At 69.0% G+C, this 82,556-nt stretch carries 73 protein-coding genes, 1 tRNA gene and 2 pseudogenes (1 of these 76 cut by a window edge); 32 read left to right on the top strand and 44 right to left on the bottom strand.

Features of this window, described 5'->3' with window-relative positions; translation table 11 throughout:
• Positions 1-56 precede the first annotated feature (56 nt).
• Positions 57-410: a hypothetical protein gene (locus AC5Y36_RS05990; RefSeq protein WP_500039947.1), complete on the bottom strand. Its 354-nt coding sequence runs from the start codon at positions 408-410 to the stop codon at positions 57-59.
• A gap of 110 nt (positions 411-520) precedes the next feature.
• On the opposite strand from AC5Y36_RS05990, the gene AC5Y36_RS05985 reads away from it, so the two are divergent.
• Positions 521-1,495, top strand: coding sequence for an NAD-dependent epimerase/dehydratase family protein (locus AC5Y36_RS05985; protein ID WP_500039946.1), 975 nt, complete (start codon positions 521-523; stop codon positions 1,493-1,495).
• Positions 1,496-1,502: 7 nt separating this feature from the next.
• On the opposite strand, the gene AC5Y36_RS05980 is transcribed toward AC5Y36_RS05985, so the two are convergent.
• The gene (locus tag AC5Y36_RS05980; protein ID WP_500039945.1) at positions 1,503-1,994 is read right to left on the bottom strand and encodes a methylated-DNA--[protein]-cysteine S-methyltransferase; all 492 of its coding nucleotides are present in this window, start codon (positions 1,992-1,994) and stop codon (positions 1,503-1,505) included.
• Entirely contained in the window at positions 1,991-3,484 is a 1,494-nt protein-coding gene (locus tag AC5Y36_RS05975; protein ID WP_500039944.1) for an AlkA N-terminal domain-containing protein, read from the bottom strand. The genes AC5Y36_RS05980 and AC5Y36_RS05975 overlap by 4 nt, the downstream gene beginning before the upstream one ends.
• Positions 3,485-3,563: 79 nt before the next feature.
• On the opposite strand from AC5Y36_RS05975, the gene glsA reads away from it, so the two are divergent.
• Complete coding sequence (glsA, locus tag AC5Y36_RS05970; RefSeq protein WP_500039943.1) at positions 3,564-4,838, top strand: glutaminase A; 1,275 nt, start codon at positions 3,564-3,566, stop codon at positions 4,836-4,838.
• Here the strand turns inward: glsA and AC5Y36_RS05965 are convergent.
• Both AC5Y36_RS05965 and AC5Y36_RS05960 read right to left on the bottom strand, forming a co-directional pair.
• The gene (locus AC5Y36_RS05965; RefSeq protein WP_500039942.1) at positions 4,835-6,439 is read right to left on the bottom strand and encodes an adenylate/guanylate cyclase domain-containing protein; all 1,605 of its coding nucleotides are present in this window, start codon (positions 6,437-6,439) and stop codon (positions 4,835-4,837) included. The genes glsA and AC5Y36_RS05965 overlap by 4 nt on opposite strands.
• A 37-nt stretch (positions 6,440-6,476) precedes the next feature.
• On the bottom strand, positions 6,477-8,081 hold the full coding sequence (locus AC5Y36_RS05960; protein ID WP_500039941.1) for an adenylate/guanylate cyclase domain-containing protein: 1,605 nt from the start codon (positions 8,079-8,081) through the stop codon (positions 6,477-6,479).
• Between the two features lie 49 nt (positions 8,082-8,130).
• Between AC5Y36_RS05960 and nucS the strand changes: the two genes are divergently transcribed.
• Genes nucS through AC5Y36_RS05945 form a run of 3 tightly spaced genes read left to right on the top strand, consistent with a single transcriptional unit; the run spans position 8,131 to position 10,262 of the window.
• Complete coding sequence (nucS, locus tag AC5Y36_RS05955; RefSeq protein WP_500039940.1) at positions 8,131-8,802, top strand: endonuclease NucS; 672 nt, start codon at positions 8,131-8,133, stop codon at positions 8,800-8,802.
• Between the two features lie 44 nt (positions 8,803-8,846).
• Complete coding sequence (locus tag AC5Y36_RS05950) at positions 8,847-9,941, top strand: NADH:flavin oxidoreductase (RefSeq protein WP_500039939.1); 1,095 nt, start codon at positions 8,847-8,849, stop codon at positions 9,939-9,941.
• A 24-nt stretch (positions 9,942-9,965) separates the two neighbouring features.
• Positions 9,966-10,262 carry an Rv1322 family protein gene (locus AC5Y36_RS05945; protein ID WP_500039938.1) on the top strand — a complete coding sequence of 99 codons (297 nt, stop codon included), beginning with the start codon at positions 9,966-9,968 and terminating at the stop codon, positions 10,260-10,262.
• Here the strand turns inward: AC5Y36_RS05945 and mce are convergent.
• Entirely contained in the window at positions 10,259-10,735 is a 477-nt protein-coding gene (gene mce / locus AC5Y36_RS05940; RefSeq protein WP_500039937.1) for a methylmalonyl-CoA epimerase, read from the bottom strand. The two genes, AC5Y36_RS05945 and mce, sit on opposite strands and share 4 nt — an antisense overlap.
• A gap of 71 nt (positions 10,736-10,806) precedes the next feature.
• Between mce and AC5Y36_RS05935 the strand changes: the two genes are divergently transcribed.
• From AC5Y36_RS05935 to AC5Y36_RS05925, 3 genes are all read left to right on the top strand, one after another.
• Complete coding sequence (locus AC5Y36_RS05935) at positions 10,807-11,985, top strand: acetyl-CoA C-acetyltransferase (protein ID WP_500039936.1); 1,179 nt, start codon at positions 10,807-10,809, stop codon at positions 11,983-11,985.
• Between the two features lie 137 nt (positions 11,986-12,122).
• Positions 12,123-13,022 (top strand): co-chaperone YbbN, encoded by a 900-nt coding sequence (locus AC5Y36_RS05930; protein WP_500039935.1) that lies wholly within the window; start codon positions 12,123-12,125, stop codon positions 13,020-13,022.
• Positions 13,023-13,131: 109 nt separating this feature from the next.
• On the top strand, positions 13,132-14,349 hold the full coding sequence (locus AC5Y36_RS05925) for an IS30 family transposase (protein WP_500039934.1): 1,218 nt from the start codon (positions 13,132-13,134) through the stop codon (positions 14,347-14,349).
• Between the two features lie 13 nt (positions 14,350-14,362).
• Here AC5Y36_RS05925 and AC5Y36_RS05920 read toward each other — a convergent pair whose 3' ends face one another.
• From AC5Y36_RS05920 to AC5Y36_RS05910, 3 genes are all read right to left on the bottom strand, one after another.
• The gene (locus tag AC5Y36_RS05920; protein ID WP_500039933.1) at positions 14,363-14,704 is read right to left on the bottom strand and encodes a DUF3024 domain-containing protein; all 342 of its coding nucleotides are present in this window, start codon (positions 14,702-14,704) and stop codon (positions 14,363-14,365) included.
• 81 nt (positions 14,705-14,785) lie between these two features.
• Positions 14,786-16,969, bottom strand: coding sequence for a 1,4-alpha-glucan branching protein GlgB (glgB, locus tag AC5Y36_RS05915; RefSeq protein ID WP_500039932.1), 2,184 nt, complete (start codon positions 16,967-16,969; stop codon positions 14,786-14,788).
• A gap of 4 nt (positions 16,970-16,973) precedes the next feature.
• Positions 16,974-19,013, bottom strand: coding sequence for an alpha-1,4-glucan--maltose-1-phosphate maltosyltransferase (locus AC5Y36_RS05910; protein WP_500039931.1), 2,040 nt, complete (start codon positions 19,011-19,013; stop codon positions 16,974-16,976).
• 137 nt (positions 19,014-19,150) lie between these two features.
• Here AC5Y36_RS05910 and AC5Y36_RS05905 point away from each other — a divergent pair, with 137 nt between their 5' ends.
• Positions 19,151-21,721 carry a glycosyltransferase family 1 protein gene (locus AC5Y36_RS05905; protein ID WP_500039930.1) on the top strand — a complete coding sequence of 857 codons (2,571 nt, stop codon included), beginning with the start codon at positions 19,151-19,153 and terminating at the stop codon, positions 21,719-21,721.
• A gap of 67 nt (positions 21,722-21,788) precedes the next feature.
• Positions 21,789-22,778, top strand: coding sequence for an adenylate/guanylate cyclase domain-containing protein (locus AC5Y36_RS05900; RefSeq protein ID WP_500039929.1), 990 nt, complete (start codon positions 21,789-21,791; stop codon positions 22,776-22,778).
• 6 nt (positions 22,779-22,784) lie between these two features.
• On the opposite strand, the gene AC5Y36_RS05895 is transcribed toward AC5Y36_RS05900, so the two are convergent.
• The 6 genes from AC5Y36_RS05895 to AC5Y36_RS05870 form a co-directional block, all read right to left on the bottom strand.
• On the bottom strand, positions 22,785-26,015 hold the full coding sequence (locus AC5Y36_RS05895) for an MFS transporter (protein ID WP_500039928.1): 3,231 nt from the start codon (positions 26,013-26,015) through the stop codon (positions 22,785-22,787).
• A 9-nt stretch (positions 26,016-26,024) separates the two neighbouring features.
• Entirely contained in the window at positions 26,025-26,186 is a 162-nt protein-coding gene (locus AC5Y36_RS05890; protein WP_500039927.1) for a hypothetical protein, read from the bottom strand.
• Between the two features lie 5 nt (positions 26,187-26,191).
• Positions 26,192-30,211, bottom strand: a complete 4,020-nt coding sequence (locus tag AC5Y36_RS05885) for a PGRS repeat-containing protein (RefSeq protein WP_500039926.1) — start codon at positions 30,209-30,211, stop codon at positions 26,192-26,194.
• 47 nt (positions 30,212-30,258) lie between these two features.
• Positions 30,259-34,188, bottom strand: a complete 3,930-nt coding sequence (locus tag AC5Y36_RS05880; protein ID WP_500039925.1) for a PE family protein — start codon at positions 34,186-34,188, stop codon at positions 30,259-30,261.
• Between the two features lie 388 nt (positions 34,189-34,576).
• Positions 34,577-36,013 (bottom strand): neutral zinc metallopeptidase, encoded by a 1,437-nt coding sequence (locus tag AC5Y36_RS05875; protein WP_500039924.1) that lies wholly within the window; start codon positions 36,011-36,013, stop codon positions 34,577-34,579.
• Positions 36,014-36,073: 60 nt separating this feature from the next.
• On the bottom strand, positions 36,074-37,039 hold the full coding sequence (locus AC5Y36_RS05870; RefSeq protein ID WP_500039923.1) for an FHA domain-containing protein: 966 nt from the start codon (positions 37,037-37,039) through the stop codon (positions 36,074-36,076).
• A gap of 500 nt (positions 37,040-37,539) precedes the next feature.
• Here AC5Y36_RS05870 and AC5Y36_RS05865 point away from each other — a divergent pair, with 500 nt between their 5' ends.
• From AC5Y36_RS05865 to AC5Y36_RS05855, 3 genes are read left to right on the top strand one after another with little or no spacing between them, the layout of a single operon-like run.
• Complete coding sequence (locus tag AC5Y36_RS05865; RefSeq protein WP_500039922.1) at positions 37,540-38,325, top strand: hypothetical protein; 786 nt, start codon at positions 37,540-37,542, stop codon at positions 38,323-38,325.
• A gap of 18 nt (positions 38,326-38,343) precedes the next feature.
• The gene (locus AC5Y36_RS05860; RefSeq protein ID WP_500039921.1) at positions 38,344-39,777 is read left to right on the top strand and encodes a serine/threonine-protein kinase; all 1,434 of its coding nucleotides are present in this window, start codon (positions 38,344-38,346) and stop codon (positions 39,775-39,777) included.
• 30 nt (positions 39,778-39,807) lie between these two features.
• Positions 39,808-40,431, top strand: coding sequence for a DUF2510 domain-containing protein (locus AC5Y36_RS05855; RefSeq protein ID WP_500039920.1), 624 nt, complete (start codon positions 39,808-39,810; stop codon positions 40,429-40,431).
• Positions 40,432-40,458: 27 nt separating this feature from the next.
• Here the strand turns inward: AC5Y36_RS05855 and AC5Y36_RS05850 are convergent, their stop codons facing one another.
• Both AC5Y36_RS05850 and AC5Y36_RS05845 read right to left on the bottom strand, forming a co-directional pair.
• Positions 40,459-40,842 carry a hypothetical protein gene (locus AC5Y36_RS05850; RefSeq protein WP_500039919.1) on the bottom strand — a complete coding sequence of 128 codons (384 nt, stop codon included), beginning with the start codon at positions 40,840-40,842 and terminating at the stop codon, positions 40,459-40,461.
• A gap of 102 nt (positions 40,843-40,944) precedes the next feature.
• A complete protein-coding gene (locus AC5Y36_RS05845; protein WP_500039918.1) occupies positions 40,945-41,229 on the bottom strand; it encodes a hypothetical protein in 285 nt (94 codons plus the stop codon).
• A 299-nt stretch (positions 41,230-41,528) separates the two neighbouring features.
• On the opposite strand from AC5Y36_RS05845, the gene AC5Y36_RS05840 reads away from it, so the two are divergent.
• Positions 41,529-42,653 carry a BTAD domain-containing putative transcriptional regulator gene (locus AC5Y36_RS05840; RefSeq protein WP_500039917.1) on the top strand — a complete coding sequence of 375 codons (1,125 nt, stop codon included), beginning with the start codon at positions 41,529-41,531 and terminating at the stop codon, positions 42,651-42,653.
• 1 nt (position 42,654) lies between these two features.
• Here the strand turns inward: AC5Y36_RS05840 and AC5Y36_RS05835 are convergent, their stop codons facing one another.
• Both AC5Y36_RS05835 and AC5Y36_RS05830 read right to left on the bottom strand, forming a co-directional pair.
• Positions 42,655-44,655 (bottom strand): ATP-dependent DNA helicase, encoded by a 2,001-nt coding sequence (locus tag AC5Y36_RS05835; RefSeq protein WP_500039916.1) that lies wholly within the window; start codon positions 44,653-44,655, stop codon positions 42,655-42,657.
• Positions 44,648-45,946 (bottom strand): nicotinate phosphoribosyltransferase, encoded by a 1,299-nt coding sequence (locus AC5Y36_RS05830; protein WP_500039915.1) that lies wholly within the window; start codon positions 45,944-45,946, stop codon positions 44,648-44,650. Before AC5Y36_RS05830 ends, AC5Y36_RS05835 begins: the two co-directional genes overlap by 8 nt.
• Before the next feature lie 55 nt (positions 45,947-46,001).
• Here AC5Y36_RS05830 and clpS point away from each other — a divergent pair, with 55 nt between their 5' ends.
• From clpS to AC5Y36_RS05790, 8 genes are all read left to right on the top strand, one after another.
• Positions 46,002-46,316, top strand: coding sequence for an ATP-dependent Clp protease adapter ClpS (clpS, locus tag AC5Y36_RS05825; RefSeq protein ID WP_500039914.1), 315 nt, complete (start codon positions 46,002-46,004; stop codon positions 46,314-46,316).
• Positions 46,317-46,327: 11 nt separating this feature from the next.
• Positions 46,328-46,900, top strand: a complete 573-nt coding sequence (gene aosR, locus AC5Y36_RS05820; RefSeq protein WP_500039913.1) for an oxidative stress transcriptional regulator AosR — start codon at positions 46,328-46,330, stop codon at positions 46,898-46,900.
• A complete protein-coding gene (locus AC5Y36_RS05815) occupies positions 46,897-47,916 on the top strand; it encodes a P1 family peptidase (RefSeq protein ID WP_500039912.1) in 1,020 nt (339 codons plus the stop codon). Before aosR ends, AC5Y36_RS05815 begins: the two co-directional genes overlap by 4 nt.
• Positions 47,913-48,572: a rhomboid family intramembrane serine protease gene (locus AC5Y36_RS05810; RefSeq protein ID WP_500039911.1), complete on the top strand. Its 660-nt coding sequence runs from the start codon at positions 47,913-47,915 to the stop codon at positions 48,570-48,572. The genes AC5Y36_RS05815 and AC5Y36_RS05810 overlap by 4 nt, the downstream gene beginning before the upstream one ends.
• Positions 48,569-49,384 (top strand): glutamate racemase, encoded by an 816-nt coding sequence (gene murI / locus AC5Y36_RS05805; protein ID WP_500039910.1) that lies wholly within the window; start codon positions 48,569-48,571, stop codon positions 49,382-49,384. The genes AC5Y36_RS05810 and murI overlap by 4 nt, the downstream gene beginning before the upstream one ends.
• Before the next feature lie 21 nt (positions 49,385-49,405).
• Positions 49,406-50,212, top strand: a complete 807-nt coding sequence (locus tag AC5Y36_RS05800) for a cyclic nucleotide-degrading phosphodiesterase (protein ID WP_500039909.1) — start codon at positions 49,406-49,408, stop codon at positions 50,210-50,212.
• A gap of 135 nt (positions 50,213-50,347) precedes the next feature.
• Complete coding sequence (gene rph, locus AC5Y36_RS05795) at positions 50,348-51,127, top strand: ribonuclease PH (protein WP_500039908.1); 780 nt, start codon at positions 50,348-50,350, stop codon at positions 51,125-51,127.
• A complete protein-coding gene (locus tag AC5Y36_RS05790; protein ID WP_500039954.1) occupies positions 51,124-51,723 on the top strand; it encodes a non-canonical purine NTP pyrophosphatase in 600 nt (199 codons plus the stop codon). Before rph ends, AC5Y36_RS05790 begins: the two co-directional genes overlap by 4 nt.
• Before the next feature lie 52 nt (positions 51,724-51,775).
• Here the strand turns inward: AC5Y36_RS05790 and AC5Y36_RS05785 are convergent, their stop codons facing one another.
• From AC5Y36_RS05785 to AC5Y36_RS05770, 4 genes and pseudogenes are all read right to left on the bottom strand, one after another.
• Positions 51,776-52,123 carry a DUF3817 domain-containing protein gene (locus AC5Y36_RS05785; protein ID WP_500039907.1) on the bottom strand — a complete coding sequence of 116 codons (348 nt, stop codon included), beginning with the start codon at positions 52,121-52,123 and terminating at the stop codon, positions 51,776-51,778.
• Positions 52,120-52,494, bottom strand: coding sequence for a hypothetical protein (locus AC5Y36_RS05780; protein WP_500039906.1), 375 nt, complete (start codon positions 52,492-52,494; stop codon positions 52,120-52,122). The genes AC5Y36_RS05785 and AC5Y36_RS05780 overlap by 4 nt, the downstream gene beginning before the upstream one ends.
• A 16-nt stretch (positions 52,495-52,510) precedes the next feature.
• Entirely contained in the window at positions 52,511-52,993 is a 483-nt protein-coding gene (locus tag AC5Y36_RS05775; RefSeq protein WP_500039953.1) for an LAGLIDADG family homing endonuclease, read from the bottom strand.
• Positions 52,994-53,140: 147 nt separating this feature from the next.
• Positions 53,141-53,248: pseudogene (locus tag AC5Y36_RS05770) on the bottom strand (hypothetical protein); the annotation flags it as partial.
• 67 nt (positions 53,249-53,315) lie between these two features.
• Between AC5Y36_RS05770 and AC5Y36_RS05765 the strand changes: the two are divergent.
• Positions 53,316-53,399, top strand: a tRNA-Leu gene (locus tag AC5Y36_RS05765).
• 6 nt (positions 53,400-53,405) lie between these two features.
• Here the strand turns inward: AC5Y36_RS05765 and AC5Y36_RS05760 are convergent.
• The 7 genes from AC5Y36_RS05760 to AC5Y36_RS05730 all read right to left on the bottom strand — a co-directional run bounded on the left by AC5Y36_RS05760 (position 53,406) and on the right by AC5Y36_RS05730 (position 59,210).
• Complete coding sequence (locus AC5Y36_RS05760; RefSeq protein WP_500039905.1) at positions 53,406-53,825, bottom strand: lipoprotein LpqH; 420 nt, start codon at positions 53,823-53,825, stop codon at positions 53,406-53,408.
• A gap of 13 nt (positions 53,826-53,838) precedes the next feature.
• Positions 53,839-54,723: a TIGR03619 family F420-dependent LLM class oxidoreductase gene (locus AC5Y36_RS05755; protein WP_500039904.1), complete on the bottom strand. Its 885-nt coding sequence runs from the start codon at positions 54,721-54,723 to the stop codon at positions 53,839-53,841.
• A complete protein-coding gene (locus AC5Y36_RS05750) occupies positions 54,720-55,148 on the bottom strand; it encodes a nuclear transport factor 2 family protein (protein WP_500039903.1) in 429 nt (142 codons plus the stop codon). The genes AC5Y36_RS05755 and AC5Y36_RS05750 overlap by 4 nt, the downstream gene beginning before the upstream one ends.
• Positions 55,145-56,629, bottom strand: a complete 1,485-nt coding sequence (locus AC5Y36_RS05745; protein ID WP_500039902.1) for an aldehyde dehydrogenase family protein — start codon at positions 56,627-56,629, stop codon at positions 55,145-55,147. Before AC5Y36_RS05745 ends, AC5Y36_RS05750 begins: the two co-directional genes overlap by 4 nt.
• Positions 56,630-56,662: 33 nt before the next feature.
• Entirely contained in the window at positions 56,663-57,823 is a 1,161-nt protein-coding gene (locus tag AC5Y36_RS05740) for a Zn-dependent alcohol dehydrogenase (protein WP_500039901.1), read from the bottom strand.
• A gap of 92 nt (positions 57,824-57,915) precedes the next feature.
• Positions 57,916-58,473 carry an Rv1363c family protein gene (locus AC5Y36_RS05735; RefSeq protein WP_500039900.1) on the bottom strand — a complete coding sequence of 186 codons (558 nt, stop codon included), beginning with the start codon at positions 58,471-58,473 and terminating at the stop codon, positions 57,916-57,918.
• The gene (locus tag AC5Y36_RS05730; RefSeq protein ID WP_500039899.1) at positions 58,470-59,210 is read right to left on the bottom strand and encodes an Rv1363c family protein; all 741 of its coding nucleotides are present in this window, start codon (positions 59,208-59,210) and stop codon (positions 58,470-58,472) included. The genes AC5Y36_RS05735 and AC5Y36_RS05730 overlap by 4 nt, the downstream gene beginning before the upstream one ends.
• A 111-nt stretch (positions 59,211-59,321) precedes the next feature.
• Between AC5Y36_RS05730 and AC5Y36_RS05725 the strand changes: the two genes are divergently transcribed.
• Positions 59,322-60,470, top strand: a complete 1,149-nt coding sequence (locus AC5Y36_RS05725) for an acyl-CoA dehydrogenase family protein (RefSeq protein WP_500039898.1) — start codon at positions 59,322-59,324, stop codon at positions 60,468-60,470.
• Positions 60,467-61,699: an acyl-CoA dehydrogenase family protein gene (locus AC5Y36_RS05720; protein WP_500039897.1), complete on the top strand. Its 1,233-nt coding sequence runs from the start codon at positions 60,467-60,469 to the stop codon at positions 61,697-61,699. Before AC5Y36_RS05725 ends, AC5Y36_RS05720 begins: the two co-directional genes overlap by 4 nt.
• A gap of 85 nt (positions 61,700-61,784) precedes the next feature.
• On the opposite strand, the gene AC5Y36_RS05715 is transcribed toward AC5Y36_RS05720, so the two are convergent.
• From AC5Y36_RS05715 to AC5Y36_RS05695, 5 genes are all read right to left on the bottom strand, one after another.
• Positions 61,785-62,978, bottom strand: coding sequence for an amidohydrolase family protein (locus AC5Y36_RS05715; RefSeq protein ID WP_500039896.1), 1,194 nt, complete (start codon positions 62,976-62,978; stop codon positions 61,785-61,787).
• 85 nt (positions 62,979-63,063) lie between these two features.
• On the bottom strand, positions 63,064-64,131 hold the full coding sequence (locus AC5Y36_RS05710) for a hotdog fold thioesterase (protein ID WP_500039952.1): 1,068 nt from the start codon (positions 64,129-64,131) through the stop codon (positions 63,064-63,066).
• A 38-nt stretch (positions 64,132-64,169) separates the two neighbouring features.
• Complete coding sequence (gene cysE / locus AC5Y36_RS05705) at positions 64,170-64,862, bottom strand: serine O-acetyltransferase (RefSeq protein ID WP_500039895.1); 693 nt, start codon at positions 64,860-64,862, stop codon at positions 64,170-64,172.
• 12 nt (positions 64,863-64,874) lie between these two features.
• Entirely contained in the window at positions 64,875-65,807 is a 933-nt protein-coding gene (gene cysK, locus AC5Y36_RS05700) for a cysteine synthase A (RefSeq protein ID WP_500039894.1), read from the bottom strand.
• Positions 65,808-65,941: 134 nt separating this feature from the next.
• Positions 65,942-66,109 carry a hypothetical protein gene (locus AC5Y36_RS05695; RefSeq protein ID WP_500039893.1) on the bottom strand — a complete coding sequence of 56 codons (168 nt, stop codon included), beginning with the start codon at positions 66,107-66,109 and terminating at the stop codon, positions 65,942-65,944.
• Between the two features lie 429 nt (positions 66,110-66,538).
• Here AC5Y36_RS05695 and AC5Y36_RS05690 point away from each other — a divergent pair.
• A pseudogene (locus AC5Y36_RS05690) lies at positions 66,539-66,715 on the top strand (aminotransferase class V-fold PLP-dependent enzyme); the annotation flags it as partial.
• A gap of 125 nt (positions 66,716-66,840) precedes the next feature.
• On the opposite strand, the gene AC5Y36_RS05685 reads toward AC5Y36_RS05690, so the two are convergent.
• The 6 genes from AC5Y36_RS05685 to AC5Y36_RS05660 form a co-directional block, all read right to left on the bottom strand.
• Positions 66,841-67,107 carry a helix-turn-helix domain-containing protein gene (locus tag AC5Y36_RS05685; protein WP_500039892.1) on the bottom strand — a complete coding sequence of 89 codons (267 nt, stop codon included), beginning with the start codon at positions 67,105-67,107 and terminating at the stop codon, positions 66,841-66,843.
• Between the two features lie 96 nt (positions 67,108-67,203).
• Positions 67,204-68,682 carry a class I adenylate-forming enzyme family protein gene (locus tag AC5Y36_RS05680; RefSeq protein WP_500039891.1) on the bottom strand — a complete coding sequence of 493 codons (1,479 nt, stop codon included), beginning with the start codon at positions 68,680-68,682 and terminating at the stop codon, positions 67,204-67,206.
• Positions 68,679-69,620, bottom strand: a complete 942-nt coding sequence (locus tag AC5Y36_RS05675; RefSeq protein WP_500039890.1) for an acyl-CoA dehydrogenase family protein — start codon at positions 69,618-69,620, stop codon at positions 68,679-68,681. Before AC5Y36_RS05675 ends, AC5Y36_RS05680 begins: the two co-directional genes overlap by 4 nt.
• Entirely contained in the window at positions 69,617-70,774 is a 1,158-nt protein-coding gene (locus AC5Y36_RS05670; protein WP_500039889.1) for an acyl-CoA dehydrogenase family protein, read from the bottom strand. Before AC5Y36_RS05670 ends, AC5Y36_RS05675 begins: the two co-directional genes overlap by 4 nt.
• Positions 70,771-71,868, bottom strand: a complete 1,098-nt coding sequence (locus tag AC5Y36_RS05665) for an acyl-CoA dehydrogenase family protein (RefSeq protein ID WP_500039888.1) — start codon at positions 71,866-71,868, stop codon at positions 70,771-70,773. The genes AC5Y36_RS05670 and AC5Y36_RS05665 overlap by 4 nt, the downstream gene beginning before the upstream one ends.
• Entirely contained in the window at positions 71,865-72,947 is a 1,083-nt protein-coding gene (locus AC5Y36_RS05660; RefSeq protein WP_500039887.1) for an acyl-CoA dehydrogenase family protein, read from the bottom strand. Before AC5Y36_RS05660 ends, AC5Y36_RS05665 begins: the two co-directional genes overlap by 4 nt.
• A 92-nt stretch (positions 72,948-73,039) precedes the next feature.
• Between AC5Y36_RS05660 and AC5Y36_RS05655 the strand changes: the two genes are divergently transcribed.
• A complete protein-coding gene (locus tag AC5Y36_RS05655; protein ID WP_500039886.1) occupies positions 73,040-73,900 on the top strand; it encodes an LLM class flavin-dependent oxidoreductase in 861 nt (286 codons plus the stop codon).
• Here AC5Y36_RS05655 and AC5Y36_RS05650 read toward each other — a convergent pair.
• Entirely contained in the window at positions 73,857-74,570 is a 714-nt protein-coding gene (locus AC5Y36_RS05650; protein WP_500039885.1) for an SDR family oxidoreductase, read from the bottom strand. The genes AC5Y36_RS05655 and AC5Y36_RS05650 overlap by 44 nt on opposite strands.
• The gene (locus AC5Y36_RS05645; RefSeq protein WP_500039884.1) at positions 74,567-75,388 is read right to left on the bottom strand and encodes a FadR/GntR family transcriptional regulator; all 822 of its coding nucleotides are present in this window, start codon (positions 75,386-75,388) and stop codon (positions 74,567-74,569) included. Before AC5Y36_RS05645 ends, AC5Y36_RS05650 begins: the two co-directional genes overlap by 4 nt.
• Before the next feature lie 34 nt (positions 75,389-75,422).
• Here AC5Y36_RS05645 and AC5Y36_RS05640 point away from each other — a divergent pair, with 34 nt between their 5' ends.
• Positions 75,423-77,741 (top strand): CaiB/BaiF CoA transferase family protein, encoded by a 2,319-nt coding sequence (locus tag AC5Y36_RS05640; protein ID WP_500039883.1) that lies wholly within the window; start codon positions 75,423-75,425, stop codon positions 77,739-77,741.
• 2 nt (positions 77,742-77,743) lie between these two features.
• Here AC5Y36_RS05640 and AC5Y36_RS05635 read toward each other — a convergent pair whose 3' ends face one another.
• Positions 77,744-78,982, bottom strand: coding sequence for a cytochrome P450 (locus AC5Y36_RS05635; RefSeq protein WP_500039882.1), 1,239 nt, complete (start codon positions 78,980-78,982; stop codon positions 77,744-77,746).
• 175 nt (positions 78,983-79,157) lie between these two features.
• Here AC5Y36_RS05635 and AC5Y36_RS05630 point away from each other — a divergent pair, with 175 nt between their 5' ends.
• The 4 genes in view from AC5Y36_RS05630 to AC5Y36_RS05615 are tightly spaced (at most 24 nt apart) and all read left to right on the top strand, a layout consistent with a single transcriptional unit that may run on beyond the window.
• Positions 79,158-80,390 carry a DUF1214 domain-containing protein gene (locus tag AC5Y36_RS05630; RefSeq protein ID WP_500039881.1) on the top strand — a complete coding sequence of 411 codons (1,233 nt, stop codon included), beginning with the start codon at positions 79,158-79,160 and terminating at the stop codon, positions 80,388-80,390.
• The gene (locus tag AC5Y36_RS05625) at positions 80,387-81,532 is read left to right on the top strand and encodes a sulfotransferase family protein (protein ID WP_500039880.1); all 1,146 of its coding nucleotides are present in this window, start codon (positions 80,387-80,389) and stop codon (positions 81,530-81,532) included. Before AC5Y36_RS05630 ends, AC5Y36_RS05625 begins: the two co-directional genes overlap by 4 nt.
• The gene (locus tag AC5Y36_RS05620; protein ID WP_500039879.1) at positions 81,519-82,178 is read left to right on the top strand and encodes a TetR/AcrR family transcriptional regulator; all 660 of its coding nucleotides are present in this window, start codon (positions 81,519-81,521) and stop codon (positions 82,176-82,178) included. The genes AC5Y36_RS05625 and AC5Y36_RS05620 overlap by 14 nt, the downstream gene beginning before the upstream one ends.
• A gap of 24 nt (positions 82,179-82,202) precedes the next feature.
• A protein-coding gene (locus AC5Y36_RS05615) for an SDR family NAD(P)-dependent oxidoreductase (RefSeq protein ID WP_500039878.1) crosses the window boundary here: on the top strand, positions 82,203-82,556 show its beginning. It continues 450 nt past the right edge of the window; 354 of the gene's 804 nt are visible here — the first part of the coding sequence; its start codon is at positions 82,203-82,205; its stop codon lies off the right edge, out of view.

Below are 82,556 nucleotides of genomic sequence, written 5' to 3'. Positions count from 1 at the left end.
AGGGGGGCATTTCTATTTGTCCAGTGCGGGAAATTCGCCTATCGAAATGGCAGGGATCAATGCCTGACCAATTGCCAGTCGATGGTTCCGCCCGGCTCAACGGAGTGGGCAACCAGGGTATTGGCATCGACGGTGTCGCTTACGCCCTCATGCGGAGAGCAGGTCCAGGTGGTGCCCTGCAGATGGAACACGCAATGAAGGTTCGGCTTTCCGGGAACGTCGCGTTCCGCGCAGCCCACACCGCACGGGTAGAACAACCAGGTCTTCTCCACGCCGACCGGCGCGATACTGCCGCCGATCACCGTCGCGCTGTAGGTCCCGCTCAGCGAATCGGCCGACGCCGGGCCGGCCAGCCCCACCGATGTGCCCGCCAGCAGCGCGGCTGACGCCGCGATCCGCATCGCCTTCATCGACCCTCCAGTCCTCACCGCCGGCCATCCGGCCAGACGGTGCCCTGAGGCTAACAGCGAATGGCCAACGTTCACGCGGGGGTCGGAGAACTTCAGTGCAGAATGGTCGCATGCGTGTTCTGGTGACCGGTGGTACGGGATTTGTTGGCGGGTGGACTGCGAAGGCTATTGCCGATGCGGGCCACTCGATTCGCTTCCTGGTGCGTAATCCGGCGAAGCTGCAGACCTCGGTCGCCAAGCTCGGGGTCGATGTCTCCGACTTCGCCGTCGCCGACATCGCCGACCGTCCCGCGGTACGGGAAGCACTGAAGGGCTGCGACGCCGTGGTGCACAGTGCGGCCCTGGTGGCGACCGACCCGCGCGAGACCGCCCGGATGCTCAGCACGAACATGGGCGGCGCCCAGAATGTGCTCGGGCAGGCCGTAGAACTGGGCATGGACCCGATCGTGCACGTATCCAGTTTCACCGCGCTGTTTCATCCCGGCCTGCAGGTGCTGACCGCGGATCTGCCGGTGGTGGGCGGTACCGACGGATACGGGCAATCCAAGGCGCAGGTCGAGATCTATGCGCGGGGACTACAGGATGCCGGCGCGCCGGTCAACATCACCTATCCCGGCATGGTGCTCGGTCCGCCGGTCGGGGATCAGTTCGGTGAGGCGGGCGAGGGCGTGCGGGCCGCCCTGCAGATGCGGGTGATTCCCGGTCGCGACGCGGCCTGGCTGATCATCGACGTCCGCGACCTGGCGGCGCTGCACGCCGCGCTGTTGGAACCCGGGCGCGGGCCGCGCCGCTACACCGCCGGTGGCACCCGGGTTCCGGTCGCCGAGCTGGCCGGTATGCTCGGCGACGCCGCCGGCATCTGGATGGGCGCGGTTCCGGTCCCGGACACCATGCTGCGGGTGGCGGGGGCGGTCCTGGACCGGGCCGAGCAGTTCCTGCCGTTCGAGACACCGTTCACCGCGGCCGGGATGCAGTACTACACCCAGATGCCGGACTCCGACGACACGCCCAGCGAGCGAGACCTCGGCATCCGTTACCGCGATCCGCAGACCACGGTCGGGGACACGGTCGCTGCCCTGAGATAGCGCGACCTCAGTCGAAGAGCGTCGCGCAGGCCCGGCTCTTCTCCAGGTCGAGCAGTGCGCGCTTGCGGTCCAGGCCGCCGCCGTAGCCGGTCAGGCTGCCGTTGCTGCCGATCACCCGGTGACAGGGCACGATGATCCCGATCGGGTTGTGCCCGTTGGCAAGTCCCACAGCGCGAAAGGCGGCCGGGCTGCCGATCTGCTTGGCGATCTCACCGTAGGACCGCGTCTCGCCGTAGGGAATGGTCTGCAGCGCGCCCCACACCCGGCGCTGGAACGCGGTGCCGACCAGATCGAGGTTCAGCTCGAACGTGGTGAGTTCTCCCGCGAAGTACGCCTCGAGTTGTTCGACGGCCTCGGAGAAGGCGTCGTCGGCGCGGATCCAATCGGTGCGGTCGGGCTCATAGGTCTGGTCGACCATGCGCAGGTGCTGAAGAGCGGAACCGTTGCCGGCCAGGGTGATTAGGCCTACCGGGCTGTCGACGGTGCGGTAGTGGGTCATGCGAGCTCCTTCGGGGGCCAATCGTTGACGGCGTGTTCGAGTGTGGTCCACAGATGCTGGGTGGCATACGACCGCCAGGGCCGCCATCGCCGGGCGCGTTCGGCCAATACCTGTGGTTGGTCGGGGAGCCCGGCATTTCTGGCGGCGACGCGCACACCGAGGTCGGTCACCGGGAACGCGTCGGGATCACCGAGACCCCGCATCGCGATCAATTCGGCTGTCCATGGGCCGATTCCGGGCAGCGCGAGCAGTTGGGCCCGTGCGCGGTCCCAGTCGCAGCCGGTGTCCAGGACGACGGAGCCGTCGGCGAGCCCGGCGATCAATGCGCGCAGTGTGCGTTGCCGGGCCGAGGGGAGCGCCAGATGGGCGGGGTCGATGTCGGCGAGGTCGGTGACCGCCGGGAAGGTGTGGGTCAGTGCCCCCGCGGTGTCGTGGACCGGCCGCCCGTATGCGGCCACCAACCGGCGCCCGTGGGTCCGGGCGGCCTTGGTCGACACCTGCTGTCCGAGCACCACCCGCACGGCGAGTTCGGCCTCGTCGACGGTGCGGGGAATGCGTTGTCCCGGAGCCTTGGTCACCAGGGCGCCCAGATCCGGATCGGCCGCCAGCACCTCCACCACGGCCTCGGGGTCGGCGTCGAGGTCGAGCAGCCGCCGGCACCGGGCGATCGCGGTGGACAGATCCCGGAAGTCGTCGAGCAGCAGGTGGCAGGCGACGTGATCAGGGGCGGGGGCGAGGCCGACGATCCCCGTTCCGTGCGGCAGCCGCAGGGTGCGCCGGTACCACCCGTCGCGTACTTCTTCGCACCCCGCAATGGCCGTGGCCGCCAGATGGCCGAATACCCCGTCGCAGGCAAACGGCATGCGCACCGGCAGCCGCAGTGACAGTGCGCCCGGGCTGGCCGGGATCAGCCGCCGGTGGGAACGCGCCGCGGCACGGTGCCGCAGTTCGCTGGGCGTGCTGCGACACACCTCCCGCACCGTGTCGTTGAACTGCCGGATACTGGAAAATCCGGCCGCGAATGCCACGTCGCCGAACGGCAGGTCGGTGGTTTCGATCAACACTCGTGCGGTCTGGGTGCGTTGCGCCCGGGCCAGCCCCAATGGGCCGGCGCCGACCTCGGCGTGCAGCAGTCGCTGTAATTGGCGGGCGGTGTAGCCCAGGCGGGCGGCCATCCCGCCGACCCCTTCGCGATCGACGGTTCCGTCGGCGATCAACCGCATGGCGCGGGCCACCACGTCGCTGCGCACGTTCCATTCCGGCGAGCCGGGCGACGCATCCGGCCGGCAGCGTTTGCAGGGCCGGAATCCCGCCCGCTGCGCGGCGGCCGCGGTCGGGTAGAACCGGACGTTGCGGGCCAGCGGTGGCCGCACCGGGCAACTGGGCCGGCAATACACTCCCGTGGTGACGACAGCCGTCACAAACCACCCGTCGAACCGGGGGTCCTTGGACTGCACGACGCGGTAGCACCGGTCGAAGTCGTCATACACACCAGCAAGACTTACACGTCGGCGGTGACATGACTAGCGGAAAACGGACATCAGTGTTCGGAGTCGATACCATGCGAGGGTGACCGACCTGGTGCAGAGCTACTTGGACCGGATTGTCGCCGACAACGCCTCCAACGCCGAGGGTGCGTTGGCCGACTACATACCCGAGCTCACCGGCGTCGACGCGTCGGGCTTCGGTTTGTCGCTGTCCTCCGGTGATGGTCATGTCTACGAATCCGGTGACGCGGGCGTCGAGTTCACCATCCAATCGATTTCGAAGCCGTTCACCTATGCGCTGGCACTGGATCAGATCGGTGAAGCAGCGGTGGACGGCCGGATCGGGGTGGAGCCCTCCGGTGAGGCCTTCAATGAGATCAGCGTCGACGACGTCACCAAGAATCCGAAGAACCCGATGATCAACGCGGGGGCGATCGCCGCGGTATCACTGATTCCGGGCGCCTCGCCCGACGCACGCTTCGCACTGATCCGGGAGTTCTATTCGGCCTGTGCGGGGCGGCAGTTGCAGATCGACGATGCGGTGTACCGCTCGGAGAAGGCCACCGGGAGCCGCAACCGGGCTATTGCCTACATGCTGGACAGTTTCGGCGCCATCGACGGCGACCCCGACGACATCCTCGACGTCTACTACCGGCAATGCTCGCTGAAGGTCACCTGCACCGATCTGGCCCGCATGGGCGCCACCCTGGCGCGCGCCGGGGTGAACCCGCTGACCGGCCGGCGGGTGACCGGCGCCGCGGTGGTCCGGCGCACCCTGGCGGTCATGCTGACCTGCGGGATGTATGACGCGGCCGGTGACTGGGTCAGCGCGGTGGGCATGCCGGCCAAAAGCGGGGTCGGCGGGGGCATCGTCGCGGTGCTGCCGGGGCAACTCGGAATCGGGGTGTACTCACCGCTTTTGGACGCCAAAGGAAACAGCGTCCGCGGAATTCGGCTGTGCCGCGAGTTGTCCGACCAGTTGGGTCTGCATTTCCTCAACGTGGGCCGGGAATCGCGTGCCACGCTGCGGGCGGTCTACGACATCCGTGACGGAGTGCGGGTGTATGAGGTGCACGGCGATCTGTTGTTCGCCGGGGCCGAGCAGGTGCTGCGGATGGCCCGCCGGCAATGCGATGAATTCGGCGTGGCGATCCTGGATGTATCCGGCGTCGACGACATCAACGATGCCGCGCGCCGCATGCTCGCCGGATTGAATGCATCGCTGCAGGCGGCGGGAAAACGCGGCCTGCTGGTGGACCCGGCCGGTGTCGTCGTGCCGCCCGACTCGGCGGCACGCGCCCTCACGTTTCACGGCCTCGATGATGCGGTGGCCAGCGCGGAACGTTGGCTGCGCTAGACCGGTATCGCGAGTCGGGTGGTCTGGCCGAGGCCGCGCAGCGTCACCGTGTCACCGTAGGTCCAGTGCGACTTCTCTTCGTCGCCGGCGGCCTCCACCGTCACCGCCGACGCCAGCACCCGGGCTGGCTCCGATTTCGCCAGATCACACAGCCGCGCGGCTGCGATGACCGGTTCGCCGATGACGGTGTACTCGAATCGTTCCTTGGCGCCGACGTTGCCGGCCACCGCCTGCCCGGCGGCCACGCCGATACCGGCCTCGCATTCGGGGACCTTCGTGCGCAGCCTGGTGGCGATCGCGCGGGCCGTCGCCAGCGCCGCGTCCTCGGGGTTTTCCATGTCGTTGGGCGCGCCGAACACAGCGAGCACCGCGTCACCCTCGAACTTGTTGACCAGGCCGTTGTGGCTGTCGACCTCGTCGATGATCACTGCGAAGAACCGGTTCAGCAGTGCGACGATTTCCGCCGGGGCCAGCATCGAGGCGAGCTTGGTGGATCCGATGATGTCGACGAAGACGACGGCGACGTGGCGTCCCTCGCCGCCGAGTTTGACGCGCTGTTGTTCTGCGGCGGCGGCCACCTCGCGCCCCACGTGCCGGCCGAACAGGTCGCGCACCCGCGCTCGATCGCGCAGTCCGGCGACCATGGCGTTGAAACCCCGCTGCAGTTCGCCGAGTTCGGTGCCGTCGAACACCACCAGGTCGCCGCGCAGATCGCCCAGTTCGACGCGTTTCAGCGCGGCGCGTACCACCCGGACCGGCGCGGCGATCATCCACGACGAAATCCAGGTCAGCAGAAACCCGGTGATAAGCCCCATCATCGCCAAAATCAGCACAGCGAAGGAGAATTGGGTCGAGGTCATGTTGCCCACCAAGGGGACAACCACCACGGTGACCACGATCCCGAGCACGGGGACCGCCGAACCCAACAGCCAGACCGCGATGGTCCTGCCCATGATGCCCGGTACCAGCCGCCGGGGCGGCGGGCCGGCTTCGAGCGCCTGCGCCGCCACCGGCCGCAACGCGAATTCGGTGAACAGGTAACACCATGTCGCCACCACGGCGCCGACCAAACTCAGCGAAAACAGGAAGCGTGGGATGAACAGCCGGTCGACCAATCCATACAGCGTCGCCAGCAACACCGCCCCGGTTCCCCACAACAGCAGGTGGCTCACTGCAACCCGCCAGGGCCCGCGGAAGGCGTTGTACTGATCGGTCTGGCTGGGCGGTCGGTCCTCGATGGACCACCGCAGCCGGTTCACGGCCCGCCGGGTGATCCACGACGTACCCAGGGCCAGGGCGAACACCACGTAACCGGGGCTGAACCCGAATGTGAGCCACCGCGGCGCATCGGTGAACACGCTGGGCACCGGGAAGGCGATCGCGACCAGTAGCACCGCCGCGCCGATACCGATCAAGTTTGCGACCAGCAGAAAGATGGTCAGGATGAGCTGGATGCGGACCCGGCGGCGGCGCGGGCCCTCGGAGACCCGTCCCAGCAGCCACGAGCCGTAGGCCGGGGTGGTCGTGAACCGATTGCTCTGCCCCGTCACCGACTCCAGGGCGCGACCGAGCCGGCTGCGGAGACTCGGTTTTGCGCTCATGGTGGTGCCAGCCTATTTGGCGAAGCCGGTCGCGTCGCTAAACCAGGAACGCCAGTTGGGTGGGCTGATCGAGCCCGCGCAGCGTGATCGTGTCGCCCAGCCGCCAGTGTGCGCCCTCGCCGGCGTTGGCACGCTGCAGGGTCGCTGCGGAGGCCAACAACCGGCCGGGTGCGGATTTCGCCAGTTCACACAGTCGAGCCGCTTCGTTGACCGGTTCGCCGATGACGGTGTACTCGAACCGCTCCTTGGCTCCGACATTGCCGGCGACCGCCTCACCGGCGGCCACCCCGATACCGGCCTGGCACTCGGGGACCTCGTCTCGCAGCCTGGCGGCAATGGCACGGGCAGCGCCGAGCGCTTCGTCCTCGGGATGCTCGAGCGTGTTGGGCGCGCCGAACACCGCCAGCACCGCATCCCCCTCGAACTTGTTGACCAGTCCGTGATGGCGGTCAACCTCGTCGACGATCACCGCGAAGAACCGGTTCAACAGCGTGACGACCTCCGCCGCGGGCCGGCCTGCAACCAACTGCGTGGAGCCGATGATATCGACGAAAATGACTGCGACATGGCGCTCTTCGCCACCGAGCTCAGGCCGTTCACGTTCCGCGGCGGCGGCCACCTCGCGGCCCACGTGGCGGCCGAACAGGTCGCGCACGCGTTCGCGTTCGCGCAGACCGCCGACCATGGAGTTGAATCCGCGTTGCAGTTCGCCGAGCTCGGTGCCGTCGAACACCACCAGGTTGTCGTCCAGGTCGCCCTGCTCGACGCGCTGTAATGCAGCGCGCACCCCACGGACCGGCGTCGCGGTCAGCCCGGACAGTATCCACATCAACAGGGAACCGAACACCAGCGCCATGGCGGCCAAAATAATGACCGCGAAAGCGAATTGGGTCTTGCTCATGTTGTGCAGCGTCAGCACGAACATCGCGGTCAGCGCGATACCCAGTACCGGGACGCCGGAACCCAGCAGCCACACCGTCATGGTGCGGCCGACGATGCGCTGCGCAAACCGCCCCGGTGGGGGGCCGGCTGCCAGCGCCTCCGCGGCTACCGGGCGCAGCGCGAACTCTGTCAGCAGGTAGCAGGCCGTGGACACCACGACCCCGCTGAACAGGATCGAGAACAGGAACTGCGGGATGAACAACGTATTCACCAACCCGTAGAGGGTCGTCAGCAACGCAGCGCCGAGCACCCACAGCAGCAGGGCGCTGCGGGCCACCCGCCACGGCGCCGCGAAGACATTGCGCTGGTCGGTGCGGTTGGGGATGCGTTCCTCAATGGCCCACCGCAGCCGGTCCACCGTGCGCCGGGTGATCCAGAAGGTCCCCAGGGCCAGCGCAAATCCGATGTACGCCGGCCCGACGGCAAAGGTGAGCCACAGCGGTGCATCGGTGAACACGCTGGGAACCGGGAATGCGATCGTGACTAGCAGCATCGCGACGACGATGCCGAGGATGTTGGCGGCCACGATGAAGACGGTCAGGATGACCTGGATGCGGATCCGACGTCGCCGCTGACTGTCCGACACCCGGCCCAGCAGCCACGATCCGTACTCCGGCGTGTTCGACAGTCGGCTGCGCTGGCGGGTCAGTGCTTCCAGCAGGCGGCCGGGTCGCGGGACGAGGCGGGTTTTTGCGGTCATGGTGGTGCCAGCGTATTTGGCTGAGGTGCCACGCCCTAGGGTATGGCGGGTGCGTCTCGTGATCGCCCAGTGCACCGTCGACTATGTGGGACGACTGACCGCGCATCTGCCGTCCGCGCGTCGGTTGCTGCTGATCAAGGCCGACGGGTCGGTCAGCGTGCACGCCGACGACCGCGCCTACAAGCCGTTGAACTGGATGAGTCCGCCGTGCTGGCTGACCGAGGATCTCGACGGTGAGCGGCCGTTGTGGGTGGTGGAGAACAAGGCCGGCGAGCAATTGCGGATCACCATCGAGGAGGTCGAGCACGACTCCAGCCACGAGTTGGGGGTCGACCCCGGCCTGGTCAAAGACGGTGTCGAGGCCCATCTGCAGAAGCTGCTCGCCGAACACGTGGAGCTGCTCGGCAAGGGATACACGCTGGTGCGTCGCGAGTACATGACCCCGATCGGCCCGGTCGACCTGTTGTGTCGCGACGAGCAGGGCCGCTCGGTGGCGGTGGAGATCAAGCGCCGCGGCGAGATCGACGGCGTTGAGCAGCTCACCCGCTATCTGGAGTTGCTCAACCGCGACACGGTGCTGGCGCCGGTCAGCGGGGTGTTCGCGGCCCAGCAGATCAAACCGCAAGCGCGAACCCTGGCCCATGATCGCGGAATCCGTTGCGTAACACTTGATTACGAGAACATGCGAGGTATGGACAGCGACGAGTTCCGGCTGTTCTGAGTGGGCACGGAATAGCCGGGTGCGACGGCGCGTTGCAGCCGTCCATGGCAATCGATGACCTGTTTCAGCCGCTGACCGTGCGTTCGCTGGCGGTGCCGAACCGATTCGCGATGGCACCGATGACCCGCCAGGCGTCACCGGGTGGCATCCCGGGTGGCGACGTCGCGGAGTATTACCGGCGGCGTGCCGCGGGAGGGGTCGGGCTGATCATCACCGAGGGAATCCGGCTGCCCACCCCGGCGGCGGGGTACCCGGCCAGCGTGCCGACAATCGCCGGTGACCAGGTTCTGGCCGGGTGGACCCGGGTCGTCGACGCCGTCCACGCCGAGGGAGCCACGATCGCCGCCCAGCTGTGGCACCAGGGGGTGCAACGCGACGACGCCGACGGTGTGGTGCCGGTCGGCCCGTCGGGTGTCGACGGGCTCGGCAAGCCCAGGGGCCGGGCGCTGCGGCCTGACGAACTCCACGAGATCTCCGGGGTGTACGCGGACAGCGCCGCCACCGCGAAAGACCTCGGCTTCGACGCCGTCGAGATTCACGGCGCCCACGGCTACCTGCTCGACCAATTCCTCTGGGAGCGCACTAACCGGCGTACCGACGACTACGGCGGATCGCTGGGTGCGCGGACGCGTTTCCCGGCCGAGGTGGTCGCCGCGATCCGGGCCGCCGTCGGTCCGGACTATCCGATCATCTTCCGCTTCTCGCAGTGGAAGGGCACCGACTACACGGCGTCCATCGCCGAGGATCCGACACAGCTGCAGGAACTGCTCACGCCGTTGGTCGCGGCCGGGGTCGACGTGCTGCACCCGTCGACACGCAGGCATTACGTGCCCGGATTCCCCGACCACGACCTGGACTTGAGCCTGGCCGGGTGGACCAAGAAGGTCACCGGGGTACCCGTCATCGCGGTTGGCTCGGTCGGGCTACAGACCCAGTTCCGCAGCGAGAAACGCGGCGAGGTGATCCGGCCCGCGTCCGTGGAGGGCCTGGTGGAGCAGTTCGCGGCCGGGGAATTCGACGTGGTGGCCATTGGACGCGCGCTGCTGGCCGACCCGACCTGGGTGAATCGGCTGCGCCGCGGCGAGCTGGACGGCTTCACCGGGTACGACGCGGCGGTTGCGCTGTCCGCCCTTGCCTGATGAACGCGCCGTAGGCTGATCGTCATGGCTCGTCGTCGCGGTTCAACGCGCCGCCAACAACCGTTGCGGCTGTTGCCGGTCGGGCAGCGTGTGGAGACCGGGCCCGACGGCTATGAGTACGCGGTTGTGCCGATCGCCGGCGCGCGGGCGGTCAAGATCTACCGGTGTCCGGGATGCGATCACGAAATTCGTTGCGGCGTTGCACATCTGGTGGTGTGGCGCGCCGATTCAGGAGAAGCTGCGGGAGAGGATCGGCGGCATTGGCACACACCGTGCTGGGCCAACCGCGCAACCCGCGGTCCGACCCGAAAGTGGTCTTAGTGCGCTGAGTCGGCGGCCGGCTCGACCAGCTCGATCAACACCCCACCAGCGTCCTTGGGGTGGATGAAGTTGATCCGCGAGTTTGCGGTGCCGCGCCGCGGCGCGTCGTAGATCAGCCGGACGCCCTCCGCGCGCAACCGCTCGGTCAGGGTGTCGAGGTCACTGACCCGGTATGCCAACTGCTGCAGGCCGGGCCCGCGCTTGTCCAGGAACTTGGCGATCGTCGAGGAGTCGTCGATCGGGGCCATCAGCTGGATCTGCGCACTGCCGACCGGGGCGCCGCGAACGGCGAGCATCGCTTCGACGATGCCCTGGTCATCGTTGACCTCTTCGTGCAGCACGATCATGCCGAGCCGGTCGTGGTACCACTTCTTCGCCGCCTCCAGATCGGGGACCGCGATACCGACGTGATCAATGCCGGTCACCAATGCGGTGGCTAGCACGGGACGGGCGTCGGCTTGGTCGGTGGTCATAACGTAACGGTAACCTGACGGGAAACAATGTGCTTCTGGATCAGTTGGATCCGGCCGCTTTGGAGGTAGTCATGACGACGTCGGTGATCGTTGCTGGAGCCCGCACCCCGATCGGGCGGTTGATGGGATCGCTGAAGGATTTCTCCGGCAGTGATCTGGGTGCCATCGCCATTGCGGGCGCCCTGGAGAAGGCCGGTGTACCGGCTTCAGCGGTGGATTACGTGATCATGGGGCAGGTCCTGAGCGCCGGGGCGGGGCAGATGCCGGCGCGCCAGGCCGCGGTCGCCGCCGGGATCGGCTGGGACGTGCCGGCGTTGACCATCAACAAGATGTGTCTGTCCGGTATCGACGCCATCGCCCTGGCTGACCAGCTGATTCGCGCCGGCGAGTTCGAGGTGGTGGTGGCCGGTGGGCAGGAGTCGATGAGCCGGGCGCCGCACCTGTTGATGGACAGCCGGGCAGGCTACAAATACGGCAACGTGACGGTGCTCGACCACCTGGCCTACGACGGCCTGCACGACGTGTTCACCGATCAGCCGATGGGTGCGTTGACCGAGCAGCGCAACGATGCCGACAAGTTCACCCGCGCTGAGCAGGACGAATTCGCCGCAAGCTCGCATCAGAAGGCGGCCGCGGCGTGGAAAGACGGTGTCTTCGCCGATGAGGTGGTCCCGGTGCGGATTCCGCAGCGCAAGGGGGACCCGCTGGAGTTCGCCGAAGACGAGGGCATCCGGGCCAACACCACCGGCGAGTCGCTGGGTGGCCTCAAGCCGGCGTTCCGCAAGGACGGCACCATCACGGCGGGCTCGTCGTCACAGATCTCCGACGGTGCGGCCGCGGTCGTGGTGATGAGCAAGGCCAAGGCGCAAGAACTCGGGCTGGACTGGTTGTGCGAGATCGGCGCGCACGGTGTGGTGGCCGGACCGGACTCCACGCTGCAGTCCCAGCCGGCCAACGCCATCAAGAAGGCCTTGGCCCGCGAAGGCATCTCGGTCGACCAACTCGATGTGGTGGAGATCAACGAGGCGTTCGCGGCGGTTTCGCTGGCCTCGACCCGGGAGCTTGGGGTCAACCCCGACGTCGTCAATGTGCACGGCGGGGCGATCGCCGTCGGGCACCCGATCGGGATGTCCGGGGCGCGTATCACGCTGCACGCGGCGCTGGAGCTCAAGCGGCGCGGTTCCGGCTACGCCGTCGCCGCACTGTGCGGCGCCGGTGGGCAGGGCGACGCGCTGATCCTGCGGGCGTGATCCGCTCGGGGTGTTTGCTGGAGAGTGTGCGGCATGACATGTTGTGATTTTGCTCATAAGGGCCTTGTCGGCGGTGAAATCGTCACCGCCGATCGGCGCCCGAGGACCCTGCTGCACGCTGTGTCAGACTTGATCACGTGACCCGACCGCGACCCCCGATCGGCCCCGCCTTGGCCGGGGCAGTAGACCTATCCGGCCTCAAACAGCGTGCCCAGCAGGGTCCGCAGGCCGAAGGAACGGCGGCGGCGCCGGGCGGCACCGAGATCACCGAAGCCAACTTCGAAGACGAGGTGCTGGTCCGGTCCAACCAGGTGCCGGTCGTGGTGTTGCTGTGGTCGCCGCGCAGTGAGGCGTGCGTGCAGCTGGCCGAGACACTGTCCGAGCTGGCGGCCGCCGATAACGGCAAATGGGCGCTGGCGACGGTCAACGTCGACACCGTTCCCCGGGTGGCGCAGATCTTCGGTATCGAAGCGGTGCCGACGGTCATCGCGCTGGGCGCCGGGCAGCCACTGGCCAGCTTCCAGGGGCGCCAGCCCGCCGAGCAGTTGCGCCGCTGGTTGGACTCGCTGCTGTCCGCCACGGCCGGCAAGTTGGGCGGCGCATCCGAGGGCGACGAGGCTGAGCCCGTCGACCCCGCTCTTGAGCAGGCGCGCCAACAGTTGGACGCCGGCGACTTCGCCGCCGCGCACCGTTCGTATCAGGCGATCCTGGACGCCGACCCCAACCACGTCGAAGCCAAGGCTGCGGTACGCCAACTCGTTTTCCTGCAGCGCGCCACCGCTCAGCGACCCGATGCGATAGCGGTCGCCGACGCAGCTCCGGGCGATCTGGAGGCCGCGTTTGCCGCCGCCGACGTCGAGATCGTCAACCAGCATGTCAAGGCGGCATTCGACCGGCTGATCGCATTGGTGCGCCGGACGGCGGGAGACGAGCGCACCGCGGTGCGAACCCGGCTGATCGAGCTGTTCGAGATCTTCGATCCCGCCGACCCCGACGTCGTCGACGCTCGTCGCAACCTCGCCAACGCGCTGTACTAAGTGGCGCGAGCGGTCCCCCGTAAGCGGGTGGTGCCCCCAGGCAAAAGTGCCCATTTCATGCGGCGGATTCCAGTGAACGTCGCAACACCGAGACTATTCGGAGGTTGCGATGGGAACAGAGCAGAAGACCCGGCGGCGTGGGCGGCCGAGTGGCGGAATGTTGGTGGAGGAGCACGAGTGGTTCGCTCGGTTGATCGCCCAGGGGGTAGGTAACTCCGAGGCCTGCCGGATTGTAGGGATCAACCGCAGGACAGGGACACGCTGGCTTTACGGGCGCACAATCCGCGATAGTGCTGGTGAACCGGTGCACTATCCACCGGTGAGTCTTACAGCACCCAAACCGCGGCATCCCCGGTATCTGTCACTGGCCGAGAGGACGACGATCGCTGACTTGCACCGCGCCGGTGTCGGTGTGTGCGCCATCGCCGAGGAACTGGGGAGGGCGGCCTCAACGGTCTCACGGGAGCTGCGCCGCAACGTTGACGATCGGGGCCGCTACTTGTCTGCCACGGCGGAGCGGCTTGCGGTCGAGCGGCAATCCCGGCCGTCGCGGACCCGCCGTATAGCGTGTGACGAGCAGCTGCGTGGTGTTGTCGCCGATCTGTTGGGCAGGCGGTGGAGTCCCGAACAGGTTGCTCATGAGCTGCCGGTGCACTTCCCTGACCAACCCGAGCGCCATCTGTGTACCGAGTCGATTTATCAGGCGATCTACGATCCCCGCACCGATGTAACCCGCCCGGCCAAACGGCGGCGCCGGCGGCGCCGACGTCGGGTTCAGGGCCTAGAACGCCGCGGTCGGCTTACCGCTATGACGATGATCGCTGATCGGCCCGCCGAAGTCGAGGACCGGATACAGATCGGGCACTGGGAGGGCGATTGCATCATGGGCTCCGGAAACCGTTCGGCGATCGGCACTTTGGTCGAACGGGTCACCCGCTTTGTGATCCTCATCCATGTGGCCACTGGGCGGCCGACCGCAGCGACCATGGCTGACAGCATCGTCGAGGCCCTGGGCGCCCTTGCCCCGCATCTGCGCCGGACCCTGACCTGGGATCAGGGCAAAGAACTTGCGTTGCACCACCAGATCACCGCCCGCGCCGGCACACGCGTGTTCTTCTGTGACGCGCACTCGCCGTGGCAACGCGGCTCCAACGAGAACACCAACGGTTTGCTGCGCGACTACTTCCCCAAAGGAATGGACCTGGCTGGAATCTCACCCGAACAACTGCAGCAAGTCGCCGACGAACTCAACGACCGGCCCCGTAAAACTCTTGGCTGGGCCCGGCCCGCCGACCTGATCACCGATGCGGCGCTAAGGACCGCGTAACGCCACGGCACGGTCAGCCCCAAAAGATCGCGGTGGGATCCCGATCCACTTCAGCAAGCAACTCCTCGATACTGGCCGTGGGCGACACCAGGTCGTAGACATGGAAACGCGAGTTACGGTCGCGCCAATACAACGACCACACACCGCGGGTCTTCGCATAACGCAGCCGGGCGATCGGGAACCGGGTCCACTCCGAGCCCATCTCAGCTCGCCACGGCGGCCGGCACTCGACAATCGTCAGATGACGTTCCGCGACGTCGAACTCGATCCGGACCTCGTTACGCACCTGCTCGGGCACCTTGTCATGGCACCATCGCCGCACGCGCACAATATCCGTCTCCGGCAGACCCGTCACTGCACTAGTGTGCAACTCGTCCCGTTGCGACGTTCACTGGAATCCGCCTGCTGAAATGAGGCACTTTTGCGTCTGCTCGTGCTAGCTCGGTTCGAGCCAGATCGCGGACAGCGGCGGCAAAACCAGCACCGCCGAGGCCGGGCGTCCGTGCCACGGCTGGGCGGTGGCGTCGACGCCGCCGAGGTTGCCGATGCCGCCGCCGTGGTAGATGGTCGCGTCGGTGTTGAGCACTTCCCGCCATCGGCCTCCGACCGGCAGGCCCAGCTGATAGTCGGCATGCTCTGAGCCGGCGAAGTTGAACACGCACGCCAGCATCGAGCCGTCGTCGCCGTAGCGCAGGAAGCTCAACACGTTGTTGGCCGAGTCGTTGGCGTCGATCCAGGAGTAACCGTCGGGATTGCTGTCTTGGCTCCACAGCGCCCGGCGGCTGCGGTAGATGGCGTTGATGTCGTCCACCAGGCGCAGGGCGCCGCTGGAGAAGCTGTTCTCGTCGAGTTGGAACCAGTCCACGCCGCGCACCTCGGACCATTCGGCGCGTTGGCCGAACTCCTGGCCCATGAACAACAGCTGCTTGCCCGGATGTGCCCACTGGTAGGCCAACAGGGTCCGCAGACCGGCGGCTTTCGCGTGATCGTCGCCCGGCAACCGTTGCCACAGCGTGCCTTTGCCGTGCACGACTTCGTCGTGGCTGATCGGTAGGACGTAGTTCTCGCTGAAGGCGTAGAGCATCGAGAACGTCACCTCGTGGTGGTGGTAACTGCGATGCACCGGGTCGTGACCGAGGTAGTCCAGGGTGTCGTGCATCCAGCCCATGTTCCATTTCATCGAGAACCCCAGACCGCCAAGGCTGGTCGGCCGGGTCACGCCGGGCCACGACGTTGACTCCTCGGCGATGGTGACGATGCCGGGTGCCGCCTTGTGGGCCGTGGCGTTCATCTCCTGCAGGAACTGCACGGCTTCCAGATTCTCCCGCCCGCCATGAATATTGGGGGTCCAGCCGCCGTGCGGGCGCGAGTAGTCCAGGTAGAGCATCGAGGCCACCGCGTCTACCCGCAGCCCGTCAACGTGGAACTCTTCGAGCCAGTACAGCGCGTTGGCGACCAGGAAATTGCGCACCTCGGGCCGGCCGAAGTCGAAAACGTAGGTGCCCCAGTCCAGTTGCTCACCCCGCTTGGGGTCGGAGTGCTCGTAGAGCGGCGTTCCGTCGAAACGGCCAAGCGCCCAGGCATCTTTGGGAAAGTGTGCCGGAACCCAGTCGACGATGACACCGATGCCGGCCTGGTGCAGTGCGTCGACCAGCGCCCGGAATTCATCCGGTGTCCCGAACCGGGCGCTCGGCGCGTAGTAGGACGTCACCTGATAACCCCACGACCCGCCGAATGGATGCTCGGCGACGGGCAGCATCTCCACGTGGGTGAAGCCGTGCGCCACCACGTAATCGACCAATTCTCGGGCCAGTTGGCGGTAGCTGAGCCCGGGGCGCCAGGAGCCGAGGTGGACTTCGTAGGTGCTCATCGGTGCGTTGACCGGGTTGTGCTCGGCGCGGCGGGTCATCCAGTCGGCGTCGCTCCAGCGATAGCGGCTCGCGGTGACCCGCGACGCGGTGTGTGGCGGCACCTCGGTGGCGAAGGCGAACGGGTCGGCCCGGTCGGTGACCACCCCGTCGGCGCCGTGCACCCGGAACTTGTACAGCCCGTCCGGGGCGAACCCCGGCCAGAACAGCTCCCACACCCCCGATGACCCCAGCGCCCGCATCGGGGCGTCGTTGCCGTTCCAGCCGTTGAAGTCGCCGATCAGGCCCACACCGCGCGCGTTGGGCGCCCACACCGCGAACGACACCCCGCTGACTACCCCGTCGGCGGTGGTGAATGAGCGGGGGTGCGCGCCGAGCACTTCCCAGAGCCGCTCGTGGCGGCCTTCGGCGAACAGATGCAGATCCATGTCGCCCAAGGTGGGCAGGAACCGGTAGCCGTCGGCGATGGTGCGCACGCCGGAATCGGGATAGCCGACCTCGAGGCGGTAGTCGACGAGGTCGGCGAACGGCAGCGCCACGGCGAACAGGCCGGAGTCCAGGTGGGTCAGCTCGAAGCGGTCGTCGCCCACCACCGCCGCCACGGTAATGGCCTGCGGGCGAAAGACCCGGATCACGGTGTGTTCGCCGTACTCGTGGGCACCCAGGATCGAGTGCGGGTCGTGGTGCGTTCCGTTGACCAGTCGGGCCAAGTCGGCGGCCGGCGGGGCCAACGGTGCGTGGGCTCGTGTCATCCCGTCACCTCCGCTGCAGCAGGGTCGTTCGGGCGTGCTCGGGGATCGTCGGCATGTGGATGACGTGGGCGACCGCACGGCCCGGATCCAGGCGCACGTAATTGGCCTGCCCCCAGTGGTAATCCTCGCCGCTGATCTCGTCACGCACCCAGAACTGCTCGTAGGGTTCGCGGCCCAGTGCACCCATGTCCAGCCACAGCGTGCCGTCCTCGGCGCCAAAGGCGTTGAGCGTCACCACCACCAGTACGCAATCACCGCTCGTCGGATCGAACTTGCTGTAGGCCAGCAGGGCGTCGTTGTCCACATGGTGAAACGCGATGTTGCGCAGTTCGTGCAGAGCGGGATGGGTTCGCCGAATTTCGTTGAGCCGGGCGATGAACGGCTGCAGGGAGCGACCCTGTGCCAGCGCGCCGTCGAAGTCGCGCGGCCGCAGTTCGTACTTCTCGGAGTCCAGATACTCCTCGCTGCCTTCGCGCACCGCGCGATCCTCGAACAGTTCGAAGCCGGAGTACACGCCCCAGCTCGGGCTCATCGTCGCCGCCAGCACCGCGCGGATGGCGAACATCCCCGGACCGCCGTGTTGCAGACTGGCGTGCAGGATGTCGGGGGTGTTTACGAATAGGTTCGGCCGTCGGAAATCAGCGAATTCCGGTATCTCCCGCCCGAATTCGGTGAGCTCACCCTTCCAGGTTCGCCAGGTGAAATAGGTGTAGGACTGGGTGAAGCCCAGCTTGGCCAGCCCGTACTGGCGAGCCGGCGGAGTGAAGGCCTCGGACAGGAACAACACGTCCGGGTCGGTGCTCTTGACCTGGCAGATCAGCCACGCCCAGAAATCCGGTGGCTTGGTGTGCGGATTGTCGACGCGGAAAATCTTCACGCCGTGTTCAATCCAGTGCCGCACTACGCGAAGGACTTCGCGGTACAGCCCGGCGGGGTCGGTGTCGAAGTTGAGCGGATAGATGTCCTGGTATTTCTTCGGCGGGTTCTCGGCGTAGGCGATGGTGCCGTCCGGCAACTCGGTGAACCACTGCCGGTGCCCGGTGCTCCAGGGATGATCGGGTGCGCACTGCAGCGCCAGGTCCAAGGCCACCTCCAGGCCCAGGGCCCGCGCGGAGGCGACAAAGGTGTCGAAGTCGTCGATGGTGCCCAGGTCGGGATGAACGGCGTCGTGGCCGCCTTCGGCGCTGCCGATCGCCCAGGGCGACCCGACGTCGTCGGGTTCGGCGGTCACCGCGTTGTTGCGGCCCTTGCGGTGCACCTTGCCGATCGGGTGGATCGGCGGCAGGTAGACGACGTCGAAACCCATGTCGGCGATGCGCGGCAGCGCCGCGGCGGCGGTGGCGAAGGTCCCGTGCACCGGGGTGCCGTTGGCGTCGCGGCCGCCGGTTGACCGGGGGAACAGCTCGTACCAGGCGCCGAACCGGGCCAGCGGCCGGTCCACCCAGACCGCGTGGCGCTGGCCGCGGGTGACCAGATCACGCAGTGGGTAGCGGTGCAGGATCGCGGCGACCTCGCCAGACAGTGCCGGCGCGGCCCGGGTCAGCGGGTCGCCGGGTGCCCGCAGTGCCGCGATGGCGGCCAGCAGCGGTTCGCGCTGGGCGCGCGGCACGCCCGCGGTGGCGCGTTCGAACAGCCGCGCCCCCATCAGCAGGTCGTTGGACAGCTCGGCCTCGCCCTGGCCGGCGTCGAGCTTGGCCGTCACGGCGTGGCGCCAGCTGTCGACCGGGTCACCCCACCCGTCGACGCGGAACAGCCACAGTCCGACGCGGTCGGGGGTGAACTGGCTGTGGAAGACGAACTCGTCGTATCCCGGCGTCATGGTCAGCTGCACCGACGCCGCCTCCTCACCGCACGGCAGCGGCTCGTCCGGGTCGGGGTAACGCGGCCCCAGATACTGCGCGACCAGGGTCGCCGCGACGGTCTCGTGGCCGTCGCCCCAGACGGTGGCGCGGACCGGGACCACCTCACCGACCACCGCCTTGGCCGGATACCCGCCGCAGGACACGACGGGGGAGACGTCATCGATCTCGAGGCGACCCGGCACCCATCAACTCCATCCCTGTGGTTGTCGAACATCCCTTCGCGTCTAATACCCACCGTACTGGCCGTGCCATACCTGGCATGACGAAGCAGTCGCATCACGCCCTGCAGGAGGCCGGATCGTCAGTAAGGTAGGGACGCGTGAAAGCCCTCCGCCGGTTCACCGTCCGCGCCCACCTGCCGGAGCGCCTGTCGGCGCTGGAACAACTGTCGACCAACTTGCGGTGGTCCTGGGAGAAACCCACCCAGGACCTGTTCGCCGAGATCGACCCGGAACTGTGGCAGCGATGCGGGCAGGACCCGGTGGCGCTGCTCGGCGCGGTGCGCCCGTCGAGGCTCGACGAGTTGGCGGGCGACGACGGGTTCACCGGACGCCTCGACGGTCTGGCCGCCGATCTCAACGATTATCTGACCCGCCCGCTGTGGTATCAGCAGCAGCAGTCGGCCGGGGTGGACATGCCGACCGGCGTCGCCTACTTCTCGATGGAGTTCGGCGTCGCCGAGGTGCTGCCGAACTACTCCGGCGGCCTCGGGATTCTGGCCGGCGACCACCTGAAGTCCGCATCGGACCTCGGGGTGCCGTTGATCGCGGTGGGCCTGTACTACCGCTCCGGCTATTTCCGCCAGTCGCTGACCGCCGACGGCTGGCAGCACGAAACCTACCCGTCGCTGGACCCGCAGGGACTGCCGTTGCGGCTGCTCACCGACGCCGCCGGGGATCCGGCGCTGGTCGAGCTCGCGCTGCCCGGTGCCGGTCGGCTGCGCGCCCGGATCTGGGTGGCTCAGGTGGGCCGGGTGCCGTTGCTGCTGCTGGACTCCGACATCCCGGAGAACGAACATGATCTGCGCGGCGTCACCGACCGGCTCTACGGCGGCGACCAGGAACACCGGATCCAGCAGGAGATCCTGGCCGGGGTCGGCGGGGTCCGGGCGATCCGGGCGTTCACGGCCATCACCGGGCTGCCGGCTCCGGAGATTTTCCACATGAATGAGGGTCACGCCGGATTCCTTGGCGCCGAACGTATTCGCGAACTGACCACCGAGTCCGGGCTCGATTTCGACACGGCGCTCACGGTGGTGCGTTCGTCGACGGTGTTCACCACCCACACCCCGGTACCCGCGGGCATCGACCGCTTCCCGATGACGTTGGTACGGCGCTACCTCGGCGACGGGGCGTCGGCGTTGCTGCCGGGTGTGGCGCCCGACGCCGTCGTCGCGCTGGGTGCCGAGAACGATCCGGACACCTTCAACATGGCGCACATGGGTCTGCGGCTGGCCCAGCGCGCCAACGGGGTGTCGTTGTTGCACGGTCGGGTGAGTCGGTCGATGTTCAACGGGCTGTGGCCCGGATTCGACCGCGCCGAGGTGCCGATCGGGTCGATCACCAACGGGGTGCACGCGCCGAGCTGGGCGGCACCGCAGTGGCTGCAGCTGGGCCGCGAGCTGGCCGGGTCGGATTCGTTGTCCGAGCCGACGGTGTGGCAGCGGCTGCAGCAGGTCGACGCGGGGCATTTGTGGTGGATCCGCTCGCAGCTGCGGGCGCTGCTGGTCGACGACGTCCGGGTGCGGTTGCGCCGGTCCTGGTTGGAACGCGGCGCATCTGATGCCGAACTCGGCTGGATTGCAACCGCATTCGATCCCGATGTGCTGACAGTCGGCTTTGCCCGCCGGGTTCCGACCTACAAGCGGCTGACGTTGATGCTGCGGGATCCGGAGCGGCTCGAGCAGTTGCTGCTCGACGAAAAACGTCCCATCCAGCTGATCGTGGCCGGCAAGTCACATCCCGCCGATGACGGCGGGAAGGCATTGATCCAGCAGGTGGTTCGGTTCGCCGACCGGCCCGAGGTGCGGCATCGCATCGCCTTCCTGCCCGACTACGACATGTCAATGGCCCGACGGCTGTACTGGGGTTGCGATGTGTGGCTGAACAACCCGCTGCGTCCGCTGGAGGCGTGTGGAACCTCGGGGATGAAGAGTGCGCTCAACGGCGGGCTGAACCTGTCCATCCGCGACGGCTGGTGGGACGAGTGGTACGACGGCGACAACGGCTGGGAGATCCCCACCGCCAGCGGGGTCGCCGAGGAGAGCCGTCGCGACGATCTGGAGGCCAGCGCGCTGTATGACCTGCTGGCACAGTCGGTGGTGCCCAAGTTCTACGAGCGAGACGAACACGGCGTGCCGCCGCGCTGGATCGAGATGGTGCGCCACACCCTGCAGACACTGGGACCCAAGGTGCTGGCGTCGCGCATGGTCCGCGACTACGTCGAGGGCTACTACCTGCCGGCGGCTCAATCGTTGCGCACCACCGTCGCCGGAGGCGATTTTCAGGCCGCCCGCCAGTTCGCCGACTACCGGCGCCGCGTCGAGCGGGCCTGGTCGAGTATCGCGATCACCGATGTGGACAGCACCGGGCTGCCGGACACGCCACTGCTGGGGTCGAAACTGACGCTGACCGCGACGGTCCGATTGGCCGGATTGAGCCCCGACGAGGTGAGCGTGCAGGCGGTGCTGGGCCGGGTCGACGACGGCGACGCGCTGGTCGATCCGGTCACCGTCGAGATGGCGCACACCGGCAGCGTCGGGGGTGCCGACGTCTTCGCCACGACGACACCGCTGCCGGTGGCCGGATCGGTGGGCTACACGGTGCGGGTGTTGCCCCGCCATCCGATGCTGGTCGGGGAGAGCGAGCTGGGACGGGTCACCGTCGCCTGAGCGTCCTTTCGCGCCGCACCCTCGCTATGATCGGGGGTCGAGTTCGGTGACGGCGAGCAGCGAGGCGATGATGGCGACGTCTGCCAATGCGCCGGGCGAGGGGCCCGACGAGTTCCCGGCATACCTCGTCGTCGACGACGGTGGCCCACAACGTCGCGTGCCCATCCTCGATCAGCTGTTCGTGGGCCGGCAATGCGCGGGCATCAGTGAGCGATGTCGGCTGCTGATCGACGATCCCGAAATCTCCCGCACCCACCTGGAAATCCGGTTGGATCTCGCCGAAGACCGAGCGTTCGTGATCGATACCAGCAGCAACGGCACGCTGCTCAACGGTGCGCGGCTCGAGCGTGCGACCCCGCAGCCGATCCGGCCCGGCGACCACATCCGGATCGGCGATGTGTCGCTGCGCTTCCACTCGCAACGATTCACCGCGGTCGGTCCGCTCACCACCGAGCAGACGTTGATCCGGTCCGTCGGTGCCGCGATGGTGATGGTGGTCGGCGACATCGTCAACTACTCCACGATCTCGCAGGTGACAGACGCGCAGATCCTGGCGCACAGCCTGCAGACGCTCTGGCACGAGCTGCGCGCGGTGTTGCATGCCCATCACGGCACCCTCAACCACTACGCGGGTGATGCGATGTTCGCCGTCTGGGAGCTCAGCGAGTTGCCGAATGCCGGCGAGTTGGCGGTGGACTTCGCACTGGCCGCCAACCGCCGCGTCGAAGAACTCGGACCGGAGTTGCCGTTACGTGCCCCGGGCGGTTCATCGATCCACATGGGTTGGGGTGTGGTGCAGGGGATGGCCGCCCTGACCGCCATGACGAGGTCCGCGGACGCGGTGATCGGCGACACCACCAACCTGGCGTTTCGGCTGTCGGGGATCGCCGGCCGTAACGGACGGGCGGCCGTGCTGGCGACCCGTGGGGTACGCGATCTGGTTGCCGATCAGTTCCTTTGGGACACCGGAGAATCGGTCGAGATCAGGGGCCGAACCGGGAGCGAGACGGTGTTCCCGGTCATCGCGCGCCGCGACCCGCGGAGGTCGTCCGGCTAGGCCGCTTCAGCGGTGTACCAGATCCAGAATTTGCGGCATGACCGCCCGAGTTGCCATCCGGCCGATTTCGCGGGCGCGGTCGATTTGGTGCCACTCCAGAAAACCGATGCTGGTGGTGTCGGGATGGATGGCCAGATCCGCTCGTGCCAGCGCCGCCGACGACGCCATCGCGTTGCCGATCGTCATGGTGCGGATGATGGTGTCCACGACATTGGGGACCTGCGGGATGGCCGCACGATCTGCGGCTGCGCCGGCATGGGCCGGCTGTTCGGGGCTGACGCTGACCGCGATCACTGGACCCTCCGGGCCCGCGAGCGCGTCCACCGGCAGGTTGTCGAGCACGCCGCCGTCGACGTGCAGGGAACCGCCGTAGACGGCCGGAGCGAACAAACCCGGCACCCGCAGCGAGCAGCCCACGACCTCGGCAACCGGTCCGGTACGGTGCACAACGGCGCGTCGGGCCAGGAGATCCACACTGACACAGCGGAATTCCTTCGGCAGATCCTCGACGAACAGCCCTCGGAAGGCGCTGTGCAGGCCGGCCATGGTCCGTTGTCCGCGGATCAGGCTCTTGCGGGGCAGGGTGTAGTCGCTGGTCGGGTTGCTGCGGACGAAGTACTCGTAGACGTGGGCATCCACCGCTTCGGCGTTCACGCCGGTGGCCGCCATCGCGGCGATGACCGCCCCCATGCTGGTCCCGGCGTACCGGTCGACGACGACGCCCGCCGCCTCCAGTTCGTCCAGCACCCCCAGGTGGGCGTAGGCCCGGGCGGCACCGCCGCTGAGGACCAGGCCCACCGATCGGCCCGCGATCCGAGCGGCCAGCGGCCGCAGGTCAGCGCCGGCGTAGGTGGAGCGGACCGCATGCACCGAACGCGGGGTGATCAACTCCTCCCAGCTGCGCCGGTGTTCACGGTCGGCGGGTGGGCCTGCGAAGACGAGGTCGGCACCCGTTGCGCGTGCGGGCAGCGGTGCGGCCGGGGGTGCCGGATCGGCGGTCACCAGGACGACGCGGTCAGCCGACCGCAAGCAGAAGTCACGCCAGTCGGGATCCTCGGTCGTCGCCTGCAGGATGACCTTGTCGGCCCTGCGCTCGGCGCGTTCCAGCCCGTCGCGGTCGATGCGTCCGGGGTGCACTACCCGCAGCCAGCCCGAGAGGGTCTCGACCAACTCGGCGGTCACCATCGGCACCGGAGCGTGGGCGTCGACGCCGACGACCGCGATGACCGCCTCCGGTGTCGGCGCGTGCGGGGCCAGCGGAGCCGGGTTCTCGTGCAAGCGGGTGGCCAGCACCCGGGTGAGGGCGGTGAGGACGCCGGCATCGGCGATCCTGTCGAAATCGGCCTTGGTGAGTCGCAGCAGAGTGGAGTCGCGCACGGCGCGAATCGCCGCGGAGCGGGGTGCGTCGATCAGGAACCCCAGTTCGCCGACAACCTCGCCACGCCCCAATTCCCTTAGCACCACCTCGTTTTGGACGACCTGAATGCGCCCGTTGCGCACCACGTAGAAGGAATCGGACGGATCGCCGGCGTGGAACAGGTACGACCCCGCCCGCAGGTCGACGTCCTCGGCGTGCGCCCGCAACTCGGCCAGGGCAGCCGGATCCAGCCCGGCGAACAGCGGCATCGCCTTGAGCAGATCAACTTCGCCGATCGTGATCGGTCCGGTGAGTTCCACCGGTGCGTAGGGCGTCGACGGGGTCGGCGCCGGCAAAGCGACGTCCGGCGTCGCCTCGATGTCGGCCGGGCCCGTCGCCGTTTCGCGGACCCGGCCCAGCAACGCCGCACCGATCGCGACCAGCACGGCACTGGCCGCGGCCACCATCCACCCGCGTCGCAGGGTCTCGTCGGCGGCGGCGTTGTGGCCGGGCACCGCGACCACAACCACCAGCAACGCGATGCCGAGCACCGCGCCGACCTGGCGGGCGGTACCGACCACCGCCGCGGCTCCGGCGAGGTCAGCCTCGGCGACGACTCGAGCCAGGGCGTTGCCCGCGAGTACCGACAGCATCGCCCCGGTCCCGACGCCCTGCAGGATCTGACCGGGCAGCCACTCCCGCAGAAACTCGGGGTGGGGTCCCACCACCTGGATGTACCACAGCAGACTGCCGGCCCAGATCAGGGCGCCGGCTCCGACGATGAAGCGGTGTCCGTGCCGGGCGGTGAACCGGGCGAGCGCCGCGGCGATGGCTGCCGCGGCGACCGCCGCGGGGGCGACCGCCAGGCCGGCCTGCAACAGGGTGTAATCCCAGACCCGGTTCAGGAACAGCACGTGGGTCAACGCCGAGGCGTAGAGCCCGACGCCGGCGATCAAGGCCAGCACGGCGCCCACCCCGAACGGCCGGGTGCGCCGCAGGGCGGGGTCGATGAGCGGTGTCGGACGGCGTCGGGAACGCACCACCAACCCCAGCGTCGCGACCACCACCAACGCCGCGGCAATCACCGGCCCACGCCAGCCGGGGTCGCGGCCCGTCACCAGCCCCAGCGTCAGGCCGCTGAGCGCGATGGCGAACAACGCCGCCGACCCCAGGTCGGGCATCCGTTGCGGCGTCGAGGAACGGCTTTCGATCACGGCCCGCTGGGCTACCGCCAGGGCGGCAGCGCCCAACGGCAGATTCACCATGAACACCCAACGCCACGTCGACGCGTCCACCACGGCGCCGCCGATAGCCGAGCCGAGACCCGATGCGATGGCGGCTGTGGCGCTGCACACGAGGAGCCCGCGGGCCCGGTGTGCCGCATCGACGCCCTTGATCACCTGCGCCAGCGACGCCGGCAGCAGCAGACCCGCGCCGAGGCCCTGCAATGCCCGCAAGGCGATCAACTGGCCGAAGGTGTCTGCGGCTGCGCACAGACCAGACGCGACGGTGAACACCAGCGCGCCGTAGATGAACACCCGCCGGCGTCCCAGCAGCTCGGCAAGTCCGGCTCCGACCGCGAGAAAGGCGGCCAACGCGATGTTGTAGGCATTGAGGACCCAGGAGAGGTGGTTGATGTCGCCGTGGAAGTCCCGTTGCAGCGCGGGAAAGGCGATGGTGATCATCGCGGAGTCGAGGAAGACCAGGGCGGTACCGCACGCCGCCACCAGCAGCGTCGCCGTCGGCGAGGGTAACCGCCGTTGGGTCAGCGGGATCGCGGCGTGCGGCCCTTGTGAACGTGGCCGACGCGACTTCGCGCCCGATTCGGCAACCGCGGAATGCTCGTGAGGCGCGGAGAAGGCCGCGGGTCTGTTCGCCATGAGGCAACTCTAGGCAGGGCGATTGCCGTCGACCCGGAAAAACTTCGCGATGGTGATCGGGAGGCGAGGCGGCGGGCCGCCGAACAACTCGACGAACGGCTGGTTGATCGCGTTGTCGATCGCGCTGCCCGTCGGACTGGTGATCCAGGCGACCAACTCCGCAGCAGCCACGCTGATCAAGCGCAGGTCTGGCAGGGTGGGGGCTGGCCCGCGGCCCCGGTGCCGCCGTCGCCGCCGGTGCCGCCGCTCCCGCCTTGCCCGCCGTTCGTGCCCGACGGCGCGGCGCCGGCTGTGCCGGCGGTCGGGCCACCCGGTTCGCCCGGGCTTGGCGCTGGGCTGCCGGTCGCGCCCGGGCCACCCCCGAGGCTGCCGCCGGCCCCGCCGTCACCGCCGATGCCACCGGCTCGGCCGTTGCCGCCAGAACCGCCGGTCCCACCGACACCGGTGGCGGAGCCGCCGTTCCCGCCGGTGCCGCCGTCGCCGCCGCGCCCGCCGTTACCGCCCGCGTCGCCGTTGCCGGGCGTGACACCGCTGCCGCCGACACCCGCGGTACCGCCGCCGCCGCCGGTCTGACCGAGTTGACCGTTGCCGCCGTGGCCGCCGGTGCCGGTCACGGTCGCGCCGCCGTTCCCGCCGCCACCGCCGGCCCCGCCGTCGCCGCCGGTCCCGCCGTCACCACCCTCGCCACCGGTGAGCCCGCCGTGGCCGCCGGTCCCACCGGTGCCCGGCGTGCCGCCGCCCCCGGCCATGCCGCCGTCGCCGCCGTCGCCGCCGTTGCCTGATCCCAGGGCCGCGCCGCCGTCGCCGCCGGTGCCGCCGCCGCCGCCGGTGCCGGCGCCGCCCCCCGTGCCGCCGCTCCCGCCGGTGCCGTCGCTCGCGCCGTTGGCGCCACCCGCGCCGCCCGCGCCGCCGGTGCCGCCGAGCGCGCCGTGGCCGCCATGGCCACCGTCGCCGCCGTTGCCTGATCCCAGGGCCGCGCCGCCGGCCCCGCCGGTCCCGCCCGCGCCGCCGGTGCCGCCGGCTCCGCCCTCGGTGCCGGACCCGCCTTGAGCGGAGGCAGCTTCCCCGGTGGTGGGCAGGCTGGTCGCGCCGCTGCCGCCGGTGCCGCCGAGCGCGCCGTGGCCGCCATGGCCGCCGGTGCCGCCGTTGCCTGATCCCAGCGCCGCGCCGCCGGCCCCGCCGGAACCGCCGGTCCCACCGGCGCCGCCGGCCCCGCCGTCTTGCCCGGCGCCGTTGTTCAGGCCGGCCGTGCCGGGCGCACCGTCGGCGCCGTCGCCGCCGTGCCCACCGACCCCACCGCCGCCGCCGGCACCGCCGTCACCGGCGATCGAGCCGCCGTCACCGCCGGTCCCACCCTTGCCTCCGTCCCCGCCGGGTTGACCTGCGGGGGCGGTCGTGCCGAGGGGAAGGGACGTGGCGTTGGCGCCGGCCACGCCGTTGCCGCCGTTGCCGCCGTTGCCGCCGTCGCCGATCGAGCCGCCGTTGCCGCCGGTCCCGCCATTACCGCCGGTCGCGCCCGCGGCGGTGGGGCTGAAGCCGGCACCGCCGTCGCCGCCGTTACCGACCACGACGGTGGGCAGGCCGCCGTTGTCGCCGGTGCCGCCGGTACTGCCGCCGGTGCCACCGGTGCCAGCAGCGCCGCCGGACCCGCCGGCGCCGACGGTGCCGGGGTTTCCGCCGCTTCCGCCGTTTCCGCCGTCGGGGTGGGCGGCGTCCCCGTCGGCTCCGTTGCCGCCATCGCCGGGCGTGCCGGCGGCGCCGCCGGCACCGCCGGTGCCACCGTCACCGTTGACGCCTGCCCGACCGTTGGCGGCCATGCCGGCGCTGCCGCCGGTCCCGCCGTGCCCGCCGGCACCGCCGTTGCCACCGTTGGCGCCGGTCCCGCCGTTGGCGCCCGCGACGTTGCCGGTGGCCGCGTCATAGCCGTTGCCGCCCTGCCCGCCGGCCCCGCCGGTGCCGCCGCTGCCGCCGGTCCCACCGTTGCCGGCGGTGTTGCTGGTCAGGTCGCCGCCGTTGCCGCCGCTGCCACCGGCTCCACCGGCGCCCCCGGTGCCGCCGTCACCGCCGGCGCCGCCCGCCGGGTGACCCGAACGCCCCGAAACGCCCGCCGCACCGAGCGTTCCGGTCGCGCCGGCGCCGCCGGCCCCGCCGTCGCCGCCATTGCCGACCGTCCCGCCGTTACCGCCGGTACCGCCGGCACCGCCGGCGGTACCGGGAATGCTGGCCGCCGCACCGGTGCCGCCGGTGCCGCCGTTGCCGGCCGCGACGGTGACCGCGGCGCCGCTGCTACCGTCGCCGCCGCCGTGACCGCCGCTGCCGCCGCTGCCCGCGGCGCCGCCGTGACCGCCGGCGCCCACGCCGCCGGGGTTACCGCCGTCGCCGCCCGCTCCGCCGTCGGGGTTGGCGTCGGTGCCGTTGGCACCGGCGCCACCATCGCCGGGTGTGCCGGCCGCGCCGCCGTGACCGCCGGCCCCGCCGTCACCGTTGACACCCAGGCTGCCCGATCCGCCGCTGGCCACCCCGCCGGCGTTGCCGCCGACCCCGCCGACCCCGCCGGCCCCACCGCTACCGCCGTTACCGCCGGTGCCGCCGGCGCCGTCGTTGGTGCCGGACATGCCGGCCGCGCCGTCGGCGCCGCTGCCACCGGCCCCGCCGACGCCGCCAGTGCCGCCAGTGCCGCCGGTGCCGCCGTTGCCGGAGATCGAGCCGCCCAGCCCGCCGGTGCCGCCGGCCCCGCCGTTGCCGCCCACCAGTCCGTCGGTACCGGACACGCCTGCGGCGGTCTCATCGAGCCCGGGTGCGCCGGTGCCCCCGGTGCCGCCATCGCCGCCGTCGCCGCCGTCGCCGATCGACCCGCCGTTGCCGCCGTTCCCGCCGTCGCCGCCGACCCCGCCGAACAGGGCGCCGTCAGCGCCGTTGCCGCCGTTGCCGCCGTTACCGCCGCTGGTCACGTTCGCGCCGGTGTTCCCGGTGGTGCCGCTGGTTCCGCTTCCGGCGGCGCCGCCGGTGCCTGGTGCGCCGCCCGTGCCGCCGGTGCCGGTTTGACCGGGGTTGCCGCCGTTGCCGCCGGTGCCGCCGTCGGGGTGGGCGGCGTCGCCGGTGGCGCCGGTGCCGCCGGAACCGGGTGTTCCGGCGGTGCCGCCCTGGCCGCCGTTGCCGCCGTTGCCGTTGTCGCCGGTCAGGCCGTGGGCGGACGCGCCGCCAGCGCCGCCGACACCGCCCTGCCCGCCGGTGCCGCCGTTCCCGCCGTCCCCGGCATCACCGCCGGTGCCGGTGTTGACCGCGAAGTCACCGGCCGCGCCGCCGCCCCCGGCCCCGCCCTGGCCACCGGTGCCGCCGAGTCCCCCGGTACCACCGGCCCCGCCGTCGCCCAATAGCAGCGCCGTGCTTGTGCCGCCGGCCCCGCCCTGGCCGCCGTTGCCGCCGGCCCAACCGGCTCCACCGCTCGTGCCGTCGCCGCCGAGGTTACCGAGGCTGCCCGCTGTCCCGGTATCGCCGGCGAGGCCGGCACCCCCAGTGCCGCCGGCGCCACCGGTACCGAACATCCAGCCGGCCGCGTCCCCGCCGCTGCCACCCGCCCCGCCGCCGGAGCCACCGGTGCCGCCGACCCCGCCCGTGCCCATGACCGTTCCCCCGGCCCCGCCGGTACCACCCTCGGCGCCGGCCCCGCCGGTGCCGCCGGCACCGCCGTCACCGAAGAACCCGGCCGCTCCGCCATCGCCGCCGGTGAGCCCGGCCGTGCTCTGGTCGTAGCCGGCCCCGCCGTCACCGAAAAGCAAGCCGCCGGCCCCGCCGGTGGGGTCGGTAGCTGTGCCCGCGGTCCCGTCGCCGATCAGATACGAGCCGAACAGCGCGTTGATGTCGGCGTCGATCTGCTGCCCGGTCGAAGAATGGATCCAGTCCTCGATGCCGGTGTGCAGCGGGATATAGATGTACTGGTCGAATAACGCCGCCCAGTCGGTTTGGCTTGCGGCGGCCAGCGGATCTAGCCACGTGCCCGGATCGGCGCCGGCGAGCACCGCCGCGGAGGCATCCACGCCTGAGGCTGAACCCAGCCCGGGATCCAGCAGATCCAGCAGCCAGTCGATCTCATCGGCATGCGCCGGGGGAGGAGCCAGCGGGGTCATCCCGAACGCCACAACCGCCCCCACCACCGTCCCGGCGCTCACCACCCGACAGTGGCCTGCCCTGCTCATGCGGCCACCTGCGCTATGCCGACGAGACATCGCCGCCCCTCCTACTGCTACCCGCGGTTCTGACCGGGTGTGCCGGGAGTGCCCGGTGTGCCGTAGCCGCCGGGGCCGCCATTGCCGCCGTTGCCGCCGGTTTGGCCGTTGGTGCCCGACCCACCGGCGCCGCCCGCACCGCCCTGACCATTGAGGGTGCTGTTGAGGTAGGTGCCGCCGGCACCGCCGTCGCCGCCGTTGCCGCCGGTGCCCGCACCCATGGGGGTGCCGGTACCGTCGCCGCCGGCGCCGCCCGCGCCGCCGGCCGCACCGATGCCCCCGTCACCCCCGGTGCCGCCGGTACCGCCGGTGCCGACGCCGTTGATGACGGGTAGCCCGGTCACGGTGCTGGTCACTTCGCCGTTGCCGCCGGTGCCGCCCGCGCCACCGTGGCCGGCTTGGGCAGCGCCCCCGGCGCCGCCCGCGCCGCCGGTGGCGGTGCCGGAAACGTTGGCGTATTGGGCGAGTACGGCGCCCTGCCCGCCGGCCCCACCGGTGCTACCGGCCCCGCCGGCCCCGCCGGCCCCACCGGTGCCGGTGCCGGCGGCGGTGACTCCGCCCAGGGCCTGGACCCCGCCGAGGCCGCCGACCCCGCCGGCGCCGCCGTCGCTGTAGCCGCCGGCGCCGCCGAGGGCGATGCCGTTGTCGACGGTGCCGCCGGTGCCGCCGATGATGACGCCGTTGCCACCGGCGCCGCCGGGACCGAAGGACGTTCCGTAACCGCCGGCGCCGCCGGTGGACTGGCCGGTCGCGGTGCCGTTGTAGCCGTTGATGCTGGCGCTACCGCCGGCCCCGCCGGCGCCGCCCAAGCCCGCACCGCCGGTGCCACCGGTGGCAACTCCGGCGGCGCTGCTGGGCGCGTTGCTGTTGAAGACGCTGCCGTTGGCGATGATTCCGGCCCCGCCGCCGACCCCGCCGGCCCCGCCGTCGGTGCCGGCGCCGCCATTGCCGCCGGTGGCGCTGCCCGTCGCGGTGGCGGTGCCGCCGGCGCTCCCGGTGAAGGCACCGACCTGTCCGGCGCCGCCGACGCCGCCGACACCGCCGTCGGTGCCGGCGCCGCCGTTGCCGCCGGTGGCTGACGCAGTGCCGGTGACGGTGCCGGTGCCTTGGACAAGGCCCTCGCCGCCGTTGCCGCCGACGCTGCCCGAGCCGGTGCCGTCGCCACCGTTGCCGCCGGTGGCGGTGCCGCTGACGTCGCCGCTGCCGGCGGCAACGACCTGTCCGACGCCGCCGTCGCCGCCGACGCCGCCATCGGTGCCGACGCCGCCGTTGCCGCCGGTGGCGATGCCGGTGACACTGCCGGTGCCGGCGGAATCGACCACGCCGACGCCACCGTCGCCGCCGGTGCCGGTGCCGACGGCAGCGCCGCCGTTGCCACCGGTGGCGGTGCCGCTGGCGTCGCCGGTGCTGAACGTCCCCAAGACCGCGGCGCCGCCGGTCCCGCCGTTGCCGCCGGCGGCGCTGGTAGTGCCGTCAGCGCCGGCGCCACCGATGCCGCCCGTGGCGGTGCCGCTGACCGTGGTGCCGCGGGCAGCTTCGGCGGCGCCGCCGCCACCACCCCCTCCACCACCGCCGCCATAACCAGGCCCGGCGGCGGTGCCCACACCGCCAGAGCCGCCTTGACCGCCATGACCGCCGGTGACGGTGACGGTGTCGTTGACGGTGCCGGGGCCGCTGGCTTGGGAATCGGCGTTGCCGCCGTTGCCACCGGACCCGCCGTTACCGTCCACGCCGCCATCGGCGCCGACCCCGCCGGTGCCGCCGGTGCCGCCGGTGCCGCCGTCCTGCGGTAGGCCGCTTTGCAGGACGCCTTGGCCGGCGCCACCTTGACCGCCGTTGCCACCGGCCCCACCTTGGCCGCCGCCGACCCCGCCGATACCGGCCCCGCCGCTGCCGCCCTGGCCGCCGTCACCGCCCTGGCCGGCTGCGTAGCCGGTGCCGCCGCCACCGCCGTATCCACCGGTCCCGCCTTTGCCGCCGGCGCCGCCGGTGCCGTTGGCGCCGACCGAGCCGCCGTCGGTTGCAGTGCCGCCCGCACCCGCAGCGCCGCCGATGCCCCCGGTGCCGCCCCCGGCGCCCGCACCGGTGCCGGTGTTGGTGCCGCCGGTGCCGCCGTGGCCGCCGCTGCCACCGGTTCCGCCGGCGCCGGCGTTACCGCCGCCGACCCCGCCGATGCCGGCCCCGCCTTTGCCGCCCTGGCCGCCGGCACCGCCCTGGCCGCCCTGGTCACCGGCGGTGGGTGAGTTGGCGTCGCTGGTGCCCACCGCGCCCGTTCCGCCGGTGGCGCCATCGCCGCCGTCGCCGCCGTTACCCCCGCTGCCGTTGGTACCCGCGGTGCCGTGTGCGGCGGTACCACCGGCGCCGGCGTTCCCGCCGTCACCGCCCGCGCCGCCGGCACCGCCGTCGCTGCCGGTGCCGTTGTTCACCTCCGGCACGCCGGTGAGACCGGGGTTGCCGTCGCCGCCGTCGGCGCCATTGCCACCGTCGCCACCGGCCCCGCCGTTGCCCGAGATCGAACCGCCCGCACCGCCGGCCCCACCGTTACCACCGGAGCCGCCGGTCTGACCGGGGCCGGCGGCGCTGACGGAGACGGTGCCGGCCACTCCGCTGCCGCCGTTTCCGCCGCCCCCGCCGTTGCCGTAGTCGCCGCCGGCGCCGCCAGCCCCACCGTTACCGCCGGAGTCGCCAAATGCCGCGTTGGGGTCGGTGGACGGGTCATAGCCCGCGCCCCCGGCCCCGCCGTTGCCGCCGCTGGTCACCTCCGCGCCGTTGCCGCCGCTCCCGCCGGCGGTTCCGGTGTTGGTCGCACCGCCGCTGCCGGCAGCGCCACCCTTTCCGCCGCCGCCGGCTTGACCGGGGTCACCGCCGCTGCCGCCGGCCCCGCCGTCCGGATTGGTCGCTGTGCCGTTGGCGCCGGCACCGCCGGTGCCGGGTGCTCCGGCGGCCCCGCCTTGGCCGCCGTGCCCGCCGTCGCCGTTGTCGCCGGCGATGCCGTTGGTGGCGGTTCCGCCGGCACCTCCGGTTCCGCCGGCCCCGCCCGTGCCGCCGTTCCCGCCGTCACCGGCGTCCGCACCGGCCCCGGCGTTCACCGCGAAGTCACCGGCCACGCCGTCAGAACCGGCGCCGCCCTCGCCGCCGGACCCGCCTCCGCCACCGGCACCACCGGCGCCGCCGTCACCGAACAGCAGCGACGCGCTGGCCCCGCCAGCCCCGCCAACACCGCCGGTGCCGCCGGTCACGCCGTTGGCCCCGGTCGCCCCAGGGTTACCGGCCCCGCCGTTGCCGCCTTGGCCGCCGGCGCCGCCGTTGCCGAACAGCCAGCCGGTGGCGTCGCCGCCGGCTCCGCCGGCGCCGCCGGTTGCCCCCGAGGTGGCGGCGTCGCCACCGTCGCCACCGGCACCGGCGATGCCGTAGTCGGTGTTGCCGCCGGCGCCGCCGTCGGTTCCGTCGAAGCCGTCACCGCCGGCGCCGCCGTTGCCGTCGTAGGCGATGCCGCCGGAACCGCCGGCATCGCCGGTCGCGTCGCTGTTCCAGCCGGCTCCGCCGTCGCCGAACAACAGCCCCCCCGCGCCGCCGGTGGGGTCTGCCTCGGTTCCGGCGGTGCCGTTGCCGATCAGGATGCCGGTGCCACCAACGTCGGCCCACAGCGTGTTCAGCGCACTGTCGAATGACACGGTGAGTGGGCCGAGGAACGTCGTGCCGGCGATCCACTGTTGGTCAAAGTCGTGCATCGGGATGTAGACGTACTGGTCGAACAGCGCCGCCCAGTCGGTTGGGCTTGCGGCGGCCACCGCGTCGGAGGCATCCGTGCCCGATGCCGAAGCCAGCGCGGGATCCAGTAGGTCCAGCAGCCAATCGAATTCGTCGCCGTGCGCTGGGGGCGAAGTGGCCAGCGGCGTCATCCCGAACGCCAGGAAGGCCCCCGCCGCCGTCCCGGCACGCACCACCCGACGCCGCCCTAAGCCCCTACCTGATCCGCCGGGTGTCTTGCTGCGCTGACGAGCCATCGCCCGCCCCCTCTGACGATGAGACCGACAACGACGCCGAATCTGGGATCAAAGCGTCAAATGTGGTCGAACTTAAAGACTGCTGATCGAAGTAAGATACATCCGATGGTTATGGAAACCAAGGTAATGGGGAATGTTTTACAGTCAAACATTCACGAAATCCGGCCTCTATCACAGGATTGCAAACGGGATTGATGGTCATTTCCGGGATATTCAACCCATCCGATGGATATCTGTCTATTATTGTTTAATATTCGACACAATAATGTACGAATCGGGGGTTTTGGTTGACTTGTGTCGGTCTTGGGTGAATCTGCGGGGCTCACACTTATTCGAACCGCGCCAGGCAGCGGTCGACGTCGCCGAGGACCCCGGTGCGGAACGCGTCGATGCGGGAGAAGCCGGCCGGAACCGTGTCGCCGTTGACGTCGCTGGCGGCCAGGCCGTTGGCCAACAGCCCGGCGACCGCCTCGTCCAGATCGCCGGCGGTCAGCGCGACGGTGTTGCCGCTGGATGTGCTGACCCCATTGGACAACCCGGTGGTGGCGACCCCGGTCAAACACCCGGTCCGCAGCGCGGTCTTGGCACTGTCGAGGACCAGGCCGCCGCGCTGGGCCTGAAACGCCATCATGTACCGCGACACCAGCACCGAGTAGGCGGTGTTGTCGCCGGACAGCATCGATACGACATCGCCCTTGCTCGGCGTGCCCATCGTCGTCAGCTGCGGCAGATCCACCGCAACGGTGTTGGAGTCGGGACAATACGACGCCGGTGGACTGGGCCGAGCGTTGGCGCAGGAGCCCGCGGCGCCGCCATCGAAGCTCAGCTGCGGCGGGTCGGCCAGCGGGAACAGGATCGTCATCGCTTCGATGATGGTGCGCGCCGACTCCTCGGTGACCGGCCATTCCCCGGTCTGGTCCTGCTGCAGGGCGACCGGCAATTCGCCGCGGCGCTGTTCGATCTCGTGCATGTCGATGGCCGCGCACGCCAGGGCGCCGTCGGTGAAACCGAATTGAAATGCCGAGATCCGTTCGAAGGCCGAGCCGTGCTCGGCCTTGCCGTCCTCGACATCCTCTGCGTGCGACACCGGGTCGCGCAGCACCAGCATCGCGGACAGCACCGCGTTCAAGCCGTCTCCGGTACTCACGGTGAAGCGGGGCGAGTCGCCCTGCGCGACCCAGCGCAGATACACCCCGGCAAAGCAGTCCGCCTGCTGCTCGGCTACCAGGACCGGGTTGTGACGCTTGTTGAGCTTGGCCATCCGGCTGATCGCATGACCGTACTCGTGGGCCAACACCATGGTGATGGCCACGTCCCCGTAGGCCTTGCGCAGCACCGGCAGCAGGATGCCGCGGTCCCATCCGATGGTGTGGTCCAGCTTGCAATACACAGCGTTGACCAGCTTGAAAGTGCGTGTGTTGCAGAACTTTCCACCGGGATCACGCGGATTCCAGGACACCAGCTTGGCCACCGGCTTGAATTCACCGCCGAAGGTGTCCGCATAACCGGCTTCCCAGAATGCCTCCAGATCACTGACGGCCGCAGCGGCCAGTTCGTCGATCCGCCCGCCGTCGCTGTGCTCTACCTCGCGGGTCGCGGCGGCCGCGTCGGGCCTCAGACCGGTCGGCCCGTCGACGGCGTCCAGGCCGCCGACCCTGAACGGGTCGGCGAACACCGACACCGCGGTACCGCCCAGCACCGTGGCGCATGAGGAGAGCAGCAGGCAGACCGCGACGAGAACCGGCCCCAGGTGTCGTTGACGCATCGGGCGGTACCTCTCGGGCTGTCGGTTCGGGGCCGCTCACCAGGATAGGCGGTGCAGCCGTCACCCGGTCTTGACGCGCCCGAGCACGGGATAGACCGTCTCCTTGCCGCGGCGGCCCTTGAGTTCGACAGATTCGCCTGCGCCCCAGTCGAACTGCTTCTCAACGGCGCTGTGAACACCGTCGGTCACCATCACCGCCGCCCGCCCGTCGCGGCCTGCCAGCCCCGACAGCCGAAACGCCACGTTGGTGGCGTCGCCGATGACCGTGTCAGCAGAACGGGTCATGGCGGCCATGGCGGCCATGCCTCGCACCACACCCCAGCCCATCCGGATCGGTGAACCATCCGGTCCTCGCAACGCCAACTCGGGTGCGAGCTCCACGACGCAGTGGTCCGCTGCCAGCGCGAAATCAATCGCCAACTCGATCGCATCTGGAAACCTGTCGCGCTGCCAGACCGCGAACATCGCGTCGCCCGCGTAGTGGCTGAGTGTGCCGTGGTGGGTGCGCAGCACCCCGCTGAGTTGCTGCCACAGCGTGTGCAGGCTGCGCGCCACAACGCTTTCCTCGGTCACCTGCGAGATCGTCGAGTAGTTCACGATGTCGCCCACGACCATCACCATGGCGGCCTCGGTGATCCGGGCCCGGGTTCCCCGAGCGGTACCGGAGGGGACCGCGGTGAACCGCTTGGAGTGGAACGTCAATGCCACCTCACCGATCCGGATCTGATCGCCGGGCCTGATCTGCAGCAGCACCGCGCGCTCGATGCGCACACCGTTGAGTAGCGTGCCGTTGCTGCTGGTGTCGACCACGAAAGCCTGATCGCCGGCGGTGTCCAGCCGGATCTCCAGATGGGTGCGCGAGATCTCGGGATCATCGATCAGCAGCCTGCGCGGAGCGCTGATCCCCGGACATTCCCGGCCGATGAACAGCTGATCGACAATCGGCACCCGGCGCCCGTCGTCCACCACCAGGAAGGCGAGTGGCTCATCGATCGGCCCGCCCGGCACGTTGGCAGTTAGCGCCATGATCGCCTCACAGCTAGCCGTCGGCTGATCTCATCCGAGTCAGTCTGTCGTGGATGTGAACGGGCCGATGATACCGAGTCTGCGTGGCGTTGCGCCGCGGTTGTGGCAGACCGGCGCCTTGCAGCTCCGATGGGACGGATGAGCTGCTGTTGAGCGGTTTTCCGATAACGGTCAGAACCGTGTTCCGGGAGGAATACGATGCAAACCGGTTCACGCACGGAACCACCGCTTGCGCGAAGGGCGAGGCCACGATGCCGAAACGTGACAGTGCGCACCATCACATCGAATTTTGCTGTCCGTAAATAATATTCGGCGCGGATACGGACTTTTCTCCTCAACTCCCAGGGTGAATCGAGGGCACAATGAGTGAAGGACCGCAGGGGCCCGGATGGTGGCAGGCCTCAGATCGCCGATGGTATCCACCCGAGCGGCATCCGAGCTACGGTGCACCGCCCCCGCAGCCATCGATGCCGCCACCGGCACCACAGGCGCCGCCGCCGATGCAACCGCAGGCCTTCGCGGGACAGCAGGCCGCGCCACCCTGGCCCGGTGAGTATTCCGGGGCTGGGTACGCCGGCGGCATGCCCCCGGCACCCGGGTATGGTCCGCCGGCCGAGCCGGTGGTGAGCATTGGCGCGGCCTTCAACTATGCGATATCGAAGTTCCAGGCCAATGCCCGCGAGATCCTGATCGCCGGTGTGGTCTGCGTGCTGGCGTTGATCGTGCTGACCGTGATGTCGTACCTCGTCGTGCTGACCGGGATGATGGGCGCCGCTGAAGAAGGCAGCGGCGGGGGCATGCTGCTGTTCTTCGTCGGACTGCCGCTGTTCGCGCTGGTGCCGCTGGTCGGTCAGTGGCTGTTCCAGATGGTCATCATCCGCGGCTCGCTGATGATCGTGAACGGCCAGACACCGCTCAGCCTCCAGCGGATGTTCAGCACCGAACAGATCGGCAGCTATCTGCTGGGCGCCGTGATCGTGTCCGTCGCCACGGCAGTCGGTTTCATGCTGTGCATCATCCCGGGTCTACTGTTCTTCTACTTCTCGGCGTACTGGGGCTACTTCGTCTTGGGCAAGCAGTTGAGCCCGATCGACGCGATCAAGGCGAGCTTCAGCTTCGTCAACAAGAACTTGGGGTCGCTGCTGCTGCTGTTCCTGGCCTGCCTGATCGTCTATTGGCTCGGGGCGTTGTTCGCGTTCTTCGGTCTGATCGTCGCGGTGCCGCTCATCGTCATCGCCCAGAGCTTCATGTGGCGTCGCCTGCAGGGCGAGCCGGTGGCGCCCTGAGCCCAACGAACCACGCCGGTGGATGAGGTTGCCTTCGGGCGTTACCGGCTGATCGGGCTGATCGGCCAGGGTGGCATGGGCAAGGTGTACCGGGCCCATGACACGGTCATGGGCCGTGACGTGGCGGTCAAAGTATTACCGGCGGAGTTGGCTACCGAGCGGGGCTACGAGGAACGGTTTCGCCGTGAGGCGTTGACAGCGGCGCGGTTGAACGAGCCGCACGTCATCCCGATCTTCGATTCCGGGGAGATCGACGGCCGGCTGTATCTGGTGATGCCGATCATCGAAGGCATCGATGTGCACACCTTGTTGCAGCGCGACGGGCCGATGACTCCGCAGCGGGCCGTGCAGGTGATCGAGCAGCTCGCCGCGGCGTTGTCCGCCGCACACCGGCATGGCCTGGTGCACCGTGATGTCAAACCGTCAAATGCGTTGGTAACCGGTGATGACTTCGTCTACCTGATCGACTTCGGGATCGTGCAGGACGTGGCGGCAAGCCGGCTGACGAGCACCGGAATGATGGTGGGAACGCTGGCATACATGGCGCCGGAGCGATTCACCGCCGGCACCGCCGATGCCCGCTCCGACGTGTACGCCCTGGCGTGCGTGCTCTATGAATGTTTGACCGGCGCTACGCCGTATCCGGGGGACAGCCTGGAACAGCAGATCGCCGGGCATCTGACGTTGGCGCCGCCCAGACCCAGCGAGCGACGCCGGGGTCTGGCCGCAGGCTTCGATCAGGTGATTGCGGCGGGGATGGCCAAATCGCCGGATCAGCGTTACCAGAGCGCACGAGAGTTGGCGCTGGCAGCGCGCCGCGCCCTGACCGAAGAGCCCGCCCGTGCGCCTCAACGCGTGTCGGCGCTGCCGTCCCCGCCGCCCCCGCCCCCGCTGCAGCCGCCCAGCCGGGGCCGCGCCGGCCTGATCGCGGCGATGGTCGCGAGCCTGGTGATCGCGGCGGCCGTCGTCAGCGTCGTCGGTTATCTTCTGCTGCGGCAGGACCATTCGCCCACCCCAACCCCCACTGCGCAACCGGCGCCGCCTGCGTCGCCGACCGCGCCACCCGCACCCCCCGCATCCCAGTCGGTTCCGCCCGCGCCCGCACCCGCTCCCGGGATTCCGGGCTTGACGCCGTTCGTCGGGATCTGGCAGGCGCATACGCAGCGGCTCGTGATCGACACCACCGGCGCCGGGCATTTGACCTACCAGGGTTGTACCAGCTGCGCCACGCCCACCGAGAACACCGTTGATTTCACCCTGACGTCGGTCACCAACGGCGTCGCCAGCGGCAGCGTAACCACCACCTCGGACTCGTACTACGACGGAAAGCCGGTGACCGCCATGGTCGCTGCGGGCTCGCCGGGCCAACTCCTCGAGTTGACGATCGGTGGCCTGCAGCAGCTGCCGCTGTGCAACGTGGTCGCCGAGGCCGCCGGCGAGTGCGGAGCCTGACATTTCGGTGAATCGAGAAAGGCAACGACGATGACGACCCCTCAACCGCCGGCGGGTTGGTACCCCGATCCGACCGGCGGTCCCGGCCACCTGTACTGGGATGGCTCCAGTTGGCACGCCAACCTGATCCCCACCGGGCCGCCGGCCGCGGTGCCCGCCGCGCCGGCTGCTCTGGTGTCGCCACCGGAGTCCGAAGAGCGACGGCTCAGCGTGGCCGAACGAAACCAGATTCTGATGCAGGAGTTGGCGTACCGGGTGAACAGCGGCGGAGTCGTGGGCTCCGTCAACACCACCACCGGCACTGTCAGCGTCAGAAGAACCGGCCCGGTTGTCACACAGCGCGGCGAGACGTGGGCGGAGATCACCTATGCGGCACGGTTCACCCACCCCGCCGCAATTGTGCTGCGCTGCATGTACGTCTTGCTGACGTGTGGTTTCTACCTACCGTTTTGGATCTACTTCCTGGGCAAGAAACCCAAGGTCTACATGCTCGAGGTCGACGAGTACGGCCACAAGACCTCCACACAGGCCGAGATCACCACGGCGCAGCGGGTTCAGCGTTGGGTGGTGGTCGCCGCGCTGCTGGTGTGGATCTACCTGGGCCTGGGCGTCATCGGCGCGTTCCAGATCGCATCGCAGAACTACCAAGGATGACGGCATCGCCGGCGCGAGCGGGTCGGCTCAGAACGGCCGCACGGTGGTGTCGACGGCGATGAACATGCCGTGTTTGGTGTCGTCGTTGGCGAATCGGATACCGGTCCGGTCGGCGGCCACGGTCCAGCCCTGGATGCGGTAGGTCTGGCCCGGGCTCACGGTGTCAAAGGGGGGATGGGGGTAGCCGACGCCGATATTCGCGCTGCGGTAACGGAACTGGCCCGATGCGGTGACGACCGCCTGATCGCTCTCGGGGGCTTGGGCGAAGCGTCCCTGGCAGACGACATTGGGGCCGACTCGCGGATCCGCGTCATCGGAGCCGATCTCGCACAGCATCTGCGGTGTCTGGGTGTTCAACTTCGCGTCGTGTCCCGGTGTGGGGTCGGCGCTGACCGGTGACGCGTGGACCAACGCGATGATGACAAGCCCAACTATCGCATGACCTCGGTGATTTCCCCTCCCGGAGGGCGTGAAGGTCATCTGCCTCGGCGCCGGCCTCATCGACGCATCCCGCTAGTTGCCGCCTGGAGCGCTGGTGTCGAAAGTGCCGCCCTTCTTGGTGACATCGGCGATGCAGCCCTCGATGAACTCGTCCTCGTTGGTTCCGCCGGAGGCTGATTCGTAGGCACCCGCACAGGACATGGTGGCCATCTGCAACTGAAGGACGGTGAAGCCCTCCGCGGCCTTGTAGCCGGCGTCATAGGACGCGCTGTGCCCTGACCCACCCCCACCGCCGCCGCACGCCGCTGTCGTCGTGATCACCAGCCCGCCGATGGCGAGCACGAGTGCCTTCTTCATTTTCGTTTCCTCCTGGTTGGTAGGGATCTTCGGGGTCCTTGCAGAAAGTGATGATGTCGGCACTTGAGTTCAGGGTGACAGGGTTGCGGCCCGCCGGATGGAGAATCGGTCCTCGATTTCTCGCGGTTGCTGACGGTGGACGGTCGTTGTGGCCGTCAGCAAAAGAATGCCGGCGCCGTCTTGGCGGATCCTCAACAGATTCTTGGCGGGTAGTCCCGAATCGGCGATCGTGGCCGCTGACCCTTCGGCCGGGTCACAATGGGCTGACGTCGCCGACGACCTGGAGGACGGGAAACGCGATGGGCGGTAGCGGTCTGGGGTTCGGCCTGCTGGGGCCGTTGTCGGTGAGCGTGGCCGGCACGCCGGTGGCGTTGGGTACCCCCAAGCAGCGGGCGGTGCTGGCGATGCTGCTGATCAACCGGAATCGCGTGGTGGGCACCGAGTCGCTGGTGGATGCTGCCTGGGACCAGGCGCGGGCGCCGGCGGTACGCGCCAGCCTGCACTCCTACGTGTCCAATCTGCGCCGAATCCTCGGCGGCGCAGGGGCGGACTCGCACACCGTATTGTCCAGCGCCCCGCCCGGGTATCGGCTCAGTGTGGCCGACGGCGCATGTGATCTGGACCGGTTCGTCGCCCGACGGTCGGCCGGGGTTCATGCCGCCGCAGCGGGGCACTTCGAACAGGCCAGCAGCCATCTGTCGGCTGCGCTGGCCGAATGGCGGGGGCCGGTACTGGACGACTTGAGCGACTTCGCCTTCGTCGAGCCGTTCGCCACGGCGCTGACCGAAGATAATGTGTCGGCGCAGACCGCGCGTGCTGAGGCTGAAATCGCGTGTGGGCGCGCCAATGCCGTGATCGGTGAACTCGAGCGGCTTGCCGCGGAGCATCCCTATCGCGAACCGTTGTGGGCGCAGCTGATCACCGCCTACTACGTCACCGAACGGCAATCCGATGCGCTGCATGCCTGTCGACGGCTGAAGGCGGCGCTGGCGGAAGACCTGGGCATCGACCCGGGCCCCACAATCAGGGATCTGCAGGCTCGGATTCTGCGCCAGGAACGGGTGGACGCCGAGCAGGTCGCCAGGACCACCGCGGCCCGCGAGCTCAGCGCCGTTCATGCCGGGTTCGGCGGCCAGTCCGGTGTCGCCGGGCTGCGCGACGCGGCAGGACGGCGTTATCCGCTGCAGGCGCCGGCGGTACGGATAGGGCGCTTGGCCGACAATGACATCGTTCTCGACGACGCCGACGTCAGCCGGCACCACGCCGCAATCGTCGATACCGGAAGCAGTTTCATGATCATCGACCTGCGCTCAGCCAACGGCGTACTGGTGCAGGGCCGGCGGGTGGGCCATAGCGTTACCCTCGCCGACGGCGACCGCATCGGGATCTGCGGGCACGAGTTCACCTTCGAGCTGCAGCCCTAGATCACGACGGGCGGACCTCGGAGTCCTCACGCAACCGTGCCAACGCCTGACGAACCGTCGAAGCGTCCGTCGTCGTCCAGAACGGCGGCAGCGAGGCCCGCAGGTACCCGCCGTAGCGGGCGGTCGCCATCCGGGAGTCCAGCACGGCGACCACGCCGCGGTCGTCCACACCGCGCAACAGCCGGCCTGCGCCCTGCGCCAGCAGCAACGCGGCGTGGCTGGCGGCCACCGCCATGAAGCCGTTGCCGCCCCGCGCGGCCACCGCGCGCTGACGGGCGGTCAGCAGCGGGTCGTCGGGCCGCGGGAACGGGATCCGGTCGATCAGCACCAGCGACAGCGACGGGCCGGGAACATCGACGCCCTGCCACAGCGACAGCGTGCCGAACAACGAGGTGGCGGGATCGGCGGCGAACTGCTCGATCAATGCGCCGGTGGCGTCGTCGCCCTGGCAGAGCACCGGGGTGTCCAGCCGGTCGCGCATCGCGTCGGCGGCGGCCCGCGCGGCCCGCATCGAGGAGAACAGCCCCAGGGTGCGCCCCCCGGCAGCGGTGACCAGATCGGCGACCTCCGTGAGCATCTCGGCGGTCCCGGTGCCGTCGCGGCCGGGTGGCGGCAGGTGGGCGGCGACGTAGAGGATGCCGGCCTTGGCGTGCTCAAACGGTGAGCCGACATCCAGGCCGCGCCAGCTCGGCGCGGGATCTCCGTCGGTCAAACCCCAAGCGCTGGCCATCGCGTCGAACGATCCACCGACGGTCAGCGTCGCCGACGTCAGCACCGTGGTCGATCGGGCGAAAAGTCGGCTGCGCAGCAGGGCGGCCACCGACAGCGGCGCCACCCGCAGGACGGGGTGCATGGTGCCGCGGTTGTCCTCGTGAGCCAGCCAGACCACGTCGGTGCGGTCGGGAATGGCGGGCACAAACGAATCCAGCGCCCGCGCAGCGGTATCGGCGATGTCGGTGAGCGCAGCCACCGCCTCGATGCGGGCGGCGGCCGCTTTCGGATCGCTGGGGCGCAGGTCGATCGACGACCGCGCCGCGTGGGCCGCATCCCGCAGCGCGGTCAGATAGCTCGACATCTCGTCGTCGAGGTAATCCAGTCGGCCCGGGGTGCCGTCGTGGATCGCCGACACGAAGGTGGCCGACGCGGCCTCCAGCCGCTGCACCAGCTCCGGTTCCACCAGCCGGGTGATCCGGCGCGACGCGACTCCCAGCGCGGTCGAGGTCAGCTCCCCGGTCGCCACCGCGGTCACCCGGTCGACCAGGTCGTGCGCCTCGTCGATCACCAGCAGCCGATGTTCGGGCAGCACCGCGGAATCGGTGGTGGCGTCGATGGCGAGCAGGGCATGGTTGGTCACCACGACATCGGCCTGCCCGGCCCGGGCACGGGCGCGTTCGGAGAAGCAGTCCGTGGAAAACGGGCAGCGCGACGGCCCCAGACACTCCCGCGCCGACACGCTGACCTGCGCCCAGGACCGGTCGGGCACCCCGGGTTTCACCTCGTCGCGGTCACCGGAGTCGGTCTGCGCCGCCCAGGCGGTGAGCCGTTGCACGTCGCGGCCCAGCGCACTGGCCGCAAACGGTTCGAAGAGCTGCTCCTGGGGCCGGTCGTCGGACTCGCTGCTGGGGCCGGAGTCGCCTTGGATCTTGTTCAGGCACAGGTAATTCCGCCGGCCCTTCAGCAGTGCGAAATCCGGCCGGCGGCCCAGGGCGTCGGCGAGCGCGTCGGCCAGCCGCGGCAGGTCGCGGTCCACCAACTGGCGTTGCAGTGCGATCGTCGCCGTCGACACCACCACCGGGGTTTCATCGGATACCGCCCGCGCGATCGCAGGAACCAGATACGCCAACGACTTGCCGGTGCCGGTTCCGGCCTGTACGGCCAGGTGTTCGTCGGTGTCGAAGGCCCGTGCCACCGCATCGGCCATCTGCACCTGGCCGCTGCGTTCGCTGCCGCCGAGCGCGGCGACCGCGGTGGCCAGCAGTTCGGGGACCGACGGTTCACTCATCGACGTACTGGGTAGGGATCGCCGGGGTGCCCGGCGCCAACTTCAAGCCTTCCAACGGCAGACTGCGCAACCCCGCCGCCACCAGGTCCCGCGTCCTCGCCATGTCCGCGTCGGCCAGCACCTTTCCGCCGCGCACCAGCGCGACGGTCAGCGTCCGCTCGGGCCCGGTCGACGTGGGCGGTCGGCCCGCCGGATGGACGACCTCCTCGACCACGGTGCCGCCGGGGTCGGATCGCCGCAGCGCCTGCTTGTGACCGCCGCGCGACGTCTTGCGGATACTGCGCTTCTGCACCGGTGCGCCGTCGACCTCAACCAGCTTGTAGACCATGTTCGCTGTCGGGGCTCCCGAGCCGGTCACCAGCGCGGTGCCGACCCCGTAGCTGTCCACCGGGTCGGCGCGCAAAGCGGCGATGGCGAACTCGTCCAGATCCCCGGAAACCACGATGCGCGTCCGGGTGGCTCCCGAAGCGTCCAGCTGCTCGCGCACCTGGCGGGCCAGTACCCCCAGCTCACCGGAGTCAATGCGGACCGCCCCCAGCCGCGGGCCGGCCGCGGCGACCGCGTTGTCCACCCCGGTTGCCACGTCGTAGGTGTCCACCAGCAGCGTGGTATCCGGGCCCAGCGCGTCGACCTGGGCGCGGAAGGCGGCCAATTCGTCGGGGCCGTCGGCGCCGGCATGCAGGAGCGTAAAGGCGTGGGCGCTGGTCCCCAAGGCCGGCACCCGGTAGCGCCGCTGGGCCTCCAGATTCGACGACCCCGCGAAACCCGCCAGGTAGGCGGCGCGCGCGGAGGCCACGGCTGCCTGCTCGTGGGTGCGGCGTGAACCCATCTCGATCAACGGCCGCCCGGCTGCGGCGCTGACCATCCGCGCGGCGGCCGACGCGATCGCCGAGTCGTGGTTGAAGATCGACAGCGCCAGGGTCTCCAGCACGATGCACTCGGCGAAACTGCCGTGCACCGACAGCACCGGCGAACCCGGGAAATACAGCTCACCCTCGGCGTATCCGTCGATGTCGCCGGTGAAGCGGAAATCGGCCAGATATCCGCACGTGTCCGGGTCCAAGAATTCGGCCACCGAGGCCAGTGCGGCGTCGTTGAAGGCGAACTGCGGCAATGCTTCCAGGAATCGCCCGGTGCCGGCTACCACCCCGTAGCGCCGGCCCGCCGGAAGCTGCCGGGCGAACAACTCGAAACTGACCCGGCGCTCGGCGGTACCGTCGCGCAGCGCCGCAGCCAGCATCGTCAGCTCGTATTTGTCGGTCAGCAGCCCAGCGCACGCCGAGTCGGTCACCACGCCACCGTATCGGCTGGTCGCTTCGACGGCTTGGCTCGGTATCCTGGCAGCCATGGTTGCGTCAGCATCGACGTCGGTGCCGGTCAAACCGGGTATCAGCGCGGAGCGGCAGGTCGAAGCCCTCGACGAGACGGCCAGCCCGTGGGTGACCATCGTCTGGGACGACCCGGTCAACCTGATGAGCTATGTGACCTACGTTTTTCAGAAACTCTTCGGCTACAGCGAGCCGCACGCCACCAAGCTGATGTTGCAGGTGCACACCGAGGGGAAGGCCGTGGTGTCAGCGGGCAGTCGGGAGTCGATGGAAACCGATGTGGCCAAACTGCACGCCGCGGGGTTGTGGGCCACTCTGCAGCAGGATCGCTGAGCGGGCCGCCGGTGCGTAGATGGAAGCGGGTGGACACCGCCGACGGTCCGCGGTTCCGGTCCACCCTGGACACGCACGAGGCGGCGCTGATCACGAACCTGGCCGGATCCGTCGTCGAAATGCTCAACGAGCGGGAATCATCCACGCCGGCAGACGAACTCGAACAGATCACCGGGATCAAGACCGGGAACACCCAGCCTCCCGACGACGACACCATGCGTCGGCTGCTGCCGGACTTCCACCGATCGGTCGACGATGAATCGGTGGACGGCCTCAACGCGGCGCTGCGCAGCATCCACGAACCGGCGATCATCGACGCCAAACGTGATGCCGCACAACGGGTGCTGGACACCGTCCCGGACGGCGGAGGCTGGCTGGACCTGACCGAGGACGACGCGCACGCCTGGATCGCGGCGGTCAATGACATTCGGCTGGCGCTGGGAACCATGCTCGAGGTCGGGCCGGAAGGACCCGAGCGGCTCTCACCCGAACATCCGCTGGCCGCCCATCTGGACGTCTACCAGTGGCTGACCGTGCTGCAGGAATACCTGGTCCTGGTAGTGATCGGGAGACCGGCCCGATGAGCTCGATCACCGACGTCGCCGGAATCCTGGTGGGCCATCATCACCGGCTCGACCCGGACGCCACGCTGGGCAGCGGCTGGGCCAGCGGGGTCACCGTGGTGGTGGCGCCGCCGGGCACCATCGGCGCCGTCGACTGCCGGGGCGGTGCGCCCGGAACCCGCGAGACCGACCTACTCGACCCGTCCAACAGCGTGCGCTACGTCGACGCGGTCGTGTTGTCCGGCGGCAGCGCATACGGCCTGGCCACTGCGGACGGGGTGATGCGCTGGCTGGAGGAGCACGGCCGCGGCGTGGCCATGGGCTCCGGGGTGGTACCGATCGTGCCCGGCGCGGTCATCTACGACCTGCCGGTGGGGGACTGGGGGTGCCGACCCACCGCGGAGTTCGGGTATGCGGCGATCGACGCCGCCGACACGCAGACTCCGGTCGGAGCCGTCGGCGCCGGGGTGGGGGCACGCTCCGGAGCGCTGAAGGGTGGAGTCGGCACCGCGTCGAGGACGCTGGACTCCGGGGTGACGGTCGGCGTGCTGGCGGTGGCGAACTCGGCGGGCAGCGCCGTCGACCCCAACACCGGCTTGCCGTGGCTGGCCTACCTCATCGACGAGTGCGGGTTGCGGCCGCCGCCGGCCGATCAGATCGCCGCGTTCGCCGAGCTCGACGCCGCACACCGGCCGCTCAACACCACCATCGCGGTGGTCGCCACCGACGCCGCGATCAGCCCAGCCGGATGCCGGCGGGTGGCGATCGCCGCCCAGGATGGCCTGGCCCGCGCCGTACGCCCCGCGCACACCCCGGTGGACGGTGACACCGTGTTCGCGCTGGCGACCGGCGCCGTCGAGGTGGCGCCGCCGGCCGACACCCCGGCCGGATTGTCTCCGGAGACGGCCCTGGTCGCTGAGGTGGGTGCCGCGGCCGCGGACTGCCTGGCCCGGGCCGTGCTGGACGGGGTGATCGCCGCACAGTCGGTGGCCGGCGTCCCGGCCTACCGTGACGTGCTGCCCGGAGCGTTCGCGTGACCGCGCTGCCGTCGGCGACCACGCCGCCGTCGAAGAAACGGCCCGCCTGGCAGGTCGGCGGCCTGACCATCGTGAGCTTCGTGGCGCTGTTGTACGCCGTCGAACTGTTCGACCAGCTGGGCGATCACCAGCTGGACCGCAACGGAATCCGGCCGTTGGAAACCGAGGGCCTGTGGGGCGTCCTGTTCGCGCCGTTGCTGCACGCCAACTGGGCGCACCTGATGGCCAACACCGGCCCGGCGCTGGTCCTGGGTTTTCTGGTGACATTGGCCGGGCTGGCCCGGTTCGTCTGGGCCACGGTGATCGTCTGGATCGTCGGCGGCCTGGGCACCTGGCTGATCGGCAACCTGGGTTCGGCCTGCGGCCCGACCGATCACATCGGGGCGTCCGGCCTGATCTTCGGCTGGCTGACGTTCCTGCTGGTGTTCGGGTTCTTCATCCGGTCGTTCTGGCAAACCCTGATCGGGGTCGTGGTGCTGTTCCTCTACGGCGGGGTGCTGTGGGGCATCGTGCCGGTGCTCTCTGGGGGTCCCGTGTGCGGCGGGGTGTCCTGGCAAGGGCATCTGTGCGGCGCGTTGGCCGGGGTGCTGGCCGCCTATCTGCTGTCCGGCCCAGAGCGCAAGGCACGGGCCGCCAAGAAGGCGGTATCGACATGACCTCGCCACTGGCGCCCATCGGGGTGTTCGACTCGGGAGTGGGCGGCCTGACCGTGGCACGCGCCATCATCGACCAGCTGCCCGACGAGGACGTCATCTACGTCGGCGACACCGGTAACGGCCCTTATGGCCCGCTGAGCATTCCCGAGATCCGTGCGCACGCTCTGGCGATCGGCGACAGACTGGTTGAGCGGGGGGTGAAGGCGCTGGTGATCGCCTGCAACTCCGCATCGTCGGCGTGCCTGCGCGACGCGCGGGAACGCTACGACGTGCCGGTGGTGGAGGTGATCCTGCCGGCCGTGCGGCGCGCGGTGGCCGCCACCCGCAACGGTCGCATCGGTGTTATCGGTACCAGCGCAACCATCGCCAGCCGCGCCTACCAGGACGCGTTCGCCGCCGCCCGGGACATCGAGATCACCGGTGTGGCCTGCCCGCGCTTCGTCGACTTCGTCGAACGCGGTATCACCAGCGGACGTCAGGTCCTCGGCCTCGCGGAGGCATACCTGGAACCACTGCAACACGCCGAAGTGGACACCCTGGTGCTCGGCTGCACCCACTATCCGCTGCTGTCCGGGCTGATCCAGTTGGTGATGGGGGAGCAGGTCACGCTGGTGTCCAGCGCGGAGGAGACCGCCAAGGATCTGCTGCGGGTGCTGACCGAATCCGACCTGCTCCGGCCGCACGATGCGCCGGCCGCCACCCGGGTTTTCGAAGCCACCGGCGACCCCGAGGCGTTCACCGTCTTGGCGGCGCGTTTCCTGGGCCCGACCGTTACGGGTGTTCGCCAAACCGCAATGCCACCCTCACCGTGATTCCCATCGCCCAAACCCGCCATGTCGGTGTCATCCCAGCGTTGGGCATGGCACAGTAGGACCGTGCGACTCACCGTGCTCGGTTGTTCGGGCAGCGTTGTCGGTCCGGATTCGCCGGCATCGGGCTACCTGCTGCGAGCGGAGGACACGCCGCCGCTGGTCATCGACTTCGGCGGCGGCGTGATGGGCACTCTGCAGCGGCACTGCGACCCGGGATCGGTGCACGTGTTGTTGTCGCATTTGCATGCCGATCACTGCCTGGATTTGCCCGGGTTGTTCGTCTGGCGGCGCTTCCACCCGAACCCGCCGCTGGGCAAGGCGCTGATGTACGGGCCCAGTGACACCTGGTCGCGGTTGGGTGCGGCATCGTCGCCGCACGGGGGGGAGATCGACGACATCTCCGACATCTTCGACATCCGCCATTGGGTCGACGGCGAGACGGTCACGCTGGGTGCATTGGCGGTGGTGCCCAAGCAGGTCTCCCATCCCACCGAGTCCTACGGCATGCGGGTCACCGACCCGTCCGGGGTGACGCTGGTGTACAGCGGCGACACCGGCTACTGCGACGCGCTGATCGAGTTGGCCCGAGACGCCGACGTGTTGCTGGCCGAAGCCTCCTGGACGCATTCACCGGACCGGCCGCCGCGGCTGCACATGTCGGGCACCGAAGCCGGTCGCACCGCGGCGCAGGCCGGCGTGCGGGAGTTGCTGCTCACCCATATTCCGCCGTGGACCTCGCGCGAGGATGTGATCAGCGAGGCGAAAGCCGAGTTCAGCGGGCCGGTGCACGCCGTGGTGTGCGGCGAAACGATCGACATCGGCCGCTGACAGCGGCCGCTGCCGCTGAAATCGACGCATAAATTGACCTTCAGCCCCCGGCAACGGGGGTTTTCGCAAATTCAGCCGTCTATTTCAGCCGTGCCTTCCTGTGGCGCCGCCGCGCAGCCCGGCTAGGGTTGGCGCGTGTCCAAGCGAGAAGACGGCCGCCTTGACGACGAGCTGCGCCCAGTGACGATCACCCGCGGATTCACCGCCCATCCGGCGGGCTCGGTGCTGGTCGAATTCGGCCAGACCCGGGTGATGTGTACGGCCAGCGTGACCGAAGGGGTGCCGCGCTGGCGGAAGGGATCCGGCCTGGGCTGGCTCACCGCGGAGTACGCGATGCTGCCGGCAGCCACCCACACCCGCTCCGACCGGGAGTCGGTCAAGGGCCGCGTCGGCGGACGCACTCAGGAGATCAGCCGATTGGTGGGCCGGTCGCTACGGGCCTGCATCGACCTGGCTGCGCTGGGGGAGAACACCATCGCGATCGACTGCGACGTGTTGCAGGCCGACGGCGGCACCCGCACCGCGGCGATCACCGGGGCCTATGTGGCGTTGGCCGACGCGGTGACCTACCTGTCGGCGGCCGGCAGGCTGTCCGATCCGCGCCCACTGTCCTGTGCGATCGCGGCGGTCAGCGTCGGCGTCGTCGACGGCCGGGTCCGCGTCGATCTGCCGTATGAGGAGGACTCCCGCGCCGAGGTCGACATGAACGTCGTCGCCACCGACACCGGCACCCTGGTGGAGATCCAGGGCACCGGGGAGGGCGCGACCTTCCCGCGGTCCACCCTGGACAAGATGCTCGACACCGCGCTGGCCGGTTGCGAGAAGCTGTTCGCCGTGCAGCGCGAGGCGCTGGAGTTGCCGTACCCGGGCGTGCTCCCCGAAGGCCCGGCGCCCAAGAAGGCGTTCGGAAGCTGACCTCGCTGCTGGTCGCCAGCCGTAACCGCAAGAAGCTGGCCGAGCTACGCCGGGTCCTCGACGCGGCCGGGCTGACCGGTCTGACGCTGCTGTCACTCGACGACGTGGCGCCCTTCGACGAGGCTCCCGAGACCGGCGCGACGTTCGAGGACAACGCGTTGGCCAAGGCACGCGACGGGTTTTCCGCCACCGGCCTGGCCTGTGTCGCCGACGACTCCGGGCTGCAGGTGGCCGCCCTCAACGGCATGCCCGGGGTGCTGTCGGCGCGCTGGTCGGGCAGCCACGGCGACGACGCCGCCAACACCGCCCTGTTGCTCGCGCAGCTGGCCGATGTCCCCGATGAACGGCGCGGAGCGGCGTTCGTGTCCGCGTGCGCGCTGGTGTCACCGGCCGGCGAGGTCGTGGTGCGCGGCGAGTGGCCGGGGACGATCGCGCGGGAACCGCGCGGCGATGGGGGATTCGGCTACGACCCGGTGTTCGTGCCGGACGGTGCGGCGGTGACCGCCGCCCAATTGTCACCGGCCGAGAAGGACGCGGCCTCGCATCGCGGCCGGGCGTTGGCGCTGTTGCTGCCCGCGCTGCGCGCGTTGGCTTGATTCGACACGCAAACCCCTGCCGAGCGTGAAGCTGGGTTCACGCTCGGCAGGGCTACACGCCGAAGCGCTCCTTGATCTGCTTGGTCTGGAAGTGCTCGACGATGATGCCGAGCAGCGGGATGGTGCCCGACAGCAGCACGCCGATGGTCTTGCCGAGCGGCCAGCGGACCTTGATCGCGAGGTTGAACGCGGCCAGCATGTAGACGAAGTACACCCAGCCGTGGACGATCCCGATCCAGGTCGGTGGATTCTCCACCTTCACCACGTAGCGCACCACCACCTCGTAGGTCAGCGCGATCAACCACAAACCGGTCGTCCACGCCATCACCCGGTAGCCCAGCAGCGCGGGGCGGATCTTCTCAACGGGGGCGGCCCCCGCGGGCGCTTCGGGCGTGCTCATGTGGTGGTCCTGTTCTCTCGGTCCTGATCGGATTGGGCCAGTTCGGCAAGGTAGGCGTTGTAGTCGCTCAGCGCGGAGTCATCGGACGGCGGGGCGGCGGGCGCGGGACGCTCGGGCAGCAGGCCGGCCGGAATCTCGGTCACACCGGTGCGCGGCTCGGGCGGGACTTCCTCATAGCGAACGAACTTGCGGTAGGCGTAGACGCAGAACCAGGCGAACAGCGGCCACTGCAGCGCGTAGCCGAGGTTCTGGTAAGTCCCCGACACCGACTCGAATCGCGTCCACTGCCACCAGCCCAGCGCCAGGCAACCGCAGGCAGCGACGATCACCAGCACCACCAGTGCTGGTCTCCGACGCCGTGTAGTGGACACCCCTTGACCGTACCGGTCAGGCTTTGGGCCCGACGAACTCGTCGAGACGCGCGGTGGCGGCCTTGCGGTAGATGGCGATCTCATAGGTGCTGTTGTGTGTCCAGGGGATGCCCAGTGTGTCCAGCGCCGCGCAGAACAGGCCGCGGATATCGCCGGAGCGGTTCGAGAAGTGGTAGCGGACACTGCGCACACCGCGATCGTTGGCGACGACCCGGCAGCCGTCGCTGTCGATCAGGCCGCGAATGAATTCCTCGGTGGCGTGGCCGACCAACGCCTCCTGCCAGGGTTCGAGGCGGATCGGGCGGGTGTGCTTCTTGCCGGGGCGGTGCTGGGGGAGCAGGCAGGGCCAGTGCTTGGAGCAGAGCGAGACCTCGAAGCAATTATCAGTACGCTGCAATATCGCCGCATGCTGCCCTGGCATCAGAGTGTCGATCGCTTCGCGACAACGTTGGATGATTCCCGGGTACTTTGCATCGAGCGTGATCCTGATCCGCCACACGCGTCGTTGCCTGGAGATACATCCGTCGCCGAGGTAGAGACCGAGCAAGTAGCAATACGCGGGCGGCGGCAACGCAGCGAAGTCATGACGGACCCCGCACCCCGGCCCGCTCGGTAGCCTGGGCCAAACTTGTGGACGGCGTCGCCAGTCCCGCACGGTGGTTCGTGGCACACCGAAGCGTCGCGCAATCGCACAGTCGTTGACACCGGCTGCGATGAGACGACGGGCCGCGTTGAATTCTTCTGCAGACCGCATGACTCACGGTATCGGGCACCACCGACAGATTCCGTTGACCCGAAGGGCGGTACGATCGCTTGGCCTTGCGGGCGTGATGGAATTGGCAGACATGATGGCTTTAGGTGCCATTGCGCGAAAGCGCGTGAGGGTTCGAGTCCCTCCGCCCGCACTCAGCTCAGCACTGGACTTCGATGCGGAAGTCGGCGGCCTTCGTGGTGTCGGGATGCTCCAGGTTGGGGCCCTGCGCGGTACCGCTCACCGTGTAGGTCGCATCGCTGAACGTCGCCTCGGCCTTGCCGACACCGGCGTTGGCAACACCGGTGAACCCATTGAAATTATTGATGTCGACGTTCTCCGGTGTCACGGTGTCGTCGAGTCGCAGCAGCATCCGCACCCGCGCTGGGGCGGCGCTGATCTCCACTGTCAGCAGCGATTGGACCTGACCGCAGGTGATGGCGTGTGAGGTGCGAGTGTTGCCATCCACGGTGATCCGAGCGGTCTTCTGCGGCAGCGTCTTTGACTGCCCGTAGCACCCCGTGCTGCCCAACGGCAACGCCAGGACGATCGCCACTGCAGCCACGAATCGGTTTCTCACCCGGGCATCTCCTCTACCGTGTTTTCGCGATGATGTTCTCGGCGAACCGCTCGATGGCAGGCCGGTAGCGTTCAGCGTCGAGGGTGCCGTGGTTGCCCGTCAAGACCTCCTGGGCGCCGGCCCATGGGCTGCACATGACCGCGGTGATGCCGATGTCCTCGGCCCGCCGGAACAGATCGGGGGACGGCGCCGCGCGCAATGCCAGCATGATCTCGAAAGGCGCGTTCTCGCGGCCGTATTCGCGGCGCAGTGCGGTCAGCTTCTGCACGTAGCCGACCGCCTCATCGAAGGTATAGGCCGCGCCGACCCACCCGTCGCACCAGCGGGCCGCGCGATGCAGCGCGGCCGCGGACTCACCGCCGCACATGATCGGCACCGGCGCGGGCGGATGCGGCTCGATCATCAACTCCGGCACGCGATAGTGCGGCCCGTCCCACGACACCCAGCCGCCGCGCCACAGGGCGCGCAGCGCCGGGATCATCTCGTTGAGCCGCTCGCCGCGGGTATGAAAATCCTGACCCATCAGCTCGTACTCTTCGCGCATCCAGCCGACACCGACCGCCAGTGCCACCCGCCCGCGCGACAGCACCGACGCCGTCGCCACCTGCTTGGCCACTTCCAGCAGCGGTCGTGCCGGGGCGACGTAGACGGCGTTGGTGAAGCGCAGTCGCGTCGTCAGCGCCGCCATCGCACCGATCAGCACCCATGAATCGGGCCAGGCTGTCTCCGGTTTCCACATCGGCTTGCCGGAGGGCGACGGGTACGGCGACGTCAGCTCGCGCGGGTAGATCAGGTGATCCGAGCAAGTGATGCCATCGTATCCGGCCTCGTCGAGCAGCCGCGCCACCTGCGGCGCCTCCACGGTGTTCATGAAGGCGGTACCGGTCCAGAACTTCATCGCCCCGCCGGCCCGTTGACGAACCAGACGTTTTCTTCCCGCAGCTGCCGGCTGCGCCAGCCGTCGGGCCCGCGCACCAGTTCGTGGTGGTAGTACCCGCCGCAGTAGCTGAGCCCGTCGATGCCGGGTAGTTGCATCGGGTTGTAGAACATCGCCCGCACCGACGCGGAGTCGCCGTCGATGACCGGTTCGATGTTGGTGATGTAGTGCATGCTCATGCCGATCGCGCCGAATCCGGCGGCCAGCCAATCGGTGACCTCGTCGCGGGTGCCGCTGATCGCACCCGCCGATGAATAGTCGATCACCGCATCGTCGGTGAACACCGAGCGGTACACGTTCCAGTCTTTGGTGTCGACCGCGCGGGCGTAGCGGTGCAGCAGCGCGGAGATGGCCAACTCGTCGGCGACCCGTGCCTCCTCGCTCACTCGGGCATGCCGATGGTCTTGGATTCCAGGTATTCCAGGAAGCCTTCGGAGCCGTTACGCCGGCCCAGACCGCTCTGTTTGGTGCCGCCGAACGGGCTGCTGATCCCGAAGTGACTGCGCGAGTTGATCGTCACGTTGCCGGTCCGCATCCGCTGCGCCACCGCAAACGCGCGGTCGACGTCGGCCGAGGACACCTCACCGGACAACCCGTAGATCGAGTTGTTCGCGATGGCGATCGCCTCGTTCTCGGTGTCGTAGCCGGTCACCGTCAGCACCGGCCCGAAGATCTCCTCCTGCGCGACACGGGCATTCGGATCGACATCGGCCAGCAATGTCGGCGCCACGTAATAGCCGGTCGGCAAATTCTCCGGCACACCGCCGCCGGTGATCAGCCGGGCACCGTCGGCAAGCCCCGACGCGATCAGGCCCAGCACCTTGCGCCGCTGCGTGTCGCTGATCTGCGGGCCCTGCATGATGCCCTGCTGCCACGGATCACCGACCGGGAAGTTCTCCATCGACGTCTTGAGGATCTCCAGGCCCTCGTCATAGCGGCTGCGCGGCAACAGGATGCGCGATGGCAGGATGCAGCTCTGCCCCGACATCACGCAGGCCATCATGGCGGCCATCGCCATCGCGGTACCCAGATCGGCGTCGTCGAGCACGATGTGCGCGGACTTGCCGCCCAGCTCCAGCAGCGTCTTCTTCACCGTCGCCGAACCGGCCGCCAGGATCGCCCGGCCGGTGGCGGTGGATCCGGTGAACGTGATCATGTCGACCCGCGGATCGGCGGAGAGTGCAGCGCCCACCTCATTGGCGTTGGAGACGACGACGTTGAAGACCCCGGCGGGGATGTCGGTCTCCTCGGCGACGATGCGGCCCAGCTCGCTGCCCGACCACGGCGTCAGCTGCGCGGGTTTGAGGACGACGGTGTTGCCGGCCATCAGCGCGGGCACGGTCTCGGCGACGTTGAGATAGAACGGCACGTTCCACGGGGTGATCGCGCCGACCACGCCGACCGGCTCGTAGTGGATCTTGCGGCGTGCCGGGCCCAGCTGGGTGGGATGCACCCCGGTGTCGACCAGGTAGTCGAACGCTTTGCCGTGCTCGGCCCAGTGCTTGACCTCGGCGATCGGGTCCTCGATCTGGCTGCCGGTCACCATGATCGGGCAGCCCACCTCGGTGACCAGCACCCGGCGCAGTCGCTCCTTGTTGCGGTCCAGGGCCTCGTGCAGCTGCATCAGGCACCGGTAGCGGAACTCCACGTCACGCGACCAATCGCCCGCGTCGAATGCGCGCCGCGCCGCGGCCACCGCCCGCCCCATGTCGTCCACCGTGCCGTCGGTGGCCTGCCCGGCCACCTCCTCGCTGGCGGGGTGAATCACGTCGAACATCGCGCCGCTGGCGGTGTGCTGCAGCTCGCCGTCGATCAGCATCCGGTCGTCGCCGGCCAGTACGCCGGTCGTGTCCTGCACTTCGGTCATGGTTCCCTAGCTTTACAAATAATCGCTAGAGTGTCACCCCATCAGTTGAAAATCGATGATCCCCCGAACGATTTCACCGTTGCGCAGCTCGGCGTAGGCGTCGTTGATGTCGTCGAGCCGGTAGCGCTTGGTGATCATCTCGTCGAGCTGCAGCTGTCCGGTCTGGTACAGCGTGGCGAAGCGGGCGATGTCGGCCTTGGGGTTGCAGGAACCGAAGACGGTCCCGGCCAAGGTCTTGTTCATCAGGATGAAGTCCTGCAGGTCGATCTTGACCGAGCGGGTGGTCTGCGCGGTCATCCCCGTCAGCACACAGGTGCCGCCCTTGCGGGTGAGCGCCAGCGCGTCGCGCACGTCGGCCGGGGTGATCAGCGAGGGTGAGACCACCACCGCGTCGGCCATCACGCCACGGGTCAGGTCGCGCACCAGATCGACCGCGTCGGCGGCGCCGGCGACGCTGTGGGTGGCGCCGAACCGCAGTGCCGCCTCCTGTTTGAACTGCACCGGGTCGACCGCGACGATGTGGGCGGCGCCGTTGATCCGGGCGCCCTGGATCGCGCCGGTGCCGATGCCGCCGGCGCCGACGACGACGACGGTGTCTCCCGCGCGCACGGCGCCGCGATGGGTGATTGAGCCGTATCCGGTCGGGATCGCGCAGGACAACAGTGCGCTGGGCAGCAGCGGCAACTCCGGATCGATCTTGACCAGCGACTCCGCGGCCACCACCGTGTGTTCGGCGAACGCGCCGATCTTGGACAGGTGGCCCAGCGGCCGCCCGTCGGCGGTGTGGTGGCGAAACGTTCCGTCGGTCGGCATGCCCGGAGTCAGCGTGCCGATCCCGGCGTCGCACAGGTATTCCATCCCGGTGGCACACCAGCGGCACTGACCGCACACCGCCACAAATGACATGACCACGTGGTCGCCGGGCGCGAAAGCGGTGACCCCGTCCCCGATTTCGCGTACCACACCGGCGCCCTCGTGGCCGCCGATGGTGGGGAACATGGTCGGCAACCCGAGGGACCGCAACACCTCGTTGGGTGCGGACATGTCGCCGGTCAGGATGTGGTCGTCGGAATGGCACAACCCCGCCGCAGCCATCTCAACCAGGACCTCACCGGCGCGCGGCGCGTCCAACTCGAATTCCTCGACCGACCACGGTCCACCCACATCGTGCAGGATGGCGGCGCGGCTCCTCATGGGGCCGTGACGGCGTCAGTGGCGATCGTCATCAGCGGGCCTCCCGGAACTCGAACCTTACTATCATTATATAAATAGCAAGGAAGGCTGCGCTAGACCGGGTCGAACTTCGAGATCAGCCACTTGTTGTCGACCTTGGTCAGCGTCACCAGCACGCTGCTGGTCGCGATCCCGGGTTCCGGCTTGTCGTTGCTGATCGTGGTCTGGTTGACGAACACCAATACCACCGCCGAATCGGGATGCAGTTCCTGCACGGCAGACCCGACCACCTGCGCGGTGGTCGTCACCGCCTTCTCCTTGGCCGCGGGCGCGACGATCTTCTGGGTGAAGTCGTCGTAGTAGGACAAGAAGTCGCCGGTGAGATGTGTTCTGGCGTTGCTGACGTCGCTGTCGATAGTGCCCGGCGTGTAGGTCAGAATTGCGACGATGCCCTCGGACGCGGCGTCGGCAGCCCTCTGCTGTGCGGTGGTATCGGTTTGACGATCTGTCTGGTACCACCCGAAATACAGCAGGGCGGTCAGCCCCGCGGCAGCCAGAATCAGCATGATCAGAATCAGCGGAACAACTTTGAGTTCGATCCGCCAGTTCGACAGCCGCGAGCGGGTGCGCGGGGTGTTGTCTTCCTCGTCCCTCGAGTCGGTCACGGTCATGGCACCATCTCGAGCCTGGACACCTTGTACTGGCCGCCTTCCCGGTTAACGGTCAGCCGCATCCGAAATGCCCGCGGATCTTCTTTCGCGCCAGCGGCGTTGGACACATTCGAGGTTGCGGCGACCAGCACCACAGCGGAGTCGGTGTCCATCGACTCGACGGCGACGGCATGCACCGTCCCCTCGCTGATGACCTTGGATTGCTCCACCACCGACGCGAAATCGTCTGCCCGCTGCTGGAAATCGTCTTTGAACTCTCCGGTGGAGTTGTCGATCACCCGTTGGACGTCCTCTTTGGCGTGGGTGTAGTTGTACGACGTCAGGTTGATCAGTTCCTGGCGGGCCGCCGCAGCGAAGGCGGCGGCCTGGTCCCGGCGTTGGAGCGCTTCGCGGTGATGCCACACCAGGTATCCACTGATCCCCAGCAACGCACAGATGATCGCGATAGCCGCAGCGGCCAGCAGCCTCGACAGCCAGCCGCGTTGCGACACCGGTCGGGCATCGTCGGGTTCCGGCTCGGCGTCGCCCGGCCCGGGGTGCTCGTCGGGCTCGGCCGTCGCGTCGGTGGTTTCGGCGGCCGCCTGCTCCTTCGCCGCGGCCCGCTTCAAACGCAGCGCGTCGGCCCGGGCACGCGCGGCGGCAGCCAACGCCTCTGCTTCGTCGGCTTCGGCCTCGGCAAGCTCGGCCAACACCCGCGCGTCACCGGAATTCTCCGCGGCCGCGGTGTCATCGGCCATGGTGGCCACGCCTGTCCAACGCCATTATCGACTGCACTCCGGTAACTTTTACGGTATCGCCCATTGCTAGCATCGCAGACACCCCGACTCCGATGAGGACCGATCAGCATCATGCCCGCCGCCGACCCTCCCGAGACGATACTCTTTGCGTCCACGGCCCAGGCGTTTCTGCAACAACAGGCGCCGCTGAGCAAAGTGCGTGAGCTGCATGCGGCCGGGCTGTCCTTCGACCGGGATTGGTGGAGACAGGTCGCCGAACTGGGGTGGACCGGTCTGTTGGTTCCCGAGGAGTTCGGCGGCGGCAGCGTGTCGGGCAACGGTGTGGCAGACCTGGCCATGATCGCGCAGCGGATCGGTGCCACGGTGGCGCCCGGGCCGCTCTACCCGGTCAGCACGGTGCTGGCCGGACTGTCCGATTGCGCCGAGCCGGCTGCGCATGCGGCCACCATCGATGCGCTGGTATCCGGAGAGCAGATCGGGTCATGGGCGGTCTATGAACCCGGTCGGGGCTGGGCTCCGCTGGAGCCGTCGCTCACCGCCACCGAGACCGCATCCGGCTACCGCCTCGACGGGGTCAAGGACCGCGTCGAGGCGGGTGCCGACAGCGACGTGCTGTTGGTGGTGGCCCGCTGCGATCGGGGGGTGCGGCAATTCCTGGTGCCCACCAGCGCGCCGGGAGTGCGGATCGCCTTGCAGCGGTCGCTGGACCTGGTGAAGCAGTACGCGCGGGTGGAGTTCGACGGCGTCGTCGTCGACGCCGGCGCCGCAGTCGGCGGCGCGCAGCAGACCCCGGCGTTGATCGAGCGGCAAAGCCAGATCGCCCAGATCCTGCAGTGCGCCGAGACCGTCGGAATCCTGGCAACGGTATTCGACCTCACCGTGGCGTGGGCGTTGGACCGGCACACCTTCGGGCGACCGCTGGCGTCGTATCAGGCGCTCAAACATCGTTTCGCCGACATGAAGATGTGGGTGGAGGCCTGCCGTGCGACGACCGCTGCCGCGGTCACCGATATTGCCGCTCGCTCATCGCGGGCGGGACGTTCGGCCAGCGTCGCCAAGTCATACGTGGGGGAGATGGCGTCGGGGATCGTGCAGGACTGCGTCCAATTGCACGGGGGTATCGGCGTGACCTGGGAGCATGACCTGCACCTGTATCTGCGCCGGGTTGCCTTGTACCGCTCGATGTTCGGCACACCCGAGGAACACAATCTGCGGGTGTATGCGCACGCCGCCGCACAACGGGCGGGAGCCGCGGGATGACGCAGACCGAGTCGGTGGACCAGTTCCGCGCCCGTGCGAAAGCCTGGCTGGCCGATAACATGCCGCGCATCGACCCCGCGTCGCCGCCCGCGGCCAACCGCGACGACGATGTCTGTTGGCGACGTGCCCGTGAACTGCAAAAGCGGCTCTACGAAGGCGGATTCGCGGGCATCTGCTTCCCCCGCGAGTACGGCGGGCTGGGTCTGGGCTACGAATACCAGCGGGCATTCGACCAGGAGTGCACCAGCTATGAGATGCCGCTGATCCTGAACACCCCGACGTTCACCATCTGCTGCGCGACCTTGCTGGACACCGGCAGTGAGGAACAGAAGAAGCGGCATATCGCCGCCGCGCTGCGTGGCGACGAGGTGCTGGTGCAACTGCTGTCCGAGCCCAGTGGTGGATCGGATCTGGCCGGGGTGATCACCCGCGCCGAGCGCCACGGCGACGGCTGGGTGCTCAACGGCGCAAAGACCTGGAGCACCAGCGCATTTGCCGCGGATTACGGCCTGTGCCTGGCACGAACCAACTGGGATGTCCCCAAGCACGAGGGCCTGACCATGTTCCTGGTGCCGATCGCGCACCCGGGAATCACGTTGCGGCGCATCACTCAGCTCAACGGGTCCACCGAGTTCTGTGAAGAGTTCCTCGACGGCGTCGACGTCGGCGACGACGCGGTGGTGGGTGAGGTCAACGACGGGTGGGCGGTCGCCTCGCGGCAGCTCCACCACGAGCGCCGAGCGGTCGGGCAGGGGTCGGAGTTCGCCAGCGGTACCGGCAGCGAGGGCGGCCGGTCGACGCCGGTGGACTACGTGGCGTTGGCCGAAAAGACCGGGCAGGCAGACGATGAGCGGGTGCAGGCACTGGCCGGCCGCGCCCTGGTACACCGCATGGTCGGCGACCAGATGGTCGACCACGTGTACCGCAGCGTGATGGACGGCAGCCTGCCACCGACCGCCGGGACCCTGATCCGGCTGTTCCATGCCGAGACCGTGACCACCGACGTCGACACCGCGCTGCAGATCGCGGCGACGGCCGGGGTGGTCGGCGAACCCGGTGACGGGCTGGAGACCGGGCTGCGCTACCTGTCCCGGCAGACCGTCTGCCTGGGCGGGGGCAGCACCGAGATGGCGCGCAACGTCATCGCCGAACGGGTGCTGAACTTCCCCCGCGAGTACGCCGCCGACCGCGGGGTGCCGTTCAACCAGGTCCGCCACTCGACCCGCTGACGCGAACCACCCGCGAGCGTGCGTAGTTGCACAGTTTTTCCGCCTGTAGGTGTGCAACTGCGCACGCTCGCGGCTGAAATTCGGGTCAGGCCGGGACGGGCTTGGCGATCTTGAACAGGTCCATCATGTTGCCGCCCATGACCTGTGCCTGCTCGTCCTGGGACAGCTCGGCGAGATCGTCGACGAACGTGATCGGGTCCTTGAGCCCTTCGGGGTGCGGCCAGTCCGATCCGAACACCACCCGGTCGATGCCGACCATCCGGGCGATGTCGACGAAGTTGTCCTCCCAGAACGGGCTGATGTACACGCAGCGCTTGAACGCCTCGATCGGGTCTTCCAGGAAACCGTTGGGCATCTTGGCGTAGGTGCCCTTGAGCTGCTTGAACAGGTAGGGCACCCAGTCGGCGCCGTTCTCGATGGACAGCACCCGCAGTTCGGGGTTGCGGGACAGCGCACCGTGGCAGACCAGGGCCGCCATCGCGTCCTCGATCGGGCGCTTACCCATCGCCACCATCCGGAACGCGGTGGGTTTGAACGGCAGGAACTCGTCGCCGGGTTCCCAGACGTTGAGGAACTCCGAATACCCGCTGTCCGAGGCATGCATGGACACCGGAATGCCGGCCTTGATACAGGCCTGCCAGAACGGGTCGAACTCCTCCAGACCGAACGAGCGGGTGCCGCGGTACCCGGGCACCGGTGCCGGACGCACCAGCACGGTCTTGGCGCCGCGCTCCAGACACCATTCCAGCTCCTCGAGGGCACGGTCGACGATGGGCAGCGTGACCACCGGGGTCGCAAAGATGCGGTCTTGGTAGTTGAACGACCAGGTTTCATACATCCACTGGTTGAGCGCGTGGATGACGTCGTGGATCATCTCCGGGTCGTCCTTCATCCGCTCCTCGACCAGGCTGGCCAGGGTCGGGAACATCAGCGCGTAGTCGACGCCGAGTTCGTCCATCATCTCCAGCCGCGGTCCGGGCTCGCGGAACGCCGGGATGGATTTCATCGGCTCGCCCAGCACTTCGCGGTAGCTCTTGCCGCCGCTGCCGTGCCGGAAGTACTCCTCCTGGGCACCCGGACGCGCCACCACGTCGAAGGTGGGGTTGGGGATGTAGTCGCTGATGTGTCCCCGCACGACGATCTTGGTCCGGCCACGGACCTCGACGTAGTCGATGACGCGCTTGCGGTTGTCGGGCAGGAACTTCGTCAGCGCCTCCCGGGTTTCGTACATGTGGTTGTCGGCGTCGAACACCGGGTAGGGGAGCTCGCGAGACGGCATGACAGCCTCCTGGGCACGGGTCTGAGGGCGGGCTAACGCATTGTGGTAATGACGTTACCACCTGGCTGATCCAGGTGAAACGGTGTTATCGGGGTGGCGCGCCGCGCCCGTCGGTGGGGTAGTCGACCACGGCGAAGTTCATGGTGGCGGTGGCGGCGAGCTCGTTGTCGGAGCTGCGGAAGATGTCGACCTGTGCGATCACCGCACGGCGGCCGGCGCGCAGGATCCTCGGGACCGCTCGGGCGGCGCCGTCACGGATCGGGCGCAGGTAGCGCACCGACAGGTCGGCCGTGGTCAGGCCGTGGCCCGGCGGGATGAACTTGAGGCCGAACGCGCCGCCGGCGACGTCGGCCAGCGTGGCGATCAGCCCGCCCTGTAGTGCCCCGGAAGTGTTGACCACCAAGGGGCTTACCGGGATCTCGGTGATTGATTCCGCCTCGTCGCCGGCGCCGCTTGGGCCCCCGACGGCGGCCCCCCGCAGCCCGATCTCGTCGAACACATCACCCAGTGACGTGAGCGCCTCCGATCGGCCGGCCCCCACGGACAGGGCGCCCACGCAGAAGTCGTGCAGCTGCGCCGAGTCGACGGGTGTGCCGTTCAGCTCGGCGCCCAGCCAATGCAGCCGCAGCGCCCCGAGCACGGTCTGCATCACGATCGCCGCGGCCGAGCCCACGTCGAGGGCGGGCCGGAACACGCCCTCGTTGACGCCGCGCTGCACCAGGTCGCAGAACAGCTGATGCAGCGGGAACAGCACCCGGGCGTAGTCGCGCGGCCGGGTCTCGGCCAGATGCTGGTTGTACAGGCTCAGCGCCCGGTTCAGGCTGTCCTGGGTACTGGACTCGGGTTGTGCGCTGATCCGGTCGAGCACCAGCTTGAGCGCGGCGACGCTGTCCAGCCCGGTGGTTTCGGCGCGCCAGGTGAGCGCCGACTGTGCCATCGTCTTGTCGAACAGGGCCAGCAGCAGATCGTCCTTGCTGGAAAAATGCTGGTAGAAGGCTCGCAACGAGGTCTTGGAGCGAGCGACGACCTCTTGCACGGTGAAATCGGTGCGTCCGGTTTCGCCCAGGATGGTGATCGCCGTCTTGATGAAGCGGGCATCGCGGGTGACGGGTTCGACCTCACCGTCCGTGTTGTCGGTGTCGACCTTGGGCATCCCCGTCATGAGAATGAGGTTACCGCGCGGCGCGCCACTCAGATGGAGAAGTCCTCGCCGTGCCACACGCCGGCTTCCGGCAGCCGGATGACGCGGCCGGTCTGCGGAGTGTCGGCCAGGCCCTCCAGCCGGGTCACCCGGGTGAGCAGGGATTGCAGGCTCACCCCGACCAGGTCGGGCAGCTTGGAGTCGTCGGGGGCACCATTGGTGCCGGGCCGCTCGATGCTGACGATCTGTCCGGGCACCCCGACCACCACCGCGTGCGGCGGAACCGATTTGACCACAACGGAGTTCGCGCCGATCCGGCTGTCGTCGCCGATGTCGATGGGGCCCAGGACCTTGGCCCCGGCGCCGATCACCACCCGGTTGCCGATGCTCGGGTGGCGTTTCCCGGAGTCTTTGCCGGTGCCGCCGAGCGTCACCCCGTGGTACATGGTCACGTCGTCGCCGACCACCGCGGTTTCCCCGATCACGACGCCGGTCGCATGGTCGATGAACACGCCGCCGCCCAGGATCGCCCCGGGGTGGATGTCCACTCCGGTCAGAATGCGGGTGAGTTCAGCGAGGGTCCGCGCGGCCACCCGTGCACCGCCCTGCCACAACCAGTGGCTGATGCGGTGGCCCCAGATGGCATGCACGCCGGGATAGGCGAGGATCACTTCCAGGGTGCTGGGCCGGGCCGGGTCGCGGTCCTTGGCCGCCCGGATATCGCGCTGTATGGCCGCGAGCATCACTCGCATCTCTTACGGGGCCAGATCGGCGAACAGCACCGTGCTCAGGTACCGCTCCCCGAAGTCGGGCAGGACAACGACGACGAGCTTGCCGGCGTTCTCCGGCCGGCGTGCCACCTGCAGGGCGGCCACCACGGCGGCACCGGAGGAGATGCCTACCAGCAGTCCTTCCTCGGTGGCCAGCCGGCGGGCCAGGTTGAGGGCGTCGTCGTTGCCGACGGTGATGACCTCGTCCACCAGGTCCATGTCGAGCACCGCCGGCACGAAGCCGGCGCCGATGCCCTGGATGGGGTGGGGGCCCTTCTGGCCGCCGGACAGCACCGGCGACGCGGCGGGTTCCACCGCCACGACCTGCACGGACGGCTTGCGTTCCTTGAGCTCGGCGGCCAGCCCGGTGATCGTTCCCCCGGTGCCGACGCCGCTCACCACGATGTCGACTCGGCCGTCGGTGTCGCGCCAGACCTCGTCGGCGGTGGTTTTGCGGTGGATTGCCGGGTTCGCCGGATTCTCGAACTGCTGCGGGATGAAGTACCGATCATCGGTCTTGGCCAGTTCCTCGGCCTTGGCGATAGCGCCCGGCATGCCCTCGGCGCCCGGCGTGAGGATCAGCTCCGCACCGTAGGCGCGCAGCAGGGTGCGGCGCTCGACGCTCATCGTGTCGGGCATGGTCAGCGCACAGCGGTAGCCGCGCGCCGCGCACACCATCGCCAGTGCGATCCCGGTGTTCCCGCTGGTCGGTTCCAGGATGATGGTGTCCGGATTGATCAGGCCGGCCTGCTCGGCGGCGTCGATCATCGCCACGCCGATGCGATCCTTGACGCTGCCGGCCGGGTTGAAGAACTCCAGTTTGGCCGCCACGTCGGCGGCGACACCGTCGGTGACCCGGTTCAGCTGGACCAGCGGGGTTCCGCCGACCAGTTGCGTGACGTCTTTGGCGATCGTCATCTAGACCCTTTCAAATGTCGTCTCAGGCCCTCGGCGGCCGCCCAGCTGCTGTCCAAACTCTATGGGCACGTCGGTGCGCACGGCTAGCGCAACCGGCGTGAACCGTTCCGGTATTCCCTGCACGGCGACACCGGTCAGTACCCGCCCGTCTCGACCTCGGCTTCCCCGCCGCCCACCTGCAGATACGGCAGCACCGACCAGTCGGCGGGCTGGTATCGCGCGGGACGGTGCGGTGCCATACCGGAGAAGTTCGGGTTGAGCGTGATCAGATCGGTGTGCGCCGGGGTGCCGTCGGCGAACACAATCGTCTCGACGGTTGTGCGAGTGGGTGCCGTCCCGGTACCGGCTCATCGGCAAAAGCCGGGTGGCCGACCGCGCATGGGTATGCCCACGGGTGATCAGCTGCGCCCGGGGACGCTCGGCCGTTTCTGGCTGGGACGTGCGCAACACAGTCATGGGTTGTTGATCTCCGAAAGTCACGGTCCGCGTCTCTGACCGGGCGGACCCGGTGGCCGGAAAGGAGCGGGGATTTCTACAGCGAGGCGGCAGGAATCAACAACAGCAACAACAACAGCCCACAGCGAGGCAACGCGAATGTGCCGAGCGCAGTGATAGGGCCTGATACATGGCAACCACTATAGAACATCGGCACGTGACGCCAATTCGGTCGTCGCCGTTGTGAACCTGTGTGGGCTGCCTCGGCTTGTGCAGGCGCGGCGCGCCACCGCCGGCGTTCGACCCCCCAGCTACCGGTCAATGTCTCCGAGCTCGGCGCCGACTTCTTTGTGTTCTCCGGTCACAAGATTTTCGGCCCCGCCGGCATCGGCGTGCCCCACACGATGCAGGCGGCACTCGACGAGATGCCGCCGTGGCAGGGCGGGGCCAGCATGATCGCCGACGTCACTGTGCACAGCCGATCCTGCGTCGGCTCGGGCTGGAGGCGACGTGCGCCCGTCATCCGGGTTCTACGACACCTTCGAGGAGAGCGACGTTTTCCTCGACGCGCTGCGCAGCACCGCCGAGGGGTAGCCGCTCACTCATCCGGCGGAAGGGGGATGTCGTCCTTGGTGATGATGACCTCCAGGTGCTGACCACACGCCCGCGCCACGTCGTCGAGCGCTTTGACGCCGGGAACGTCGGTCCCTTCCTCCCACGCGTCCACCGTGGACTGGCTGACGCCCAGGGCGTGTGCGAGTTCGGCCTGGGTCACATCGGACTCGAGCCGGGTGTGGTAGACGAGATGAGCCAGTTCTTCGGCCCAGTTGTCGTGAATCGGTGGGGTGGCGGCATACGTCGTCATCGCTCGTCCCTCCGTTTTCTAACAGGTTGCCAGGACCTTCCCAGTCTACGCCGTTTTATCCAGTAGAGACTTGGATAAATTCACGCATGCGGGGCGTCAGCCGCCGCGGGCGGCGACCATGGCCGAGCGGTTGACCTTGGTGGCCGCGGTGCGGGGGATCTCGTTGACGAATTCGACGGTCTTGGGCACCTTGTAGGTGGCCAGCCGACTCTTGGCGTAGGCGATCACCTGCTGTTCGGTCAGCGCCGGATCCCCGCGTTGCACGACGGCGTGCACCCGCCGGCCCCACTGGGTGTCCGCCAACCCGATGACGACGACGTCGACGATGCCGTCGTGGTCGACCAGGGCCGTTTCCACCTCCGCCGGAAACACATTGGCGCCGCCGGTGATGATCATGTCGGCGCGCCGGTCGGCGAGGTAGAGGTAGCCGTCTTCATCCAGGTGGCCGATATCGCCGCCGGAGCGGAACCCGTCGTCGGTCGACGGAAGCGGGGCTGCTCCGCCGAGATAGCGGTAGCCCGCGCTCATCGGCGCCCGCAAATAGATGTCACCTAACTCGCCTGGGCCCAGCACATTACCGTTCGGATCCTGGATGCGGATCTCGGTCTCCCGGAACCCGCGCCCCACACTTCCGGGACGGGCGAGCCACTCGTCGCCGCGCAACGCGGTCAAGCCCAGGTTCTCGGTCATCCCGTAGGCCATCACCACCTGTTCGGGAGACAGCAGCTCGAACCAGGTGTGCAGCAACGTCGGCGGCATCACCGCGGCGCCCTGCAGAATCCACACCACGCTGGACAGATCGCGCGATGCGATATCGGGCAGGGCGGCGATACGCGCCAGCATGGTCGGGGTGGCGGTGAAGTTGGTGATCCGGTACCGCTCGATCGCGTCGACAACCACTGCGGCATCGAAGCGCTCCAGGACCACCAGCTGGTCGCCGCCGATCAGGTTGCTGAGTGTGGCAAACCCGTTGGTGTGGTACATCGGACCGGGCACCAGGATCGTCTGCGGCTGGACGGTCGGTGTCCAGGCCGCCAGGAACGGCGTGGACAGTTGCGGTGTCCACAGCCCCGGCGCCAGGTTCAGGATTACTTTCGGCAGACCGGTCGAGCCGCTGCTGCAGATTCCGTTGACGGTGGGGGAGACCGCTTCCGGCAGCTCGGCATCGGACTGAGCCGCCGCCGACGCGGCAAGTTCCGCACGGTGCTGATCGTCGAGTATCACCGCGGGATCGATCACCGCGAGCACCCGGGAACGTTCCCAGTCGGGCAGGTCCCAGCGCATCGGCACCGGGACGGCGCCGATCTTCCAACACCCCAACGCCGCCAACACAAGATGTTCGGAGTTGGGCACCGCCAGCGCCACAAGCGATCCTGCGCCGACCGCACCCTCAGCGGCCAGCGCGCGGCCCCACTGGTTGGCGCGAGCATTGAGGTCGGCGAAGGTCAGGGTGCCCGCGGTGCCATCGGGGGCGAGCGTCACCAGTCCGACCTCGGCACCGCGCTGTTCGGCCAGCTGGCACAGTCGGGTCCCGAACGGCACACCATCGGCCGTGGCTGGTTGCGCTGGGGTCATGCCGTCCTCGTAAACAGGGTCTCCAGCTGATCATCGCGCACCGCCCCGGTCAACCGCAGCGCGAGTCCCTCACCGCTTTCCGGCAGCCGGATCAGCGGCTGGGTGTGCCGGTCGAGCACGCTGATGTCGGATTCGTCGCAGAACCCCAGCGCCCCGAGCAGCTGATGAGACGTCCGCAAGACCTGGCGGGCCGTGTCGACCGCCTTGAGGCGTAGCACCAGCGCGTCGGCGCGACGCCGCGGTGCGGTCGTGGATTCCGTTCGGCAGACGGTGTATTTGGCGAGTTCGTCGAGTCCACGCACGGCCACCGCCGCATCGGCGACGGCGAACCGCACCGTCTGGAAGTCGGCCAGCGGCTTGCCGAACTGAATCCGGGCCCGCACATGGTCGCAGGTGATGTCCAGGCAGCGCCGCACCGCGCCCAGGACGCGCCACGACCCCAGCACCAGATGCGTGTCGACGTCGGCGGCGGGGACGGTGCCGACAGGCTCACCGAGGGTGGCGGGCACCAGAAACGGCCCCAGTTTGGCGGTGGTGCGCGACGCCGGCGTGGGCCGGTAGCGCCGAGCGTCGAGGTCGGCGGCCACCCACTCGCCGGGCAGATCGCCGTGATCGATGCGCGGCGCATCAGGGTGCACCAGCGCCAGCCGCGCCCCGTCGACGGACAGCAGCTCCTCGACCAGCGGGTAGGGCAGCGCGGTCGCGCCCGCCGCCTCACACAGCACCGCGGCGGCCAGCAGTTCGTCCGACCCCGAACCGGGTTCGGCCCGCACATCGAGATCGAACGCGCCCAATTCTTGTAGCGCCGCGCCGGCCCGGGTGCGCACGGTGTCGTCGGTTTCGGCGCGCAACGCCTCCTGCGGTCCGCCCAGCCGGGTCAGCCGGTCGGTGGCAACGGCGGCGAAGTCGGCGACGTCCTGCGGTAGAGCGGTGTTCATCGGTGTTCTCCCAACACGTCGCGAGCCACCAGCATGCGCTGCACCTCAATGGTTCCCGACGCCACCGTGGCGGCCTGGGCGTAGCGCCAGTGGTCGTCGATCGCGCCGTGCAGCGCCGCGTCGGGGCCGCTGTCCAGGGCCGCCGGGCCCAGCACGTCGAACAGCAATTCGGCGACCTGCTGATCGCAGGTCGTGGTGGCGATGCGGGCGGCGCTGGCGGCTGCCCCGGCCGACGGATCATCCGACAACGACACCGCCCGATAGGCCAGCAGCCGCGCCACCCGAAGATCGACCAGGGCGCGGACCCAGCGGGTGCGCAGGGACTCCGGTAGCCGCTCCCAGTCGTCGCCGAGTTCGGTGCGCATCCGGTCCAGCAGCGACTCGCATCGGGCGTACCGGGCGATGCCCACCCGCTCGAAGGCCAGCGCTTCGCGCATCACCCGCCAGCCGTCGCCGACCTCGCCGAGCACATCGTCGCGCGATACCGGCACCTCGTCGAGGAACATCTCGTTGAGGTGATGCGGGCCGAGCATCGACCTGATCGGACGGACGGTGAAACCCGGCCGGTCCATCGGGACCAGAAACAGCGTGAGCCGCTTCGGTTTTGGTGCCTCGGGGTCGGTGCAGGCCGCCAGCACACACCACGACGCCATCTGCGCGTACGAGGTCCAGATCTTTTGTCCGGTGATCCGCCAGCCGTCGCCGTCGGGCACCGCGCGGGTGCGCAACGACGCCAGGTCACTGCCGGCTTCCGGTTCGGAAAACCCTTGGCACCAGATCACCTCGCCGGCCGCGATCGCCGACAGATGGCGGGCCTGCTGCTGGGGTGTGCCGTAGTGCATCAACGCCGGGCCGACCCAGTTGACGCCCATGTATTGCGCACCGCGCGGCTCGTGATGCGCCCACATCTCCTCGCGCAGCACCGTCTGCTGCCAGACCGAACCGCCGCCGCCGCCGTGCTCGGTCGGCCAGGCCAGGGCCAGCAGACCTTCGGTGGCCAGCAGCTTGCAGAACGACTCGGTGGTTGCCAGATCACGCGGGTCGTCGGTGCAGGCGCCCAGGAAACCCGCCGGGATGTGAGTAAAGATGAGCTGCCGCAACCGCTCGCGCAGCGCGCCGGCATCGGCACCGAGATCGTAATCCATCACGCTCATCCCTTCGGCAGCCCGAGCACCCGCTCGGCGATGATGTTGCGCTGCACCTCTGACGTGCCGCCGTAGATGGTCGACGCCAATGCGTCCTGGCGCTCGAACAGCAGATCCGCGTCGGTGATCGAACCGGTGCCCGCTGCGGCGGCACTCAACTCCCAGACCCGTTGCAGTGTGGTGGATCCGAGGAGCTTGAGAATGTCGGCCTGCGGGCTGGGCCGACCCGCCAGTTCGTCGCGCAACACCCGGTATCCGGTGGCCCGCAGCGCTTCGGCGTCGGCCAGCAGAGTGCCGAGCTCGGCATAGACATCCTCGTTCACCGAGCCCTTGATCGAGTCGAGGCCGCGCTGGATCTCGACCCAGTTCATGATCCAGATCATCTGACGCTCATGCTGTAGTGAGGCCAGCGCGACCTGCCAGCCGCCGTTGAGCGGACCCAGCAGATTGGCGACCGGGATCTCGACATCCTCGAGGAAGACCTCGCAGAACGTCTCGTCGGACATCGAGGCCATCCGGATGGGTTCGACCGACACCCCGGGCGATTCCAGATCCAGCACCAGACACGAGATGCCGCGGTGTTTGGGAGCGTCGGGGTCGGTGCGTACGTACAGCGTGCACCATCGCGACAGGTGGGCCTGCGTGGTCCAGATCTTGTGACCGTTGACCCGGAACACCGTGCCGTCGGTCTCCGCGCGGGTGCGCAGCCCGGCGAAATCCGATCCGGCTTCGGGCTCGGACATGCCCAGCGCCCACCATTCGTCGCCCCGCAGCAGCGGAACCAGCAATCGCTCGATCTGCTCGGGGGTCCCGAACTGACGGATGCCGGGTGCGGCAACGTTGGGACCGGCGATGTTCGGCAGTTTGGGTGCCGATCGCAGGGCGCCCTGTAGCCGGATCTCCATCGCCGCCCGGATGTCCAGTGATCGCCCGCCATGTTCAGCGGGCCAGGTCGGTTGCAGCCAACCGGCTTCGAAGCTGGCGCGCTGATAGTCGCGCCGCAGCCCCAGATCCCAGCGGTAGTCGCGGTAGCGCTGGTAATAGTCGGCGGGCAGGAAGTCGGTCAACCAGGCGGCGAACTCCGCCACCAGCTCGCCGCTCATGCCGCACCGCCGGCGAATCGGGCCCCGACGGCGTGGTACAGCGCGCGGCTGTCGCCCAGGGTGGTCGCGGCCTGCCAGGCATGCCGCAGATACAGATGGATGTCGTGTTCCCAGGTCTGGCCGAGTGCGCCGTGCACTTGGACGGCGGTACGGGCGCATCCGAGAGCGGCGTCGCCGGCCGACGCCTTGGCCAATGCGGCGGCGTGCCAGGCTTCCCCGGGCGTGGTGGCGGCGTCGTCGAGGCGGGCCGCCGCCGCATAGGTGAGGCTGCGCGCCCGCTCCAGCGCGACATAGTTGTCGGCCAGTGCGTGCTTGATCCCTTGAAATGCACCGATCGGTTTGCCGAATTGGTGGCGGGTGCGGGCGTATGCCACCGACATGTCAAGTGCGGTACCGGCTACGCCCACCAGATCAGCCGCGACGGCGACCAGCGGTGCGGCCAAGGCGGATTCGACATTCACCGCAGCGGTCACGATGGGTTGCGCGTCGACGTCGACGTCGGCCACCGGTTGGGCCGGGTCAATGCATTCGGGCGGCACCGTCACGGTGACGCCATCGCCGACCCCGGCAACGGCCACCACGATGTGATCGCCATCGTGGGCCAGGGTGACCAGCAGTTCGGCACGCGGCAGTCCGGGCACCGCCACGGCGCGTCCGCGCAGTCGTCCCGCGTCCAGCGTCATCGGCACGCCCGGTAGCCGGTCGCCGGGGCGGTGGACGGCCAGGGCGGCCACCGCACCGTCGGCGAGGTCGCTGCGCACCGCGTCGGCGGCGGCACCGGCGGCGCGCAGCGCACCGGCGGCCAGTCCGACACTGCTCAGCAGCGGAATCGGGGCGAGGGCGGCCCCGCACCCCTCGAGCACGACCGCCAACTCCACCGCGCCGAAACCCTCGCCGGTGGCGTCCACCGGCGCCGCCAGCTCGGTCCAGCCCAATGCGCCGACGGCCTTCCACGGCGACCGCCAGCGATCGGGGTCGGTCATCGCCTGACGGGCCACCTCGGGCGGGAACCGAGCGCGCATCACGTCGCGGACGTTGTCCCGCAACGCCAGCTGGTCGCTGTTCAGGCCGATATCCATGAGACGTCTAACATAGCAAAGATAGCAAAATAGAAGTACGGGATGGGCCGGTCCCGACGGCGGCGCGGGGCCGCCACGTAGGCTGAGCTGCCATGGCCGAGTGGTTCCTTTTTCTGCCGCAGGTGCGGCTACCGATCGCCGACATCGTGGCGAGGGCGCGTAGCGCCGAGGCCGGCGGATTCGACGGGATCGCCTTCATCGACCACCTGGAAGCACCCGGCCAGCCGGCCGAAAGTATCTGGGAAGCAATGGAGATCGCCACCTGGGTGGCCGCGCGGACCGACACCCTGCGGGTCGGCCACCTGGTGCTGTGCGACGCGTTCCGGCATCCGGCGGTGCTGGCGAAACAGGCCGTGACGCTGTCGACGGCGTCGAGTGGGCGATTCGAGCTCGGCTTGGGTGCGGGCTCGTGGCCGTCCGAGTTCGCCAGATTCGACGTCGGACCGCAGGACGCGGTGGCCCGGGTGGACAGACTCGAACGCAACCTGGCGCTGATCACCGGCTACTGGGGTGATGCGGCGCAGGCTCCGCCGCCCGCACATCCGATACCCCTGGTGCTGGGTGGCACCGGGCCGCGGATGATGGGCCTGGTCCGGCGCCACGCCGCGTGGTGGAATCTGCCGTGCAACCACCTCGACAAACTGCCCCGACTTGCGCCGGCGGCTGCGCCCGCCCGGATATCGGTGCAGCAGATGGTGGGGTTCGTCGGCGTCGACGGCGACCGGGAAGCGGTGCGCGAGATCAGCGCACGCCGATTCGGTCATCTGGGCTCGGGACTGGTCTGCGGTGACGCCGGCGAGCTGATCGAGTACTTCTCCGGATTGGCCGACCAGGGCGTCGAACGGTTCTACGTGTGGTTCTCCGACTTCGCCCGCCCCGACACCCTGGCCGAGTTCGGGGCCTCGGTGATCAAGGCTTTTCCCGGCGCCGGCGGGCTTCGGTCGGCACCATAGGAGGCCGGGCGAACGGGCCGCGCCGCATGGCGTTGAGCCGGATCTCCGGAAGATCGACCGACGAGTCGACGGTGTCCAGCCAGGCTACGGCTTCGGCGACGTCGGACACGTCGATCGCATACATCTCGAACGGGACATCCTGCAGCATCTCGGTTTCCACCGGGCCGGGGGTCACGATGTGCACACTGATCCCGTCCCGGTCGACCTCCAGAGCCAGCGCGCGGGCAAAGGCGTTCATTCCGGCTTTGGTCGCAGAGTAGGCGGTGCGGGCCGGCATCGGTTCGTGCGCGGCCGACGATGAGATGAACACCAGCCGCGAGCCGGGCCGCATCTTCGGCAGCACGGCCGAGGTCACCACGAAGCAGGAGTCCAGGTTCGCCGACATGATGGTTCGCCACTGGTCGAAAGTCTGCTTGCGGGCATAGGTTCCGCCCAGCACGCCGGCGGCGTGCACCACCAGATCGATGCTCTCCAACCCGCTGATGGCCTCGGCGAATTCCGGTGACGACGCATCGGCCACGATGTGACGGGCCCCGATCTGGTCGGCGGCCGCACGCAGCGGAGCCTCGCGGCGGGCCACCAGCACCACGTCGTAGCCGAGGTCGCCGAGCTTGACGCCGCAGGTCCGGCCGATTCCGCCGCTGCCTCCGGTGATCAGTGCCGTTCTCACAGATGCCGGCTATCCCTCGGTCGCGACAGGGCATGTGGGGACAATGCATAGATCCGCGGGTCCGCGCGATCGGACAACACGTAGGTCTGGGTGTCGGCGACGTGCCGCGCCGCGATACGCCGCGCCCGCTCCACGTCGCCCGCCTCGATCAGCTCGGTCAGCTTCACATGGGTATTGAGCACCGCGCGGCGCTTGGCCAGCGACGGGTAGGTGCCGCGGGCCGTACTCTCGTCGGCCCACCTCTGTTCGTGGCTGCTCCACAGTGTCTCCAGGGCACCGACCACCGCGATGATCGTCTGATTACCGCAGCCGCGGACCACCAGATCGTGGAACTGGCGGCCGATCTCGGTGCACCGCGCACCGTCGTCGAGGTGGTCGGCCATCGCGTTGTTGTTCGCCTTGAGCTCGGGGACGACGGTGTCGGCGCGGTCGGGCCGCTGTGCGGCCAGTGCCGCGCAGGCCGGTTCGATTTCCAGTAGCGCCGCGCCCAGATCGGCCAGGCCCACGTGCTTGCTCTGCAGCAGCAGACCGAGCATGTAGCCGGCGCTGGTCTTGGCCGGTGCGTGAACCACCGCGCCACCGCGGTTGCCGCGCCGCACCGACACCAGCCCCTCGGTCTCCAGGATGCGCAACGCCTCCCGCAACGAAACCAGGCTCACGTTGAACTGCTCGACCAACACCTCTTGGCGCGGCAACAGATCACCGTCGGCGAGTTCCCCGTCGATGATCTGGCGGCGCAACTCGTCCGCGACGATCTCGGCAATTCGCGGCGCCGACAACCGGCGTCGGGCTTCGGGGCCAACTCCCAGCGCGGTCACTTAGCTATCTTAGCAGTAATGCCATAATTGACGGATGCACGCGAACGGCGGGCCGACACCGCTGGACGGCCTCAGGGTCGTCGAGATCAGTGACCGGATCGCGGGAAGTTACTGCACCAAGCTGTTGGTCGATGCCGGCGCACAGGTCCGCAAAATCGAGCCACCGCAAGGGGATCCGTTACGCGGGTACACGGCCAGCCGCTCGCCGCTGCCAGACGGTGTCGATGCACCGCTGTTCGCCTACCTCAACGCCGGCAAGCGCAGCGTCACGGCTTCGGCCGGCGTGGACCGGGTGCGAGCCGAACTCGCCGGCGCCGATGTCGTCGTACTGACCGCCACCCGGGCGCAGGCGGCCGCACTGGGCATCGACCCGCAGCAGGTGCTGGATGCCGCACCGCAGACCGTCGTCGTCACGATCTCCGACTTCGGGTGGACCGGCCCGTACGCCGAGCGGGCCGCGAGCGAGTTCACCTTGCAGGCATGGTCGGGTTTGACCGGATTCCGCGGCGACCCGGCCGGGCCGCCGATCTCCATCGGCGGCGACCTGGGGGAGTACATGGGCGGGGTGTACGCCGCGTTCGGTGCGCTGGCGGTGCGGCGCCGGGTGGAGCGCGGCGGCCCCGGTGAGCATCTGGACCTGTCCATGCTGGAAGCGATTACGGCAATGCAGAGCAGCGAATGGCTGCACAGCCAGTTGCTGCGGGTGCCGCCGGTCACCCGCACCGTGGAGGTGCCGTCGATCGAGCCGGCCGGTGACGGCTACGTGGGGATCACCATGGTCACCGGTCAGCAGTGGCTGGACTTCGCGGCGATGGTCGACTGCGACGAGCTGACCGAGGATCCGCAGTTGAAGTTCCAGATCGGACGCTGGGCGCATCGCGACCGGATCCGGCAGCTGATCGGCGGCTGGATGGCGGAACGGACCGTGGACGAGATCGTGGAACTGGGTGCCCTGTTCCGGCTGCCGATCGCGGCGCTGGGTACCGGGGCAACGGTTCGCGAGACCGCATATGCGACACAGCGCGGCGTGTTCACGCCCAACCCCGCCGGCTTCGATCAACCCCGCCCGCCCTGGCTGATGTCGCGGTGTCGGCCCGCGCCGGTGCGTCCGGCGCCCGCGCTCGGCGAGGCGGATCGCGAACCACCGTGGCCGCCAACCGCGGTCGAGGTTTCGGCGACATCGGGGTTGCCGTTGGCCGGCATCCGTGTCATCGACCTGACCGCGTTCTGGGCCGGCCCCGCCGCCACCCATCTGTTCGGCGCCTTCGGGGCCGACGTGATCAAGGTGGAATCGATCCAGCGTCCCGACGGCATCCGCTACTCCGGAGGAATGCGCACCGACGTCGACGACTGGTGGGAGTACGGCTGGGTCTTCCACGCCATGAACACCAACAAGCGTTCGGTCACATTGGATCTCGGATCAGATGACGGGCGCGAACTGCTGCTGGGGCTGGTCGCCGACGCCGATGTGCTGATCGAGAACTTCTCGCCGCGGGTGATGGACCACTTCGGGCTCGACGCGGACGCTCTGCTGGCGGTCAATCCGAGGCTGGTCATCGCGCGGATGCCGGCCTTCGGGCTCGACGGTCCGTGGCGCGATCGGGTCGGGTTCGCCCCCACCATGGAACAGATCGCCGGACTTGCCTGGGTCACCGGGCTACCCGACGGGCCGCCCGTCGCCCCGCGCGGCGCCTGCGACCCGCTGGCCGGAGTCCATGCCGCGTTCGCGGTGGCCGCGGCGCTGCGGTTCGCCGAGCGCACCGGGGCCGGACAACTCGTCGAGTTGCCGATGGTGGAAACGGTGTTGAACGCCACCGCGATCCAGCCCATCGAGTCACAGGTTTTCGGGGTGACGCTGACCCGGCGCGGCAATCGCGGTCACGGCGTCGCGCTGCAGAACCTGTTCCGGTGCGCCGGTGACGACGACTGGATCGCCGTCACCGCGTGCACCATCGACCAGCAACGGGCTCTGGCAGCCCTGATCGGAGCGGCCAGCCAGGACGCCCTGGCCGGCTGGTGCGCCGAGCGGTCGCTCGATACGGCGGTGCAGCAGCTCGCGGCGGCCGGTGTGCCGGCCGCGCCGGTGGTGTCACCGTCTTTGGTCACCGACAACCCGCACCTGCGCGACCGCGGATTCTTCGAGGAATTGCGGCATCCGCGAACCGGGCCCGGACTGTATCCGCGGCCCCCGTTCGCGCCGCTGCGGGGGCGGGACCGCTGGTTGGCGAGCCCGCCGCCGACCCTCGGTCAACACAACCGCGAGGTGCTCATGCACCTGTGCGGGTGCACCGATGCCGAGCTCGACCGGCTCGGTGCGGCCGGGGTGATCGGGACCCGCCCCAAGGGGACGTGACGCTAGCGGGCCCGCAACGTGATCGGCAGCGCGTCGTAGATCGACATGTTGGTGGCCAGGCTCGGGTAGGCCGCGGTTACCGGGCCCAGGCGGATGTCGTCGCAGCGCAGCAGCAACTCGTCGAGCGCGGCGCGGATCTCGGCACGCGCCAACATGGCACCCAGGCAGTGGTGCGGCCCGCCGCCGCCGAACGCGACGTGCGGGTTGGGGTCGCGCCCGATGTCGAACGTGAACGGGTCGTCGAACACCTCTTCATCGCGATTGGCTGAGCGCAGCATCGAGACGACGCGATCACCCCGCGGAATGTGCTGACCGTCGAGCTCGATGTCGACCTTGGTGGTGCGGGTCCAATACGCCACCGGGGTGGCCCAACGCAGCACCTCCTCGACCGCGCTCGACCGCACCGACTCGTCGTCGCGGTACCGCCGCATCTGCTCGGGATTGGCCACGAACGCCTGAAGCCCTGCCGCCAAGGCATTCTTCGTGGTGTCACTTCCGGCGAAGGCGAGCACGAAGAAGAAGATCTCCAATTCACCGTCGGGCAGGGCGAATTCCTCCCCGTCGTCGCCGGTCATCACCGACGACGCCAGGGTGCTCCAGATATCGTCGGCGGGCTCGCGGCGCTTCTGCGCGGTGAGCTCCATGGCGTAGCCGAAGATCGTCGCGTACAGCTCGAGTTCTTCCTGCTCGCTCAAACGCGCCGCCGGCGAGCGGGCCGTCAGGATCTGGTCGAACGCGGTGAAGATCCGCGGTCGGTCCTGCTCCGGCATGCCGATGATGTCGCCGATCACCGTCATCGGCAGCGCGTCGGCCACGTCGTCGATCCAGTCCCCGCCGCCAGCGGAGAGCAGGCCGTCGACCATGCGGGCCGCGCGCACCCGAATACCGTCCTCCAGTTTGGCGATCGCTCGCGGCGTGAAGGCGCCGGAGATGATCCGCCGGCGTTTGTTCAGCTCCGGCGGATCCATGTTGATGATCGTCGGATACGACGAGAACGTGTCGATGGGTTGGATCAGTGGGCCGTCCTTGGCCGTGAATGAGTCCGCATCGCGGTGGATGCGTAGCGCGTGCCGGTGCTTGGTGGTCATCCAGAAACCACGCTGAGCGCCCAACTTGGCGACTCCCGGTGTGCGCTCGTGCCAGAACAGCGGCTGATCACGGCGCAGGTCGGTGAAAATCCGGTCGGGAAAGCCGTTGTGCCACAGCGCGGAATCGGACAGATCGACATCGGTCGTCGTCATAACCAAGCCTCGTTTCGTGCCGGGCGACATGCCAAGGCCACTATTTTAGTTATTTAAGCATGATAGCGAGACGTCCGCACCCTGCGGTGATGCGAGCGGGCGTTGACAGCTAGGCCGGCAGATGTGATAGTTGGCGGACCTCAGGCGAAAACGGCATTTTCGGGGAGAGGGCACTGTGCCGAACACACCGGCGTCGAACAAGCCAGCGACGTGGCTGCCGTTTGCCATCGCGGAAGCGGCCGCCGACCAACCTTGCGACGGCGTCGACATATCCCAGGGGTGGGCGCACCTCTTCGATCGATGGCGGGCGGCCATCGAGCTCGTGTCCGGTAGTCCGCAGGCGCGCAACCCGATCGACACGGCATCGGGAATGCGTCATCTGCTGGTTCTGGCGGCCATCGGTATCGACGAAGCGCTGCGATTCGATCCGGATCCGGTTCTCGCCGTCTCACGGACATCGACCGACGACATCCTGACCTGGGGGATGGAATGTCCCGATGCGCTCTACACCCGTGCGACGCTGCGGGGTGGCGCGCGTTATCGGCTGTTCGGCAACCGCGGGACGGCCCGCTATGTCGGTCTGCAGACCATGAACGGCATCGCGGCCACCGCAAACCTCCTGGTCGATGAGCTCGACGTCGACGTCGACGGCAACTTCGAGGTGCTTCTCGGCGGGGATGAGCGCCCGGGCAACTGGATGCCGACCGACGGCGAACATCCCACGCTGGTGGTGCGCCACTTCTTCTACGACTGGGATTCCGAGGTGGCTTCGGCGCTGCGGATCGAACGGATCGGGGATGACGGCGAGCACCGGCACCCGGCGCCCGACCCGGGGGCGGCGCTGTCCCAGCAGCTCGTCGCAGTGGGAGAGTTCATTCACGACAATCTGAAGTTCTTCCATGACCTGGGTGGTGCACCGCCGGTCAACGGCTTTCTCGCCCCGGTCGACCTCTCCGCGATGGGGGCGGCGGCCGAGAACCGCCCGGTGATCGGGCGGTGGGACCTGCAGCCGGACGAGGCGCTGATTCTGGAGGTGGAACCACCCAACGGCGTGTACTGGAGCTACTCACTGGGCAATGCCTGGTGGGAGACCATTCATTACGGTCGGCACCAGTCGAGTCTCAACGCGCACCAAGCCGTGGTCGATGCCGACGGGGTCCTGCGCGTCGTCGTCTGCGGACGCGATCCCGGGGTGGCGAACTGGCTGGACACCGCCGGGCACAGCAACGGGGCGATGATCCTGCGCTGCGTGCGCACCGATACCGCGCCCACGCCTACCGCGCGGGTGGTCTCCTTCGACGACATCGCCGCCGCGCTACCGGCGGACACCACAACGGTCACACCGCAGCAGCGGGCCGGCATCCTTGCCGGCCGTCGGCGTGCGGTACTCGAAAGGTTCGCCCGGTGAGTTTCTCGGCTGACGAACTGGAGGCAGGTGCGCGCCAGGCCACCGGCCTCGACGACTTCGGCTCGCACTACTACCGGGAGGGCCTGGAACGCACCGTCGACGCGCTGAACACCGAGGCCGATCTCAACGAGATCGGGACGGTGATCCAGCATGCGACGCTCAGCAACGCCCTGATTCAACGGTTGAAGATCGAAGAGGCCTACCGGCAGCATCCCGAGATCGATGCGGGAACCATCGCCGGACCGGTCTTCATCATCGGCCTGCCGCGCACCGGGACCACAGCGCTGAGCCAGCTGGTGGGGGCGGACCCGCAGTTCCGCTCGCTGCGGATGTGGGAGTCGCAGGCTCCCACGCCGCCCCCGGAGGCGGCGACCCAGCACGAGGATCCGCGCATCGCCCAGGCCGAGGCGGGTCTGAACATGCTCAACGACATGTTCCCGCTGATGAAGACGCTCTACAACTCCGAGGCGATCGCCGCCACCGAATGCCAAGACATCATGGGAATGAGCTTTCGCACCGTGCATTTTGACGGTGTGGTGCGTGTTCCCGGCTACCTGCGCTGGGTGATGGACTGCGACATGCGCGAGACCTACACCTATCACCGCCGGGTGCTGAAGCTGCTGCAGTGGCACTGCCCGCCGAACCTGTGGCACCTCAAGACACCGGTGCACATGTTCTGGCTCGACGCGGTGATCGCCGCCTACCCGGATGCCAAATTCCTGTGGAGCCACCGTGATCCGGCACAGGTCATGGCGTCGGTATGCAGCCTGATCCGATACGTCCGCAGCTGGAGCAGCGACCGCGACGATGCCCGGGAGCTCGGCGAGGAGCAGCTGACTTGCTGGGCTGAGGGTGTTCGTCGGGCGATGGACTTTCGGGCCACGGCCGGTGACAGCCGCTTCGCGGACGTCTCATTCGCTGATCTGCAAACGGATCCGGTCAACACCCTGCAGAACGCCTACCAGAAACTGGGATTGGCCTTCACCCAAGACACCCGTCGCTCCGTGCAGCGGTGGGCCGCCGGGCATCAGCCCGGATCGCGTGGCGAACACCACCCTGACCTGTCCGACTACGGACTGACAGCACAACGCGTCCACGAACATTTCGCCGACTATCTGGGCAGCTACGATGCCACGGCGTGACACCGCGGTCGCCGATAAGGCAGCGGGGTTAGACCCCGACGAGCGCGCCGCGCTGTTGGCCGCGGCGGCGGCAGTGGTGCACGAACACGGCGCCGGAGGATTGACGGTGGCCGAGGTCCTCACCCGGGCAAAGTTGGGCACCCGCGCGTTCTACCGGCATTTCGATTCGAAAGACCAGCTGCTCCAATCGGTGTTCTTGGAGCTGGCGCGCGCCGAGATGCGGCGGTTGCGCCGGAAGATGGCGAAGGCGGCGAACCCGGTCGAAGCCGTGGCGCTGTGGGTCGATGGCCGCCTGGAATTGGCTTTTGGTGATGCCGTTCGATCGGATCTGCGCACCTCGTCGTTAGAAGCACGCTCACAGATGTTCGCCGCTCCCGACGTCGTCGGCCCGGCATATCGGGAGACGCTCGGGCCGTTGATCGACCAACTCGAACTGGGCAAGCGCCAAGGCATCTTCGTCGACATCGACCCGGTGACCGACGCCGAGTTGCTGCACGGCGCGGTATGGGCGTGCGTCGAGCGCCAGTGGGCGACCGGGAACAGTGACCGCACCCGGACCCGGGACGCAGCGCTCCGGTTTTGTCTAGGTGGTCTGGGGGCTCCGGCCCAGCTGGTCGCCACCGCTGTCGGCCAGGGCCGGCGCTGAGCATCGTCAACTGAAGGGGACGCCATGGATCTGGGCTATGTCGGCGCGAAAGCCGTTGTGACGGGCGGCAGCAAGGGGATGGGCTTGGCCGTGGCCCAGACACTGGCCGCCGAAGGGGCCAGCGTCGCGGTGATGGCCAGGGGTCAAGCGGCGCTGGATAGCACGGTGGCATCGCTGAAAGCTGCCGGAGCACCCGACGCCATCGGCATCAGCGTCGACATGTCCGATGCGGACTCCATCGCCGCCGGATTCGCGCAGGTGGCGCAACGATGGGGCGAACTGAACAGCCTGGTCCACACCATCGGGCCCGGGGACGGGTTCTTCGAGACGATGGACGATGCGGATTGGGACACCGCTTTCGCGCTGGGCACCATGTCC

The organism is Mycobacterium sp. NGS50, assembly GCF_059812545.1.
The sequence above is the reverse complement of the archived record's forward strand: the minus strand, read 5'-3'. Positions and strand labels throughout refer to the sequence as shown.

Bases quoted from the DNA above. Each gene is read 5' to 3' on its own strand.
- AC5Y36_RS05845 (WP_500039918.1), bottom strand. From the start codon at position 41,229: ATGAAGAAGGCACTCGTGCTCGCCATCGGCGGGCTGGTGATCACGACG.
- AC5Y36_RS05925 (WP_500039934.1), top strand. From the start codon at position 13,132: ATGGGAACAGAGCAGAAGACCCGGCGGCGTGGGCGGCCGAGTGGCGGA.
- AC5Y36_RS05985 (WP_500039946.1), top strand. From the start codon at position 521: ATGCGTGTTCTGGTGACCGGTGGTACGGGATTTGTTGGCGGGTGGACT.
- AC5Y36_RS05680 (WP_500039891.1), bottom strand. From the start codon at position 68,682: ATGACCCCAGCGCAACCAGCCACGGCCGATGGTGTGCCGTTCGGGACC.
- AC5Y36_RS05670 (WP_500039889.1), bottom strand. From the start codon at position 70,774: ATGAGCGTGATGGATTACGATCTCGGTGCCGATGCCGGCGCGCTGCGC.
- AC5Y36_RS05730 (WP_500039899.1), bottom strand. From the start codon at position 59,210: ATGGCCGATGACACCGCGGCCGCGGAGAATTCCGGTGACGCGCGGGTG.
- AC5Y36_RS05965 (WP_500039942.1), bottom strand. From the start codon at position 6,439: ATGAGCGCAAAACCGAGTCTCCGCAGCCGGCTCGGTCGCGCCCTGGAG.
- AC5Y36_RS05935 (WP_500039936.1), top strand. From the start codon at position 10,807: ATGACGACGTCGGTGATCGTTGCTGGAGCCCGCACCCCGATCGGGCGG.
- AC5Y36_RS05875 (WP_500039924.1), bottom strand. From the start codon at position 36,013: ATGCGTCAACGACACCTGGGGCCGGTTCTCGTCGCGGTCTGCCTGCTG.
- mce (WP_500039937.1), bottom strand. From the start codon at position 10,735: ATGACCACCGACCAAGCCGACGCCCGTCCCGTGCTAGCCACCGCATTG.
- murI (WP_500039910.1), top strand. From the start codon at position 48,569: ATGACCTCGCCACTGGCGCCCATCGGGGTGTTCGACTCGGGAGTGGGC.
- AC5Y36_RS05655 (WP_500039886.1), top strand. From the start codon at position 73,040: ATGGCCGAGTGGTTCCTTTTTCTGCCGCAGGTGCGGCTACCGATCGCC.
- AC5Y36_RS05685 (WP_500039892.1), bottom strand. From the start codon at position 67,107: ATGACGACGTATGCCGCCACCCCACCGATTCACGACAACTGGGCCGAA.
- AC5Y36_RS05735 (WP_500039900.1), bottom strand. From the start codon at position 58,473: ATGACCGTGACCGACTCGAGGGACGAGGAAGACAACACCCCGCGCACC.
- glgB (WP_500039932.1), bottom strand. From the start codon at position 16,969: ATGACACGAGCCCACGCACCGTTGGCCCCGCCGGCCGCCGACTTGGCC.
- AC5Y36_RS05870 (WP_500039923.1), bottom strand. From the start codon at position 37,039: ATGGCGCTAACTGCCAACGTGCCGGGCGGGCCGATCGATGAGCCACTC.
- AC5Y36_RS05950 (WP_500039939.1), top strand. From the start codon at position 8,847: ATGGCAATCGATGACCTGTTTCAGCCGCTGACCGTGCGTTCGCTGGCG.
- AC5Y36_RS05885 (WP_500039926.1), bottom strand. From the start codon at position 30,211: ATGAGCAGGGCAGGCCACTGTCGGGTGGTGAGCGCCGGGACGGTGGTG.
- AC5Y36_RS05660 (WP_500039887.1), bottom strand. From the start codon at position 72,947: ATGGATATCGGCCTGAACAGCGACCAGCTGGCGTTGCGGGACAACGTC.
- AC5Y36_RS05980 (WP_500039945.1), bottom strand. From the start codon at position 1,994: ATGACCCACTACCGCACCGTCGACAGCCCGGTAGGCCTAATCACCCTG.
- AC5Y36_RS05755 (WP_500039904.1), bottom strand. From the start codon at position 54,723: ATGAAGTTCTGGACCGGTACCGCCTTCATGAACACCGTGGAGGCGCCG.
- AC5Y36_RS05865 (WP_500039922.1), top strand. From the start codon at position 37,540: ATGCAACCGCAGGCCTTCGCGGGACAGCAGGCCGCGCCACCCTGGCCC.
- AC5Y36_RS05855 (WP_500039920.1), top strand. From the start codon at position 39,808: ATGACGACCCCTCAACCGCCGGCGGGTTGGTACCCCGATCCGACCGGC.
- AC5Y36_RS05640 (WP_500039883.1), top strand. From the start codon at position 75,423: ATGCACGCGAACGGCGGGCCGACACCGCTGGACGGCCTCAGGGTCGTC.
- AC5Y36_RS05945 (WP_500039938.1), top strand. From the start codon at position 9,966: ATGGCTCGTCGTCGCGGTTCAACGCGCCGCCAACAACCGTTGCGGCTG.
- AC5Y36_RS05990 (WP_500039947.1), bottom strand. From the start codon at position 410: ATGAAGGCGATGCGGATCGCGGCGTCAGCCGCGCTGCTGGCGGGCACA.
- AC5Y36_RS05675 (WP_500039890.1), bottom strand. From the start codon at position 69,620: ATGAACACCGCTCTACCGCAGGACGTCGCCGACTTCGCCGCCGTTGCC.
- AC5Y36_RS05665 (WP_500039888.1), bottom strand. From the start codon at position 71,868: ATGAGCGGCGAGCTGGTGGCGGAGTTCGCCGCCTGGTTGACCGACTTC.
- AC5Y36_RS05620 (WP_500039879.1), top strand. From the start codon at position 81,519: ATGCCACGGCGTGACACCGCGGTCGCCGATAAGGCAGCGGGGTTAGAC.
- AC5Y36_RS05840 (WP_500039917.1), top strand. From the start codon at position 41,529: ATGGGCGGTAGCGGTCTGGGGTTCGGCCTGCTGGGGCCGTTGTCGGTG.
- AC5Y36_RS05745 (WP_500039902.1), bottom strand. From the start codon at position 56,629: ATGACCGAAGTGCAGGACACGACCGGCGTACTGGCCGGCGACGACCGG.
- AC5Y36_RS05710 (WP_500039952.1), bottom strand. From the start codon at position 64,131: ATGCCCAAGGTCGACACCGACAACACGGACGGTGAGGTCGAACCCGTC.
- AC5Y36_RS05960 (WP_500039941.1), bottom strand. From the start codon at position 8,081: ATGACCGCAAAAACCCGCCTCGTCCCGCGACCCGGCCGCCTGCTGGAA.
- AC5Y36_RS05720 (WP_500039897.1), top strand. From the start codon at position 60,467: ATGACGCAGACCGAGTCGGTGGACCAGTTCCGCGCCCGTGCGAAAGCC.
- AC5Y36_RS05900 (WP_500039929.1), top strand. From the start codon at position 21,789: ATGATGGCGACGTCTGCCAATGCGCCGGGCGAGGGGCCCGACGAGTTC.
- AC5Y36_RS05635 (WP_500039882.1), bottom strand. From the start codon at position 78,982: ATGACGACGACCGATGTCGATCTGTCCGATTCCGCGCTGTGGCACAAC.
- cysK (WP_500039894.1), bottom strand. From the start codon at position 65,807: ATGACGATCGCCAAAGACGTCACGCAACTGGTCGGCGGAACCCCGCTG.
- AC5Y36_RS05895 (WP_500039928.1), bottom strand. From the start codon at position 26,015: ATGGCGAACAGACCCGCGGCCTTCTCCGCGCCTCACGAGCATTCCGCG.
- AC5Y36_RS05785 (WP_500039907.1), bottom strand. From the start codon at position 52,123: ATGAGCACGCCCGAAGCGCCCGCGGGGGCCGCCCCCGTTGAGAAGATC.
- AC5Y36_RS05740 (WP_500039901.1), bottom strand. From the start codon at position 57,823: ATGAGGAGCCGCGCCGCCATCCTGCACGATGTGGGTGGACCGTGGTCG.
- AC5Y36_RS05800 (WP_500039909.1), top strand. From the start codon at position 49,406: ATGTCGGTGTCATCCCAGCGTTGGGCATGGCACAGTAGGACCGTGCGA.
- AC5Y36_RS05715 (WP_500039896.1), bottom strand. From the start codon at position 62,978: ATGCCGTCTCGCGAGCTCCCCTACCCGGTGTTCGACGCCGACAACCAC.
- clpS (WP_500039914.1), top strand. From the start codon at position 46,002: ATGGTTGCGTCAGCATCGACGTCGGTGCCGGTCAAACCGGGTATCAGC.
- AC5Y36_RS05835 (WP_500039916.1), bottom strand. From the start codon at position 44,655: ATGAGTGAACCGTCGGTCCCCGAACTGCTGGCCACCGCGGTCGCCGCG.
- cysE (WP_500039895.1), bottom strand. From the start codon at position 64,862: ATGCTCGCGGCCATACAGCGCGATATCCGGGCGGCCAAGGACCGCGAC.
- AC5Y36_RS05815 (WP_500039912.1), top strand. From the start codon at position 46,897: ATGAGCTCGATCACCGACGTCGCCGGAATCCTGGTGGGCCATCATCAC.
- AC5Y36_RS05725 (WP_500039898.1), top strand. From the start codon at position 59,322: ATGCCCGCCGCCGACCCTCCCGAGACGATACTCTTTGCGTCCACGGCC.